Genomic DNA, 115343 nt, shown 5'->3' on the forward strand with positions numbered 1-115343 from the left:
GCCTTGATCCCAATCGCGTGCTTTGTCGGGAATACATTGATGATTTCCCCATCCACCGGAGAAACGAATAACCCATCTACAGGATCGATGGCAAAGCCTTCACCCATCATTTTTTGAGCAAACACTTCATCAGGGACTTCACTCAAATTCATCAATTTCCCTTTTGCTGGAGAAACAATATCCGCTTTATTCAATGGAGGCAACCCAGTGCTTCCATCAGTCTTTGAGTCCTCCTGCACCACTTCTCCACCAGGATGCTGCATATCATTGCTATCCATCCGTTTACGCATTGCTTCTGCAAGGAAATCGACCGTCGTACCGACGATGACGTGCAAGTTGGTTTTATTCAGCTTCATGACACCATTGGCGCCCTGGCGCTTCAATGCTTTTTCATCTACCGCTTCCATATCATCCACTTGGAGACGTAGACGTGTGGCGCAATAGTCCAATGTTTTAATATTGTCCGGTCCTCCCAATGCAGTCAGATAATGATAGGCTTTTGCATCATAATCTCTTCCTTTACCACTAGAAGGCTGGCCGACTTGCTGAGTTTCTTCCGCAAGCTGTTCGTCTTCATCTTCCCTTCCTGGTGTTTTCAGATCTAGTTTTACAATCAGGAAGTAGAATACAACAAAGTAAATGCCCGCAAACACTAACCCTTGAACGAACAGCATGATCGGTTTATCTGCGATACCGAAATTCAATAAATAATCAATGAACCCCGCCGAGAACCCGAACCCATGCCTAATATCGAGCCATAAGGAAACCATCATGGACAGCGCAGTCAATGCTGCGTGAACTACATAAAGCAACGGGGACAGGAACATGAAAGAAAATTCAATTGGTTCTGTAACACCGGTCAGGAATGATGTAACAGCTATACTGAACAACATCCCCCCAACTGCTGCTCGGCGATGCTTTTTCGCTGCGGCATACATGGCAAGACAGGCAGCAGGCAGTCCGAACATCATGATCGGGAAGAAACCGGCCAGGAAGCTTCCGGCACTTGGGTCTCCCGCCAGAAACCTGCTGATTTCCCCACGAACCGCTTCATCAGCGCCTGGTGGCATATAAGAACCGAAATCAAACCATACGACAGTATTGATAACGTGGTGCAGACCTATTGGTATCAATAGTCGGTTGAAGAAACCGTAAGCACCTACGCCGAGCGCTCCCGCACCAAGCATCCATTCTCCTAATCCATTGATAGCTGCCTGAATAGGCGGCCAAATGAAACCGAAAACACCGGATAATAATACCATCACAACAGCAGTGATAATCGGTACAAACCTTTTTCCCCCAAAGAAGGAAAGCCAATCAGGGAGCTGGGTCTGATAAAAACGATTGTATAAAAGACCAGCTACAATCCCAGCTATGATACCTCCAAACACTCCCATGCTTAAATCATCACCAAACGACTCTACCCCACCTGTAAGGACGAGGTATCCTACTGCCCCTGATAACGCCGCACCCCCGCTGCCGTCTTTGGCGAAGCCCATGGCTACACCAATAGCAAAAATCAGCGGAAGGTTAGCTAATATCCCATTACCAGCCTCAGCTACAAACTTGATGGCCAGCATGTCATCCGCGCCCAGCCGTACAAGCAGTGCGGCTGCCGGAAGCATCGCGATCGGGAACATCAAAGACTTACCGATACGTTGCAAAAATGCTAACATTTCTTTTCCTCCCTTTTATGTATTTGAACAATTGAAACCGCTTAATTTAATTATAACATCGGCTTATATAGACGTATAGACCAGAGAGACAGGTTTATGCTCGTCTATAAATATATAATTAGGCGCCCATCGAAAAATTCCTTCCTTTTTCAAAAAAGGATGGCATAAAAAAAAGACACGATACATTTCGTGTCTTCAGCTGCCATATTATTGGTTGATCTGTACGGGAACCCAGCATCGCACACCATTAATCAGCCAGACCGCATCAGCATGCCATAAGTCTTCTTTTTTAATTACTTGTTCTTTGATTTGCGATTTTTGCAGTAATTCCCGACGATATGTTCCGGCAAGCAGACCAGATTCTACAGGCGGGGTCAGAAATTTTCCATCCTGCTCTAAAACGATATTGCCAATTGTAAACTCTGTAAGCTCTTCCTCTTCATTCCAGAGAAGCACCGCGAACACTCCCTCAGGAGCTGATCGGGTATGTTTTTCATATACTTCACGATGAGTCGTCTTATGATATAAAAAAGGGTCCTGCCTGTCGACTGGAGCTTGTGCAAGTGAACAAACTACCTTATCGATTGGACGTATAGTTGTCGCCTCCACTGTAGCATCACCGGACTTGTCCGTCAGCAGCCGAACTTTGAAGGCTCCCCTTGGGTTGTCAGCAGCGATATGTTCCAATCCTTGCGATACTTGTTCGATATCCATGGCAAATCCAAAATAACGCGCTGAGGACATGAGCCGGTCGATATGCAGCTGGTAAAGGGGGTAGCGGCCGTCTTGCAATTTCATTGATTCCAGCAGCTGAAATGTCTTTCTTTTTTCCTTTAACAGCCGGGCTTTTGCCATCAGTTCCTCATATTCCCCTTCAATTGTAGAATCCCATGTCACACCGCCTCCGGCACCGTAAGTCGCTGTATCCTCTTTTGTATCCAGTAACACTGTTCTGATTGGAACATTAAATACCGCTTCCCTGTCAGGGGTAATGAAGCCGATAGCTCCACAGTAAACATGCCGAGGGGATTTTTCCAATTCGTAAATGTAATTCATCGTGCTGATTTTCGGGGCACCTGTAATGGAGCCACATGGAAACAGAGCATGAAACCAATCTAAAATGGTGGTGGCCGGCTCCAATTCTGCCTCAATGGTCGAGGTCATTTGGTGAACGGTCGGATAGGATTCAATTTCGAATAAATCAGGCACCTTTACCGTCCCGGGCTTAGCAATTCTTCCAATATCATTGCGCAGCAAATCAACGATCATAAGATTCTCTGCCCGGTCCTTTTCAGAAGTATAAAGCCTATGCTTAAGTCGCTCGTCTTCTTCCAAATTTCTTCCACGCTTTGCTGTCCCTTTCATCGGCTTGGTTCTAATTATTCCATTACTGACCTGAAAAAAGAGCTCGGGAGATGCAGATAAAATCCGGTACCTCCCTACATTTAAATAGGCGGAGTAGTCAGACTGCTGGTTTTCCTTCAATTGTCGATAAAAAGAATAATCGTTTCCTTGAAACCCCGCCGTCAGCCTTGCTGTATAGTTGACCTGGTAGGTATCTCCTGCTTCAATTGCGTGTTTTATCTGCAGAATCCCGTTCTGATATTCTTCCTGGGTCGTATCGAGTGTCCAGTCAGAAATTTGATACCCGGAAAGATGCTCAGTCCGGGAATTTGATTCGACAGGATTTTCAAAAATGCCAAACCAGACAAGTGGGAATCCTACTTTTGTGTGGTGTACTTGATATATTGAATCGAAGCCACCTGCTGCTTCATAAGAGACAAATCCTGCTGCATAAAACCCTTCTTGGACGGCAGCTTCTATTTTTTGAAAAGCTGCTGAAATTTCATGAGGATGATAAACCTCAATCACCTGGACAGGATCTGCAAAACAAATCGGCTTGTCACTGCATGTTTCGGTAAAATCAAATTGTAAGAATGGTTCCATATCACACCTCTTTCTGTATCGAGCTCATGGTCCAACGTTTAGCGTTACAGTAAACATTTGCAAGCATTTGCATGCCAGCTTCTGACATGATGGATTCCGGATGAAATTGGAGGCCTTCCACGGGATATTTCTTATGCCGGACCCCCATCACTGTACCGTCCTCAGTATATGCTGTCACTTTCAAACATGCCGGCATGGTGCTCCGTTCCGCTATTAAAGAATGATAGCGTGTCACCGAAGCAGGGGAAAGTATACCTTCGAATACACCCAGCTGATCATGGATGATAGAACTTATTTTCCCGTGCATCGGCTTTTTACCCTTAATGACTTCCCCGCCAAAAAATTTAACGATAGCCTGATGTCCCAGACAAACACCTAAAATCGGAATCGTGGTGTGAAACGCTTCCAATACCTTCTGGCTTGTCAAAGCGTCTTCGGGATTTCCAGGACCGGGAGAAAGTACAATCAAGTCCGGGTGAATCCGGGTAATTTCCCGAGGAGAAATTTCATGGGTCTGATAAACACGCACTTGATTGTCCAACTGCCGAAAATACTGCACCAGATTATATGTAAAAGAATCGTAGTTATCAATGACTACAATCAACTTGTCCACCACTTTCTATAGTTATACGCACCTTTCTATTATAACCCCGGGTGAATCGATGTCTCAAACCTAAAAAAACTCAAGAGCATTCAACTACTCTTGAGAGGGTACAGGTTATTTAATTTTGACCCAATAGGCAGGCTTCCCACTTGCTGGCGCCGCCGGAAATTCTTCATCTTGCGCTATTCGTATCACCTTATTCTCCTGTTCCTGCGAAAAGCCTTCTACAAGACTGTCAAACCTGTATTGTCCCGTTTCACTAGCCTTATCACCAGTTTGATAACGCTTTTCAGACATTTCATTCACCTCCATAAGGGTATTTGCTATTTAAGGGTATTTTTACTGGATCCCCACTTTTGTAAACGTCCCAAGGGTAAATATTACGACCCTGGGGACGGGAGTTACCAGATACCTCACGCCTTAGTATTTATGATTTTCAAAAGGGTATTTAAGATGGAGAACAATCCTGGCTATATATTTGTGAAAATAATATTCACCGATAACCATGACAAATGCAACTATTGCCCCGGAAATAATAAATGATACCGAACTGTCAACCATCACGTTTCCAAGCAGCCATGTCACGAGAAAGATCATCGCAAAGTCAACCAGCGTCGCTACGTTATTACCGGCTTTAGGGAATACTTTCAGATCACCTAATGGATAGGAAAGCGCAACAATAGCGGCAGTTATGATAAGGACCTTTCCCAAGGTCATGTGAGATCCTACACCAAGGATTAAGAACACAGCTGCAAAGGTCATTGCACTTTTAATCCCTATCGCTTTAAGATGTTCCATTATCGACCTCCTCGATATTTTCTCTATGTAATTTTTACCTATACCCCCCTTCTAACAAACACATTCTTACAAAAGGTTAAAAATATGTAAAATCTTATAAGAGATTGTAGTATCCTCGTAATTTCGTATCAAGTTTTAATCACTTAGAAGGATATCTCACAGCTTCCTTTAGTTTAAGGAAGAGATTTTTTTACAGTGCTTTAGTTAGATAGAGATAGGAAAATAGAATCCCATAAATGGTAGTATTTTTAAAAAATCAGAGAAAATCTCATAGCAATGTTAATTAATCTGCTATAATTTTACTAATTTACATGAAGGAGGAATTTCTTTGAAAAAAATTATCGGCCTGTTAATGATGATCGGTATGTTGCTCGCCTTCCCTATTCAACCAAGTGTGTATGCGGAATCTGACACGGTTCCTGGAGGACCATCTACGGAAGGGAAAACTAACATCAACAGTATCATTACATACGAAGAAATGATTAAAAAGCTCAAAACCATTAAAGCGACCAGTAAAGGAAATATAGAAGTCTTCACACTGGATGACTATGGTACATCTGAAAGTGGCAACAGTATTTATGTTGCTAAAGCCGGTAATGGCGATAAAAAGATCTGGGTGCAAGCTCAAATTCACGGAGATGAAAAGCTTACAACAGAAGCAGCGTTGCAACTATTAAAAACCTTCGCAAGTAATGGTTCTTCTGATATCGAGACCATCCTCAAAGAATCTACCATCTATGTTATTCCAATGTATAACCCGGACGGATCGATCCTGAATAAACGACAAACCTATCTAGCAGACCAGAACAGATATGTGGATTTGAACCGGGACTGGGCAGAAGATAAATTCGAAGCGAAAGAATCAAGGGTCGTTTACGAGTACTGGACAGATTTGAAACCTGACTTTGCAGTGGACTTGCATCACCAGGGGTTCAAGACTGTCTATGGGACCAACGAATCTACTTCATTTTCACTGGGGATCTCCCTAGCTCCTGACGGTCCGACACTTCCTGGCATCAAAGACGGTTTGTATAATACCATCACGAAACAGATGCAGGCATATGTGTACGATTCGATGATAGATTATGGCTATACGCACATCGACCAATATCAGGTCGGCGGTGGAGATGAAAAGTATTTCATTGACATCAGAGGTGGGGTTGTCTCCGCTATGATGCTGGGGACGAACTATAATAACCTTAATGAGGACGGACATAGCAACCCGGCTATATTCTTTGAAACAAAAGGTAATACCAGAGAAGGAAATCTTGGTCAGAAATCAAATGGTTATTTAACAAAACAGAACTACCAGGCACTGAAATCATTGCTCTACGGAATTGCTACCGGTGAAATCTATGATGTCGATCCAGACCACTGGAATGATATCCCCGCCTATCCAAGTGCAGGTTATTTAACAGATTATGAAACCAGCGGTTATTAAACGAGAATCTCCCGGTTAATTCCGGGAGTTTTTCATATGCTTCAAGTTTCTCCCGTGACATTTGGCCCCTACTAGAGACTAAGTTTTAATTTTTCGATCAGCTTCTACACCCTTTTTGATTAATCGACAAATTTTTCAGGACAAAAGTAACAAATCCGGCAACTAATTCCCTTTTTATGGAATTTAAGAAATTTACTTACAATTCAAAAAATAGGATAATGACCTTGTCTAGTAATCTATTAGAACAAGGGAGGATATTTTATGTACCGTAAAACATTAACCGCTATTCTAGCAGCCGGACTGGCTTTAAGCTCAGGGATGTTACCGGCAGAAGCTGAAAACCACGTTTCAAATGAACAATCGGATCATGCCTTCGATAATAAGGTCATCAAGAAAATCGATTCAGAAAACATGTATCAGCACATCGAAGTATTATCACAGCAGCCGCGTGAAGCCGGCACAGATGGTGAATGGCAAGGAGTCCAATACATCAAAGAGCAATTTGAAAGCTTTGGATATGAAACAGAAATTCAGCCATTTGAATTCAATAAAGGATTCGAACGCGGAACTCCGTCCATTGCATTGAACGGGAACGATTTTGCTGGAGATGTCCATACGTTCACAGGTTCGGTCAATGCTGAAGTCGAAGCGCCACTGGTCTATGTCGGACTCGCTTCTGCAGGTGAAGTTGGTGACGAAGTAGCAGGAAAAATCGCTTTGATTGAGCGAGGTGAAATTTCTTTTTACGATAAGATTCAAAATGTCATGGACAAAGGTGCTGTAGGTGTCATTATGTTCAACCGGGAAGGAACCACGGGCAACCAATTCGGCGGGATTTATGAAGGACAAGACATCCCGGCAGTTGCTATTACTCGTGAAGCCGGGCTGGAATTAGTCGATCGTCTAGCCACGGAAGAAGTAACAGCAACCGTTTCTGTCGAGGGTGCCAGCTATATTAAAGGGACAAGTCATAATGTCATTGCTAAAAAGAAACCACACCCTAATAAAGATAACGGACAAATTGTCATGGTCGGGGCCCACCACGATTCGGTAAGTGTTGGTCCTGGAGCTAACGACGATGCTTCCGGTGTGGCTGCAGTTTTAGAGTTAGCCAGAGTCATGGCAAACACTCCTACGGATACCGAGCTTCGATTTGCTACGTATGGTGCCGAAGAAAAAGGTTTGGTCGGTTCCTATAACTATGCTTACTCTCTAAGTGATGAAGAAGTACAAAATATCGTTGGCCATTTCCAGCTTGATATGGTAGGAAGCCGTGATGCTGGAGAATTGATCATGTTCACTCCAGACGGAGAAAAGAACCTGGTGACCGACTATGGTGCTGCAGCTGGTGCCCGTGTCTCTGAAACTGTTCCATACGGGCAGCTTGGCCGCAGTGACCATGTTCCATTCTTTGAACGAGGCATCCCGGCAGCATTATTCATTCATGCTCCACTTGAACCTTGGTACCACGGGCCAGAAGATACGATCGATAAAATCAGCAAAGAAAAACTACAGGATGTTGGGGAAATTGTAGGAGCAGCAGTTTACCAGATTGCGAGACCGGATACCCCAGCGTTAGAGAATGCCAACGTTGCTCCAGGACCAGTAGAATATGACTTCGATGACCGCCCTCTTTAATTTGAAACTTTAATAAAATTATTGCTGAGGTTGGAAACCAGATAGACAGGATAAATCTATTTATCACCTATTGTTTGAGTAACCTTGCATTATAATCGGACTAGAAAGAGTAGCCTTTAAATGAGGGCTGCTTTTTCTTTACTTAGAAGGAAATCAAGTAATGAATTTGTCATTTAACAATTAAATCAAACTTTGATAAAGTATAGAAAAGTATACGCTTACTCAAAAGGAGGGTTACTTTGACACAGCTTTTCACCGCATTTATAGCAGCTATTTTGATAATTACAGCCTTTTTTATAAACAGATATTTTGCCAGAAAAGGCGAAATAACCAACAGCATGGTCTACCCTTCGATTGTGGTTGGGGGGAGCCTTGGTCTGATGATCGGAATAATTGGCAAAGGGTCACTGTCAGGGATCATTCTCACCATGGCGATCTTATCCTTGATCGTGTTCATCCAGATGTTTGTCATTCATCGTATTTCCAAACTGATTGGACCGATGAAAAAAGAAAAACAAAATAACTAACAAGGAGCCAGCTTATTTTATAAGAGCTGGCCTTTTGCTTCTCTTAGTTGAACCAAGGATTAATAGCAATTTATCCTTCTTCCCCGTCTCTTCCAGATATAGTAATGTCGACAGCTGTCCACTGCTGAGCATATTACAAAATCAGTGTTTAGATGTATGGTGTAAAATATTATTTTTGGCAAAAAAATAACACGCCGGCTAAGCGTGCCAAGAGGGTTATCACTTGTCGAACTTTAGGACAGCGATTACAAACATGCCAAAGCTTAACATCAACGTCAGTACTTCAAAGGTGTTCATCTTTTATCGCCTCCTTATGTAAAGCCTTCCCAAACATATGTTTGTCCTATTCAATTTTTCTTAAAAAAAGAAAATTCCACTTAAAAAGCCCCCCTTATCAGGAGGGAGGCGATTTAATCAATGAATTTTACCGACATAGGTGAGTTCTTTTACTTCTTTTGCATCATTTGCACCATCCAAAATCTTTCGAACATCAATTAACGTTTCTTTTAAAGTTACCGTTTCTCCTTTTTGCCCGGTGAATGCTTCCGCGACGTAAAATGGCTGCGTTAAATAGGCTTCCAGCAACTCTCCCCGCTTATAGAGAGGGGCTTCTGTTTCGGGTAAGCTGTCTATCCCTTTTACGTTGACGATCGCACGCAGTTCACGGTACCTGCGCAGTAATTTTTGAGCACGCTGCTGTATGGTTAGATGTGTTTGATCGAGATGTGCGCCTTCTAATACAGAGGAGGTTGAATAGATCGGGTTGACGGCAGGAAACATATGTCTGGCAGCTAAGTCAGCATCAAATTGTAACAGGGTTTCTAAAGGGCCATAAGGTAAATCTTCATCTACCACTTCACCTTTTAAATCAACTAAGAAAGTGGTAACTGAGTCAACGCCTATATTTTGAAGACGTTCCTGTAAATCTTGAATATCCCCCATAAGGACGCGGGAACGGTCAGCGGCAAAAACAACCTCGGTCTTATTTGAAAGCTTTGCTATATACTCATATGCTTCATCAATCGAGTGAAACGTATGATCGATATACGCGGAAATGTCATCTACTTCCGGATGTTTACCTTCAGGCTCCAATAAAATAGTTTGATACCCTTGTTGTTTCAAGCGATGAAAAACCTCAGCTAATATTACAAGCTGCCCCATTCCAGGCCTCGCTACCAACCCTATCGTCCCACTTTTCGTCAACGGAGCAAATAAATCCAACGCCTTGATACCCGTTTCTATCATTTCTACCTTCTCCCCTCTGATAATCAATTCATCGAGACTACATTCCGCTAATGAAGCCAAAGCGACAAGAGTCCGCACTTCTGCTCTTCCTACAGGGATTTTCCCTGTACTAAGGTTGGAAACCGTAGCAGGTCTTAACCCCACCGATTTGGCCGCACTTGTTAAATTAGGGACCCGCCGCCTCAGCAAAGCAACATTCAATCGTAAATCTTCCACCAAACTCACCTCCTGTTACTTTTAACAGTAATTTATTTTACTCAACAAAGCAATATAAAATTACGTTGAAACGTAATTATTTTTTCGCATCACAAAAGCGCAAGCGCCTTGCTCACCCCCGACAAGCTTAAGACAAGCCTCGCCGTGACTTTCTTTGTACTTTTAGTCAAATCAAGTTTAATAAAGGTTTAAAGTATAAGTAAAACTAAGACTTTCGCCATACACCCTTGGCGATAAGCCAAGTTTTTCTAATCACAGAGAGGATTGACTTAAGACCTCGAGGGGGTAGGCGCTGGCCGATGAAAACGCCACGTCCTGTGGCGACATCGGCACTAGCACGTCCTGTGCGTCGGAGCTGGATGGCTCCCACCGCCTAAAGTTATTCACAAAGAGAACATTTTATAATTTCCTAGCCCTCACAAAAAAAAGAACGGTCTTTATCGACCGTTCTCTCTTAAGCTTCTACATTTTCCGGTTTGGTTAATATAATACCGATTAATGCGCCTATACTGATTATTCCGCCTATGATCATTACCAGACTTCCTGTCTCCCCATTAATCACAAAAGTGCCGAACAAGGATATCGCGATACTAACAAGAGAAATCGTATAGAATGTGGCAACAATCTTTGATTTTTTTACATAACCAGTAAAGCCTAAAGTTCCTATTAATGTGAGTATCACTGCCACAAAAATCATGGGGCTACATCCTTTCCTCGCTTAAATGGTTTTCTTGTTGTTATGTTTTCCCCGGAAAGTCAGTTCTCATGCTTTGCTTATCCTTTTCATCTAACAGACATTGATCTATCGAACATTCATTTCAGACGGCTTAGGACCTTTTCGGTCGTTACGGTCTAAGGAATCGATTTTTTCCACATCTTCCTTGTCCAATTCAAAATCAAATACGTCAAAGTTCTCCTCAATACGAGACGGGGTCACTGATTTAGGAATGACGATTGTGTTGTTTTGTAAGTGCCAGCGGATAATTACTTGAGCAGGACTTTTGCCGTGCTTTTCGGCTATTGTTTTGACCGTTTCATTCCCAAGTACTTCCCCACCCTGCATCAATGGACTCCAGGCTTCTACGTAAATGCCATGCTGCTTACAAAAGTCTTTCATTTCATTTTGTGCAAGGTATGGATGGCACTCGACCTGATTTAATACTGGTGTCACTTCACATTCATCCAGGAGACGCTGCAGGTGGTCGATGTCAAAATTACATACACCGATTGCTTTTACACGTCCATCATGATACAACTTTTCCAAGGCCTTATACGTCTCTACGTAGTCATCGAACTCTGGTGTCGGCCAATGAATCAAATATAAGTCTACATATTCAAGCCCGAGCTTTTCCAAGCTTTCCTCGAAAGCTTTTAAGGTGTTTTCATAGCCTTGATCGGAGTTCCATACTTTTGTCGTAATAAAAAGCTCCTCGCGTGGTAAACCACTTTCCTGGATGGCTTTCCCAACTCCGCGTTCATTTCCGTAGATGGCAGCGGTATCAATAGAGCTATAACCTGTTTCCAAGGCTTTTTTTACTGCTGGAACAGCTTCTTCATCTTCTACTTGCCATACTCCAAAGCCAAGCTGCGGCATAGTGATACCATTATGTAAAGTTACTTTCTGCATCGAAAACACTCCTTTATTTGTAATAACTGTATTTTATCATAAGAGAATAGGGTAAGACCTAAATAAGCAATTAAAACAAAACAGACCGGAGGGGTTCCCATGCTGGATAAAGCTAAGCTATTTGCAGAGAAAGCTCATGAGGGGCAGCAAAGAAAAGGCACAGGAAAGCCATACATCGTCCATCCAATACAAGTAGCAGAGACGCTGCATCAGGCAGGCTGCTCTATAGAGGTGGTTTGTGCGGGCTATCTGCATGATGTCGTGGAGGATACTGACTATGATATTACAGATATTGAAAACGAGTTTGGTAAAGCAATTGCAGATTTGGTAGCTTCCCATACCGAGGATAAGTCAAAAACCTGGAAAGAACGTAAACAACACACCATCGATACGGTTAAAACAGGATCAAAAAATGTTAAGTATCTGATTATCGCCGATAAACTGGACAATCTTTTATCAACTGAACAAGAGTTGGAAAAGCACGGGGATAAGGTTTGGAACAATTTTAATGCCGGATACGAAAAGCAAAAATGGTACTACGAATCAGTTGCTAACCATATGTATGATGGTTTCCTGAAAGGTGAAACACCGTACTTTTTTCAGAAATACGAAAAAGCGGTTGCCAGAGTATTTGGATAATTATTACAAGCGTTTGACTCCTATCACATGGCAATAACCACCTTTATACTAACAAAGGATAAGGCCTCGTTCGCGGGACCCTGTCCTTTGTTTATTTATCTTCGATAATCTTTTTATGCATCCATATTGCAGCCTGAAGTCCTTCTCCCATCGCTACGGCCACTTGTTCCGAATGGGCAACGACATCCCCTGCCGCCCATACTCCCGGTATATTCGTCATTTTTGTCCTGCCATCGACAAGGATATGTTTATTATGATGGAGTTCGACTCCGATTCCTTTTGCCAATTCAGATTTCACTTTATTTCCGCCAAAAGCGAAAAAAGCATACTTCGCTTTGATCCTACTTCCATCTTGTAAAATAACTCCATGGAAGGTATCGCCTTCTGATAAAACGCTCTCCACTGATTGGTGAATATACTTAATATTCTTTTCTGCAAGTTGGGCCATTAAATCGGAATCAACCCCCCTCCGTTCATGATTGATGTAAATAAGATCCTCCGTCCAGTAAGAAAGAGTCAGTGCCATATTCGCCCCTGGATTCCCTGTCCCAAGTACCAATGTTCGCTCCCCTTTTACTTGATACCCATCACAATCCGGACAAATAAACACACGTAACCCAAGAATAGGATAAAGGTCAGTAAACTTTGCCGGAATACGATCAACTACACCAGTGGCCAACAAAACACAGGAAGTAATGAAGTCGCTATGTTCGTTGGTAGAGATAAGAAAGCCATTCCCCTCTTTCCTTACATCTGACACAGTATCCTGAAGAAAATTAACACCTAATCGTTCTGCCTGTTTTTTGCCAATTGACCGAAGCTCCTTGCCGCTTACACCCTCCAGCCATCCAAGCAAGTTATGATAACAACGGCATAAATTCGACCTTCCTCTGTCCGAATCAATCACCAAAGTCTCATGCTCATACCTTCCTAACTGAATCGCCGCCTGAAGCCCTGCGATGCCTCCCCCTACAATGACCGCTTCATACTTTTTCACTGGTACCACTCCTAAGTATTCACCTGTCCTCTTATTGTCACTTTCCTTGTGAATCCCATACATTAGTTCACGCTTTAAATGTATTCCCCAGGAAATATTTCTATATATAATAAAAAAGCCTCTCATCATGAGAGACTTTTTAAAGAATCTGAAACAGGTATCCCTAACTCATCAAATGTGAATAACAGGTATTCTACATCTACTTCATCAGAGGCGTTTTTTAGTCTGATTTTACTTAAATGCTTAATCAGCTCTTCTTTGGTTTCCTTTACAAAAGCATTGACAACAACATAACTTATACTGATTTTCTTATTTTTATGGATAATTTTCTGGTATTCAACTGTTTCGTGCAGGATTTGTTGGATGGAATAGGTGAGTGGTTCGATAGGAAATGGATCATGAGGAATGATTTTAGTAGCACATATGACACTTTTATCTTTCAGCTCTAACAGTCCGTCAAATTCTAACTGCTTCCCCTTTGTTGTTATCCGAATATGGCGCTGGATTGGGGTATTGTAGCGTCTTTCGATTTCTTTAAAAGCAAAATCTTCTGCTATGAGAGCTAACTGTAAAGGCTGCAAAGTTTCAATAGTATTTACTCCTCCAGGGGTGGCGGTTACCAATTCCGTATCATCCGAAGGCTGTTTTTCATCTTGTTTAAACTCGATGATCTCCTGAAGCTTATGATCGAATATCTCCTGGTTCGACACGAACTCTTTTTTATAGTCGAAATACTCTTTATTTCCCCGTATGATAGCAGCAAGATTCTGCAAATATTCCGTCCTGGTGACAGCAGTGGCGATGATGAAGATTCCAGCAAAATAACTCCATGGGTTGTTGGCAAACAAACATAAACCAAGCAATAACAGAATTCCAGTAATCTTTAGTGCATGGACTTTTAACACTGATTTAAATGAGATAAATGAACTTATAAGACCAAAGAAAATACTTACTGCCGCTAAGCCTTCCCTTATGTTTTCAGGTAAAAGCATCTCGATTCCCTTCACCTCCCCGCTCGTTTATTAGATTATATGCTCCGTAACATGGAAAAACAACGCGCCCATTTCCCTAATAAATCAGGTCTGAATACTTATTTTGTTTCTATTCCAGACAATAAAAAATGACTTCCATGAAAAGCACTACCTTTTCTGAAAGTCATTTTTTATTAATTATTCATTTTTGAAAGAAAACCGCCAAGCAGGTCTTCATCTGATTCATCCTTTTCGTCCTCGCGGTCGTCCTGGTGCTCTTTCAGTTCATCTTTCATCTTGTCAAAATTAAGGTCATCCAAAGCCTTATCCATTTCTGCCCAGTCTTTTTCATCCTCTACTTTTTCTGATGGTACAGGCTCATTATCTTCTTCTGTTGCAGTAGTTGCTGCCATTTCTTCTTGTAAGTATAAAGCTTCATCTATATTTACATTGTTGCTATTCATAGAAGCAAGAAGCGAAGTGGCTCTGACCGGGTCAGCAAGCAAGTGATGAATAATGCTCCCAAGCAGTGCTTCCGAATGCTCATGTTTGATCCAATTTCGTTGTTCTTTTGTCAATTGTCTTGGAAGTGGAATCGTGATAGTCTCCCTATCCTTAGAAAGAGATTCATTGACCCCCTCTAAAACGAACTGAGCAATTCTGCTCGAGAAATTCCTGCGTTCTGTCTCTTTCAATTTACTCAGTTGTTTCAGTAGATGGTCAGGTGTGTCAGAAGGGACGCGAAATGTGATCGACTGTCCCCTCTGAATACCTTTCCCTGCATTACTCATACAATCACCCTATTTTGATGAAGAAGCTTTTTGTTTTTCACCTTTTTTATCTTCCACTTTGCGGCTGTCGTTCTTGCGGATAAAGTCAGAGATCAGCTTGTAATAAGCATTCGACATCATCCAGATACTTTCTTTTTCATCCTCGAAAAATTCAATGTTGAAACCATCCAGGTTGTTATTCAATGTTTTCAAGTAATCTTTCAGGACAGAGGCACCGCCTCCGACAAAGTAACAGATTTCTGACTGGGAGTTCTTTTGCCATACATTACGAAGGAAGCGGTATTCTTTTTTCGCAAGTTCCAGCAAAATCCTATCCGTAATATCATGTACGCTTGTTCTGCTACCTTTAACCATGATGTGGTTACGGTCATTTTTACGAGTAATGATATCGACGACATCTCTGCGGCTGTCTAATTCTACCCCGTGCTTGCTTCTGATTTCCTCACGGATTTGTTCAAGAGATTCAGATACCCCAAGATTGAACCCTTGCGCCTTATCATCATCTACATTACGGTTACGGATTACGGCAATATCTGTAGAAAGTCCGCCGATATCCTGAATCAGAATCTGCTTATCGATCAAGTCTTTATTGATGATATTCAAATGGTTATCCATTACCAGGTTGATATATGCCGCAAAACCTTCCGGATAAACTTTTACTTCATCAAATTTAATATTCACTTTTTTACCTTGATATTTTGGCGTTACCAGGAACTCTACCTGGTGCACTGAACCTAGCAGTTGAGAACGATAGCCAACATCTTTACCTTCTTTTACTTCTCTTAATGGCAGGCCGGTACCCAATGTGTAATTTGCATCGATGACGCCATTATTCGTTTTGAAGCCTTTTTCAGGTGTTTTTTCATTTACAGCATCCAGTGCAAGAGCTGCAAACAACATGACTAATGTCTGATCTTCTTCTGCTTTACTACTTCCTGGATCCAGTTCTGTAGAATTGGAGCTTTTCGTTGCCAGGTTACCCACACGGTAGATTGCATTATTTTCATGCAGGGCAGGGGAGTGGACACGAATGTGAATGTTATCGATCGGATCTTTATCATCTAAATCCTCAATCCCGATTACCGGGCGATCTTCTACCTCACGGGCTATCACATTCGGTATGTATAGATCGGAATCCAATTTTCCAAATAGTGCTTTCACAGCATCATTACCAACATCAACAGCTGCAATTCTTGAATTTGTCATTTTTACAACTTTCCTTTCTATTTTGAGATTACTCATTAAAGCCTGTTCCATAAACTACCTATATATCCAATTACTATTTTAAACTTATAGCAGTTTGATAGTATCGTCAATAAGAAAATAGTTGCATACAATCAAGCAAACAAGTATACATTTCCGTGTACTTGCAAGACAATTTGTACACATGGCTTTATACCAGTATGTGTACTTGTTTGTATACTTGTATACAGTTTTGCACACACAGTGTTTTCTTTTTGTATACATGTGTACATTTAAGAATACTTGTAAACATTTTTGTGTACATAAGTTAATATCTATCACTTTTCTATTATTTTACAAATGCGAATAGTCTCGAATAATGAGAGATTATGGTATATCCGAAGAGGATTGAGTTTAATTTTTATGGAATTGAATAGAAAGTTAGAGGGTAAAATAATGAATTACTATTAAAAAAGGAGGGAGATAGAAAAGGTAGATATTATAAACAAAGAAAAAACCATTATCTATAATAAGATAACGGCTAAAATGAGGGAGGAAATATCCATAAGTTAACAAATGGGGTTATTGATCCGCAGGATAGACAATTCCAGCCTGTTTCCTGGCTTCCTCAACTATTTTAATAGTAGTAAGAGAGTGATGGTGCGAATTAATAGCAGACTCCTTCTTTCCTTCTGTAATAAGTTTAATGAACTCAGCTGCCTCATAGTACATAGAGGGAGAAGCAGAAGATTGAGTGATATTTTGTTCACTACCATCCTTAAACCTTATCTCTACATGCTCAGGGTCGGAAATGTTATCAATCAATATACTGCCATACTCCCCCTGTATTTCAGATGGACAAAAAGAGGTAGAGATCTTGGAGTGCATCACCACCGCTTCCATATCATCATAACTGAAAATGATGCTTCCTTCTCCATCCACACCTGTCTCCAGCTTCACTGCATGAGCCTGTATGCTTTTAGGAGCTCCGAATAGAAGCAGCATCGGGTAAATACAATACACCCCTAAATCCATCAACGAACCATTCGAAAACGTCGGATTGAAGGCATTAAGGACCTCTCCCTCTTTATAAGCATCATAACGAGAGGAATACTTACAGAAGCTTCCTACATAACGCCTGACCTTCCCTATTTTATGGATGTTGGTTTGTATGCTTTGAAAATTTGGCAGAAAAGTATTCTTCATGGCTTCCATCAATAGCACTTCATTTTTCTTAGCTGCTTCAACCATAGCTTCTACTTCTTTAGCATTTGATGCCATCGGTTTCTCACATAACACATGTTTTCCCTGCTCCATTACTGTGATTGCCTGCTGAGCATGAAAGGAATTGGGACTGGCTATGTAGACTGCATCGACCTTATTACTTTTTGCCATTTCTTCCACGCTAACATATACCTCTTCAGCACCGAATCTTTCAGCAAACTCCTCAGCTCTTTCTTTCGTACGGGAATACACTGCTGTTAGCTGAAAGTCCTCATAATCTTTTACATCTTCTAATAATCGTTCTGTAATAAAATTCGTACCGATAATACCAAAACGAACCATAGTCATTAATTCCTTTCCTCAAATATTGGGTTTACCTTAGTATAGCCCTGTAGAGCATTTAAAGGGCATGTGGGGTGGTTTTAAAATAGAGAGAGGTGATAACTCCAGTAAACTGCTCAAACTCCCCTTCTACTACTCAAATTAAATCATAAAGAGCAAAATTAAAACACCAACCTTAAAAATATTAAGATTGGTGTTGATATAGTCTATTTGAAAATAAGTACCTTTCCTACAGTACCATCATCACTTTGACCAGTAACACGGAACTTCAAACCGTATTCAGGGACATTACGTCCTGCATCTACTAATCCAGGGTTGCTAAAATCTGCACTGTCATCAAATAAAGGTGTGCGTTTGGTGAAGTTATCTTTCATGGTAACCCCTAGCAAATCTGTATAGTCGAGTAGCATTTTTTCAGACTTATCCAGTGAGAATGCAGCGTCGTGTAATTGATAACGTGTGGATCCTACTGCCTTATCGCTCCAATAGTTCGTATGCTGGTCTGCGTCCACTACACCGAGGAAGCCCTCCCCTGGATGTACGCCTGTCCAGTTGTTATCATAGCTTTCATCCACATACCAGACAACCAGGCCTGGATCGTAAGACATTAAACTGGCACCTCGTCGGATATGAGAAAGTCCTTCATCTACTCCGTTATGGGATCTCCATTCAAGGAGATAATAATGATTTGTAGTGTATGTGCCATCACTTCTACTGAAACCTTCTAGTTCAAAACTGCTCGATTCTGATTCGGCCCCATCAAACAGGACTTCTTCCGCTCCAGTTGTTACTTTTACATTATCAACGTAAAATCCGGTTAGGTTCGTTGCCCAATCCGTCATATAACGGAACTGCAATTTGATTTCCTGCCCTGTATATGCGCTAAGGTCAATCGACTCATGAACCCAGCCATTACTGTTGCCTGTATATCCTGGCAAGTTTTCTTTAATAGCAGGGTACCCTTGAGGATGTATTTCATTTACAGTGCGGTCAGATCCTAAAGATTCCCAAGTTTCTCCTCCATCCGTAGAAATCTGTACCATACCAAAATCCCAGTCTTTTTCAATATCATACCAGAGATCAAAGTCAAGCGTAGCAGTACTTGCTCCGGACAAATCAATTGTTGTAAACATTTTATGATCGATTTCATTGCCTTTATTGCTATAATATTCGAATTCTCCTTCAGCCGGCTCATTCATTACATACAATTTATCAGGAAGATTAACTCTGACGGCATCATTATTTATCCCTTTGGTAACACCTTCATCCAGTAAAACTTCTGTCCCTTTGCTGGAAATATTATCTGCATGGAGGGTGTTTCCGCTTAACCAGTTGCCGCCATGGTTTTCCTGCAGCATTTCCTTTGCATAAGCGCTGAAACCTGGTGGCTCTGTTCCCCCGATATCTCCAGCCCAGCTGCCGCTTGCCATGACAGACCAGTAAGCGACCGCCTCACCAGCACCAGTATACTGCGTATCATATTCGTCTGGCAGCCCTAAGTCATGACCGTATTCATGAATGAAGACGCCTGCCGCTCCATCTTCCGGTTCGATTGTATAATCATAAGCACCCAGCAAGCCTCCGAAACGATCACTATCAGACGTGCCCCCTGGTACTGCAATCAGCCCGCCAAGGTTCCAACGGTGCGACCAGATTGCATCTCCTCCTAAGTTTCCACCACCTGCTTCTTCTCCAACACCAGCATGGATGACCATCAAATGGTCGATAATACCATCCGGCTCATTATACACACCGTCTCCATCATAATCATCACGGTCCCATACGTCGTATTCGGATAAATCAACGTTTGGATCTGCCCCCGCTTTAGCAAGTGCTTCGTAAACTAATTCCCTTGGTTTTGCGTCATTTCCATCTGGTACAGGAACGTTTCCTCCGTAGTAAGCCGCCGGGTGTTCAGCGGTATACCAGCCGGCTACCGTACCATCAACAGTATAACTTCCACCGGACTGCTGTTCATAGTACTGTTTCATAGATACAAGGTTTTCGCCGTTTGGTCCTTCATAACCATCTTTTCCAAAAATCATGTTCTGGAAATGTTCATGAGTATAATCCTCATACCACATATCTGTTTCCTCTTCAGTAATCGAACTTTTTTCGTAATCGGGGAAATCGATAGCTAGTACCAGTACTTTATCTTTACGGACTTCTCCGTCATAGCTTTCTTCCTCTACGCTATCCACATTCCCTTTCTTAGCTTGTCCCAGCTTATTTCCTTTGCCATTTTTTAAGCTGTCCGTGTTGGCCTCTTTATCTTTACTTTTAAAGCCTTTTTCCATCGCTTCAGGCAGTTTATCTTTCGTTTTACCGGCATTTTCTGCTTTCTTTTTCAAGAAAGCTTGCAGTTCTTTTTCTGCCTCAGCAGGGCTGGCACCCTTTGCTATCTTACCTTCTTTCTTCAGCATCTCTATCAGCCGCTCATCGTTCGCTATTCCAAGGTCGGTCGGTGATCCTTGATAACTTTTTGATACTTGATCGAAAGTAGCTTTAGCTTCAGCCTGTTGCGTTGGTGAAAAAATCCCGTAAGTCAGGGTACTCAATCCCATTGCTAAGGCCATAACAGTAGATAATATTTTTCTTCTTCTCAAAATCGTTCCTCCCCTACTCTACTAATATGTAGTTACCTCACACAAAAATACTAGATTACTTTCTGAATATTGTAAATATTTAACTGTTTTTATGATAAAACTAGTGCACATCCGCTATTATTCGCCTTAAACAGCTGTTTACTATTCACGAATACACGACAAAAAAAGCAGAGGCACTATGCCCCTGCTTTACCCAGCACCTAAACTATCATTCTGCTGTGCTCTTACTAGATCCGCATAGAACCCCTCTTTTTTAAGCAATTCCTGGTGGTTCCCTTGCTCGATAATTTCTCCATCCTGCAGTACCAGTATCAAATCGGCTGCACGGATGGTATTAAGCCTATGGGCGATGACAAAACTTGTCCGGCCTTCCATCAAATTAGCCAATGCTTCATTGATTTTGATTTCTGTCACGGTATCGATGCTGCTTGTGGCTTCATCAAGTATTAATAGAGACGGGTCCGCCAATATTGCCCTGGCAATAGAGAGCAACTGGCGCTGGCCATGACTGATCCCTTTTCCATCCGCATCAAGGATTGTATCATAGCCTTCCGGAAGGCGGCTGATAAAGCTATGAGCATTGGCTGCTTTGGCGGCTTCTTCCACTTCTTCATCACGGGCATCCAGCCTGCCATAACGAAGATTCTCTCTAATGGTAGTATGGAATAAAGTAGCGTCCTGTAATACTACTCCCATCTGCTTCCGAAGGCTGTCCCGGGTAACACTTTTTAGATTCTGGCCATCTACCAGTATTTCGCCTTCATCCGTTTCATAGAATCGCGATAGCAGAGAAATGATAGTCGTTTTCCCGGCTCCCGTCGGACCGACAAGGGCTACTGTCTCCCCCGGTGAAGCTGTGAAATTAATATTTTTCAGGGTAGGCTGCTCATCCTCATAGGAAAAATAGACAGAACGAAAGTCTATTTTTCCGTTGAGGCTTTGGATAGGTTCTGCTTGTTTCTCATCTTTTGTCTCTTCGGTTTCATCAATTATTTGAAAAACGCGATCAGCACCTGCAACTGCTGATAGTATCATATTGAATTGGTTGGCCAGGTCATTCAAAGGCCTGGTGAACTGCCTGGAATAGGTGGTGAACGTGACAATAACCCCGATGGAAACAGCACCATTCACAGCCAGGAGCCCTCCCCCACCGACGATGATGGCAAAACTGATATTATTCAGCATATTCATCAGCTTTGGAATAAAGCCGGAATAGGTCTGTGCCCAGTAACTGGCATGCCTAAGGGCTTCGTTTTTCTTCTGAAAGGTGTCGATGACATTTTGTTCCTGGGAAAACATCTTGATGATCGTCTGTCCTGAGAACATTTCTTCCACGTAGCCATTCATATCCCCAAGTTCTCTCTGTTGATCCTTGAAAAATCGCCCCGTCCGTTTCGTAATCCATTTCATTCCGAAATACATCACTGGAACAATGGTGAGCGTAAGTACCGTCAATAGTGGGCTCAGCCACAGCATCATTCCGATAGTCCCAAGAATAGTGATCAGGCTGGTCGTAAATTGGATGACGGCGGTATTCAATGTTCTGCTGACATTTTCCATATCATTCGTCAGCCGGCTCATCAGCTCTCCAAATTGCCGTTCCTGGAAGAATAATATCGGCAGTCGCTGAAGATGAGAAAACAGGTGATTACGCATCGTAAATACGGTGTTTTGTGATATGCCGATCATCCAGTAGTTTTGGAGCCATAACGTTATAGAGTGAAAAATATAAACCGCTCCTAGTAGAACCAGCATTTGCAGCAGTGTACTGGTCTCCGGGTCTTCTATTACTCTATCGACCGCGACCCCGAGCAGGTAAGGGCCTAATAACGACAATAACGAACTGATCAGAACGATAACCAGTACCAGCCAGAACAGCCGCTTCTCACTTCTCATATACCTCCAGACTCTCTTGATAGTTGCCTTAATATTATCTACTTTTGGAGGCCTTGTTCCGATTCCATGATGACGGGCTCTTGGAAGCTGAGGAGTCTCTGTCTGTTTTTGCCCCTTGTTATCCGCCATTATATCGCCCCCGTTTCCTGCTGGGACTGGTAGACTTGCTGGTAATAGGCATTATTCTTCAGTAATGTTTCATGGTCGCCTGTTGCGAGGATGTGACCTTGATGCATCAATAGTATTTTGTCAGCGGCCTTTAAAGAGCTTATCTTTTGAGCGACAATTGCTACCGTGCACGCCTTCATCCGCAGGCTTGCTAACAGCCTGGCTTCTGTATGTGCATCGAGGGCACTGGTACTGTCATCTAACAGGAGTATCTTAGGGTCCCGCACGAGCGCTCTCGCGATCGACAGGCGTTGTTTTTGTCCGCCGGAAAAGGTAACCCCTTTCTGCCCCAGTTTCGTCTCATAGCCGTTCGGAAGGGTTGTGATAAAGTCATGAATTTGAGCATCCTCAGCCGCTGTTATCACTTCTTCCATGGTGGCATCATCTTTTCCCCACTGAATGTTTTCCTTCACGCTTCCTGAGAATAAATGAATCTCCTGGGGAACAAGACTGATTTGCTTACGCAGTGCTTTGACATCATATTCTTCAATCGGTATTCCATCGATGAGCACTTTACCGCTAGTTGCCTCCTGCAGTCTCGGAATAAGATGAAGGAGCGTTGATTTACCTGAGCCGGTTTCCCCTAAAATTCCGACTGTATCCCCTGCTTTTGCATGAAAAGTGATCCTTTCAATTGCAGGCAGCTTAATGGATGGATAAGTATACGAAACTTCTTCAAAACCCACGGCACCCTGGATTTCTTTTTGTATTCCACCTTTTTGTTCGTGGGTCTGTTCTCCTTCAGCCTCTATAATTTCCTTAATCCTGTTAGCAGAAGCTTGTCCACGCGAAAATACCATGATCAAAAAGGTGAACACAGAAAAGGTGAACATCATTCGGGTGGCGTAATTGATAATTGCCACTACTTCCCCCGCTTGCGCAGTTCCGAGATTCAGCTGGATAGCACCGAACCATAAGATTACGAGTATGACCAGGTTCATGCCAAGCATGACCATTGGCATGGCTAATTCCATCAGCCATAACGCTTTTTTGTTATCGTTCATCAAAGATTCGTTAGCATTCCTGAACCTGCCTTCTTCATAGTTACCCCGGTTGAAACCTTTGATCAACCGGATACCGGCAAGGTTTTCCCTGATAATGGAGTTTAAGTTATCAAGCTTCCCTTGAACGCGGCGAAAATACGTCACACCCTTTGTCAGAATCCAAAATAAGAACAACAACATAAGGGGCACGGATAATAATAAAATCATCGCTAATTCTCTATGTACGGTAAATGCCATCACGAGCCCGCCGATGATGAATAAGGGAGCGCGCAGGGCTATCCGCATGAACATAAAAATCAAGTTCTGGATTTGTGTCACATCATTTGTCATCCTCGTTATCAATGTCGGTGTTGAAAAACGCTGAAAGTTTTTACTGGTGAATTCCTGAACTTTTCGGAACATGTCATCGCGCATGTCATATCCTGCCCCCTGGCTGACATTCGCTGCAAAGTAGGAATTGGTGATGCCGGCTGCAAAAGCAAGCAGCGATATTCCCAATAAGACACCGCCCCAAATGGCTACGGTAGTAAAATCCTCCTGCAAAATTCCTTCGTCAATGATCCGGGCCATTAATAGCGGCTGGACCAACTCAACGGCCAGCTCGACCAGCATAAGAAATAATCCAATGTACATGGAAATTTTATAACGGTAAGCATAAGCAAACATTCTTCGCATGTCTGGTTCCTCCGATAGTTCTGAAAGTTCTTATAATTATACAGCAAAAATGATCAGCAGCGAACCATAAAGCAGGTCTGTCTCCCCTATTTATTGGAAAGGATATTATTAGCGGATTGGAGGAGTGAAAAACATGCTGGACATCGTCAAAGAATCATTACTCGTAGTGGTAAGAATATCTACTATCGTGCCATTAATGCTTGTGACAGTCATTTTCATGGGGAAACGTACCATCGGAGAACTGCCGATTTTTGATTTATTGATCATTCTTACCCTCGGCTCCGTTGTGGGAGCAGATATAGCTGATCCTAATATCAACCATATCCCCACAGCAGTTGCAATCATCGCGTTAGGGTTACTTCAAAAGTTTGTAGCGGTAGCGAAAATATCCAACCGTTCATTTGGAAAGCTGATTACATTTCAGCCGACAATCGTTATCCAAAACGGCAAATTTGTAGATGCTAATATGAAAAAAATCAATTATTCAATTGATAATATTCTGCGAATGCTCCGGGAGAAAGGTATTTTTGATCCTACGGAGGTCCAGACGGCCATCGTGGAAGCGAATGGGGAGCTTAGTGTGCTTAAACATGCCCGGTACCAGGCCGTAACAAGACAAGATATGAACATTATCCCTTACTCCTCGAATATCGCTTTGCCGATTATCATTGAAGGGGATATTTCACGAGAAGTGATGAAACATTTTGGCGTTAAAGCCTCCTGGGTCCGACGCCAGCTCGCCCTTAATGGGGTAAAAGATATCAATGAGGTCTTCTATGCATCGCTGAACCGTGAACTGGAGATTCACTACACCCTAAAAAAAGAAGCCGGGGAAAAACTCCCTCCCATTAAACATTAGTCATTTTCTGGGCTTAGAAACAAACCGGTTTCCAGTCACCCAAAACCTCCAGGGATAATGACGTGCTTCTCCGCTATTATCAATGCCGACCCGAGGACCGGTAGATATAAAATCAGGCTTATCTCCTTCAGAAATATATAAGGGCGGCCGGTCGAATTTCAAACCATAGTCTGATTTGACAATCCCAAGTGCTTTCGTGAGCTTCCCCGGCCCATTAGTCAATTCGACCTCCTTTTTATTTTCTCCGCGGCGCTTGTACATTAAATCAACGCCTTCCAGCGGATCTACAGCACGGATTAATATCGCTTCCGGTTCCAGCACATCGCCGCTCACTACGTTAACAAGGCAATGGGTATGCATCACATACGTATAGACATACCCTGGCGCTCCAAACATGACCTCCGTCCGTTTTGTCCTACGGTTTCCATAACTATGGGCTGCACGGTCACCCGGCCCTATGTAGGCTTCTGTCTCCACAATTCTGCCTGAAGCAGTTCCTTCCTCGGTTTCTTTCACCAGGATTTTCCCTAATAATGCTTCAGCCAGCTCTAGTGTTGGCTGGTGAAAGAAGTCTTGTTTTACCGGTCGATAATTCATTCAGACACCTCCTGTACTGGTATCATTCCCGTTTTTCCGCTTGTCAAAAATATTCATTTTATAGAATACCCTGGTTTTGTTCATACTTTATATATACTTAATTTTACAAATAGGTGGTTTTGATGGTAATGAAAAAAGTGACGATCAGCATTAATGGTCAGGAAATTGAAGCGACTGAAGGACAGTCGATCTTTGAAGCCGCACGTGACAATGACATTTACATGCCGGGAATTTGCGCTTCACAGCCTGATTTAGGCGTGGGAGTCATCCAGACGTGTGACACTTGTTTTGTCGATGTCAACGGAAAACTCGAGCGGTCTTGTTCCACAACAGTCGAGCAGGGCATGAAAGTGACCGATAACTCCGATAAGGTGAAAGAAGCACAGCTCGAAGGGATGTCACGGATTCTGGAAAATCATGAGCTCTATTGTACGGTTTGTGATAACAATAACGGGGACTGTGTGGTACATAATACTGCAGAGCACCTGCAAGTGAATCACCAGAAATACCCGTTTACGCCTAAGCCTTATACTGCGGACAACACCCATCCGTTCTATCGCTACGAACCGGATCAATGTATCTTATGCGGCTTATGCGTGGAGGCTTGCCAGGACCTGCAGGTGAGTGAAGTATTGACGATTGACTGGGAGAGAAAAGAACCACGTGTCATTTGGGACAATGATGTCCCGATTGACCAGTCTTCCTGTGTTTCCTGTGGCCACTGTGTAAGCGTTTGTCCTTGTAATGCTCTGATGGAAAAGTCGATGCTCGGTGAAGCGGGCTATCTGACAAAAATGCCGAAAAACATCCTGGAACCGATGATTGACGTGACAAAAGAAGTGGAGCCGGGGTACAGCGGTATTTTCGCCATTTCCAATGTCGAAGCTGCAATGCGTGAAAGCCGGATCGATAAAACTAAGACAGTATGTACGTATTGCGGAGTCGGATGCAGCTTTGAAGTATGGACAAAGGGACGGGAGATCTTGAAAGTACAGCCTCATCCGGAAGCACCTGCGAATGGAATTTCCACATGTGTTAAGGGTAAATTCGGATGGGATTTCGTTAATAGCGAAGAGCGCTTGAAGACTCCATTGATTCGTAAAGGGGATAAGTTTGTGGAAGCCACGTGGGATGAAGCACTCTCACTTGTAGCAGAAAAGCTGCAGGGGATCAAACAGGAGAACGGTTCCGATGCGCTTGGTTTCATTGCTTCATCCAAGTGTACGAATGAAGAAAATTACCTGATGCAGAAAATGGCGCGCCAGATTTTCCAAACCAACAATATAGATAACTGTTCGCGTTATTGCCAGACTCCAGCCTCAGCCGGACTGATGCGGACTGTTGGCATCGGCGGAGATTCCGGAACAATTGAAGACATTGCAGCTGCGGAATTAATCATCGTCGTAGGGGCAAACCCGGAAGAATCACACCCCGTGCTTGCGACAAGGATCAAACGTGCCCATAAACTGCATAACCAGAAGTTAGTTGTCGCTGATCTACGTAAAAATGGCCTGGCCGAACGGGCAGACTTACACCTTCATCCTAAGCCGGGCACCGATCTTGTCTGGATTACAGCTGTCGCCAAATACATGATCGATCAGGGCTGGGAAGCAAAAGAGTTTTTGAGCGAACGGGTAAACAATGTTGAAGAATATATGGCATCACTCGATAAATTCACACTGGAATATGCAGAAAGTGTGACAGGTCTTACCCAGGATACTATGAAAAAGGTAGCAGAAATGATTCATGAATCCACTGCTACCTGCATCCTCTGGGCAATGGGAGTCACCCAGCATATGGGCGGCACTGATACAAGCACTTCGATAGCCAATTTGCTGCTTGTGACTGGAAACTTCGGCAAGCGCGGCACTGGTGCTTATCCGCTCCGTGGTCATAATAATGTACAGGGTGCCAGTGATTTCGGTACGATGCCGAACTTTTTCCCTGGTTATGAAGCGGTTGATGATGACACCATCCGCAGCCGCTATGAAAAAGCGTGGGAAACCCAGCTGCCAAAAGAACCCGGACTGAACAATCATGAAATCGTCGCAGCCATCCATAAAGGGTCTGTCAAAGGTGTGTATTTGTTCGGAGAAGAAATGGGACTGGTTGACTCCAATATCAATTATGTCCATGAAGCTTTTGAGAAACTTGATTTCTTCGTGGTGCAGGACATCTTCTTTTCTAAGACAGCACAGTACGCAGATGTCGTGCTCCCTGCTGCTCCAAGCCTTGAAAAAGAAGGCACGTTCACGAATACTGAGCGCCGCATTCAAAAACTGAATAAAGTGATGGAACCTTTAGGCGACAGTAAACCGGACTGGGAAATTTTCCAGGAACTCGCTAATAAACTCGGAGCAGACTGGAACTATCAGAGTCCTGGAGAAATCATGGTCGAAGCAGCATCACTTGCTCCTGCTTTCGCCGGTGTTGACTATCAGAGACTGGAAGGATGGGACAGCCTCGTCTGGCCAGTCGATAAGGATGGTCAGGATCATCCATTATTATACGAAAAAGAATTCGCCTTCCCGGATGGTAAAGCAAAGCTCTTCCCTGTCGACTGGACCCCTCCTTATGAAGCTGGCGAGGGATATAACCTCCATTTGAATAACGGCAGGATTCTGGAGCATTTCCACGAAGGAAATATGACTTACCAATCGGATGGAATCTCTCATAAGGTACCAAACCCTTGGCTGGAGGTATCTCCGGAGCTCGCCAGGGAAAGGAACATTGAAACAGGGGCCCTGGTACGTTTAACTTCCCCTTATGGAAAAGTAAAACTTAGGGTCTGGGTGACCGATCAGGTGAAAGGGAACGAGCTATACCTGCCTATGAATACACGGAAGGAAATCGAAGCAGTCAACAAACTGACGAGCAGCTACCATGATAAAGATACGCACACCCCGAACTACAAAGAAATGCAAGTGAAAATGGAGCTGTTAGAAGCAAAAGGAGAATCTCCTATTGTCGTTGGAAACTTCCGTCTGGGTAATCCGCAGCCACAAGTCGGAGTACGGGTCTCCGAAAAATGGGGTCGAAAAGATTTCACACCAATTCCTGAACTGATTGAAAAGGAGGGGTTGTTCGATGGCCAAAGCGATACAGCAAATTGATATCCAGCAAGCGACTGCTGAAGAACAACAGCATAAAGACATCGCAGCATTAATGACTCAGATTGCTGATAATAAACAGTCAATTTCAAGCATGCTTGAAATTATCGAGCAATTGGAAGCAACTGGAGCGCTCGATATTATGAAAGGATTTCTCAGCGCCCGTGAAAAAATCGGCACGATCGCAGTCGAACAAATCAACCAGCCGAATATCCACCATACCATCAAGAACACTTTTTACGCTTTAGGCTTTGTCGGTCATGTGGAACCTGAAAAATTAAGGACGATGCTGGAAAGTGTACAGCATGGGATTGAATCAGCCTCCAGCCATGCAGAAAAGACAGAGAAAACCAACCTTTGGGGATTGATGAAGTCTCTGCGTGACCCTCATGTAGTTACCGCACTTTCCACCATGGTCAGCTTTTTGAATGGTATGGGTAAAGAGTTAGAAGAAAAAGGTGATAGCCATTGATTACACGTACATTTTCAATTGCTGACTTCCATAAGGATGATGAGGCACGAGTGGAAGAAATCTTATATGACGTATGGGGCGTGCGGAACGTTGCGGTTAATTCCCAACTGGGGTTGGCTACAGTTTCTTTTGATGAAAATGCCGCCTCCTGGGAGGATTTCACTCAGGCAGTCGCCGACTCCGGATTTGAAGTGAATGGGGGATGACAGTAGAAACAGCAGAGATGGATGTCTCTGCTGTTTTTCTTTATCAGGAAAAGTTACATAGGTCTTCCTTTCTGATGTCTTTCCCTGATGCGGGGTTATTCTGTCTTAACTCGCATATGTTCAGTCTGAACAGAGGGCAGCTCTGTCCTAACTAAGCAACCTTCTTCCCTAACGGTACTAAGTTCTGACTTATGAAGCAAGGTTCTGACTTAACGCGTATAGCTAACTCAAAAGAGACACAAATCAGGATGCGTGTCACTTAATTATTTCCCGGGAAATAATATTTATCTGCCACTGACGGAGTCACGATGAAAGCGGCCGTTGGCCTGGTATAGCAGCTTTTCCGGTACTACTTCTTCAATCATCGGAAAAACCGTCCGCTCTTCTAACCGGACATGTTCATCGAGCAGTTCTCCTAACTCGCGAAACTGTTCCGCTGTCAAACGCGGCTGCTCACGGATCCGTTCGACCATCCCTCTAATTTGTGCATGCTGGACCAGCATCTTCCTGATTGGCTCCTGATCAACATTCCCATATTGGGAGTAAAGTGGAAGCAGCACCTCTTCTTCATCACGAAAATGCCCACGCCCGTCCTGATTCCAAAACTCAATCACACTCCTGCGATAATCCTGCAAACTTTTTTCTGTTTTCTCCTTGCCCGCCTTTTTCAACTCTACCGCAGTAACAAGCGCATGATGATGGTGATGGGATAAAGGGTATAACGCTTCGTGCCTTTTCATATCTTTTCAACCTCCAATCGAAGTGAAGACTCTATACTGCTATTATATACCATGTAACAGGAAACAGAAGTGACCTCCCCCACATGACTTATTTGTTCGCCACTCCTGAACAATCGATTAAGCAAAGCTCCAAATATGTAACATTCCCCCGAACATAGACATTACCACCTAATCTAATTCTCCTAATTTCATATGACGAAAGGATTGTTTTCAGATTTTTCAATAAATTAACGGCGGTTTTCCCTTATACTTCAAATTATATGACAATAAAGGAGGAAGATGGTGTGAAAAAGACAGGACTGATGCTAATGCTTTGCGCTAGTCTGGTAGTTCCCACGACTGCTGACGCTGCGCCTGTCAGTGACACCAACGATACATACAACACGAACATTGCTATTGAAAACGGGATGACCCAGCCAATTTATTCAATGGATGACGCTATCCAGGAAGAGGTTTATATCGAAACCACGGTCGACAGTGACAATGATGGTGAACCTGATCGTGTCCATGCAAAAATCATTCGTCCAGCCGAAACGGAACAAGGGCTTGATGTGCCTGTTCTATATACAATGAGCCCTTATTATGCAGGTCTTAATTTTCCTTTAGAATTTTATAATGTTGATCAGCCACTGAATGTGGTCAACCATCCTGGTAAGCCGCTTCTTACGGGGCAGGGAAACGCGGCAGGGCTGCCTGGTTACTTAGATGATTATTTCGTTCCACGCGGCTATGCTTTCATTGCTGCCGAAAGCATAGGAACCGGTCAGTCGAACGGCTGCCCTACCACTGGTGATTTTCAGGAGGTGGAAGGAACAAAGGCAGTCATCGATTGGCTTAATGGGCGTGCAGATGCCTATAATGAAAACGGGGAACAGGTAACAGCCGATTGGTCGACCGGGAAAGTCGGCATGGCAGGGGTGTCCTATAATGGTACCTTACCGAATGCTGTTGCTACTACTGGGGTTGACGGGTTAGAGACGATTGTGCCGATTGGGGCAATTAGTGACTGGTATGACTATTACCGCTCCAATGGTGCAGTCATCGCTCCAGGAGGATATCAAGGTGAAGACACGGATGTACTTGCAAAGGCTGTGATGACTCGGGAAAACCCGGAAGTATGTGCCGGGCAGATGGAAAATCTGACAGAAGGACAAGACCGGGAAACCGGTGACTATAATGACTATTGGTACGCTCGCAATTACGTAAAGGATGCCAAAAACATCGAGGCCAGCGTCCTGCTTGTCCATGGATTGAATGACTGGAATGTAAAAACAGAACAATTCCAACAGTGGTGGGAAGCTTTAGAAAAAAATAATGTTCCGAGAAAAATGTGGCTTCATCAAAAAGGACATACCGATCCCTATTATGTCCGGCAGGAAGCGTGGATGACTACTTTGAATAAATGGTTTGATTACTGGTTATATGATGTAAAAAACGGCATCATGGACGAGCCGATGGTAGATATCCAGCGGGAAGACCAATCCTGGGAAACAATGGCTGACTGGCCTGCCGAAGAGGCTAAAGAGACGAAGCTTCACTTCCGTGCGGAAGAAAGGATTGGTTCCCTCAGCTTCTCACCGGTAGCAAACAGCAGGAAAAAAGAAGATAGGATCATCGATGATCCTAGTCGTACCGCAGAAACATTGGTAGAGGATTTGAACGGTAATAAGGCTAACCTTGCTGCCTACTTGACAGAGCCTTTAGATAAGGAAATGCGCCTTAGTGGTGTACCGGAGGTTTCTCTCCGCGCTGAGTTTGACCGGCCAACTGCTAACCTTACCGCTCTGTTAGTAGATCATAGTAAGGATGGGACTGAAATCATCACACGCGGCTGGATGGATCCGCAAAATATAACTTCCGATTGGAAAGCGAAGTCTCTCTCACCAGGGAAAGAATATACTTTCCAGTGGGATATGCAGCCGGATGACTATGTATTTGAGTCTGGTCACCAGCTTGGTGTCGTAATCATTTCTACGGATCACGACTACACCCTTCGTCCAGAAGGCGGCACAACGATTACAATCAATCCAGCAAGCAGTTATATCAAGCTTCCACTGGTAAGATAAGTTCAAGCCCAGTATGCCTGTCATACTGGGCTTTTTGTGGGGAATATAGATAACCATAAAACACCTAATATATCCTTTTTTATTTTCTTGGTTCTAAGTTTAAGGTTTTGTCACCCTTGCTTAAGGAAAGAATAAAATATCTTGAATTTCCTTTATCATTTCTTTTCACCAAAACGTTACACCGTATGGTATAAGAGATAAATTCGGGGGTGCCTATAGATGAATCATTTAGAAGAGTTAGAAAAGAAGATAGAAGAAATGCGACTATATATGTATTCCCTCTATAATCAGGACCCATTGGATAAAAAATTAATAGAAGCTTCACAAGTACTGGACCGATTGCTTAATGAACTATCGTCAGCTCACAAGTCCGCAAGCTGCGAATGACCCATTGTAGAGGCTGTAAATTAAAAAACTGTCTCCAGGAATCTGAAAAATGATTCCTGGAGACAGTTTTTTACGAGAGTCGTTTACGTTTGGACGAGGCAGGGATATGAAGTTCTTCCCTGTACTTTGCTACCGTCCTCCGCGATACGATTATTCCTTCTTTTGTTTTAAAATGGTCGGATATCTTCTGATCGGAAATCGGCTTACACTTATCTTCTGCTTCTATCAAACTTTTTAAAAGCGCTTTCACTTTAGCGGAAGATGTACCATCACCCGATTCACTAGTTAGTTTAGAAGTGAAGAAGATGTTTAATTCGAAGCACCCTTGAGGTGTCTGGATCACTTTATTCGCTTTAGCTCTGCTTACCGTGGACTCATGGACCCCGATTGCTTCGGCTACTTCTTTCAGGGTAAGGGGCTGGATAGCTTTAAATCCTTCCTCGAAAAAACCTGCCTGCTTTTCCACAAGCACTTCGGCAATTTTCATCATGGTTGCCTGACGCTGTTCGATGCTATTGATCAACCATAACGCCTTCTGGTAATTATCCTTTACATATTTTGCCGTCTGGTCGTTATTATTAATCAAGGTACGATAATTCGTATTTACGTGAATGGAGGGTAAGTAACTGTCATGGAGGACAATCTTATACTCTCCCTGATGCTTCTTTACTGTTATATCAGGGCGTATATACTCGGGTGGTGACTTTGCGATCCCCGCAAAAGGCTTAGGTCTTAACTGTTGAATGATTTCTACCGCCTGATGTACTTCTGACAGAGGTGCATTCAATTTTTCAGCCAGTATACGCCATTTTTTATCCGCCAAGAGTTCCAGATGATCGTTAACGATTTGTACTGCTAATACGTTGTCTTCATGCAGTTTTCGTAATTGAAAGGTAAGATAGTCTGATAGATTTCTGGTACCAACCCCTATAGGCTCAAGGGATTGCAGCTTTTCAATCACCCCTGTCACCTGCTCTTGCGGCCGCCCAAATTCATCAGCAATCTCCGTCTCTGGAATGGGAAGATAGCCATTGTCATCCAAATTCCATATCAGGTACTGCATCAACAGTCTTTCTACGTCAGGCAAGTCCAGCAGGCTTGCCTGCTCCCATAGATCCTCTCTTATATCTTTTTCCCTGGTAGCAAAATCAAGCGGGCTGACACCTGAATGATAAGCCCTGTGCTGAAAGACAGGTTCATGGTCGACCTCTGGTGCTTTTTCCTTTACTTCAATCAGCGGATTTTCCAGTGCTTGTTCCTGAATATACGCTGTCAGTTCCATTGAAGAGAATTGCAGCAATGATATCGCCTGTCGTAATTCTGTTGTCATAGCCAAATTGGTTGTTTGCCGTTGAGACAGACTTAGCTCCATCATGTTTCTCCTCCCTGCTTAAAACCTTGTGAACGCGCTTACATTTCACTAAAGACTGGTTTCCATTGGAATATATTCTATTTTACTATGCAACGTTTTCAATTAGAAGTTGTTCGAGTTGAACTTATACTTATTATCATATTGGCCTATCACTCCTGAAATTTCAAGCTCATATCACAAAAACTTCCCCGGGAGAACCATTTTCTGGTTATCCCGGGGAAGCCGGTTAAAGCTGTTTTACTGACCTGGGGATGTTTTCTGCCTGGGTGATGGCGCTGATCACTGCCACACCATCTGCACCCGCTGAAATAATAGCATGAGCGTTCTTGCAGTTAATCCCTCCTATCCCTACAATCGGCATAGAAGGAAACTCCCCTCTAAGCTCCTTAATCCACAAAGGACCAACGGGTCTTTTTGCATCAGCTTTGGTAGAAGTAGGAAACAAGGGGCCAGCCCCAAGATAGTTCACGTGTTCCATAGGACTTTTCTCCACTTCCGTCCAGTTTGATACGGATAATCCTATCACTATCTCAGGAAAAATTTTGCGCAAATCGCCTGGCGATACATCATCCTGGCCCACATGGACACCATCGGCCTCCAGCGATTCAACTAAATCTATATCATCGTTTACGATAAACAGCACTTCATGTTCCTTACAAATGCTTCTCAGCCTCATGCCTAACTCAAATTTTTCTTTTCCTTGCAAAGCCCCCCTGCCTTTTTCCCGATATTGAAAAGCGGTGATCCCTCCCTCAATGGCTTCCAGTAAAACTGCTGCCGGATCACGGTCGCAATTCACACTTCCCATAACCAGGTATTTTCGCAGCCTGCTTGCCATCTTCATTCGCGATGCCCCCTTTGCAGCTGGGAGGAATCAAACGATAGTGCATCAATGAACTTTGGTACAAACGTTCCTGAACCAGTCACTGCCGGATCTGAAGCAGCATATTCTGCTGCCAAACCGTAAAACTCTACGGCCGCCAATGCCTGCATTTCAGCGATACCTTCTGTAGTTAAACAGGCAGTCAATATGGAACCAAGTAGACAACCGGCACCTGTGACTTTTGCAAGCAGAGGATGACCCGTTTCATTTTTCACAAGGAGATTTCCACTACTAATGACATCTGTTGCTCCTGTAACTACCGCCAGGGTGTTGTATTGACGGGCAACTCCCTCGGCAACTTCTTCGACATCCCCTTCTCCGCGGGATTCGACACCTTTCATTTCCCAGGAAATATCGACAAGATTTGCAAGTTCAGCCGCATTCCCTTTGATTGCTGTAATGCTTACTTCTCGTAAAATTTGTTCGACAACACGTGTACGAAATGGGGTTGCAGCAACACCAACAGGGTCAAGTACAACCGGAATACCCTGTTCATTGGCGGCTTTACCAGCTTGAATCATAGCCGGAACCTCCGCTTCATTCACGGTACCGATATTTAACAGCACACCATCGGCATGAGAAGCCATAGCCATTGCTTCTTCTTCAGCCTTAGCCATGACTGGAGCACCACCGAAAGCCAACAGTCCATTTGCTGTGAAATTCATGACCACCTGATTGGTCAAATGATGGATAAGCGGGGTATGGTGACGCACCTCATCAATGACATTCATCGCGCACTTCCTCCCCGCGTATCGCCCAATGATTTGTCGGTCCATTTCCCTTTCCGATAGAAAAGCCATCACGGATGGCAGCGGTGATATAGCGCTTCGCACGCTGAACCGCTTCCTGCAATGGAAATGCTTGACTCAAATAAGCAGTAATAGCTGCTGAATAGGTGCAGCCCGTACCATGCGTGTTTTTAGTGGCAATTCGATCGGAGGTGAACCGATACACCTTTTTTCCATCATACAGGACATCCAGCGCCTCCCCTATCCGATGTCCGCCTTTTATAAGTGCCGCGCCGGCACCAAATCCATGCACGATATGTTCGGCAGAAGCTTCCATATCGGATGCCGATTTAATTTTCCCTTCTGTAATCATTTCTGCTTCAGCAATATTAGGCGTCACAAGAGTGGAGAGTGGAATCAAATATTCACGCAAATAAAAACGCGCTTCGGCTTCCATCAATACGTCACCGCTTGTTGCCACCATTACAGGATCCATAACATAAGGAGCCTGGAAGTGAGAGATTGCTTCTGCGACAACTTTCATCATTCCGACATCTGCAATCATTCCAGTTTTGAGCGCATGGAGGGGCATATCTGCTTGTATCGCTTCCAGCTGTTGTTTTATCATCTCAGGAGGCAAATGATGAACTCCTTGCACCCCTGTCGTATTTTGAGCGGTGACAGAAGTGATGACAGACATGCCATAGCTTTTCAATTCTTGAAATGTCTTCAGATCTGCCTGGATTCCTGCTCCCCCGCTCGAGTCACTACCAGCGATCGTGAGCGCACATGGTAGTGAAGTCATGGCAAACTCACCGCTTCTTTCACAGGCCAATCTTCACAACTGTAAGCCATTTCCCAAAAAGCGAGTTCCAGCTGGCAGCTCTTCCGGAAAGCATTCTTCATACGATTGCGTTGCTGTTCGGATGCTGTTTCGGCGAGTTCATCCAGGCGGTGACGAAGTTTCCCTGTCAGTCCTCTCAGCTCTGCTTCCGCATAGAATGTAATCCAGGGATAAAATGGATGGTTACTATTCGGCTCATATTTTTCCATCAGCACCTGTCCGATTTCCAAATAGGTCCACGGACAAGGCAGCAATGCACAAAGGATTTCGGCTAAGTCTCCTGTCTGGGCGTGGTACATCATATGCTTGATATAGTGGTCTGCCGTCGGCGGCAGCGGAAATCCCTGCATGTCTTCATATACGACGCCAGCCTGATCACAGAAGTTATGGTGGGGATGCGTTTCACTGTTCAATACAAAGCCGATCTGATCATTGAAAAGGGCAATATCATTTCTATTGCCTGACTTGGAGACGGCGATTCCATAAATATGCATGAACGCATTCAAATATTCAAAGTCCGCTTTAATATAGTGCACCAGGGACTCTTTGGGCACGTCTCCTTTTCCTATTCCATCAACAAATGGATGGCTGAATATCCTTTGAAAAATAACATCGTTTTCTTTTCGTAAGTCCTCTGAAAAAGTCATGATAAGCCTCCTTTAATAGTCAGGAAGCTACTAGGGGGATAAAAGTAGATAAATAGAGGTTGATAAAGCAGGTCCTCTACTACTTCCCTGCGCTGGCATTATCCAGATCAGGTTCCAAGGGACAAAGGAATGACTCCTTATCTCAGCTAAAACGCGCCCCTAGCAGTTTTCCTTTAAAAAGATAAAAGCTATGAAACTCTTCTTGTATTTGGCAATAATTGCTCTTGTTTTATTCTTACAACAACGAGCCACCCGATCACAGCGCCGCTGATACTGCTGACCAGGAAAGATGGCAGGAAAAACAACGCACCGACCGTACTTCCCATCAGAACATTCGCAAATGGCACCGCAAACAAAGCGCCAATCACCCCGGTTCCAATAACTTCTCCGATGGCAGCCCAGACTTTTTTGCCCAAATTTTTATACAGATAGCCGGCTAAGAAAGCACCGACCATGCCTCCCGGAAAGGCCAGCAATGTTCCCAGTCCAAGCAGGTTACGTAGAAGTCCGATCATTAAAGCGATGATTACCGCAGGGATTGGACCAAGTGTTACAGCCGCCATCACATTGACCGCATGCTGTACAGGGTAAGCTTTTGCCACCCCGGCTGGAAACCAGAGCAACTGCGCTCCCATAGTACCAATAGCGACAAACACCGCCATAGTCGTAAGCAGATGTGTCCGGTTCACCTTCTTCCTCCTTTCTCTACCAGAGGTTACACAAGCGGGAGACCGATTCAGGCTAATGATAAAAGAAAAAAAGCCAGATCCTCGCAGGACCTGGCTTGGTAGGTTAAAAGAAAATAGACGTATCTTCCGACTACTTCCCTCCGCTGGTACTAACCAGATCAGGTCCATAAGAGTCGGAAAGCTTTACGCGCTTTCCTCTCAGCCCGCCATTCAGGGCACCCCTAGTAGTTATTCAAGTATTATAATTGGATGATTCTCTTTCATCATAACAAAGAAGTTCGAGGTCTTCCACTACTCTATAAGAAATTTTTAGAAAATTATTAAAGTCACAAATACAAACTTTCAAACAGCAAGTATATTCCAGTGAACAGCAAAATCATATACATGAATAGCCTGAATAAACGCTGGTTGATCCATCGGAACAATAATTGGCCCAAAACAAGTCCAGCAAGTACTACCGGTACAGCTAACCCTCCTGCCTTCCATGCTTCGATGCTCGTCCCGGCAATTATCACTTGCATTAACAGACTCACGAAATAAATGAATAAGTAGAAAGCGAGCGTAGTCGCTCTCAACTTTTCTTTTTTCGTACCCGTACCGGAAAAATAAAGCAGAAGCGGCGGTCCAGGCATACCGATACTTGTGGTCATCGCCCCCGATATTCCTCCAACTATAAAATCCCTTCGCAAAGATTGGTGAGTCCGGAATTGAAAGATTAAAAGTATCGTAAGCACCAGTATAACGATACTGATGCCGAGCTTCAGCTTCGTCAAGTCTGCCAAGACAAAGATAAGGATGCCAATCAGAAGGCCAGCGCTACTGCCGATGATGAACCTTTTCAAAATACCTGTATCCACATCATGACGTATTTTCATAATCAGGACACTGGAAATAACCAGAGAAAGTGCCAGGTTGATCTGGATCGCTTCCCTGGGAGCGAACAATAATAATAAAAAGGGGGTAGCCATTATCGAGAAGCCAAAACCGGTACTGGTTTGTAGAATAGAAGCTATAAGAATGATGATCATATATATAATAATAGAATCCAAACAAACACCTCTGTTAAACCTGACATCTCTCTATGACCGCCCTACCAGCCAGTGAAATTCCTAAGCTTTTCAGAAAAGCAAAGAAAGTATATAATTTAATAAGATTGTCAAAAAATATCAAGAAACCTTTACTATTTATCCTTACTTTTATGATAACATGTTGATGTTACCAGGCGTTACTATAGCTAACTTAAAATACATATAGGAGTGTAACCATGGCTGAAAATAACAAAGGATCGATGAAGTTCGTTGTCATTTTAACTGTAGTCGTCATTGGACTTGTAGCTGTATTCGTTGTATTAGATAGTAAAAATAATAGCGGAAGTGAAAGCAATTCGGCTTCTTCCGGTGAACCAATTTCCACTGAAGGCCAGCCGACCATAGGTGAATCAGATGCGCCGGTTAAAATCGTGGAGTTCGGCGATTACCTTTGTCCTGCATGTAAAGCATGGAGCGAACAAGTCTTTCCGTTACTGAAACAGGATTATATTGACTCCGGTGATGCTAATTTGACTTATATCAACGTCCTCTTTCATGGAGAAGATTCCGAACTGGCATCTTCAGCAGGAGAAGCTGTCTATAAACAGGCTCCTGATAAATTTTGGGACTTCAGCAAGCAATTATATGCGGCCCAGCCAAAAGAACACCAGGAAGGCTGGCTGACGGAAGAAATAATTGTAGATGCAGCTAAAAAAAGTGTTCCATCCATTGATATTGAACAAATGAAACAGGATATGAAATCGGAAGAAATTCAGCAGGAAGTCCAGAAAGACGAAACGCTTGTAAAAGAACAGGGAGTTCAAGTGACACCGACAGTGATGATAAACGGGGAAATGGTGGAAGACCCATTCAACTATGAAGAAATTTCCACGAAAATCGAACAGGCCATAGAGGAAAGCAATGAGTAAACCAACCAGCAGTCAACCGATTTTTCTTTATTTGGCATGGCTCGCTGCTGTCATTGCCACGTTAGGCAGTCTTTATTTCAGTGAAATAAGGGAGTTCATTCCTTGTGAATTATGCTGGGTCCAGCGGATATTCATGTACCCGTTAAGCATCATTCTTGGTATCGCTACTTTTCTCAATGACCGGAATATTATCAAATATGTCTTACCACTTTCAATTATTGGCGGACTTGTTTCCATTTTCCATTATATGGAGCAGAAGGTCCCTGGGTTTGCGAGTATCAAGCCTTGTGTCGGCGGTGTTCCTTGCAGTGCGGAATATATCAACTGGCTGGGATTCATCACGATTCCTTTGCTGGCTTTGACAGCATTTACGCTGATCACCATATTTTTATTTATCACCAAAAAGAAATAAACCGTAATCCCATAAGCTTAGAGTTGAATTATCACGCTCTGAGCTTATTTTTATGAAGATAAGGGAGAAGCTTACTTGTATGAGCTACATTGGTTAGGACATATGTCCTTTTAAAAATTTTCATCTTCCGTTTAAATAAATACAGAATAGGAGGATGAAAGATGAAAGGTGCTTTATTTTCCCTGCTTGGAGGTCTCTCTATCACTATGCAGGGGATTTTTAACGCAAGAATGAGCGATGCAATTGGCGGATGGCATACGACGGTAATGGTTCATATCGTAGCCTTTACTATCGCTATGGTTATTTATATAAAAGCAAGAGATGGAAAAGGGAAAAGCTTCAGGAACGTCCCATTCCTTTATTTAATCGGAGGATCGTTTGGTGTCATTGTCGTTTTTTCGGAATTGACAGCAATTCACAGGATTGGTCCAGCCGCAGCAATCGCTATCCTTCTCGTTGCACAGATAGGAACTGCATTTGTCATAGAATCACAAGGGCTGTTTGGCGAAAAGAGAGTCCCAGTGTCGCTGCGTCAAGGGCTTGGGCTTACGATGATGCTTGCAGGGGTTATTCTTTTTCAATTGTAAAAGAAGGTGTATAAATAGTGAAAGAATTTAAAACAGCTGATGCAGACGTCTACATCGAACGATTTGAGCTGGACAATGTCTTTCCAGAGCAGTTCCGACCTAAAATAAAGGTCTGTCAGTTCAATAAAGGAGATGTGCTATTTTCAGCGGGCGAAAAGCTGGAACAACTATATATCCTGGTGGAAGGGAAAATAAAAATTTTCACGCTCACCCCTGAGGGAAAGTCCTTAATCAACCGGTTCAAGCGTCCTCTGGAGCTGATCGGGGATGTAGAATACATCAGAAGGAATGCAGTCTTCAATTCCGTTGAAGCTGTATCAGATGGCGTGATGCTTACAGTGTCATTTAACGATGTGGCGAAGCTGGAAAAAGATCATCTGCCATTTACACGTTTTTTACTGGAAACGTTAGCCCGAAAATTTTATACCGAAGCCCATACCACGAGTCTCAACATGCTTTACCCTGTAGAAGTGCGCCTGGCCAGCTATTTACTGTCGATTTCCTCGGTCAGTGAAGGCACAGCTTTCCATCAGGAAATGCATACCTCAAATTTGATGGAACTTGCAGAGTGGCTGGGGACCAGTTACCGCCATTTAAACCGCGTATTGAAAAAAATGGCTTCAGACAACATCATTGAACGGGCCAATGGTACGATTACCATAAAAGATCTTGAAAAGCTAAGCATCCTTGCAAAAGGGAACATCTATGAATAAGGAGGAACACTGATGACTGGAGTATTATTAGCAATAATCGCAGGTATTTTAATCAGCCTGCAAAATGTATTCAATGCCAGAGTAAGCGAAAAGACCGGGCCGTGGGCAACGACTTCTCTTGTCCTTGGTCTTGGTCTTGTCTGCTCGTTACCGGTTTTTTATTCAATCGAACAAAGAAGTATATTTGAATTCGGCGATGTGAACCCTGTATTTTTGTTCGGTGGAGTATTTGGCGTAGGAATCGTATTCTTTTTAATGAGAGGGGTAACATTGATTGGTCCCGCGTACGCCATATCGATTGCACTTATTTCACAAATCATTATTGCTTTTATCATCAATACCGGTGGCTGGTTCGGATTTGAAGCAGCAGCCCTTTCCTGGCAAAAATTATTGGGAATCGCTTTGTTAATCGGTGGGGTGCTTGTCTATAAGCTGGATAAACAGTCCGGTGAAAACGAAGTTGGTCAGCAACCCCAACAGACCGCTTCGTTTAAAAGTAATCAGACCTCCTATCCCGCTGACCAGAGACTGCACCAGGAGCGGTCGTAAATCGTTTCAGGAATGTTTTTGTAATAACAACCATAACAAAAGAGGCCGTCCCCCTACATGGATGATGGGACAGCCTCTTCTTTATTTAAACATCTATTGCACAGGCACTTCGATACCAAGCAATGGCGGGTATTGCTGGGAACCGAAGATATCTCCTTCTCCAGGGTCTCCACTTGGAGCGAAGCGGCGAATCGTGAACTTGATCGCATTTGCTGGATCATATTCGACAAAGTCAGTAATTCGATCCTCTTCAATGTTATATAAAGAAGCCAGTTTTTCCCGGTTAATTGATTTACTGTTTTTCACCATTTCATACGTATCTTTTTCCTTAAAGATAATATCAAACGTGATTTTATCTGTGCCGGCATTTTTACTGCGAATGGTTTTTGCCAAGTCGTTTAATGTCCTTGTTTCCATGGTTTTTCCTCCTTTTAGGCCTTCACTGGTTCGCCGATCATTTCTGTTCGTACGTCAAATAATTCCAATGGATCATCGACCGGAATCGTGTGATTCATGGTCCAGGAATAAGAAGCTGTTGCCGGCAGTACATCGTCGACAACGAAAGCGGCTGTACCAGCTGTTCCTTTAACTTCCGGGAGACGGGCATAGAAAATCTGACGGGTACCGAATAGGGTCAGCGCTTCTGCCTCTTCGGCTGTTTCCGCAATCCCTTCTATAACTATACACAGCTCATGAGATTTAATTTCTTTGACAGGCTCCAGGTCGCCCATGACACCATTTTTACCGAACACGCGGAAGTTGATTTGGTAATTCTGGTCTTTGAACTCCTCAGCCACCTGCTGTTCTGCCATCTCTACGACCTTATCGATGTTCTGGATGGTATAAGGATCGCGAACACCGGCAATCCCAATATATTTCTCCCCATTTTTCCCGGACCCTTCTAACTTCACTTTTACCTTTCCTTCCACAGGTACGAACTCCATCCCTGTAATTCGTGTCGTCTTCTCATCATATTGTTCATATTTACAATTGGTCATATCCAGCATACCGCCAGCGACATACTCATAATAAGGATTGGCCCGTTCATACATGGCATGACCAGCTACGGATGCAATTGTACAACGCTGGTTCGGATGCATCGCCGTAACTTTTACATCTTCATGTGTAATCGTCCCGACGACACTTTCCTTGGCTCCATAAGGTTCCGCGCAGAAGGAAGCGCATTCAAGAACTTTTCCAAGATAATATGATTGAGCTTCAGGGAAACCTTCGCGGATTGCTGGTGCAGCAAAAATTGCACAGTCACTGGAACGCCCGCCAATCACCACGTCCGCTCCCATATCTAATGCTTTGATATAGGGATGGACGCCTGCAACGCCGACAATACGATTAGTTTTATCAACTTCTTCTTTTGTAAGCTGCGGCCGTTCATCCAGCCCTTCAATGATAATATCCTGATCAATTTTATTTTTTACATCTTCCTTATCTACTTCCGAATAAAAATAACCGATTTTAAATGGAGGAAGATCGTGTTCTTCTGCAATTTCTTTAATTAATTCCACATACATATCAACCCGGCTGTTCGAACCGGAGTCGCCTGCCGAACCGACAAGCATCGGAACATTTTGTTCCCTTGCCGCCAGCAGCATCAGTTCCAGGTCATGCTTCTGCCATTTCCGCATGCTGACAGAACGGTCTGCTCCCAGTGCGGTTGCTCCGATATCATCACTGCCGGAATCACAGCAATAATAATCAGGTTTAGTAGCAGCGGCTATTTTAAAACTTTCTTCCTTTGTTGGTGCAAATCCCAGATGACCGTTCGGGCACACAATACGAAGTTGCTCTTTCATGTAAAAAGTTCCCCTTTCGGAAAATAAAAGTATATGACATGTTATAACCAGTTGAACCGAGTATAAGCCAACCTGTTTTATTTGTCAATTCTGAATTTTAAAATTTGTGATAGCGTTTTCTAAATCCTTTTATCAACCGGACTGGCAGGACTGCCGAATAACCGTTTCATGTTCCTTACCTAACTAAGAAGAAGATAAAAACACCATAAAAAATGAACCTATGATTCATAGGTTCATTGAATGGATCTGGTTATAAAGAATTTGTATTTATCGCCTTTATAGTAAGAGGTGCGATATTCAATTGCTCTTTCCCCTGCATAAATGATAGATGTCACCTTGAAAATAGGTGTCACTTCATCTAATTTCAATACCTTGGCAATCCGCTCATCGGAAAGCACCGATTCGAAAGTCTGCTTACTATGGGTCGGGCCTATATCTGGTATGTTTTTGTATAAATCCAGTGTGGTAAAAGGCCTTCCTGCAGCCTTTTCTTTCCTGGCTGCTTTCGTCACTTGTTCCCCAATATCAATTGGAAAAAAGCTATCGTAAAAAACAATCGGCAGTTCATCTCCATAACCAACGAGTTGCAGGTTATATAGTCGATCCATCATTTCTACATCCAATAAAGTAGACAATTGAAGATCGGTAACAGCCATCTCCGCCTTCACAATATCCGTAGAAGCGACCAGACCCTGCTGGGATAATGTTGATTGAAAACTATCAACTTTACTTAATTCCTGCTTTATAGTAGGGGTGGCTACAAAGGTACCCTTACCGTGGGTACGATATAATAACCCTTCATTAACAGCAAGGTCAATTGCCTGTCTTACCGTGATTCTGCTTACCTCATATTCTTTCCCCAGTTCCCTTTCCGAAGGTATTTGCTGTTCCGGCTCCCATTCCCCTGCTTTTATTTTCTCTTCTATCACGTTTTTTAATTGTATGTATAGCGGAGTAGAGCGGTCACGTTTCAAATTAAACATTTCCTCACCAACAATCTCTTATAGTTGTATGTACTGATTATAACAATATTTGGAGGTAGATAAAAACTATAAACCTGTTAAAATATACTAATATAAAAGTTTTTCGAAAAATTATTTGATAATTCCCAAGAATCTGATATAATCGATATTACATTACATGTTATAACCAGTTGAAACGGTGTTGATGTTGATTTCGTATTTTAATATTATTTGAAAGCGCTTTTATGGAGGTGTGCGAAATGGGTATCCCTTTACCTATGTTCTATTTAATAGGCTTAATCGTTTTTGTTGCTGTCCTGTTTATTGGCTTTAAACGACCGATGTATGAGGTAATGACACTCTCTTTCTTTTTTATCGTCCTGATTTCAGGGCAATTGGACATCATGTGGTCAGCCTTGCTTTATCCATCAACAAGCAGTCTATTCTATGCCATTTTCGCTTTTATGGTGGTTGCGGTGTTGTTTGACGCTACGAAAGTCGTACAAAGAATCATCAATCTGATGTTATCGCTTGTCGGAAAATTCCGGGGGGGTGCTGGTTATGTATCTCTGTTAGGAAGTACATTTATGGCTTCCCTCTCAGGTACTGGACCAGGAAACGTTGCAGCTACCGGTGTTTTCACAATACCGACCATGAAAAAAGCAGGCTATCCTGCCCCATTAGCTGCTACTACTGAAATGTCCTCCAGTATGTTAGGTAACATTATCCCTCCGTCCGGAATCGTCCTGCTTACGTTTGGAATTTTGAATGAAGTTAATCCCGGGAGTATTACGCTAAGCCAATGGATCGTAGCTGCCTATGGAATCGGTTTATGGTTTTTTATCCAGCGTTGGCTTACACTCTGGGGTCTTTGCAAATATTATAAAGTACAGCCTATTGCTAAAAAAGAACTTCCTTCCTTCAAGAAGAGCTTCCGTATCGGCTGGCCGGCGTTGATTCTACCTGCCTTGATTTTTGTTCCGCTATTCGCCGATGCCCAGTTCAAAGACTTTATCACAGCCCGTATCGGTGCTGACGGCTCTGAAGCATTTTCATCGTCTGTATTGATGTTCACACCTGCTATTGCAGGGGCTTATGCGATTGGGATTGGAAAGAAAGCATTCTTCAACACCACTCGCTCTCATCTTGACCGGTTGGTCGAAGTTTTCAAAGATTCCTTGCCTCAAGTGGTTCCGATTGGTGTCACTATTTATATGGCCTATGCCACTTCCCAGGTGTTCATTGGAATGCAGATGGAAGAAGTCGTACGTAATTGGTTTGTCTCCATGGGGATGACTGCCCCCGTCATGATTGTACTGCTTCCATTTTTCTTCATGATTCTTGGAATGGTGCTTCCAGGATCAGCGCAAATCGCCATTCTGGGTGGAGCTATGATCGGGGCATTTGGCGCCTTAGGCGGTGACCCGGTACTGTTTGCGCTTATGCTGCCTGCTATGACCGGTGCTTTGGAAGGAATGACTCCTCCCCTTGCACTTGGGCTGTTCGTGGCCATGGGGATCGCAGGTTCAGGGTTCAAAGAGACCTCAAAGCTTGCGATTATATGGATTTTGCTCCATGTGCTTTTAAGTATCATCTTGTTAACCGGAGTTTTACCGATTTTTGGACTATAACTTGGAGGTGTTTAGCATGAAAAATAAAATTTCCACTATATTTGCTAACCTTTATGGATGGATTGCTTTTCTGACAATGGCTCTAGGTCTACTTACTGCCTTGATGTTCGGTGCTTCTTTTATTATCGGAGGCGGGAGTGGCGAAGCGATCGCTGTGCTTGCTGGAAAGATGATGAGTTGGGGCATTCGGTTTGCAGCGATTGCCATGATAGTCGGTATTGTTCACACCTATGCATCGAAAGAACATAGCCTGACGCTCAAATCCGAATCTAAACAAGCAGCCGAAAAAGAAATCAATAATGCCAAGATAGAAAAAGCAATGTAAGGAAAAGAGGTGATCACGTTTGAAACCATGGATCGGAGTCACTGTCCATATCGATGAAGGAAAAGAAGATGATTTATACCCCAGGCATCCATTGTTGTATGTAGAACGTGATTACATTCAAGCGTTAGAAGCCCATGGTATGCACCCTGTACTGCTTCCAGTATTGGATAGAACAGAAGATGTTCCAGCTTATCTAGCCAAGTTGGATGGCCTCCTCATGACTGGCGGGGGCTACCTTAATCTCAATAAACCATTGTCTGTTTCTACTAAGCTGAGTGAAACTGGCAGTACGCGTTTTACGTATGAGAAAGTACTGTTGAAAAAGGCGGTTGAAATGGGGCTGCCTGTACTGGGAGTGTGCCGTGGAATGCAAATGATAAATGAAGTATATGACGGCACATTGCAAAACCTTAAAACCAGCCACCACCACCAGGAAGTGATGGGGATGGAAGGATCGGTCCCTACGCACCGTATAACGCTTGAAGAATCCAGTAAACTTTCAAAAATGATTGGCCATCATCCACTTCAAGTCAATTCCAGACATCGTCAGGTGATTTCTGAGATAGGAAAAGGTCTCAAGCCTGTAGCCTGGTCTGAAGACGACCTTTTCATAGAAGCGATCGAAAGCGACGATGAAAATTGGTTATTGGGACTGCAGTTTCATCCCGAACAGCTCTATTTGGTCGAGCCAAGGTGGTCGTTGTTATTTAACGCTTTTAGAGATGCGGCGTTGCAATATAGTCATTCTAAAGCTTATTCCTAATATTGGATGGTGGCTTGGTTTCCGTTTGAGAACCCTCTATCCAATCCCCTAAAAGCCCGGCGATCGCCCGGGCTTTTCTTTTTATTGCTATATCTTTTCCCTGGCACGGGTATGTTCTGCCCTAACTCAGTCATGTTCTGACTTAACGCATTCGGCAATACTTCAATCATTTCATTTGGTGAGTAATTCCTACAATTGTTAAACTAAGTCACATAGATAAACTTGTTGATTTTCCTAAGAAGCTTTTTCAACTATTGGGCCGTATTGTGGAAGACTCAGTTTCAAGGTTCTTTACCATAAAAGCGTTAGGGGTGGCTTGGAAACTACTCGCTTTCCAGCTTCATCGCCTAGACACTCGCGACATAAGCAGTCCATCAACGGGAAGAAAGAACACTTCCCTTTTGCTGTTCTGCTTATGCGTGTCGTGTCTCCCAAGGCGATTGCGCATTCGTTTCTTTCCTGTGGGGGACCTGGCGAGCTTCCTCGGGCTATCGCCCTGCGGGATCTTGCCTAGCTCCTTCTCCCGCGGGAGTCTCGCAGTTTCCCAACCACCCCATCCGAAGGATGGGAGTAACGAACCCCTGCGATAAATGAAGACGTCTTCCACAACTCATATGTAACCATGGTGCAGGTTATAAGCAGGGTTTTAAAAAAGCTCTTCTTGTGGATGAAAGGTTGGGTACGCATACCAAGCAAGGAGGGCCGGGAAATTGCGAGACTCCAATGGGAGGATAGGACATGTGAGATCCCGCAAGGCGGAGCCTGAGGAAGCTCACCGTCCACCCATGGAAAGCGAGTGATTTCCCGGACCTCCAAACGCCCATCACCATAACGGAAAACAGTTTCTCTCGAAACTGAGTATTCCATAAAAGGGAGCTTAACTGTAGCATCAACACTGAGATATAACAGAATTAATTTTCAAAAGAAAGAAGATGAATAAAATGAGTATAGAACATAAACAAATGCATGAAATTCCGTTTTCGGTGCTGGACCTCGCACCGATTGTAGAAGGCGGGACACCAGCAGATGCCTTTAAAAATATGATCGAACTTGCCCAGCATACAGAAGAATTGGACTACAACCGATATTGGATGGCAGAGCATCATAATATGCCATTCATTGCGAGCTCGGCTACATCTGTATTAATTGGTCATGTCGCTGAAAACACGTCAAGAATCCGGGTCGGGTCTGGCGGCATCATGCTTCCGAACCATGCGCCATTGGTGATCGCTGAACAGTTTGGCACATTAGAGTCTCTTTACCCAGGTCGAATCGATCTTGGTCTTGGACGCGCTCCTGGTACAGACCAGATGACTGCCCAGGCGTTGAGACGGGGACGTAGAAGTGATGGTCAGGATTTCCCGCAACTCTTACAGGAATTAAGGGCCTATTTCGATCCTTCGTTAGCAACGAGCCCAACACCTATCCGTGCCGTCCCTGGTCAAGGGTTGGATATCCCTATCTGGCTGTTAGGTTCGAGTGGTTTCAGCGCGCAGCTTTCCGGTCAGCTTGGTTTACCGTTTTCCTTTGCCAGCCACTTTTCACCAAATAATACAATGGCCGCGCTTGACTTATACCGCCGCCACTTCCAGCCGTCTGAGACACTTGAGAAGCCACACGCCATGCTAGGCTTGAATGTGATTGCGGCTGAAACAGATGAAGAAGCGGAGTATCTGGCAACCTCGCTGTATCAGCAGTTCCTGAATTTGATACGCAACGATGAAGCACCATTGCAGCCTCCTGTAGAAAATATGGACGAGCTATGGTCTCCGCATGAACATGCGGCACTCCAGCAACAGCTGGGAGCTTCTATTATCGGAAGTAAGGAAACTGTCAAACAAAAGCTGGAATCATTCATCGAGGAAACAAAAGCAGATGAAATCATGGTCACTTCCCAAATCTATGATCATCAAAAGCGGCTTCGTTCGTTTGAAATTGTAGCAGAGATTGTGAATGGAAAATAAATAGCAAAGGAGCCAGGCTGTAATGACCTGGCTCCTTTTTATTCGCTTGAAGGATCCTGATAACTTTCCAGCATAGAAATTCGTTCCAGCATGGTAGGGTGCCCATATCTTAAATACTTTACGAGGGCAGGTGGATGGACGTCGCTGAGAGCCGTGACGGTCAACTGCTGGAAAGAGCCGACCGCGGCTTCCGGGTCTCCGGTCATTTCGATGGCATATTCATCGGCGGATTTTTCTGCGCCCCGGGAAATAGCAAGTTCTACCGGGCTGACGATGAATGAAAGTAAACTGAAAATCAATAGCAGCGCCGGCAAAGACGCTATATCTGTTATGTGCTTTACTCCCCAGGCATCGCCCCACTTTCGGATTACGGCATGAAAGAGTCGATAACCCAAGTACATCCCTGCAAAAGTAACGCCGATGGAGCCTGCCAGCATCCAAAATAGATGGTTCTTTACATAATGACCGATCTCATGGGCCATGATGAATAATACTTCATTTTCGTTCAGTTTATTCAGAGTTGTATCCCATAAAACGATACGTAGGTTCGACCCGATTCCATTCACATAAGCATTCATCGCATTTGTTTTTTCTGACATGTCTACTTCATAGACGCGGTCAGCGGGAATGTCTGCCTGCTCAGCCAGATCCAGTATCTTTTCTTCCAGCTGCGGGTTGCTCAGCCTGGAGAAGTCATTATAAAGCGGGTCAATGACGACAGGCTGGATATACATCATGAATATTAAAAATGGAACGAACAGCATCCAGGCATACAGCCACCAGCGTTTTTCAAAACGGCGGATCAATACATACAGAACGGTGATGAGAACAGCCATAATCAGGGTACTGATCCAAAAGCTGATCATTTGATCGCGCATCCATCCTGAGAAACTCTGTGTTCCTATCCCATAGTTGATCGACAGGGAACGCCTTATAAAATCGAACGGGAAGGTCACAATCCAAGTCAAAGCCGATAAAAGCAAGACGTAGATCGGGATATTGATCCATGAAAACCTGGAGACACGTTCGCCGAAATTCTTAAACACTTTTGAAATACCAAGTACCAACATACCAAGATAAATAATCCACTCCAGCGGTAAACCAAGGAAGAACATCATGGATTGATAGCGGGAATATTCCTGACTTAGCTGAAGCTCACGATCTGTCATAAACGTTGCGGGGTCTGCCGCAGTTCCCTGATAGGAAGCAGGGACTCCGGTATCAGCCCACCAGAATAAGTAAAGCCCCATGATCAGGGCATAGACGATATAGATACCAGCAGTCCAGACTGCAAACTGTTTTTTCACGCGCCCACCTCCACTACTTGTACTATTTCTAGCTTATGTTCAAAAAATTAAATTATATCGTTATCTAATATTTTATCACGTATGAACCATAGCCCTCCTTAATGGTGAATGGAACTGATTCCTGCAATAAGCAGAAAGAAAAAAATCGCCCAGGAAATATCCTGGACGATTTTTAAAGTGAAACACTTTATGGCAATACAGTGGAGCCCATCAGGTAACGGTCGCATTCACGTGCTGCTTCCCGTCCCTCATTAATGGCCCATACGATCAGACTTTGGCCGCGACGCATGTCTCCCGCAGCAAATACGCCTTCAACATTGGTGCGATAATCACCGTATTCTGCTTTGATAGTGGAACGTTCGGTAGTTTCGACACCAAGCTGCTTGATCAAATCCTGATCTGGACCTTTGAACCCGATAGCGAGCAGGACAAGGTCAGCAGGCCAAACTTTTTCAGTGCCTGGAATTTCTTCACGGATGCGTTTGCCGTTTTCATCCTTGGTTAACTTCACGTTTACGGTATGGACTTCTTTGACATGTCCGTTTTCGTCACCGACGAATTTCTTTGTCATGACTGCGTAGGCGCGTGGGTCGTCGCCCAACACGGCTGCTGCTTCTTTATGGCCATATTCGACACGGTGGACGACCGGCCACTGTGGCCATGGATTGTCTTCCGTATCACGGGCAGAAAGCTTTTTATCATAAATATCAAACTGGGTAAGACTCTTGCAATTGTGACGGACAGAAGTCGCCAGACAGTCTGTTCCCGTGTCTCCCCCACCAATGACAATTACGTCCTTATCTTTCGCAGAAATGTAATTACCATCTTCGTGGTTAGAGTCCAACAAGCTCTTTGTGTTGGAATGAAGGAAATCCATCGCATAATGAACACCTTTTAATTCTCTGCCGTCAGCCGGGATGTCACGGTGGACCTGTGATCCTCCGCAGAGAATGACAGAATCAAAGTCTGCACGCAGTTTATCTTCTGGATAGTCTTTTCCGACTTCCGTATTCGTAACGAATTCGATACCTTCCGCTTTTAAAATATTGACGCGGCGTTCGACTACATCGTAAGGCAATTTCATTTCAGGAATCCCGTATGTCAGGAGGCCTCCGACACGGTCGCTCCGTTCGAAAACTGTCACCCAGTGGCCAGCTTTGTTCAATTGAGCGGCAGCTGCAAGACCAGCTGGACCTGAGCCTACGACCGCAACCTTTTTACCTGTACGCTGAGCCGGCGGTTCTGGTTTTACCCAGCCCTCATCAAATCCTTTTTCAATGATGGCGCGTTCGACAGACCGTATCGCTACAGGAGGTTCATTGATGCCTAGAACACAGGCCCCTTCACAAGGTGCCGGACAGGCGATGCCGGTAAACTCCGGGAAGTTGTTTCGCTCATGCTCTTTTTTCAAGGCTTCCTGCCACTGGCCACGATAAACCAGGTCATTCCATTCAGGAATCAGGTGGTTGACTGGGCACCCTGTCGTCTGTCCATTGATTTCTGTGCCTGTATGACAAGTAGGTACGCCGCAGTCCATGCAGCGCGCCCCTTGTATTTGGACCTCTTCTTCTTTCATCGGAGCAGTATAGTCCGACCAGTCTTTCGTACGTTCAGAAGGGTCACGTTCACGTTGTGATTGACGTTCGTATTCCATAAATCCTGTTGCCTTTCCCATCGTATCCCCCTCCTCTTATTATTTGACAAGCTCTTTGCTTCGTTTACTTTCTTCAAATGCCGTCATTTCAGCATCAAACTTTCTCATGCCTGTATCGATCAAACCGGCAATCCGCTCTTCCATTTCACGGTATGCGGTAGGGATGACACGTACAAATTTGGATACGTATTTATCCCAATCATTCAATATGCGATGCCCTTTAGGACTATTGGTATATTCCACATGCTTCGCGATCATCTTGTATAGCTCCGTGATTTCCTGTTGATCAGTCAAGCGCTCGAGATCCACAAGTTCCTGGTTGCATTTACTGTCAAACAATCCTTGTTCCTCTTCCAGGATATAAGCGACACCACCAGACATACCTGCTGCAAAGTTACGGCCGGTTGCACCGAGAACGACGACTTTTCCACCAGTCATATATTCACAGCCATGGTCACCGATTCCTTCGACAACGACGCTTGCCCCACTATTACGGACACAGAAACGTTCACCGGCAAGCCCATTGATGTAGGCTTCCCCGGCTGTCGCCCCATAGAAAGAAACGTTACCGACAATAGTATTTTCCTCTGGCACGAACGTAGAATCCTGGGATGGATGGACGATGATTTTACCACCGGATAATCCTTTACCGACATAGTCGTTGGCATCGCCAATCAAGGTCATCGTCATGCCTTTAGGAATAAACGCACCGAAACTCTGTCCGGCTGATCCTTTCAGATTCAGGCGAATGGTATCTTCCGGCAAGCCCTCCGCACCATGGCGACGGGTGATCTCACTTCCAAGAATCGTACCGGTCACCCGGTTGATGTTACGGATGGAATGGTTTACTTCCACTGGTTCTTTCGTTTCAATCGCTTTTTTACATAGCGGCATCAATTCCTGCATGTCCAGTTTCGTAGACAGTTCGTGATCCTGCTGCTGGACCTGGTAAGTTCCACCGCCCAGTGGCACAGCCGGCTGGTAAAGCAGGGACGTAAAGTCGACGCTTTTCGCTTTCCAGTGATCGATGTCTTCTTTCGGTTCCAATACATCGGAACGGCCGACCATCTCGTTGATGGTACGGAAGCCAAGCTCCGCCATCAACTCACGTGCTTCCTGAGCGATGAAACGCATGAAGTTGGCAACGTGATCCGCTTGCCCAGTGAATTTCTTACGCAGTTCCGGGTTTTGGGTCGCGACACCGACCGGACAAGTATCCAGGTGGCATACACGCATCATGACACAGCCCAGGACAACAAGCGGTGCCGTGGAGAAACCATATTCTTCCGCTCCCAGCAAGGTAGCGTAAATGATATCGCGCCCGGTCATCATCTTACCGTCTGCTTCGACAGCAATCCGGTCGCGCAGGTTATTCAGTACGAGTGTCTGGTGAGTTTCGGCAAGTCCGATTTCCCACGGCATACCAGCGTGTTTGATACTGGTTCGCGGTGCAGCACCGGTTCCTCCGTCATATCCACTGATCAGTACGTGATCGGCTCTTCCTTTTGCGACACCGGCAGCAATCGTTCCTACACCGTCGGCAGAAACGAGCTTAACGCTGATCCGTGCTCTCGGGTTAGCATTTTTCAAGTTATGAATCAACTCTGCCAAGTCTTCAATAGAATAAATATCATGGTGGGGTGGTGGTGAAATCAACTCGACCCCTGTCGTTGAGCCACGTACTTCCGCGATCCAAGGGTAGACTTTCTTGCCAGGCAAGTGACCACCTTCACCAGGCTTCGCACCCTGCGATACTTTGATTTGCAGCTCATCAGCGTTGACCAGGTAATGGCTGTTGACGCCGAATCGTCCTGATGCAATCTGTTTGATGGCACTGCGGCGCAGGTCACCATTTTCGTCCGGAGTGAATCGCTCAGGGTTTTCCCCACCTTCTCCGGAGTTACTTTTACCTCCGATTTTGTTCATGGCAATCGCAAGTGCTTCGTGCGCCTCTTGACTGATCGCTCCGAATGACATGGCTCCTGTCTTGAACCTTTTACAAATATCGTCGACGGATTCGACCTCCTCGATCGGAATCGACCGCCGCTTCTTGAACTTCAGCAGACCCCGCAGCGATTGCAGGTTGTTCCGTTCATCGGTCAACAGCTGGGAATATTCTTTAAACAAGTCATAATTATTACTGCGGCACGCGTGCTGCAGGAGATGAATTGTGTGCGGGTTGTATTGGTGGTCCTCACCGTTTTCGCGGTATTGGAACTCATCACCTGCTTCCAACTGCTTAGAAGCCACACGTTTTTCCCCATAGGCACGCTCATGGCGCATCAATACTTCTTTTTCAATAACATCAAGGCCAATACCACCAAGACGGGTTGAGGTCCAAGTGAAGTATTTGTTAACGACCTCACTGCTGATGCCGACCGCTTCGAAAATTTGGGCGCCCCGGTAACTTTGGATGGTCGAGATACCCATTTTGGAAAGTACTTTGACAACACCATCGGTAACTGACTTGACATAAGTGTCCACGGCTTCATCAAACGTAATGCCCTGCAGGTCGCCGCGCTCAATCAAGTCATGCAGGGAATCGAACGCTAGATAAGGGTTGATTCCTTCGGCACCATAACCGAGCAATGTAGCAAAGTGATGAACTTCACGTGGTTCAGCTGACTCGATCAGCAGGCTCACTTTGGTACGTGTTCCCTGGCGGATCAAGTGGTGATGCAGACCTGATACAGCAAGCAAGGCGGGAATAGCTGCCTTATTACGGTTCACTCCGCGGTCCGATAAAATAATCAGTGTCGTACCGTTTTCTATTTCCTGATCCGCTTTGGCAAACAGCTCTTCTAAAGCGGCTTCCATGGCACCTTCGCCTTTTGCATCGAACAGAATCGACAGTGTAGCTGCCTGAAACCCATCGACGTCCTGCTGACGGAGCGTCTCCAACTGACGGTTGGTCAACGCAAACGTATCAAGACGGATATGTTTGCAGCTATCCGGCTTCGGATCAACCAGGTTCCCCTCCGCTCCAATCGTCGTACCTACTGCTGTAACGATTTCCTCACGAATCGCATCAATCGCAGGGTTGGTGACCTGGGCAAACAGCTGTTTGAAATAGTTATAGAGCAGCTGTGGCTTTTTCGACAGTACAGCGAGCGGGGAATCATACCCCATGGACCCGACAGGATCCTTTCCGCCTGATACCATCGGCTTCAGAATTTTACTCAATTCCTCGGTCGTATATCCGAAGGCCAGCTGCTGATCCAGCAGCTTTTCATCTTCAGTCATTGGAGCCTCTTCCACCGGCTGCGGAAGCTCATCGAGATCAAGCATGTGTTCGTTGATCCATTCCTCATACGGCTGCTTTTTTGCGACCTGGCCTTTAATCTCCTCGTCAGGGATGATTTTTCCTTTTTCCAAGTCTACGAGAAGCATCTTACTTGGCTGCAGACGATCTTTGTATTCAATTTCATCATCAAAGATATCAAGTGCGCCAACCTCGGAACCAAGAACGATCATGCCATTTTTCGTAACATAATATCTGGCCGGACGCAGTCCGTTACGGTCAAGGCATGCTCCAATCTGGCTGCCGTTCGTAAACACAAGTGCTGCCGGTCCATCCCACGGCTCCATAAGTGTGCTGTGATACTCATAAAAATCACGCTTCTCTTTTTCAATAGCCGTGTTATTCGGCCATGGTTCCGGTACCATCATCATTGCCGTATGAGCGAGTGACCGCCCTGATAAATGCAGGAATTCGAAAGCATTATCGAACATGGAAGAATCACTGCCGTTATCGTCAATGACAGGCAGAATTTTTTCTAAATCTTCTTCATTGAAATATTCAGATTGACATAGCGTTTGCCGCGCCCGCATCCAATTGACGTTTCCTCGTATTGTATTGAATTCACCGTTATGGATGGTGTAGCGGTTTGGATGGGATCTTTTCCAACTTGGGAAAGTGTTCGTACTGAAGCGGGAGTGTACTAATGCCAATGCGGATATAAAATCAGGATGGTTCAGGTCAATATAAAAAGAATCTAACTGTTCAGGGATGAGCATCCCTTTGTAAACAATTGTGCTGGTCGATAAACTGCTGATATAAAAATCGTCACAGGCTTCCATTTTGCCAATTTCAAATTCCGCACGTTTACGGATAACATATAAGCGTCGTTCAAACTCCATCCTGTCTGTGATTTGCTGCGATTTTGCTACAAACACCTGACGGATGTACGGCTTCGTTTTCTTGGCACTGTCCCCGACAAAGGAGTCATTGACAGGTACCGTACGCCAGCCTAACAGCCCTTGGCCTTCCTCGCGGATGATATCTTCGACAATTTCAATACATTGCAATCGCTTGTATTCATCCTGAGGAAGAAATACCATTCCTACCCCGTATTCCCCTTCTCCGGGAAGATCGATATTTTCTTTTTTACATTGTTTTAAAAAGAAACGATGGGGTATCTGTGTTAGTATACCGGCTCCGTCCCCCGAGTTGACGTCGGCTGACTGGCCGCCGCGGTGTTCCAGGTTGCACAGAATGGTAACCGCGTTTTGAACGATATCATGGGATTTTCTTCCGTTGATATTCGCGATCATACCGATTCCGCATGCCTCATGCTCATTAGCAGGATTATAAAGACCCTGCGGAATTGGATATCCGTGTTTTTCCATGATCATTCCTCCTCTATGATTAGAAAAGCTCGGCTTATTACCAGATGGTAGCAAAAGCCTTGTTTTTGTTATCCTTTATTCCTTTAACAAAGTTGAATTTTTTAAAGGATTTAAAAGTGTACATTTTTTAGTGAATATGAAAAAATTCAGTCTATTCGAGTGTGAGAAATAGTATACCATGAAATTGTCAGTCAATTACAGTGTTATACAATAACTGCAACTTTAGACCTATGTAATGTTACAAAAAAGACAACGCTTTCATGCGTTTCATTTTGCTTATAAACACAGTCATATCAACGGTTTCGCTTCTCTATAACCTCCCGGAAAATTTTTTTGTAGAAGTTATCTTAAAAAGTGCTGTTTTTTGATATGTATAAAAATAAGTTATACATGTTATTTATACACAAATATGTATAATATGGACGGATAGACACCCCATTTATTAAAGCTCCAATTTCATGTATCAAAAGAATCCTCTTGCCTCCAGCAAAGAGGGTTTTTTAGTGAAGGAAAAAGTGGGTCTCATCTGATTCCGCCTCAGCGTATAAAAAACGAAAAACCATTAAAAAAGCAGCACCTTCCTCGTTTATGGAAGATACTGCTTTATAAGAATCTATATAATGGGCAGCTTACTGTTGACCAAGCTCCAGTACTGGCTGCTGTTGAATAGGTTCCGGTTGTGGGGTGATGCGTTTGCGTTTCCTGATACGCGCAGCAAGCGAATCCAATGCGGCGTAAACAGAGAAAAATCCAAAAACAGTTAGAGACAAAATTGATAGAGAGGTTACCATACCCACTATCCCCTTTCATATTTCTTTATATATTATTATTTACACCTATATAATATCAAATATTCTTATAAAGTAAATACATGTGATAATATTCTTAAAAATACTGTCGTATTCTTGACTATATTGTGAATAGCTAGGAATTTTCCGAAAAATTGCATTCCCTTTTCCAAGGGAATGCAACCGTTAATTTATGGCATTTTCACCATGGATATAACCTGCACCATAGACGTTTGGGTCCCTATTCCGCCAGGTTTCAGCGCTTTGTTTTAATCGCTGTTTTATCTCATATGGTGTAGCTTCAGGATTATGCTGCTTCATCAATGCCACGACACCTGCACAAAGGGGAGTTGCCATGGATGTACCAGAAAGTACAAAGTAATCGTTGTCGACACGGGCGGTTTTTTGGACTTTATCCAAATAGGACCCCGGTGATCGCAATGAAATGATGTTAACTCCGGGGGCAAGGATATCCGGCTTGGTAACATCATAGATGGTAGGTCCTCTGCTTGAGAATGATGCGACCTCATCGTCTTCCCTGGTATCGGCCGAATCCTTATCATCCAATGCCCCGACCGTGATTACCTGATCACTCAGACCAGGACTTGCAATAGTTTTGGCTTCAGGTCCCTCGTTCCCTGCTGCTACGCAAACAGTAATCCCTTCTTTCCATGCTGCTTCTACGATTTTAACCATCGGATCTTCATTTTCGGATGAAAAAGCCTGCGCTGTACTTCCGAGCGACATGCTGATGATATCTATCCGGTTATCAGGGTGTTTTTCATTATATTGCATGCACCACTCTACTCCCTGCATGACCGTCTCGAGGGATCCTGATCCGATTTTGTTGAGTACTTTGACTCCAACAAGATTCGCTTCTGGGGCAGGGCCCTGATATTTACCTTCAGAGGCTGAACCATCACCTGCAGCATCGCCGGCACAATGTGTGCCATGTCCATTATCATCATAAGGAGTGGTACGCTCATTGATAAAATCTACAAAGTCAACGATTCTTCCTTCTAAATCCTGGTGTGGATGGATGCCTGTGTCGATAATCGCGATCGTTACGCCTTTCCCTGTCAATCGCTTGTTATTGCGTACAATACTTTTAGCACGGGCTGCTTCGACAGCTACATCGAGAAGGGCATGAACTTCTTTGTCCACATATACTTTTTTAATATGATTACAATTTGTCAGGATGTCCTCCAGCCCTTCAGGTGTCACCTGTGCACTGCAGCAGGATATACGGGAAAAGTCGTGCTTAAACTTACATGCATGATGGCGTTCCAGTACTTCATGAAGCTTAATACAATCCGCTTCATAGTAACCGTCTTCAAACTCAACGATTAAGGAAAGCTTTTTCCTTTTCTTCACATACCCTTCAAAAACACGATGCAGAAAGCATGGCGTCCATTTGAATGGACGATAGCCGTTCAATATTTCATCTCGCAGCGGCTTTTCCAGCTTATCGGCGTGAGCTCTTATCATTTGAACCATCGAATAACCAAACATTTTTTCCCTTCCTTTCTTTGGTGTTCCTATAATCTATGAATGTAAGAAAGGATAGGAAAGGTGTTTGTCCATTATTCTAGTAAATTGGCTAATAACCTGTAACCATGCGGGAAAAAAAGCTGATTCGAAGGTAAGTATAATAGTCCGAAAATGATGAACCCCCCCTGAGACAGTTGTCTCAGGGGGTTTTTTTAGAATGGGTTGGTTGCCCATTGGGCAGAAGTTTTGATGAAGATTCGTGGATGGAGCTTCAATTGGGCAATCATATATTCAGCAATGTCTTCCGGCTGCATGAATTTTTGCTTTTCTTCTTCGGTAATATCTCCTTTACCAGTAAGCTCGGTAGCAACCATGCTCGGTGTCATGGCAAACACACGGATGTTGTGCGGACGAACCTCCTGCATCAAGGCTTCACTCATTCCCAGTAAACCGAATTTAGAGGCACTGTAAGCCGTTGATCCTGCCGTCCCTTTCAAACCGGACATGGATGATATATTGATGATATCGCCGCCTTGCTTTTCGATCAACTGTGGCAGGACATTTCGAGTGATATGGTAAACACCCATGAGATTGACATCAATGGTTTGTTTCCAATCCTCCGGATCCATTTCCAGGAATGAGCCTTTTTTCATAATTCCAGCATTATTGATTAGAATATCAAAGGTTCCCAGCTTATCCGTCAGATTTGCCACTGCTTTTTCAACCTGTTCTGGTGAAGAAACATCTACTGCCGCATAGGCTGCTTGTACTCCGAACGTTTCTGCTTCCGCTGTCACTTTCTTTAATGAAGCCTCTGTCCGTGCGATCAAACCGACATTTACTCCCTCTTTCGCCAGGGCGAGTGCTGTTTCCCTGCCAATACCTCTTCCTGCACCCGTTATCAATGCGACTTTTCCTGTCAGTGACTGTGCCAAATTCATTCCCCTTTCTATTACATACTATTTTAAGCCTATCAAAAAAAAGCATATCTGTTTATTTTGACGCCTTGCTTCTATTAAAGTTAAAAGTGAACTAGTAAAAAGGAGGAATGATTGAATGAGTAAAAGTAACGATTTCATCCAGTATTTTTTATCCCATCGCTCCGTTACGAATGAATTGGCAGCAAAAATAGGAACGGAGGACGTAAACTATCAGCCTACTCCAACTTCGATGCCTGCACGTAAACTGGTAAATCACATGCTGAAAAGTTTTTACCAGTTTACTGCTGCTGCAGCCCAGCAGGAACCGAAACAACTGTTTGAGCAGGAAGAAGATGCTTCGCTTACGGAACTGGCAGAGACTTATACCAGTGAGACGAAAAAGCTGATTGAGTCTATGTCCGATGAGGATTTCTCCGTTATTGTTGACTTAACAGAAATGTTAGGTGTTAAACTTCCGGCAGAGAAAGTGCTGAACCTGGCGATGGATCACGAAATCCATCATAAAGGCAACCTGTTCGTGTATGTACGCGAAATGGGAAATACTGAGCTTCCGATGTTCGTAAAACAAGGATGACAAGATAATCGGGTGCTCCTTTTTAAAGGATCTCCTCGTTCATGAAGGATATCGGCCTCTCCTGGCGAATATAGTTGAAATAACCTTAATGTCAGGAGGCCTACCCTTGATCGAATTCCAACCAATGAACGATAAATCCTATCAAGCTTACATTAACTTTCTTATCCCTGATTATGCGGAGGAAATCGGGCGTAACTTCAACAAACCTGCTGAAAAAATTCTCGAAGATGCCTACGAACAATTTGCGCAGCTGCTTCCCGACGGAAGGAATACGAAGGATCACTATATCCTCCACATTCACGACCTTTCCACAAAAGAGCACGTAGGAAAGTTATGGTACAACATAAAAAAGGAAGAAAACTCCGCCTATATCTATCATATTTTGATTGAAGAGCCTTTTCGCGGCAAAGGATACGGCAGCAGGACATTGTCCCACCTGGAACAGGTTTTAAAAGCACAGGGAATTGCCACAATTGGCCTGAATGTATTCGGGGATAACAAAAAAGCCTTTCATATTTATCAAAAAATGGGATACCATACTGGCGCGATAGTTATGGAAAAAGTATTGTAGCACGAACTTTGCAGGTGGAATATTCAGGAGCAGAGAAAAGCAGCCATTGGCTAAGGACCAATGACTGCTTTTTATTTTGCTGATTTTATTCAGCTTCTTATGCCAGGACCCTAAAAAGTGCGATTTATGATCCCTGGTAATCTTTCGGTTTGATTTCTTCCCCATTCTTCCCGCTATATCGAAGTCCCCAGCCAGTCAAGGCGGCGATAAACATGACGATTAATAATCCCCAACCTTGAAAGACGAATGGAAATACTTCGGTCGGGCTTACTACCGGTAGAAAATCGTATTCATCTGCAGCGCCTTTGATCGTTGCCCATGCAAGCAGGACGCCTCCACTCCACGGGAATATATACCCTAACGATGAAGATACAGTATCTAAGAAATTCGCTCTCCGGTAAGAATGGATATTCATTTCCTTACCTATCTTTCTGACAAAAGGCGCGGCAGCGATTTCTGCAGCAGTATTGATGGTAATAAACACATTCAGGAAAGCTACAATAGCAAAAATGGAAAGCTCTGCTCTGCGCACAACGTTATTAATGATATTTAAAAAGAAGTTTTTGATCGTTTCCATCGTACCAGCTACTTCCATTAAATGAGCAGCAGCGAGAATAAATAAGATTAAAATAGCCATATTGAAATAGCCACCGATCCCACTCATCAATGCCCCTTCAATGACCGCTTCTCCTGATTCATTTCGATACACATGAAGAATTTTCGTCAAACTGCTTCCTGTTAAGAAAATAAATACAACTGATGCAACGATCCCCCATGTCAAAGAGGTAAGAAGGTGGTGGCCCGATAAGGCAAGGTACAATACGAGAACGAATGGAATCAGCATCCATAACCCGTTCGGTCCAACCTGGCTTTGTAACTCGCTTAATGCAGCTTCATTACCACCGGATCCGCCACCGCCAAAAATAATAAATAAAATCAATGCTGGAATAGCAGCGGTGACGGAATATTTGAATCGTGATCGAACAACTCCAGGTACATCCGCTTCCTGTGTCGTCGCGGAAACAATCGTCGTATCAGAAACCGGTGCCAGGTTATCTCCGAATACAGCACCACTTAAAATCGCAGCTAATAAAATTACAGGATCTGCACCAAGGATAACCCCGGCTGGGTACATCAGAATTCCGAATGTAGCTACGGTTCCATAACCTGTCCCGACAGCTGTAGCGAACAATGCTGACAGCAGGAAGGTCAAGCCGACGAACATTCCGCCTTCAACACCGGTCTGGAAACCGAACCAGATCAAACCATCCACTAGTCCACCTGCAGATAACATTTTTGCGAACATCCCTGCCCAAAACCAGGCGATTACGGCAATAACACCAATTGGCTGGGCCATACCTGTAAACAGGCTTTGGGCATAATCCGCCCACTTCGATTTAGTGAAAAACAATCCAAGGGCAATACCAATCACCATACCAAGCACAAGCGCTTCTTCTGTGACAAGCTTGGCCACACTCAAAGAAATTGCCCAAATGATGAAAAATACTAATGGAATCGTAGCAGCAAATACACCGCCTCGAAATTCCAGTTTCTTGATTGATTTTTCACCAATCGCTTCATCAATGACTTCATCTTGCTGTTTTTTACTCATATGACTCCCTCCAAGTAACTCATTCACTGCACAAGTGTATCATATCTCGCAAAAATGTAAACGCTTCCAATTAATTTGGTTGGTTTTCCCGGATACGACAGTCATATACTTCGAGTAAAGAACTGATTTTATGTCATCTATTTATTGCTAAGCTATAAAAAAGGGACCGGCCTCTCGAAGAGGCCACGGAAAAGTCCTTTCTCCTTAAAAGGGGAGCTGTCAAAGTTTGTTGTTGTGTCTCACGAATCGCTTAATCGTGGAATCAACATTCCCATAACTAAAAAGAGTGATTTTCTTTGATTAATAAAAGAAAATCACTCTCTTTTTACATATGAGCAATCAATTTTTCCGGGTTACTTCCTGAAGAACAAACCCGCTTTCCGGGACAGAAGGCATTCGTACCATACTGTAGGTCAAGTCCTGTTCAGGCACCTGATACGTAATTTCTTTGGTAAGAAAATCGAGACTTGCCTTCATGACATGCAAGGTTGCCCATTCTCCCGGGCAGCGATGGTTTTTGTAATAGTCACCGCCTCCCTGCGGGATCAAATCGAACAAGCCGCCGTTCCAGTCTTCAAAGCGTTCTGGATAAAAATTGTCAGGTTCCTTCCATAGCCTCGGGTCATGATTGGTTCCATAGATATCCAGCAAGACGAGCCGGCCTTTTTCGAATTTGGTGTCATTCCAGATGAATCCCCGGCGCACACGAGCCCCTAAAAAGGGGCCAAACGGATAATAGCGGCGGACTTCCTGGGAAAACATCTCAAAGAAATCATCATCTGCTTCATGCAGCTTGGTTTGGTATTGCGGATGGTCATGCAACGCTAATGCACTGAATGTAATGAAATTGGTAATCGCTACGATGGGACGCAGTACGTTAATCAATTCAATAGCTGCCATCTGTGAGTCAAGATGCTCTCCGTTCAAATCACGGTGAAAAGCCATGGCGTAAAGGGCTGTATCCTCATTTGCTTCTAACTCGCCATCACGCACCTCGTGAATCACTTTCTTAATCCACGCTTCCCCTCTTTTCCTTGCTTTTCTACCTTGCCAATGTCTGGGGCCCACTGCCCCAAATGCATCCACCATATCCCAGAAGTCGTCTGCCCGTTCTTTTACTTCCGTGTCATCTAGTGGAACGCCTGCCCAGCGGCAAGCAGCCCGGCACAACACTTCCTTTGCTTCCTGAAAAAGCACCACTTTTTCAGCGGTTTTCCATGCCGGGAGTTTGCTATGCCATTCTTCTGTTGTTATTTCAGAAAGGCGCTGCAACTGTTTTTCTGTCATCAGCGACATGAACAGCTGTTTTCGATGCTCATGGGCCTCTCCATCCATCCCCTGGATGGCGTTTTCACCAAAGAGCGTTTTCTGAATCCGCTTTGGCGCTGCATTTTTACGTGTGAATTTCTCTTTATTATAAAAAAGCTCTGCTGCCTCATCCCCGCTCATGCAGATCACTTTTTCACCTAATAAACGTGTTTCAAAAATATCTGACCCATAGCTCCGGCATCTATTTGGGATAAAACGGTACCCTTCCCGCAATAAAGCAATGCTGTTATCAAGCGTTTGTTCACGTGGGATTGGAGTAACTGCATTCATTGGATGATATCGCTCCTTCCTTAGAGAGTTTGTAGTTATGTTCCCCAGAATACTGCCAGCAAACCCGTTCCGGTTCCGTAAATCATAAATAATTTCAGCCATATTTTTTCATTCTGTTCATAAGTTGAAAATAAGGAGATGATCAACCATGAATATGGAACAACTATGTCATCAGTTCGGAACGATACTTGGCGGAGAAGGAAAGTTCGAGCATGGCGTCTGTTCGGTGGAACTGGAACGGGATTTAAACGTACAGATTCAGGGGCGGCCAAGCAAGGCAGAACTCCATGCCGAGATGATGTTTGAATCATTGGATCACAACGGCCTGGCCTTGAATATGGGGGAGACAGTTATATTAGAAGAGGAAGTCTATCCATTCCTGTCGGTCTTGCAGAAAAATGGCATCCTGGTGAGTGCTCTGCATAACCACTGGCTGTTCGCTGAGCCGACAATTCTTTATCTTCACTTTCAATCGGTAGAACCGCCGTTGTCGTTTGCCCATAAGGTGGCAGAGGCGCTGCGGGTCTTTCAAAGATAAACGGGTCATCCATTTTCGGATGACCCGTAACGTAACATCTATTTGATTTATACTGGTCCCCAGCCAATCATGACAGCAATCACCAGCATGACGATGGCGATCACCGTCCAAATAAGCAACAGCGGGAGCATCCATTTTGCCCATTTAATCCATGAAACTCCTGCGACTGCTAAACTGGCCATCAACGGACCGGAGGTAGGGAAAATACTATTCGTGAAGCCATCACCGAATTGATAAGCCTGAACGGCTACTTGTCGTGTAACCCCGACCATATCCGCCAATGGGGACAGGATAGGCATGGCGATCATGGCCTGGCCCGACCCGGAAGGTACGAGGAAGTTCATCGCTCCATTGGCTACAAACATGCCTAATGCAGCGAATACGGGTGACAGCCCTTCTAAAGGTACAGATAAAGCTTGAACAAATGTATCAAGAATTGCCGCATTCTCCATCACAATCAAAATAGCCCTCGCTACTCCAATGATCAACGCTCCATAGACAAGCTTTTGGCAACCCTCTAAGAAAGTAATTGCAAGCCTGTTGTAATTCATCCCGGCGATTACTCCAGAAACAAGGCCAATGATGATGAAGAAGGCAGCCATATGATTAATGGTCCATTTGTATTGAATGGTAGCATAGATAAAAAACAGTAAAGAAAAGCCTACAAAGGAAAGAATCATTTTATGACGTGCTGTAAATGGCGCGCTCAGATCGTCATTACTTGATTCACCAGCTTCCAAAACACCAATCAAGCTTTTGGATGGATCGTTTAAAACTTTTTTGGCATAGACCCAGGTATACATGATGGTAACTCCTACAATGACCACAAAGGCTATCACCCGCAGCAGCATTCCTGAAAAGAGCGGAATATCGGCAATTGATTGAGCAATCCCGACTGTATAGGGGTTCAGGAAACCGACATTGAATCCGGCAAAAGTAGCACCGAACGTTATCGATACGGCAACAATCGCATCCAGTTTCAGCGCTCTTGCTATTATTACACCAATCGCTACAAAAGGAATGACGGAGTTAGCTACTGCTCCTACAGCTCCTCCTAAGGCGAACAATATGGAGACCACAGCAATCAACCAGAACTCTTTTCCCTGTGTCTTATTGACCGCCCGCAAAATGCCTCCTTTGATGGCTCCGGAACGCTCAACTACTTCAAAAGCTCCACCGGCAAATAACACTAGAAAAATCAAACCAGCAGACTCTATCATTCCAGTCTGCAACGCTAAAAAAATATCCATGAATCCTGTAGGGTTTCCTTCCACTGATGCATATGTACCAGGGACAACCCGCTCAACTCCATCAACTACTTCTCTCTCAAACGATCCAGATGGCACGATATAAGTGGCAATAACTGCCAGTATTAAAACTAAAAATAGAATGACGTAAGTATCTGGCATCTCCCATTTTTTCTTATTTTTGATAGATTCTTCATGATTAACATTAACTTTCTGAGGTTGTGCATTCATTTATATTAATTCCTCCTAATTTATTTTTATGCAAATATGTCGAGTTCGCCCTCCTTATAAGTGTTGATAATACAACAAATTAAATGTTGATAGAATTATTGATGTTGTATATTATATAAGTTGTCGTATAAAAATGCAAAGTGGATTTTTCAGAGATAGTAGATGACTAGGAGGCTTTTCTCATGATTCATTCTGTTTTTCAAAAAATAGATAACCTTTATACAGAAATGGTAGATCTCCGGAGAGATTTACACATGCATCCAGAGCTATCACACCAGGAACAACGCACCCCTGAATTGGTTGCGGATTACCTGGAAGGGTTAGGTTTAGAAGTTAAAAAAGGGGTTGGCGGGAATGGCGTGATCGGATACTTACATGGTGGACATCCTGGGGAGACTATCGCGCTAAGAGCAGATTTTGATGCTCTTCCCATGCAGGATGAAAAAGATGTACCTTATAAATCAAAAGTCGATGGCATTACACATGCCTGCGGCCATGACATTCATACGGCAGCTTTATTAGGGGTGGCAAAAACCCTCGTTGCAATTAAAGATTCCCTCTCAGGGACCATTGTTTTTATCCATCAGTTTGCCGAAGAAGTCAGCCCGGGAGGAGCAGAAGCAATGATTGCAGATGGCTGCCTGGAAAATGTGGATGCAATTTATGGCGCGCATGTATGGTCTGAGAATAAAACCGGCGAAATCCTTTTTAACGAAGGATTCACGATGGCAGCAGCTGACACGTTTGAAATCGATATCCAGGGAAAAGGGGGACACGGTGCTCTTCCCCACCTGACTATCGACCCTGTCGTTGCAGCCAGTCAGCTTGTCCTGAGTTTACAGCAAATTGCAAGCAGAAATGTGGATCCCTTAAAAGCAGCCGTCATCACTGTCGGCTCCTTTCATAGTGGAGAAGCATTGAATGTCATACCTGATTCCGCTTCGGTAAAAGGGACGGTACGTACATATGATGAAAATGTACGAAAAATGATCAAAGACAAAATACAAAAAGCTGCGCAAGGTTTGGAAGTTCAGACAGGTGCTGAAATAGGCGTCGATTACCATTTCGGCCATGCTTCTTTATACAATCACCCTGGGCAAACAGCCTCACTAAGAGAATTGACAAAGGACCACTTACCGGCATTTGATATTAAACAAATGCCTCCGTTTATGGGAGCTGAAGATTTTGCCTATTATTTAAAAGAAGTCCCTGGCACGTTTTTCTTTGTTGGTGGCAGAAATGAAGAAATCAATGCTATCTATCCCCATCACCACCCTAAATTTGATGTGGACGAAAGCTCTATGGCCACTATCGGCAAAGTATTCGCGCTTGCTTTGATGGGACATGGGATCATACCTGAAATGGGTGAAAAAATAATGGAAGTTTAAGAACAAAAGCGTTTGCGCCATGCTCACCCCCGACTAGCTTAAGACAAGCATCGTCGTGACGTATCAGGTCACGACGATGCTTGTACTAAGACCTCGAGGGGTAGGAGCTGGATGTGGCCCACCACTTAAAGTTATCTACACAAAGAAAACTTTATAATTTCCTGGACAACAGCAAAGGCTGACCTCATCACGGTCAGCCTTTTTCCGTTTAAATACCCAGTACTTACCGCCCATATTCATGTTTATTTTATTCTTCCCTCCTCTCTACTTTTAATTCTACTTTAAGCTCCCTCAAACAGAAGCCTATCCATACATGTATCGATTATTAACGAAATTACATACCCTTAACATTCTCTCAATATAAGATTAATAGTTTAACCGTAATATGATGGCTGTATCACCAATAACATAACGTAATGGGAGGAATCAGGTTTGTTTAACAAAAATTTTTCTAAGAAACTACTACCAGTCGCAATCATGTCTACCTTTATTTTTGGCAGTACGGCAGGCTCGTTCGGTACGGAAGCTGCTGCTAAACCAGACACCAGTAAGAGTGAAATCAAAAACGTCATTTTCCTGATCGGAGATGGCATGGGCACCTCTTATACTTCAGCCTATCGATACTTAAAGGACGATCCTTCTACTCCTTACACAGAAAATACCGCTTTCGATAAACATTTAATCGGTATGCAGGAAACGTATTCCTGGGATAAAGAAGAAAGCATCACCGATTCTGCTGCAGCTGCAACTTCCATGGCTGCCGGGATTAAAACATACAATGGCGCCATTGCTGTCGATATGGAAAAAAACGAAGTGAAAACAGCTTTGGAACTGGCGAAGGAACAAGGAAAATCAACTGGGCTGGTTGCTACCTCCCAAGTGAACCACGCCACACCGGCATCTTTCGGGGCACATGATGAATCACGCCATAATTACAATGATATTGCCGATGATTATTTTGATGAAAAAGTGAATGGAGAACATAAAATCGATGTCATCCTCGGCGGTGGTACTTCCTATTTTGACCGGGAAGACCGCGACCTTACGGAAGAATTCCAGAAGGATGGCTATAGTTACGTGGATACACGGGAAGAAATGCTGAATGATGATAACGAACAAATTCTTGGCTTATTTGCACCTAAAGGGATGGATAAAATGATTGACCGTACGGAAGAAAGTCCATCTCTAAAAGAAATGACCTCTACTGCGCTGGATCGTTTAAGTAAGAATAAGGATGGATTTTTCCTTATGGTGGAAGGCAGCCAGATTGACTGGGCAGGGCATGATAATGATGTTGTGGCAGCAATGAGCGATATGCAGGATTTTGAAGAAGCATATCAGGAAGCAATCGAATTCGCCAAAAAGGATAAGCATACCCTTGTGATTACTACGGCTGATCACTCTACCGGCGGCATGACTATGGGCCGTGACGGAGAATACAAATGGGACCCGGCACCGATTAAAGCCGCAAAGCGTACCCCGGACTTCATGGCTGCTGAAATTGCAGATGGTGCTGATGTAGAAGAAACGCTATCCAACTACATTGACTTAGATATGACTCAGGAAGAAATCCAATCGGTCAAAGATGCGGCTGAAAATGGGAACACCACAGAAATCGATAACGCTATCGAGCGAATCTTCGATCTGCGCTCCGGCACTGGCTGGACGACTGGCGGACATACTGGTGAAGATGTCATCGTTTATGGTTATGGTCCACAATCCGGTCAGTTCGCAGGACTTCATGATAACTATGAAATCGGCCAAAAAGTAATGGCAGTTTTAGATGGAAAGCGAGCAGTTAAGAAATAATAAATACGCCGCTGTCTTTCTGGCAGCGGCCATTTTTCTATGTCTGGATAAAGGAGGCAATCGAATGAAATACCTGATGATGGCAGTTTTAAGCATGAGTCTATTAGCCGGGTGCTCGACAGATGGTACAGGCAATGAAAGTCACGCCGAAGCAAAAGATAGTACGGTACCATTTGAAATTCCGGAAAAAACCAAGTATACGAATAACCCACAGGCAAGTGACGACAGCGAGCTGAAAAAAGCAGGCGACCACATGGAGGATGAGAATGGCCAGTTGACCCTCGAAGCGATCAAAAAGGTGCAGGCAGTTGAAGAAATCGGGCCCATGCAGCTTGTAATCGAAAATATCAAGGTGTTGAACTACTCCCCTTCTCCGGATCTGATCGACTATTTTCATGCATTCAGCGATAATGAAGCGAATTTCAACTATATCAAGTTTACGGTTGCCGCTAAAAATACCAGCGATCAGCCGGTCAACTTCGCTCCAGTAGAACTGCTGGAAACGAGTACTGGCGAAAAGAAAGATTTTGATGATGATTTTTATCTGGAAAATTTATATGGTGTCTATCAACCTGGTGATATAAAAGTCGGCAATATGGGCTTTGTTCTTAATGAAACGAATGTCGATGAGCTTAAATCTATCACAATCAAAACCAGTGATGTCATGAATGAAGAACAGGACTCTATACATGCCGGTAAAGAAATAAAAATTAAAATCAAATAATAATCTTAAATCCAGCATCAACAGAAAAGAACAGCCCTGTAACTATCCGGGCTGTTTTTTCTTTTTCCTCAGACAATACCTTCTTTAATCCTGTACCGATAAACGTACCGATCAAACCAGCGATACTTGTTCCACCAATCCTCCCCAGTCTGCTTTTCCATCTTGAGTCAACCCCATGACGGTTACAACGATAAAGACACCGAGAACATAAGGTGACCAAAACTTTACCATGCGTTTTATCAACTTATCTCCCCTGTCCTTCTTTCACAGCTGCAAATACAGTCTGGTTACGTGCGGCACCCATTCCCGCTGCTATCATGACAACTAAAATTCCGATAAAAATCACGATTGGTGTGATGACGGTCGCTGTTAAATCAAGAATGATACCAATCAATATGGGTCCGATAGCAGCCAGCGCATACCCAAATGACTGGGCCATACCGGATAACGCTGCACTCTCACGCGCGTTTGCAGCACGGAGTCCAAGCAGCGTAAGAGCCAGGCTGATGCTGGATGCCTGGCCCATTCCCATCAGCATAACACTCCCAGTCAGCCAGCCGGTACTGGTGCTGACTAACATTCCAGTCAATCCGGTAAGATAAAGCGTACCAATCATGATAATTAACCCCTGCTGGTTGCGGGAACGGTCTGCCAGCACAGGGGTCAGAAAGGTCATCGGCAGCCCGGACAGCTGCATTGTAGATACCATCAACCCTGCTGCTGCGACGCCTAACCCTTTTCCGGTCATGATTTCCGGAAGCCAGGTAATCAGAGTGTAAAATAAAAACGACTGCAGTCCCATGAAAATAGTGACCTGCCAGGCTATTTTCGACTTCCAAATTGGAGGTCCTGTGAGTCCGGCTGTTTGCTTGTCCTCCTTTTTTACAGGACGGGAAAGCTGGGGAATCCATAATAAAGCAGCAATCAGTGCAAGCAGTACCCAAGAGAACAGAGCCATTTCCCACCCTAGGCCCAGCCCTTTTGCAAGCGGGATGCTGAGGCCGGAACCAACTGCTGAAAAAACGGACATGGACGTCGTATAAACAGCCGTCATCAAACCGATTCTTCCAGGATAGCGATCTTTGATGATACCCGGAAGCAGTACATTGGAAATGGCAATACCTACCCCGACGAGGGCGGTGCCGGTGTATAACGCAGGGGCTGTGGCAATTATACGGATGGTGATGCCGATCATCAGCGTCACTAATCCAACGAAGACCATCCGCTCATAGCCGAACCGATTACCAAGTTTAGGAGCTACAAACGAAAACACCGCAAAAGAAATCAACGGCAGGGTAGTAATAAATCCAGCAGCACCGTAGGAAATGCCCAAATCTGTCCGGATGAAACGGAGGAGTGGGCCGACGCCGGTGATGGCTGGACGTAAATTGAACGCGACAAACATGATGCCGATGATTAAAAGTAGTTTCTTTGTTTGTGATGGCTGATCTTTCATTTCTATTATCCTCTCATGTCATAAATCATTACTTACCATCCTATCATTTTCAAAATTATTGTAAATCGGGAACATCTTTCAAATAAGTTGCTCGAACGCTTAAGGGAACGTAGAATAGAAAGAATATAATACATCGGAAAAGGTTGATGAAGCATTGAAACAATTATCTCTCAAGTATTACTGGTTAGGAAGACTACTTGCTTCGGATCCGGGACGAAAGCGGTTGAACCAGGCAGGCAAAGCTACGTTGAGCCTGATCTCCTCGGTCTTTACGGTCATTCTCCTTTTTAACTGGGCTGGCCAGGAGGCGTTGACCCCGGCAATCGTAGCTGGCATGGCTGGCATGTTGGGCGTTATGGCTGTTATGGATGATACGAAACAGGAAAAGCAAGTGACTACTGGCCTGCTTGCGATCTCTGCTGTGGGAGGGGTAACCCTGGGCGCATTATTCGCTGGCAGTGTCTTCCTCGTTTCCGCACTCATGATTGGCATCATCACTTCCGCCTTTTATTTCACCAGATACGGAAGCCGTTACTTTTCCCTTGGTATGATTGGCTTTATGACCGTTTACATTTCTTCCTTTTTAAAGTTATCTCCCGTCCAATTCCCTTGGTTCTATCTGGCGATTGCTATCGGAATCAGTTACGCCTTCATGTATAATTTCTTCCTTTTCAAAGATTCCGTACATATGCTGAGAAGAAGTATCCAGTCGTTTCACACCCAGGCGAATTTGACCTTTCAACTGTTGGTCGAAATGATTCAGGACCCGGAAATAAAAGAATCCCGGGCGAAAAAACTTCATTACAACGTACGTAAGCTGCGTGAATATGCCAGCAACGTCGCGACTGATTTGAACACGCACGATGTTGGAGAAATTTGGCCAGGCCTCACGACCTCGCAAGTACGGCTTTACGTTTTTGATACAGCTATGTTTGTCGAAACCCTGGCTGACTCGCTTTCTGAATTGAAACGGAATGACGCTTTTGAGACAGATGAAGTAAGGCAATTGCTTGTGGAGGTGATTGCTGCGCTTCGTAAAGCAGATGTGCTGGCACCGGAATATGAAAAAGAGAATTTACACACCGCCCAGCGAGCCACCGTGAAATTCCGTGATAAGATCAATCAGCTTTTTGACGAACAAGGTCCCCGTCCCAAAGGCAGGCTTTATTTATTGCGCCGCATCGACTCAATTGCTGATCATGTCACCAACGGTGCGATTGAAATCCAGCTTTCCCTGCAAAAAGGAGATAGTGAATCCTCTTCAGATGAGGAGCGGGAGAGTGAGGAAGAAGTGGTGACAGAAGACGAAAAAGAAGAGGGGTTGGAACCATCTACGAAAAAAGCATTGCAGGCATTGGCTGGCGGCACAATTGCTATCATCGTGGGACATCTCATTTCACCCATTCAACCCTACTGGGTGATCCTGACGACATTCATCATCCTGCTTGGGACTGAGACGGTCGGCCGGACCTATCTGAAAGGACTCCAGCGGTCTGTAGGCACGGTCATCGGTGCGGTTATCGGTTTCGGTCTTGCCCGGCTTGTTTCCAACTATACAGCCGTTGAAGTATTGCTGATTTTTACTGTCGTATTTTCCGCCTTCTATATTCTGACGGTTTCCTATACCGCGATGAGCATTTTCATCACCTTACTCATCGCCTTCATGTACGACCTGCTGTTAGGCGGCATCAGTTTAGAATTATTAGGTGCCCGTGTCATTGATACGATTGCCGGCGGAGCGATTGCTTTTATCGTATCCGCGGTTCTTTTACCGACTAAGACGCATGATAAGGTGAACGAAACGTTCGCTGATTACCTGGAAGAGTTGAAAGGTTATGTGAGTCCATATGTTAAAAGTTTTCATGAACCGGTTAACGTAAAAGAATTGGCAGAACAGGCATTTGCGATGGAAGAAAAGGTCCAGGCTATCAAAGATGAATCCCAGCCGATTTTACAGCGTCCCGGGGCGATGAAGCAATCGGAACTATCCAGGTGGATTACGATTTTCACAGCAATCAACTACTATGCCAAACATTTGGTAGCTTCCTCTTATCAGAAGCATTTCGTCTATCCGGAAGAGTTAAAAGATGTGTTTCCAAAGATTGAGGAAAAACTGGAATACAACATTGATGTTCTTATTGGCAAGATAAGGGGCGAAGAATCTTCTGGGCAGTTATACGATCTACAAGATGAACGCGAGCAAATCGAACGTCTGGCACCCGGAAACGATCAGGGAAAGGGTGACCTTGTCCACCACCTTTATTATGTATGGCGAATCAATCAATCGTTGCTCATGCTTGCTGTCAAATTAGGGTTAAGATAACAAGACTCCAACGGCGGGAGTCTTGTTTGCATTTGAGGGGGATTCTGACTTAACGCCTACACCTTCTTCCTTAACTCCAAATTGGAGGATACAACCTCGTGCAAAAAAGTAAGCCGGGGACATCCCCGGCCTACATAATAATCATTATTCTTCTACTGTAGCATTTACAGAAACTTGCTTTGTTTCTCCATCTTCGTCTTCGTTTTCATCTTCTTCTGTTGCTTCATCTTCTTCTTCAACTGCTTCTTCACTTTCTTGGTCGACTTCGACCTCTTCCTGATCAGCTTCCTCGTCTGTTTCAACAGACTCTTCCGCTTCCTCTTCTTCCTTGGCTTCCTCATCAATTGCTGTTGTTAGGACTGCAGAATTTTCAGATGCATGTTCTTTTGCCGTAGCACTTGCATTTACAGATGCTTGAGCGTTTACTTTGTTTTGTTCAGCTTTGTTAACTTCTTCTTGTGCTTCGTCTGTTGCTTCTTCATCTTCCTCTGTTGTTTCTTCGTCTACCTCAACTTCTTCTGTAGACTCTTCTTCCTTAGTTGTTTCTTCCTCAGCTTCTTCTTCTCTAGTTTCTTCTTCAACGGTTTCTTCATTTTCATCAGTTTCTGTTTCTTTATCTTCTGTTGCTTCCTCTGTTTCAGTTGTTTCTTCAACTTCTCCGGCAAGTACGGCAGAGTTTTCAGAAGCATTCTCTTTTGCTGTGGCACTTGCATTCGCTGACGCTTGAGCCTTCGCTTTATTTGCTTCGGACTTGTTTACTTCTTCTTTTGCTTTGTCTGCTGCTTCCTCAGTTGCTTCTTCGCTTTCTTCGACTGTCTCAACTACTTCCTTGGAAGCTTCTTCTGTTGCTTCTTCAGTTTCCCCTGCCAAAACTGCAGAGTTTTCAGAAGCATTCTCTTTTGCTGTGGCGCTTGCATTCGCTGACGCTTGAGCCTTCGCTTTGTTTTGTTGAGATTTGCTTACTTCTTCTTTTTCTTCCGCTTGAACAGTAACTTCAGCTGCTTTTTCTTGTTTTTCTGCAATCTTAACTGTTTTTTCTCCATGTGAAGATGCTGCGTCTGCAGATTGTACTCCAACGAATCCTCCAATTGTCAATGTTCCTGCAAATACTAGAGTTTTGAACCATGTGTTTTTCATCTTTGAATCGCTCCTTAATTTTTATATTAGTTTTGTGATTTAGGTGCTTTTATAAAATTAAGAAGCGTTTTTCGGTGGTTCTGCTGGCGGGGCATTCACCCATTGATCTGTGAGAAACTCAGATCTTATCCCGATGGTTTGCGAGTTTGAGGCAACGAACAGGAAAGAACCTGGCAGGTTTCCTTTAATTAAAGAAAAAGTGGTCTGGCCGCCAAAGTCACCTCCGCTCGAAGATACTGGTGACGGAAACGAAGCTGGCTTGGTCATATGTATCTGAGCGATCGGGTCTTTCCTTGGCTCTGGAAGTGGTGCCGGTTCTTCTTGCTCTTGTTTATCCGGTTGCTGATTATCAGCTGCATTATTTACTGGATTTTTCGCCTCTCCTGAATCAGCTGCTGAAGTTTCAACTTTTCCGTTCGTTGACCCAGCTTCAGCTTCTGCGGGCTGCAAATCTTCTGTTTTATCTGTTTGGTCATCAGCAGAGCTGTCCTTATGGTGTTTATCTGTTGATGCAGGTTGCTCTTCACCTTTGCCAAAGCTTTTCTCTACCGAACGTTTTGACCTCCCCTTTTCATCCTGCGGATTCTCTTCTATTTGTTTCTTTGCTGTTTTCCTATTAGAAGCCGCCCTCTTAAGCTCATTTGTCATTTCAGAAGCTTTGTCACTTGCCTGAGATGGCAGCGTTGAAGTTTTATCTTTTACCGCAGGTACTGCAGGTCCGCTTTCTTTTTTTGGCTGAATATTTTTACCTGTCGTCTCTTGAGAGATTTGCTGGCCATGAGCAGAAGCTCCTTCAGCAGTTTCAGAGGCTTGGTTCACCTGCTCTGCTGCTTGTTCTTTGGCAGACTGAGAAGTTGCTTCACCTTTCTCCGAAGCCTCTTCAGCGACAGGGTTTGATAAGGATTCTTTTTCTGCATCAGCCTGTGGTGTTGCCTGTTCAGGGGTAATTCCGTTATTCGCAAATGTATCGGTTGGAAGGAAAAATACCGCCAGTACCATTAGACATACATACAACAATGGTCTTGTGCGCATACGCTCACCTCCTTCCCTCTATCTAAAATAATTCCTGAATTCAGGCATTTTTCTGTCCGTTTTCTGAAAATTGTGTTAGGATTTGCCGAAATTAGTCCAGAACAAAAGCGCAAGCGCCTTGCTCACCCCCGACAAGCTTAAGTCAAGCCTCGCCGTGACGTTTTTGGTCACAGAGAGGATTGACTTAAGACCTCGAGGGGGTAGGCGCTGGCCGATGAAAACGCCACGTCCTGTGGCGACATCGGCACTAGCACGTCCTATGCGTCGGAGCTGGATGTGGCCCACCGTGTACAGTTATCCACAAATAGAAAATTTTATAATTTCCCAGACAATAAAAAAAGACCGGCCGGGCCAGTCTTTTAGCTTTCTTCTTTTTCTGTCTGGTTAATGATTGACGTACCTGCGAGGTCACCGGTCACATTCAATGCTGTCGCTCCCATCCCTACAAGAGCATCGACCGATGTGAGTAAGGCGACGACTTCCATCGGCAGTCCGACCTGGGTAAAGACGGTGGCAATCATGACGATTCCTGCACCGGGTACACCTGCTGTGCCGATGGAGGCAAGTGTGCCGACGATGACGATGGCAAGCAGTTCACCAAGCCCAAGTTCGGTCCCTGTATAGTTAGCCGCAAATACAGCAGAAACAGCGATCCTGACCGCTGCGCCATCCATGTTGATCGTCGCCCCGAGTGGCAGACTGAAGCCATATAAACTTTTTGAAATACCAAGGTTTTTAGCCGCATTTAATGTAAGCGGCAAGGTCCCGGAGCTGCTTTGGGTAACGAAGGCGGTAATCATCGGTGTCCGTGCTTGCGAAAAGAAATTGCCAGGGCTTACTTTGAACAACAGCATCAGTACAATGTAGATGACAACCTGTACGATAATCGCTATATAAAGCACACCAATCATGTTCCCCAACTCTACAATTGTATTCATCCCCTGATTGCCAACAGTTTGAGCGATGATGGCAAAAATACCAATGGGCACATACTGCAAAATCATATGCATGATTTTAAACGTAGCTTCGTTCAAACCATCGACCATTTTATAAACATGCTCCCCGAGAGCCCCGTTCTCTTTGGATCCTCTTAGAGCAGAGATTGCAATCCCAAATGCAATAGCAGTGAAAATGATACCGAGCAGATTCATTTCATTGAACGCTGTTACGATATTTTCAGGTACGATATTGAGAAGCACACTCGCTACTCCAGGATGTTCTCCTGCATCCACAGTCTGATCGGTCTGCTGTGTTACTCCTTCACCGGGTTTCATGATAGTTGCAATCGTCAACCCGACAATCAGTGCAAGAGCAGAGGTAGCTACGTAGTAAAGGAATACTTTTCCTCCCATCCTGCTCAAATTAGCCAGGCGAGTCTGGTTCACCCCTACAATTAAAGTAAATAAAACCAACGGAATAATGATGAATTGCAATAATCGGAGCAATAAATCACCAAACGGTGCCAATACGCTCGTACCTTCACCAAAGATGATACCTGTAACAATACCCAGAATAAGTGCAATGGTGATTTTTACAATCAGCGATACGCTTCTATATCGCTTCCAAAGTTTCTTAATATCTATCCCCCCTTACTATAATAAATCCTATATTATTTATCGGAATTTTATAATAACTTACTAAAACAATGGTTAAAAGTCAAACAAAGGATTTATTGCCTACAGGAAAATGCCCGCTTACCATGGTCTAACCTCTTCCTCCTAACAAAAAATCGCCCGGTACGACCCGATCCATTTCTACTCAGTAATTGTTTGTTTACACCTCTTGTATTAGGTCTTTAATGTTTTTTCCCCTTGGAAGTGGAGCCAGATGAAGAATCCCATCTTCCCCGGGTTCAGCTATCGTCATACAGCTTAAACCCGGCTTGCCATTAATCAGCATCATGCATGTGGTACATAAGCCGGTGCGACAGGAATAACGGTAGGCAAGGCTCGGGTCATGATAAAAGTAAATTGCATCAACTGCTTCAAGGACTGTCATACCAGATCTCAAATCTATTTCAAACTGGTCAGTTCGCATTTCTGAACGATCAATTTTAACAACAAGCTGGTTCATATCTCTCCTTCTTCCTGTACAGTCATCTTCCCATTTTCGATTTTAACGATGGTATGCTCTGCTTCTGTCAGTTGCGCTGGAAAATCCTTATTATAATGAGCCCCTCTGCTTTCTTTCCTCGTTAAAGCCGCTTCCACAACAGCGTGGGCTGTAGTTACCATATGCAGGGCTTCCACATAATCCACGATTTCTTTCGAGTAAAAATTCGGTGAACTCATTATTTTCACATGCGCTAACTTTTCCTCAATAGCATACAATTCCTTTTTTGCCTGGAGTAGTCCTTCGGTAGAACGTACCACTCCCACATATTTTCCCATAAGTTCTGAGACAGCTTTTTTACATGTATAGGAGCGTTCTGACCCTTGTCCGGAATTGGAAATAACGGCTATCAATTTATCTGCCTTGTTTGTTTGCAAGGGAACGTCCGCGGTTATGGAAGACATTTGGGTTATTTCCCTTGCTGCTGACATTCCAGCCCTTGCTCCAAAAACGACACACTCCGATAACGCATTGTTTCCCAAACGGTTGCCACCGTGCAAGCCACCGGCTGATTCACCGACAACATATAAACCGGGCATAGTGGAAGCAGCATTCCTATCAATCAATACCCCACCCATAATAAAGTGGGCAGCTGGTCCTGCTTCTGCCTGATGTCTTTCAAAATCCAACCCGCGATCCAGACATAATTGATATTCATGATGAAATTGCCGCTTCACTTCCTCGATATTTTCGGCTGCGTCTACCCATACTCCGCCATTAGGAGTGCCCAGCCCCCCTTCCACTTCGGAAGCGATTGCGATCGCTAATTTATCACGGGTCGTGTTTTCCATTGTCTCTGGCTCGTATTTTTTCATAAACCGTTCACCGTTGCGGTTATACAGTTTTGCTGAATGATAAAAGCTCAGGCAAAGACCGGAAAGTGATGGTGGATTGATTAAACTGACCGGGTAGAATTGAATTTGTTCCATGTCCACCAGAGAAGCACCAGCTGCTAAACTTAACGCAAACCCGTCCCCTGTGGACTGGGCGGGGTTGCTGGTGATTGGATAAAGCTGTCCAATTCCTCCAGTTGCAAGGATTACTGCTTTACAGCGAATCAAATAAGGTTTGTTTTTCTTTAAATCTAATACTACAGCTCCTGCCACTCTTTCATTCGCTTTTACAAGTTCAAGTGTAATGACATCACTCCAACGTTGGATATTGTTTCTCTTCCTTGCCTTTTTAGTTAAAACCTGAAGGATCGCAAGGCCTGTCTTGCCTTTTTTTGAACTTATGGAACGTGGCAGGGTGTGCCCGGATGTTGCGGCAACCAAAATATCGTTATGTACGTTTTTATCAAGTTTCAACCCCCATTGAAGCAAGTCTTCGATCCGATCAGAGATGTCCTGGACAAGTATATCTGTTAGGACAGGGCTGCTTAATCCCCTTCCGCTATCACTGATGTCTTCCCTATAAGCTTCTAAACTGTCTTCTGGATGACTCCAGCTCCCCAGACTGGCGATTTGAATCGCTCCCACCGTAGAGCCGCTTCTTCCAATGGCCCCTTTATCGATAACCAGGATTTGCTGATTTGATTCAGCAGCATACACACTTGCCGCCAGCCCAGCTGCTCCAGAACCTATCACAAGCATATCTGTTTTTACTTCATCCATCCTCATACCCCTCGATTCTTATTTCTTATTTTAGTTGAATGACTCCATGTACCAGGAGTTTTCACACTAAAAATCATACACTTTTAAAAAAAGCTTACCCGTCTATGGCAAGAGCCTGCTTTAAGAAAAGGCTGTAATCAACCCTGAAAAGTATATCTCATGGATAGAAAACAAATAGTATGATTATTACGTTTAGAGGAGGTGATTACAATTAACGCCCAAAGAGCACAGGATATTGCTTTCTCGTCCGATATGGCTAATGTAACCTATAACGGAGAAAGCGTCTACATCGAACACGTCGACGAAACCAATGGAACAGCTACCATCCACCCTCTTCATTCACCCGAAAATAAACAAAGCGTCCCTGTAGACAGTTTACAGGAACAGTAAGGATTAGAACCCGCCACGTAATGTAGCGGGTTCTGTTTTTTCATTTATAAACCACCACAACTTTCATCAGATTTTTTCGGTGCAAATTCGTCCCGCTCTCCCCCATCATCCAGCTCCTCAGAATACTCCACCCGATTTCCTTCACTGTCATCAAAGTCACTGTGGGTGCCTGGTTGTTCATTAAAATAGTTGTTTTCGCCAGGAACAAAGGTGTCTTTTTGCAAGCTGAATTCCGCTTGACCTGGGTGTCCCGTTTCAAGCTCTACTTCTTTCTTATCTTTCTTTTTTATTTCAGGTTCTTGTCGATAAGCCATATATTATCGTATCCCTTCTTGTTTAGCTTTTTTCTTTCCATGTTTATAATGGTACAAATAGTGGTGTTTATGTATTCATGGGGAAATATGAGGTTTTGCTTTCCGTCCAGCCATATGATACCTCTTAACTTCCCTTTTAACAGGTACATATTTTTTAATTTATTGCTTTAACTAAATTAAACTTCCCTGGAGGTGACATCCATTGCCAAAACCCAAGTTCAAACTAAGTACCATGATCATACTATTTGTCTGCCTCGTCGTCTTAGTTTCTTTATTGATTACGGATTTGCTGATTACAGACACGACAAGTGACAATATCGAAGAGCAGTTAGAAGAAAAAGCCATCATCGTTTCCCGTACAGTCGCAGCGTCTCAAGTGGTCAAAAGTGGCTTGCAGGATGAATCGCAGGAAAATAATATCCAGGATTATGCGATGACGATTCAGGACGCTGCTGATGTCATGTTTGTGGTCGTCATGGATATGAACGGCATCCGAAAATCCCACCCGGATCCGGAACGAATTGGCAATCACTTTGTTGGGGGCGATGAGAAGCGCGTACTTCAGGGAGAATCCTACACGTCCAGATCGACCGGTACGCTTGGAAAATCACTGCGTGCGTTTACACCAATTTACGACGAAGACCAAAATCAGATTGGAGCTGTGGCAGTAGGGATCTCGCTTCAGGCCGTGGAAGCGTCCATCCAGCAGAACCAGCAGCAGATTTTAATAGGGACTGTCATAGGCTTGATTGTTGGTATCATTGGCGCTTTCCTGCTGGCTAACTATATTAAGAAAAGCTTATTCGGCCTTGAACCGTATGCCATCGCAAGAATTCACGAAGAAAGGAATCAGATGCTTCATTCTGTGCACGAAGGGATTATCGCGATCGACAAAGACGCCACCATCGTGCTGGTAAACAGGTCCGCACGCCGGATTTTTCAAAAGGCGGGGTTGATGGAGCAAGAGCCGATCGGGATGGAAATCAATGAATTTTTACCTGGAACCCTGCTGGCTGATATTTTAACCAATCCGGAGCCAGATCTGGATGAAGAGCAAATTATCAATGGGGTATCGATTATCACCAACCGGGTTCCGATCGTCGTTAACGATGAAGTTGTAGGCGCCATAGCGACCTTCCGGGATAAAACAGAAGTCAACCAATTGGCCGAACAGCTGACAGGAGTGCAGATGTATGCCGATACATTACGGGCTCAATCCCATGAATTCATGAATCAGCTCCATGTTCTGCTTGGCATGATTAAATTAGAGGAATACGATCAAGTGAAAAGCTTCATCAGCAAACTCGTCGATCATCAGGCCCATGAGGTGGGAAATGTTACACGCTTCATAAAAGATCCAGCGTTTGCCGGCTTTATCATTGGAAAAATGAGCTATGCCCGGGAAGCCCATGTAGATTTTGATATCTACTGTGAAACTGAGATACCTGAACCTGCAGATCCAGCCCTGACACATGAGCTGATTACCATTCTCGGAAATATAGTTGATAATGCCATCGATAGCGTGAGTATTTCCAGGGAGAAAACTATCACACTTGAGCTTTCTTATATCGATGAATTGCTGACGATGAAGGTTTCTGACACGGGGACAGGGATAGCCGAGGAGAAACAGGAGGAAATTTACCGAAAAGGAGTTTCCTCTAAAGCAGGCCACCACCGCGGCTTTGGCCTCCATTTGGTCCAAACGAGTGTTGAACAGCTGGAAGGATCGATTGAAATGGATTCCTCTCCAGGACAAGGCTCGACTTTTTCAATTATAATTCCTTATGAAGCAGGAGGTGATGGCAATGATCCAGGTGCTGGTCGTAGAAGATGATCCGATGGTAGCAGCACTCAATAAGCAATATGTTGAGCAGATGGCAGGTTTCACTCTCAGTGGAGTTGCGTCCAATACAGATGAAGCAATTGACCATTTGGCTCGCGTCAAAGTCGATTTGATGTTGCTGGATGTATACATGCCGGGGTTGAATGGCCTTGATTTTTTGAAGCGAATTCGGGAACAAAATGCCGATGTTGATGTCATACTGATTACTGCCGCTTCTGATATTGAGCAGATACAGCGGTCTTTGCGGCTTGGGGCAATCGATTATTTGATCAAGCCATTCGAGTTCGACCGCTTCCAGGAAGCACTCCTGCAGTACAAAAATAATTATTATAGACTGCATAATAAAAGCAGCGTCAGCCAGCAGGAGCTGGACAGCCTATTCCAAAAGAAAAGCCGGCCTTTTTCCAATCAGGAGAAGCCACAGGAACTGCCCAAGGGACTTACGAAGAATACATTACAGACGATTAATGAATCAATTCTCGCCTTTGATGGCCAGGCTTTTTCTACTGAAGATATTGCAGAAGCGGCAAATATTTCGCGGGTGTCGGTAAGGAAATATTTAAAATTCCTGACCGAGATCGGTTATTTAGAGGAAGATTTGATATACGGAGTCGGTCGCCCTATCTATCAATATCGTCTCTATGAGGGAAAGCAGTATATTATTGATTCTTATTTATAAAGTTAAAGAGGGACCTTCCACATTCGGGAAGGTCCCTCTTTAACTTATTAATACCCGCCATTTGTTACAGGCCCAATCTTATCTTTCCGCTGTCTTTTTGGTTATCAATCAGGTCGTTTTTCTTTTTTCATCACTTCTGCTAATGATTGAGCATGTAACCTTTGCTCCTCATTTAGGTTATCGATGATATTGTGATAGTCCTCTTCATTCCAGGTTTGACTCAATTTATAGGAAGCTTGAACTTCCTCCACCTTCACTTTAAAGCCAACTATGCCTTTAATCTGCTGTTTGGTTTGAGTAGAAAGCTTTTCCCACAAAACTGGATATTCTCGGTGGCTTTCATATTTTTTCAGTAGCAGGATAAGATCTTCCTGCAACTCCTTGTCATCCATGATAGTTGCTGTACCATATACATGAACGGCCTGATAATTCCAGGTGGGAACATCTTCCTCCCTATACCAGGAAGAAGATATATAGGCATGTGGACCTTGATATATCACCAGAACACTAACACCCTCCATTGTTTTCCATTGAGAGTTCCCATATGCCATATGTCCAGTTATATAATAATTGTCTCCCTGTTTATGTAATTGCAAAGGCAAATGAGTGGCAATGGGTGTGCCTTGTTCTGCCGTAACAATTGTTCCAAAAGAATGCTTTTCAATAAATGCTCTGATTTCTTCAAAGTCTATAACTTTAAAATGGTTCGGGGTATACATAATCGTCCACCTTTCAAAGAGTTATTGAAGTCTTTTGGTCATTATGAAATCGGTTTGTTGTTCATCCCCCATATAAAAAGAATGCGCTCCTGTTTGCACAAATCCCATTTTCTTGTAAAAAGCAATCGCTTTTTCATTTTTTTCCCAAACACCCAGCCATACTTTGCTTTTATTATGTTCCATAGCAAACGTTATAGCTTTATTTAACAAAGACTTACCAAGTCCATGTTTTTGAAATTTATTCAATACATAAATCCGCTCAATTTCAAGAGAGTCATCATCCATTTCTTCTGACTGAGCATCATCTGTATTCACCTTTAAATATCCAGCTAACTCCTGATAATAATAAACAAAAAAGAACCTGGAAGACGTATTGGATAATTCTTTTTCTAATTGTGTTGAGCTGAATGCACTTTCCAAGTAGGCAGTCAGATTTTCTACTGAATTCTGATCTTCAAATGTTTCCTTAAATGTTTCACAACTAATGGTTTGAAGTGTGGATGAATCTTTCATCGTACACATCTTAATCGTGTTCGTCATATTGAGGCCCCTCTCCCTGATCAAAAAATCCTCTTGATGCTACTTATTAAACCATATTACCAGCCAGTAAACTATTAGCTTTATTATCTTTGCGTTTGTTATTTCAGCCTTAACAAGTCATCAAGATGATTCAGTTCTGAAGCAACCCGGCTGGTTGCTTTTTTTAATTACAATACTATCAATAGTTTCATAATGTGTGAAATTTGTGTGAAATTTCTTATTATTGAAACTACAAATTATTGAAAGCGTTTACGTTTTAATCCATTTAATTTTTAAAAAAGGAGTGGTCGAGATGGCTCAAACAGCCAGAGAACTTGAATACGCACGACAGTCGGAAGCTCAGGTCCCGGAAATGCAAACCGAAAAGAAAAAACTTAAGATATTTGAAATTCCGGTCCTATGGTTCGGGGTTTTTGCAGCGATTACCATTTTAAGTTTGTACACAGGCAGCCTGCCTGGTGGTATGATCGGCAGCTTGCTTGTCATGATGGTTTTCGGTGAATTGTTAGGGTTCGTTGGTGACCGTACACCAATTGTAAGAACCTTTCTTGGTGGAGGTGCTATCATCGCCATCTTCGGCGCGGCATTTATGGTCTATGCCGGATGGCTGCCGGAAGCATCAGTAACCTCCATGACGGAGTTTATGAAGGACGGCGGTTTTCTAAACCTCTATATCGCAGCTTTAATTACTGGAAGTATCCTTGGGATGAACAAAAATATTCTAGTAAAAGTAGGGTTACGCTACTTCCTGCCAATTTTCGGTGCTGTCATAGGCGCAACCGCGATTGCCGGACTATTAGGTACCCTGGTCGGATTCTCCCTCAGAGATGCGGTGCTTGTCATCACGATGCCGATTATGGGCGGCGGCATGGGAGCCGGGGCTGTGCCAATGAGTCAAATCTACTCCGAAATGATGGGGAACGACCCAAGCTATTATATTTCCATGCTTGTTCCTGCGCTTGCGCTTGGTAACGTATTCGCCATTGTGCTTGCCAGCATGCTTAACCTGCTTGGTAAAAAAGTGCCTTCCCTTACTGGTAATGGTCAATTGATCCAAGGATTCAATTACAAAGAAGAAAAACAAAATTACGATATCCATAAAATGGGGATCGGACTGCTTGCAGCTATTACTTTCTTCACTGTCGGTAACCTGCTGGGAGACTTAATTCCGCTTCACCCTTATGCACTGATGATCATTATCGTTGCGATTGCAAAAATTGCTGATATCATTCCAAAGAATGTCATTGATGGTGCTAGCCAGTGGTACAAGTTCGTTGCCAGCAACTGGACGCTGGCATTGCTGTTCGGTATTGGGATTGCCTACACAGATTTGAACACAGTAATCGAAGCTTTGACGCTGCAGTACATTTTGACTGTATTCGGTGTGGTATTCGGTGCTATCCTTGGTGCAGGCATCCTTGGTAAACTGGTCGGATTCTATCCGATTGAAGCAGCTATTACAGCTGGGTTGTGTATGGCTAACATGGGAGGAACAGGTGATGTAGCAGTACTTTCTGCTTCCAAGAGAATGGAACTGATGCCATTCGCCCAAATCTCTTCCCGTTTAGGCGGGGCGTTGATTCTGCTATTAGCCGGATTGATCATTCCACTGCTATCGTAATTACTTTACAATTACAATAGACCTGTGTATCCATTGATGCCGGGGCTGTCTTTGAATTTTTCAGAGACAGCTCCTTTTGTGCTTTAAATTTCAGAGGAATGTGGGGAAGAAAATGGACGTCATTCTAATCGTAATACCAGCTTTTATCATTTTTGCAGTAGGTTTTATAGGCCAAAAAAAAATCGGTTTTGACCGGAAGTCTATTTCTACGGCCGCATTATATTTAATGTACCCGTTCCTGGCTTTTCGTACATTTTATACAAATGAAGTAACCATCGATTATTTATACATTGTAATTTTTTGCGTTTCGCTGATGGTCCTTCTTATTTTATTAGTGGTTGCCATTTCTAAGATGCAATCCCAGTCGAGGTCAAAATCCTCTGCTTTGATTCTTGCCAGCGTGTTTATGAATAGCGGCAATTATGGAGTTCCAATCATCTTATTCGCTTATGGAGAAGCGGGGGTTGATTATGCGATCATTATGATGGTAGTCCAGTCCCTTTTAATGAACACGGTCGGACTTTATTTTGCAGCACGGGGCAGCAGTATTGCCAATCATAGTTTTAAAGATTCGCTTATAAAAATCTCCCGGATGCCTATCAATTATGCAGTACTCCTGGGATTGGGTACACAGATATTCAGTTTAAAAGTTCCGGAATTTATTATGCAGGCGGTCAATTTTATCGCAGAGGCGACGATTCCTACCATTATGATCGTCCTCGGTATGCAGCTGGCGTCATTGACCAAAGGAACGGTCAGATGGAAGGACATCTCCACCATTTTTTCAATTCGATTGATTGTCTCTCCTGTTATCGCTTTGCTTTTGACGATGATTCTGGGTCTGGACCCAACGCTCGCCAGTATCCTGATTATTCTGGCAGCCATGCCGACTGCCGCAAACACGACGATGTATTCCTTGCAATTCAATACCGAACCACAACTGGTATCCTACAGCACGCTGGTTACCACGGTTTCCAGTTTAATCACTGTGCCACTGATGCTTTGGCTTGTTGGTGCTGTATCCTAGCAACCTCTTTTTTCATGCTATACTAAAAGAAAAAGGAGGCGACTCAGTTGGTGGAACAAGTAGAATATGCAATACAGGATGTTTACCCCGATGACTTTTCCTGGTGCTATGGATGTGGAAGATTGAACAAAGCGGGGCACCATTTCCGGACAGGATGGGATGGTGACCAGACAGTGACGATTTACACACCCCGCCCGGAACATACTGCTGTTCCTGGTTTTGTCTATGGCGGTTTGACAGCTTCCTTGATTGATTGTCACGGGACAGGGTCAGCTGCTTTGGCATTACACCGAAAAAATGGGCACGAACCTGATGACGGCGAAGAAGCCCCACGTTTTGTGACGGCTTCTCTGGAAGTGAAATTCCTGAAGCCTACCCCGCAGGATATTCCGTTGAAAGCTGTCGGTAAGGTAGAAGAAATCGACCCAAAGAAGTTCAAAGTACATACAGAAGTGTATGCGGGAGATGTCCTTTGCTCCAAAGGAGAAGTTGTTGCTGCCCTGATGCCGGAATCCTTCGGTAAATAATTGATTTACACAGCCACTCTATTTATAGGGTGGCTTTCCTTTTGCAGGAATCCCCACACACAAATGGTTGGATTCCCTGATATTTCTTGTAAAACTATTATTATCTTAGCTTAATGTCAGTGAAACCTCTTTACAGGGTTCGTCTGTTAGACTAGGAATTGGCTTGAAAGCGACATGCTTCGACAAGCTCCTACAACACGAATACTCTCAAGGAGGAATTTCATGTACAAAACAAAGTTTTCGGTAAGCAAATATGTGGTTTCATCTGCTTTGGTTACGTCATTGGCATTCACGCCAGTTCTAAGTGAAGGGGCTTTTGCAAAAGCTGACCCCTCTGCAGGAGATACGGATACAAGCGTTTCAGATAATCAAGAGATAGAAACATCTTTTCTTGATAAAGGCGATCGCAGCCAGGAAGTAGAAGCACTACAAGCTGAATTGGAAGAACTGGGTTATTATACATATAACCTTGATGGGATTTTCGGACCGATTACAGAAGATGCTGTCAAAGACTTCCAGGCTGATCAGGGGCTTGCAGTTGATGGTATCGCTGGTCCAAACACATTGGCCGCATTAAACAGCACCGCTGATAATGAAGCCGCAGATACAGAAACAGTTTCCTTGGATGAAGATACTTCTTCCGATGAACCCGCTTCCTCTTCTGAAGTTGTGTCTATCGCTGAAAGCTTAATCGGAACGCCTTACGTATGGGGCGGCACTACCCCGGACGGCTTTGACAGCAGCGGGTTCATCAAGTATGTATTCGCGCAAGTCGGCGTCGAACTGGATAGAAAAGAAAGTGACATGTGGTTGAATAACGGTACTACTGTGGAGTCTCCAAGCGTTGGTGACGTCATCTTCTTCGAAGGTACGTATGACACCGAAGGAGCTTCCCACAGCGGTATCTATATCGGCGATAACAAAATGATCCACGCTGGATCTGACGGTGTGGAAGTAGCAGACATCACCATCGATTACTGGCAAAATCATTACCTGGGCGTCAAATCCTTTCAATAATAATTGAAAGTTTACACCCCGGGTCCTCCAATATCTGGAGGACCCGGGGTGTTATTTTATTTTTTCCATTCTTCTTTCAGCATTCCATAAACAACATGATCGACGTAATGGTCATACAGCCATTCTGCCTGCCGAATCCTTCCCTCTTCGACGAATCCGAGCCGTTCCGGAACTCCTCTGCTTTTTTTATTATCAAAAGCTGCCTTGATATCGACCCGGTTCAGCCTTAACTCCGTGAAGGCATAATCGGTCAGTGCTTTGACCACTCTTGTCATGATGCCGTTTCCCTGGTAATCCTCCCCTAGCCAATATCCAATGTAAGCTACCTTGTTCGTCCAGTCGATTTCGTTGTAACCAGCCGTACCTGCTATTTCTCCTTTATATAGGATGAAAGTGGTCAGGCTTTTGTTCTCTATGTACCCTTTTCTGGCTAATTGGATAAAAGCTTTTGTATCCACTACTTTTTTCGTTCCATCAACCCACGGCAGCCACTCACGTAAATAGCGGCGTGAACGATCGGTTAATTCAAAAACATTCTCTGCATCGGAGACTTCGGGAAATTTCAGCGAAATTTCTTCATCGATTTTAAATGTGAACATAGAACTCCCCCTTTTTTTATAGATAATTCTTATCATATCATCACTTTTACAAACAAAAACACCCCGGGTCCTCCAAAATTTGGAGGACCCGGGGTAATCACTTTTTTACATTTCTTGTTCGGTTGGGCGGACAACGATTTCATTGATAGCTACCTCGGCTGGTTCTTCCAGCGCGAAACGGATCGTTCTAGCGATGCTGTCTGGCTGGATTGCTTGTTCATATAAATCGTCGACACCAGACTTTAGATCCTCATCTGTAATCGTTGAGGTAAGTTCTGTAGATACAGCGCCTGGTGAAATGATAGTTGCCCGAATGTTACTGTTTTTCGATTCTTCCATACGCAGTCCATCAGTGATCGCCCGGACTGCAAACTTGGTTGCACTGTATACAGCACTACCCGGGAAAACAACATGCCCTGCAACAGAAGACAGGTTGATGATATGACCTTGTTTTCGTTCTCGCATGTGAGGAAGTACAGCGTTAATTCCATAAAGAACTCCGCGAATGTTTACATCGATCATTTTATCCCATTCGTCCACTTTTTGTTTATTTAAAAGGGATAACGGCATTAACCCTGCATTGTTCACCAGTGCATCAATTTGACCGAATTCTTCTACCGCATGTTGTGCTAATTGTTCCATTTCCTCTGAGCTCGTGACGTCGGTGGCCTTGTAAGTCGCTTCTCCTCCGCCTTGATTGATTTTATCTTTCAGCTCCTGCAAACGTTCTTCTCTTCTTGCTGCCAAAACAAGCTTGGCACCTTTTGAAGATAGTTCTTTGGCTGTTTCTTCGCCAATTCCACTGGAAGCTCCGGTGATAATGACAACTTTATCTTGTAAACCAGGCATTCCTATGCCCTCCTTTAGCATTCATTATATCAACCTACCTATTCCATTCCACGTACAATGGCGACTAAACCCATATCATGAAAAAGATCACAAAACAGGACAGCTTATCCTAAACAAAAAAATAGTTTTCTTTTTTGAAAGGTTTACGGTTTTATCGCATAGAATTAGTGTAAGAATAATATAAAATGTTGTATACGGAGGAGGGAGCAAATGGACAAGATTGCGGTATTTTGCGGGGCCAGTATGGGAGCATCCGTTGTATATGCGGAAGGGGCCAAAGCACTAGGAAAAGAATTGGCCAGACAAAATATAACCCTTGTCTACGGCGGGGCGAGTGTTGGTATGATGGGAACCATTGCAGACGCCGTTCTCGAGGAAAATGGACAAGCCATCGGGGTCATGCCCGGATTTCTTGATGAGAAAGAACATACTCACCAGCACTTATCCGAACTGATCGTGGTAGATTCGATGCATGAAAGAAAAGCGAAGATGGCAGAACTTGCTGATGGCTTTATTGTAATGCCCGGCGGAGCAGGAACAATGGAAGAGTTCTTTGAAATTTTCACCTGGGCCCAACTCGGGCTTCATCGAAAACCGTTCGGCCTCTATAATGTGAATCAGTATTATCAGCCACTTGTTGCATTATTCAATCATATGGCCAAAGAGAGATTCCTGGCGGAAGAACACCGGACGATGGCCTTAGTCGATGACAATGCGGAAGGTTTGGTAAAACAGCTTCAACTATACAATGTTCCACGTGAAACAAAAACCTATATATCGGAAGAACAAACATAAAAATACAGACCAGCACGAATGCGGTCTGTATTTTTTAAATAGTCTACCTTTAGAATCCATAATTTTGATCACGATCGGTCAACGGTATATCATAATATCGGTCAGCGTCAATTTCGTAAACATCTCCGGATGCTACCTGATTGATGATCCCATAAACACCCTGCTCAACAGCTTTGACCAGCTGTCCCCGTTTCTTTTGACCATAGCTTTGGGTCTGACCAGTAACTTCAAACAGGACGGCCCCGCTTCCGTTCAAAGCAAATGAACCAAGCGCAGTTCCAGGAAGGTCAAGGTTTTGCGGATACAGAGTGATGTTATCGAACGGAGAACTTCCTCGCTCCTGCAGCGCATCGTATGCAGCAACATTCAACTGCCTGGAAAACTCAAAATCATAAGTGTCGGCATACTCGCTATATTCTTTCCCTTCTTCGCTGTCAGGGTGCGGAATAAAGTCACCGGAGATGGAAAGGGTGACTTTGTCATCGCTGCCTTCCACGTAATATTCACCCTGATGGTGAAGGTCGACGAATACATCTACTTTACCGTACTCTTCCATCAAACCTTTGTAAACATCCCGTACCGTCTGGGCTTCCGGTGTAATGTACCATCCCGGCTGACTGGAATCGGCGGGAAAATCGTCTGCATTTGGGACGTAGTCTAAGTCAGGGTTGAAGTCACGATTGACATCGAAACCTGGCTGGGAAGCATAATCCCAATAGCGGTTTGTATACGTATAATAGTTCCAGGATGGCTCAGCATCTTCAAGCTGCGGAAAATCTTCCACCACCTCATCCCATGTCATATCGTTCCCCCGGCGATTTAACTCCGTTGCATCCGGGTTGATCATAGGCATCGCTACAATGGTTACCTCTTCGCGCAGCTGTTTCATGTCAGGTGAATTACTGGACCCGATGTTTTGCAGCATATTCAGTAAGGCAGCTGTTCCTGTCTTTTCATTTCCATGAATTTCACTTTGAAGCAGGAGAACTTTTTCGCCAGTTCCTACAGTCGCCGTATAGATTTCACGCCCCTGGTTGGAATAGCCGGCTACCTCTACATTGACGGTACCCTGGCTGCTCTTTTCAATTTGGGCCAGTTTGTTGCTTAATTCAGCATGACTGATAAAACCATTGATTGCATACTCCTGATTGATCGGTGTTCCTGGATTTGTCCCATGAGAGTCGGCATAAACAGGAGCGGCAAGACCAGCCGTCAGGACAACAGAACTGCATAGCAAAGCGAACTTGTTCTTTTTCGTCAATGAAATTCCTCCTCATAAATTCAGAATATTCTACTTTATTCTTTCTTTTTCTTCCGTTTCCTTTGTAAAATTAAAAAAACAGAACGTTAGTCCGATAAAGATAGGACGTAACGACCATGGGATATATGAAAGGCGAATATGTCTATCTGTATAATAATAGTAGATATACAAAAAAAGGAGAGATTCTTATGGTACAAACCAATATTGGCCTGGCAGGCATCGGTAAACTTGGAAGCGCGATGATGGGCCAATGGGCGAAACATAATATTTCCATTGGTGTCTATCACCCTGATCAGGCGAAAGCAGAAAGTTTCATCAGCAACTATACGAATGGTTTCCTGTTAAAAGAAACAGACATCACGAAATTGGACGTCATGCTCTTAGCGCTTCCGGCTAACCGGATCATTCCATTTCTCCAGAAGAGGAAAGACACGGATACCCTATTCATCAACATGGCCACTTCGTTAAGTACTGATGAAGTTAAAAGGGGGCTTCCAGAAAAGAAGGTTGCAGGTTTGAAGTTCATGGGACATGCTACGGACTTAAAAGAACACGGAAATGGCCTGTTTATCACCGGGCAACAGCTTCCTGCAGCACTTTTGAATGTTTTTCGTTACATCGGGGAAGTAAAAAAAGATGATGAAGACGTAGTGATCAACGTCAATAAAATGGCTACTTACCAGGCAATCAAAGCAGCCGTTGAGATTGAAAAAGAATTTGAAAGAAACAACCTTCCGATGGATTATAAAGAAAGAGCCTTAACCTCCCTGGCCCCGGAAGTAATTCGCTCCTACAGTAAAGGGAAACTCGGCCACTTCGGCCAGGAGATTGCCAAAGAGTTCAAAGGGAAACTTTAAATTTGTTTCACGTGGAACACAAAAAAGGAAGACGCTACCTTTAGTGGCGTCTCCTTTTTTTGCTGGGTCATTTTGGTTTGAAATTGTTAAGTGCATACTTTTTCATGATCATTTTATCCGGAAAATCAATATAAGGATTACGATTGCCCTGGATTTCCTGGATTGCATGATTGCGGTGGCGTTCATAGATGGTCGGCGGATATTTCAGGTGCCATGCCTGCAGCAGTCCAGCATCGATCGTCTTCAAATGGGGAGCTTCGATTTTATCAGGATAGCGAAGCAGGAAGTAAAGCACTGCCCTTGCCACAGTCCCTTTAGCATGCTCCGGCTCGAATAATTCATCTTCCGCTTTTCCACATGCTTTTTCGATTCGTGTGACTTCCATCTGGTTCGGGTCATAATCGGGAAAGTCGTGGTAAGGATAATTGCTCCGGATCGAGTTACAGACCGGATCGCATGTAAACAATTGATGGATATCTCCCCGCATTGGTTCTCTGGCATCATACCAGGATTGAGGCACGGTGTGTTCACAGTTATATTTGAAGTCGGCAGCAATCCGCATCAACTGTGCTGCTTCCTGATCCTTATCTATCTTATTCATTTCCCTTTCCCGCTTCAAAGAAGCTTCATAGTCTTCCTTGATTACTTCTTCCGCGTCACGCTGGTTTCCCGAATAGACACTCCTGAGCGATCCATCCGGGCGTAGATCCACCCATGGATACACATATTCACTCGGATCATAACGAACCTGCCTGGTATGCGTTTCTTCCAGCAGGCGGCCCAGTGTTTGAAATAGTTCTTCCTGATTCTCCTGGTCGAAATCAATATTCCGGTAATATTCAGCTATGGATTGCTGGTCTTTTTCGTTATCATAGTAAGCTTTTTCATCATTTTGTACTTGCTTTTTATTCGTTCTAGTCCTTGTTAGAATCGTTTGAATACGCATAAGGTTTGTAGTTACAGATAAAAGCTCATCTTTTGATTGTGGATGGAACTTCGACACTTGCATCCCTCCTGAAGCAGTAGGTAATTTCCTCGGAGCCCCTCCAAATATACCGCAGACCCCTGTAATAAATTCTCATCGTCCAGTTCTTTTGCCAAGCACTCCCTCTGCGAGACGTTACTATATAATAGATTCTCTCCTTATTCCATATTTCCTCCATCAAATAATAGCAGCCCCTGGGGTCACCCCGGGACATCCAGATTATGGGAGATACGGTGCAGGATATATGATATTTGTCATGTATCGTACCTGACGTTTATGTCTTACAACTATGACACAGATTCTTTATGATAAAGGTGGCGTAATTAAAAGCCGTTCAAAAAAGTATGTATCATAAGGAGTTAATTCCATGACAAATCAAAAAAAACAAGCACAATTAAGAAAAAATGTCTCTGCTTTTGCTAAACCTGATACGCTGGCTGGAATCAGGCAGCTGATTAACACCCTGGCGCCATTCTTCCTGCTATGGTTCCTTGCCTACCAGAGCTTATCCGTTTCTGTGTGGCTGACCGTAGCCCTGGCCAGTGTTGCAGGCGCGTTTGTAGTCCGGATGTTCATCATCTTCCATGACTGTACCCACCAATCGTTCTTTAAAAGCAGCAAAGCAAACCGGATCATTGGCACCATTACTGGTATCCTTACGATGTTTCCATTTGAGAAATGGAAACGGGAACACGCGATTCACCATGCAACCAGTGGGAATTTAGATAAACGTGGCACCGGTGACATTTGGGTAATGACCGTCGAGGAATATAAAGAAGCAAATGTATGGCAGCGCCTGGCTTATCGGATGTATCGTAACCCATTCGTGATGTTTGGTCTTGGACCTTTTTTCTTGTTCTTATACTCCAACCGCTTCAACCGGAAAGATGCGAAGCGAAAAGAGCGTATGAATACCTATTTGACTAACGCTTCTATTGCAGTCATCTATTCCCTGCTCATTTGGGCAATCGGCTGGCAGGCATTCCTGATCATTCAAATCCCCGTCCTTTATGTAGCAGGTTTTCTGGGCATCTGGTTATTTTATGTCCAGCATCAATTTGAGGATTCCTACTTTGAAGAAGAAAGTGACTGGGACTTTGTGAAGGCAGCCGTAGATGGAAGTTCTTATTATAAGCTTCCGAAAGTGCTGCAATGGATATCCGGCAGTATCGGATTCCACCATGTCCACCACTTAAGCCCGAGGGTCCCTAACTATCACCTGGAAGAAGCGCACGAATCAACACCTCCGCTTCAAAAAGCGACCACCATTACGATCGCTTCCAGTTTAGAATCGATCCGCTTCCGCCTTTATGACGAGAAAAACAAAAAATTCATCAGTTTTAAAGAAATGAAGCAGCAATTACGAAAGCCTGCAGCAAGTACTAACATGGCGCACAAACAGCCAAGCTTTCAACAAAAATAATTCAAAGACACCCATTCATACAGCATGGAATGGGTGTTTTGCTGTAAAATAAAAGCTATAATCGTTTCGAAGTCAAAAATAAGGAGGGCACTATGCAGAACTGGTATCATATCATCCCGAAAAATACAGGACTCAGCATCTATGTGTGGATCATCTTTTGTGGTCTCCCATTCTTTTTTATCTTCCGCTCTTCATCAGTGCTGGATATTGTCTCCGGTATTTTCATGGTATTGTTGTTTTTCTTAGCCTATCGCCTTTCTTTTATTTCGGACAACTGGATGGTCTATGTTTGGGTAAGTATCGAAATGGCAATCAGTATCGTCATGACCATTCTTTTCGGCTACATTTATTTTTCGCTTTTCCTGGCATTTTTCATTGGAAATATTCGCAGTAAAGCGGGTTTTCTGACATTATATATCGTCCATCTAAGCACGACAGTAGTGACGACCACTTTCGTTTTCATTATTAACAATGAATCCCTATTTCCACATCTTCCATTTATCATCATCAGTGTGCTTGGCGTTATTCTGCTTCCTTTCACGATTTATTATCGGAACAAACGAATCGACTTGGAAGGACAGCTGGAGGATGCCAACAAACGGATCTCCCAATTACGCGTCATCGAGGAACGAGAGCGGATTGCACGTGATTTACATGATACACTTGGACAAAAGCTATCCTTGATTGGTTTGAAAAGTGATTTGGCTGGAAAATTGATAGATAAGAAGCCTGAGGTGGCAAAGAATGAAATACATGATATCCATCAAACAGCACGTACAGCATTAAAAGAGGTCCGGGAAATGGTATCCAACATGAGGGGCGCCAACCTCCAAGAGGAAACCATTCGGGTCCGGCAATTATTGGAAGCGGCGCAGATCGAGTTTCAACTCCAAGGAGATGCCGACCTCCCCCACACCCCTCCTTTAGTAGAAAATGTGTTGAGTATGTGCTTAAAAGAAGCCGTCACCAATGTTGTCAAACATAGTAAAGCAACCGTCTGCAGTATTATCATTGAACAATCACAAAAAGAAACAAAGATTACCGTTGAAGATAATGGAACCGGGGTTTCTAAAGATAGGGAGGTTACCCAGGGACATGGCCTTCAAGGTATGAAAGAACGCCTGGAGTTCGTCAACGGCAGCCTGGAAGTTTTTTCGTCTAAAGAAAATGGAACCACCCTTCATATTGAAGTACCGAATGTTATTCAACAAACGAAACAGGAGGAATCGGGATGATTCGCATTGTCATTGCCGAAGACCAGCGCATGCTGTTAGGAGCGCTTGGCTCACTGCTTGATTTAGAAGAGAATATGGAAGTTATCGGAAGTGCCAAAAACGGGGAAGAAGCCTGCGAACTGGTAAAGAAACACAATCCGGATATCTGTATCATGGACATCGAAATGCCTGTAAAAACTGGTCTTGAGGCAGCAGAAGAACTGAAAGAGCATCCATGTAAAATCATCATACTGACTACCTTCGCAAGAGCGGGTTATTTTGAGCGGGCACAGAAAGCGGGCGTAAGCGGTTATTTGCTGAAAGACAGCCCAAGTGAGGAACTGGCAACTTCAATCCGCAAAATTATGGAAGGTCAGCGCATCTATGCTCCAGAACTGGTAGATCTCGCTTACGGTGATGTAAACCCATTGACGGAACGGGAAGTCCAAGTCATCCAGCTGATGGCTGACGGGAAGAACACGAAAGAAATTTCAAATCAGCTGTACATTACCCCCGGCACCGTCCGTAATTATATTTCAGTAATATTGGATAAACTCGAAGTAGGCAACCGGATCGAAGCCATCTCCCGTTTTAAGGAAAAAGGCTGGTTCAAATGAAAACCATCCATTAAAAATGCCATGCTCCGTATCCTTGTGCGGAGCATGGCATTTTTACTAGACGTGCGGTCGTGTTAACTGGACAAAGTGGAAAGATTACTGGAGTAGCAACAATTTACCAGACAATTTTCATAATGTACTAGACAAAAATTAAAAATTTAAAAGAAATGACTTATCTATTATAGGCAGGATCTACTGTACTACCTGATCCTTACCGCTCCAGTTCAATATATTCCCTTACTAACTTCCATTCCTCGCCTTCTTTTCTCCAGACAAACATACACTGCGCAGGGTATGGGTCTCCGTTTATCAGGTTTATTTCCCTGCCGAGCACCAGATATTCCTTCCCATTATTTCTTGCTGTAATTGATCCCGATTCAAAACTTTTTTGGGCATCCCCATATTGTTGCAGTACGGCATCCAAATCGTAATCATAACTGTATTGATCAGGTTTATCCAGACCAGAGTGGGACCAGTAGCCGATGAAGTTCTTTGCCATAAAAGTCCTTATTTCTTCCCCATTTTTACTGAAAAAACCATCATTCCATGCTTGAAAGTATTCCTTTAAAACTGCTTCGATTTTTTTCATAGGTATGCTCCTTTCTACTAGTTACCATTCGTTTCCCTTCACCTTTTTCCTTCAACAATTTCAAAAAAAACGGGATTTACCTGCTCTTCCTTTTCAAAATTATAATTCCATCACAAATGAAAGCGTTTTATTACCTGCCAATTCGGGAAATGTCTTAAAGATGCAACTTCCCAGAGTTTCTTACTTCACACTACTTAAAGGAGAGGGATTCAGATTGGCAGATAACCGTGGAGTCGTTTATACCGGTGCTGGCAGTGTCGAAGTGCAGGATATCCGCTTTCCGGACCTGGTACTTCATGAAGGTCCGGGTGTTCCGAAAAGCAATGCAGGACGGAAGTGTGAGCATGGAGTAATTTTGAAGAATATCGTTACGAATATCTGCGGCAGTGATCAGCATATGGTACGCGGTCGTACAACTGCTCCCGAAGGACTTGTGCTTGGTCATGAGATTACTGGTGAAGTTATTGAAGTTGGACGTGATGTGGAATTTATTAAAAAGGGAGATATCGTATCGGTACCTTTCAACGTAGCATGCGGACGCTGTAAAATGTGTAAACGTCAGGACACGCATATTTGTCTGAACGTCAATCCCGAACGCCCCGGCGGAGCTTATGGCTACGTGGATATGGGCGGCTGGGTCGGCGGCCAGTCGGAGTATGTTATGGTACCATACGCCGATTTTCAATTACTTAAGTTTCCTGACAAAGAAAAGGCGATGGAAAAGATTCTGGATTTGACGATGCTGTCTGATATTTTCCCTACTGGTTATCATGGCGCCGTCAGTGCCGGAGTGACTACCGGATCGACGGTATATGTGGCGGGAGCCGGACCTGTAGGGCTTGCCGCCGCTCACTCAGCCCAACTGTTAGGAGCATCGGTGGTCATTGTAGGAGACCTGAAGGAAGAACGATTGGCCCAGGCGAGAAGCTTCGGCTGTGAGACCATCAACCTGAAGGAACACGATGATCCAGGAGAGCTGATAGAACAGATTTTAGGTGTTACGGAAGTAGATTGTGCCATTGATGCTGTGGGATTTGAAGCCTATGGACATGGAACCGATCACAAAGAGGCTCCAGCCACCGTATTGAATACGATGATGGATGTGGTGGAAGCCGGGGGTAAAATGGGGATCCCGGGCCTCTATGTCACCGAGGACCCAGGGGCAGAGGATGAAGATGCCAAACAAGGTTCGTTGAAAGTCAAGTTCGGGCTTGGATGGTCGAAAGCTCATCATTTTGTCACCGGGCAGACACCTGTCATGCAGTACCACCGACAGCTGATGATGGCCATCCTGAATGGCAAAGCGAATATTGCGGAAGCAGTCAATGCTACTGTCATTTCACTCGATGAAGCGCCACAGGGATATAGGGATTTTGACAGCGGTGTTTCGAAAAAATTCGTTATCGATCCCCATGGGATGCTAAGGTAAAAGGACATATTCTCTCTAAAAAGCACAGAGCGTTTAAAAGCTCTGTGCTTTAATTTTGATTAACGATGATAAAGCTGATACATTTCTCTGCTTCTTCTTTCTTTCCGCTCCGGCGCACTGAAACTTCTTCACTGCTCCCCCTGTTAAGACCATCTATATATTCTCATTACCTACTAACTAATAAAGCAGCCTTCCTGCATTCAGGAAGGCTGCCAGATGATCGATTATGACGTTTTCGTCCAATATGCTGCTTCGCCTGTTTCCGTAGACGGAGGGAACTGTTCACCTTTTTCTAACTTAATAGCTGTATCATCTTTGCTGGCGTCTCCTCCATTTACGAGACTCTCTACTTTGTATGTGCCGCCTTCTGGTGCTTTTTCGCCTGTCTTATACGTATTATTAGCCATGTCCTCATACCTCCTGAATTATTTTTTTTAGGGGGGCTGTTACTCCTTTCATTGCACCCTGGCGAACATAATAAACGTGATTTAGCAGATTTGGGCAAAAAGGATGATAGAAAACACAAAAAGTATATTTAAACTGTGGAGGTCGCACGTTTATCATATGAACTTGCACAATTACTCGGTGGGGACGCACATTTATCACATGAACCTGCACAATTAATTGGAGCAGATCAGCCATCGATCGCCCCCTATCATTATGCGCGGTCCCGACTAGTCCTTTTCTGGCTGCTGAAAAAGGTAAAGTAACAGTTTCTCCATCCCCTCTCTCCTGAGGGGGTTTTCTTTGGAATATGCTATCATTTTACAGTATATGGTTATTGCCAGCTGGTAGTATAGCTTACGAAAAAGATGGTAAGGATGGTGATAGAGAAACTAGAACTAATGATGTAGGGGTTGCTTATCATGCCAAGGTATTCCCGTCGTAAACGTCAAACCCCCAAAGAGGAAACTTCCACAGACAAGCTTGGAAAATCGCTTCAGACTAACATAGCGCAGTTCAAGCAGACGCTCGGCGATAGTACGGATATCGTTATCCGAAACTTCAAAGCCGGTCAGACTGGTTCCATGGATATTGCTGTCCTTTACACTTCCGGTCTTGTCAACGAAGCGATCGTTCATGACTTTGTGCTGGACACGTTAATGGTGCAAATCAGGCAGACGCCTTTGGATACGATAGAAAAACAAGATTATCAGATTATAAAAGACTTTGCGATGACAGGCGGCAACATCACCGATATCGACACGATGGGAAAGCTGTTTGACCACGTGTTATCCGGAGATACCGTCGTCATGCTGGATGGTTCTATCCAGGCAATGGCGATCGATACGAGAGACTGGGAGTCCCGAGGCGTCGAGGAACCGTCTACCCAGTCTGTCGTACGCGGGCCGAAGGAAGGTTTTACAGAAACACTACGGACTAATACCGCTTTAATGAGGAGAAGAATCAAAGATGAGAATCTTTGGATTCGTACGAAGCCGATCGGTAAAAAAAGTAAAACCGATGTAGCGGTCGTCTATTTGAACGGAGTAGCCGATGAGAAAGTCGTCAAAGAAGTGTACCATCGCCTGGATAAAATCAATATCGATGCAATTTTGGATAGCGGCTATGTAGAAGAATTGATCCAGGATGAAACGTATACTCCTTTTCCAACGGTGTACAACAGTGAACGGCCTGACACGATAGCAGCCGGCATTCTGGAAGGCAAAATCGCCATCATCGTGGACGGATCCCCTTTCGTTCTGCTGGTTCCGGCCTTATTCGTGAATTTTTTCCAGGCGGCAGAAGACTATTTCCAGCGGGCGGACTTCTCGACGCTCATCCGTATGGTTCGTTATTTGGCCTTTTTCCTTGCCATGCTGACGCCATCTGTGTATATCGCCCTGACTACCTATCATCAGGAAATGATTCCGACATCGCTGTTGGTCAGCTTATCGGCACAACGGGAAGGTGTGCCGTTTCCTGCATTCGTCGAGGCCTTATTGATGGAAATCACCTTCGAAATTCTAAGAGAAGCAGGAGTACGTCTGCCTAAGGCAGTAGGCTCTGCGATTTCAATTGTCGGTGCCCTCGTGCTTGGACAGGCAGCTGTTGAAGCAGGCATTGTTTCCTCTGCCATGGTTATTGTCGTTTCATTGACTGCGATTTCGAGTTTTGTGTCTCCAAGCTTTAGTTTTGCGATATCCATCCGGATGCTGCGGTTCGGATTTATGATTCTCGCCGCTACACTCGGTCTATTCGGAATTCTGCTTGGACTGATCATTCTGACGCTCCACCTTTCGAGTCTGCGTTCTTTTGGTGTCCCTTACCTGTCACCAATGGCGCCGTTCATTGTTGCAGATCAGAAAGATGCGATTCTAAGATTTCCACGGTGGAAACTCACTACCCGGCCGCGTCTGATCAGCCAGCAGAAGATTACCCGGGAAAATGGGGAAGCGCCGAAACCGCCAAAACGTTCACGACGCAAAAAAAGGAAGAAACAAGAATGAAACAAAAACCATTACTGAAGCTGGCCACGTTAAGTCTGTGTGCTCTGTTGCTATCCGGCTGTTGGAGTAAGCGCGAACTGAACGAACTAGGGATTGTGACAGCCATCGGAATAGATCTCCAGGACGATCAGTATAAAGTGACTGTCCAGGTAATCAATCCGAGTGAAGTCTCTTCCCAGGAGATGACGACCCGTACCGCTGTTTCCACCTATACTGCTGTTGGCAATTCGATTTTTGAAGCCATTAGGAGGCTGGTCACCCAGACCCCCCGTCAGGTCTATATGGCCCATGTCCGTGAAATCATTTTTGGGGAAGAAATGGCAAAGAAAGGGATTGGAAAAGCGCTCGATTTCCTTTCCCGCGATCATGAGATGAGGACCGATTTCCATTTGACTGTCGCTGAAGGTATGGAAGCAGAAGATTTATTGAAAGTGCTGACTCCGTTAGAACGGATTCCGGCAGAAAAAGCGTACTCATCAATCAAAGCCGGCGAAAAGTATTGGGCTCCGGTACAATCGGTAAAAATAAGTGATGTGCTCAGTGCCATGCTTTCCGAAGGGGATAACCCTGTACTGACCGGTATGCGGGTTGTAGGAGATCCAGAGCAAGGGAGCAACCTTGACAATGTCGAAAAGGTCAATTCACCAACAAGAATCAAAATCAGCAGGCTGGCGGTATTTCAGAAAGACCATCTGGCCGGTTGGCTGACGGAGAATCAGAGCAAAGGGTATAGCTATATTGTCGACAAGGTTCATAGTTCTGCTGAATTTGTACCCTGTAAGGATGCTGACAAAGGAGGCATCACTTTGGAAGTTTTTGACTCCACCAGCTCCATGGAAGCCGTCGTCCAGGCCGGAAATCCAAAAGTGACGATTTCCATCAACATAGAGGCCGGAATTGCTGAAGTCGAATGTCCATTAAAGCTTTCGGAAACAGCTGTTATCCATCAGGTGGAAAAACAATTTGAAAAGCGGATGAATAACATGGTGACAGGCACTGTCGAAGTGCTGCAGCAGGATTTGAAAAGTGATGTACTAGGCTTCGGAGAACTGATTCACCGTACAGATAAAACATATTGGAAGACTGTACAAGAAGATTGGGAAAACATTTTTCCTGACGTAGAAACCGATGTGAAGGTAAACGTAAAAATTAAGCGGACAGGGACAATTGTGGATTCCTATCAGAAGGACATGGAGGGATAGCAGCCATGGAAGTGATTCTATTGACCACGCTGCTCGTATGGGCAGGAGCCGGGATCAGGAAATTACGCAAACAGGGGTTGTGGAAGGACATGATTGTCTACGCCTGCCTATGGGCTACTTCGACAACTATTATTACGCTGCACAGGTTCAACATCCCTGTCCCGAATCCTCTGGATGGCATCGCCTACGTATATCAACCGTTAAGTTATCTTTGGAAACAATGGTTTTCTTGATAGAGGGGAGGGAAGGTCATGGAACTCAATGAAAAAGTTACATTAAGACAGTTCAATTTACTGATGATCTTATTTATAATCGGCACCTCCATCCTCCTATCTCCTGCGAGTCTGGCTAATTATGCCGGCAATGACGCCTGGCTTAGCGCAATTTTATCCGTCGGTATCGGAATGATCATTGTCATCTTTTTCTGGATGATCAGCCGGCAGTTTCCTGGCAGCAACCTTGTCGATGTAAGCGAACAGGTGCTGGGAAAATGGATCGGCAAAGCCGTATCTCTGATGTTCGTCGGTTTTTCACTCCTATCGGCTTCCACCGTACTATGGGTGATCGGTAATTTTTTAGTAACCCAAATCATGCCGGCCACACCCATGCTCTTCCTGCACTTTCTGCTGATGTTGGCAGTCGTTTATGGGGTATTGCTGGGAATTGAAGTCATCTGCCGGACCGTTGAAATATTTTTCCCTTACATTGTCACCTTGCTGATGATCATATTCTTTTTCAGCATCCCATCCGTACAAATCGACCGCATCCGGCCATGGCTGGACAGTGGTTTTAAACCGGTCCTGGAGGGTGCACTATTTGATGTCAGTGTTTCTATGCTGCCTTTGATTGTCTTGTTCATGGTATACCCTAAGCTTGTCACGGATAAGAATCGTGCACTCCCTAAAGTATTAACCAGTTACTTGATTGCCGGGACCTTCATCATCGCAATTACGTTCATTACCACAACGGTACTTGGTGTCAAAATAACGGCCAACCAGGCCTACCCTACGTATGTAGTTGCCAAAAGCCTGAATATCGAGGGCTTGATTCAGCGGGCAGAGGTGGTTATTGCGGTTTCCTGGATTCTGACCATCTTCTTCAAATTATCGTTATACTTTTATGCTTCTGTGACTGTGTTGGCACAGACATTGAACCTGAAGACGTACCGTACGATCACGGTACCGATGGGAATGCTGACGATCGCTTTATCGGTAATCGTATACCCTAGTACAACCTACGCCAACGAATGGAATGAAACAACGTGGCTATGGTTCGCCCTTACTTTCGGCATTGCCTACCCGCTGCTGCTTTCCTTGATTGCTATGCTCCGGGGAGTCAAGGGAAGAAGCCATCCTTAGAGAGGAAGTTGAATGATGGGGACAGAAAAAATCAATGGACTCCAATTCTTTATTATGATTCTCTTATTTGAACTTGGCAGTGCGGTCGTGCTTGGGTTCACGTATGAGGCAGGGGGCAGTTCCTGGATCGTGATTCTCTTAAGTATGCTGGCAGGAATCGTGCTCTACTTATTATTCACCTATTTAGCCGGCTATCACCCGGACCTCACCCTGACAGAAGCTGTATGTAAAATCACAGGCCCGTTCATCGGACGGCTGATCGCGCTGGTCTACATCAGCTACTTTTTTTATATTGCCGCCAGGGTATTGGGTGATTTCAGCAACCTCATCCAGATGACCATATTGCGACTGACCCCTCTTATTGTAGTAGCCGGTGTCTTCACATTGATGGTCGTTGTCGCTTCCTGCCTTGGGATTGAAGTGATCGCCAGAACGGCAGAAACATTTTTCCCCTGGGTCATCTTTTTCAGTACCTTATTCCTTTTATTTGTTTACATCGATGGCCTGCCGGACTTCAGAAATCTGCAGCCTATCCTGGATAAAGGCTGGGAGCCGATCCTGACGACCGTCTTCCCCCAGGGGATGACATTTCCATTCGGTGAACTGATCGTATTTATGATGTTTTTCCCTTACCTTGCTGTTCCTGATAAAAAGACAAGCATTGGTATTGCCGGCATCATTATCAGCGGTGTGATGCTGACCGTGACTCAGGTGACGATTTTAGCTGTGCATGGAGCCGAAGCAGCCAAACTGTTGACGATACCTCTGCTGGAAACGATCTCACTCGTCAATATCCAGGACATTATCCAGCGGATGGACCCCCTGATCATCATCACCATGATCATTCTCGGTTTTTTTAAAATTGCACTATTTTTTCACGCCGCCATCATCGGCCTGCATGAAACTTTGCATATCCCCCGTTCCAAGCGCATTTGGCTCGTGAGCGGGGCTGGCATCGTTCTTATGGCTGTTACTTATATGATCAGCCATGATTATGTGAAACACGTGAAGATCGGATTGGATATCGTACCTTTGTATGTCCATGTCCCACTGCAAATCATCCTGCCTGTTCTATTGATCGGGGTCGCCTTTATCAGAAATAAAGTATTGAAAACCAGTAAGTGATCAAGCCTGGACAAGCTGGATCATATTGCCGCACGTATCGTCAAAGACGGCGACCATCGAGCTCCCCATCTTTGTCGGTCTGGTGGTAAACTTCACACCCAGCCCCTCGAGGCGTTCATATTCATTATAGATATCATCTACAGCAAAAGACGCCGCCGGTATCCCTTCCCGGTATATCGACTCCTGGTACTGTTTTGCCGCTGGATGAAGGTTCGGCTCCAGTAATAAGTCGATATCCCCTGATCCTTCCGGGGATACAACCGTCAGCCAGCGAAAATCTCCAGCCGGCAGATCCATTTTCTTCTCAAACCCGAGCACCTGGGTGTAAAATTGCAGCGCCTTTGCCTGATCTTTCACAAACACACTGGTAATATAAATGCGCATGAATATCCTCCTCCATTCCATTACTACTTCGACTGATTAATGCAGAATCCTTCTAGACACTCACCCATAACTACATTTTGCATAGCTTATTATACAGGGAAAAGAGACTAATCGGGGAGCGTGTTAATGTGAAGGGAAACGTACGTCATTATTTCGCCGGTGACCATACGGCAAAAGGCTTTTACACATTGTATGATAGTTGTTTTCAGGATACCGGCCTGGTATATAAACTGAATGGAACCTCTCCAGCTGTTAAATCAAAGATTATGAAGCAGCTGGCAGATACATTTCAGGAAACAGGGATGGCAATCGAATTGATTCATCGTTCATCAGACCCTGAGGAACTGGACGGTGTCATTTTACCGGAAATGAAAATCGGTCTCGTGGATGGCGACTTATACGATAGTGCCGGGAAAGACGTCGATGTAGATACTGCCATTGATACAGATCAGCTGGTCAATCAGGAAGATGAAATTCTTGGTTTGAAAGAAAAGATAGAAAACGAATTTTCCTCTGCACACGCTTCCTTTGCGACCGGTCTGCATATTCACGATGGCCTGGAGGAAATATACATCAATCAGATGGATTTTGCCAAAGCGAACCAGCTGGCTGTCGAGCTTAACGAAAGCTTTTTCCACGGTGTGGCAACAACCGGCCGGACCTCTATCGTCAAACATCGCTTCTTTGGCGCTTCTACTCCACAAGGTGTAATGGATTATATCGAAAACCTTACCGAGGACCTGGATAAACGCTATTTTATCAAGGGCCGGGCGGGGACTGGAAAATCAACGTTATTGAAAAAAATCTCCGCAGCAGCAGAACAGCTAGGCTTCGATATCGAAATGTATCATTGCGGTTTCGACCCGGAAAGCATGGATATGGTGGTCATCCGTGAACTGGGGTTCTGTATTTTTGACAGCACCGACCCCCATGAATATTTTCCTGACAGAGCCGGAGACGAAGTCGTCGATGTCTATGAAAAAGCAGTCACACCAGGGACGGACGAAAACTACGCGACCGCTATCATGGAACTCAATCGCAGCTATAAGTCTTATATGAAAAACGGCATCGCCATATTACAGGAAGCGAAACGGCTGCATGATGAGCTTGAGCATATTTACGCAGCGGCGACAGATGACAGTAAAGTGGAGGAACTGATAATTCAGCTTAATGCTGAAATCACCTCCTCACAAAAGGCCTGAGAGCAGTTTAGAGAGTAAAATTTAAAAGCGCACGACAAAAGCCAGCCACTATCGCGAGTGGCTGGCTCTTATTTTAATTCCACACGTCGTCAGCGATTTCGAGGACATGCCTGATTTTCGCCCATTGTTCTTCTTCAGAAAGGACATTTCCTTCTTCGGTAGATGCAAATCCGCACTGCGGACTGAGGCACAGCTGGTCTAACGGTACATAATCAGACGCTTCCGCAATTCGCGCTTTGACGCGGTCCTTGTCTTCGAGCTCGCCAGTTTTAGAGGTAATCAGGCCAAGCACGATACGAAGGTCATCGCGTTTTACATGGCGAAGCGGCTCCAATCCGCCGGAACGTTCATCATCATACTCGAGGAACAGTCCGTCCACATCCAGTTCGTTGAAAATCGTCTCCGATACCGCATCATAGCCGCCGGACGCTGTATATGTTGAGCGGAAATTACCCCGGCAAATATGCATGGTAATCACCAGGTCATCCGGCTTCTCAGCAATCGATTCATTGACCGCCTGGACAAACAGTCCCAGCAATTTTTCCGGGTCATGACCACGATCGCGGATCATCTGCAGTCCTTCTTCCGAGAAAAATCCTGCCCATGACGTATCATCGATCTGCAAGTAACGGCAGCCGGCATCGTAAAAGGCCTGGATCGCTTTTTGATAGGCTTTTGTCAGGTCCTTCAGCAATGCAGCTTCATTTTCATAGATTTCCTTATCGATATTGCCGCGGAATAATAGCATATTCGGACTTGGAATCGTGAACTTAGGCGTATGATCCTCCCCTACAAGGGAATGAAGGAACTTATAATGCTCGATCATCGGGTGGTTATCATTGAAATCCACCTTATCGACGACCCGCACAGAATGGGGTTTGGTTTCCACACCCTTGAACTGAATGCCGGATTCGGGCTCATACCCTTCAACTCCGACTAAATTTTCGAGAAAATCAAAATGCCACCAGGCACGGCGAAAATCCCCATCGGTAATCGACTGGAGCCCTGCTTCTTTTTGTTTCTCCACAAGCTTAATAATCTCTTCATCTTCGATTCTCGTCAGTTCTTCTGCAGAGATTTCCCCGTTTTGCCTTTGCTGGCGTGCTTTTTTCAATCGATCCGGACGAAGAAAGCTCCCCACATGGTCGCCGCGGAATGGTGCTGTCGCTGTTTTTGTTTTTGCCATTTCTAATCCTCTCCTCTGCTTAGAAAAATCGGCTTATAGCCCAGTACTAGACGAAAGCCTAAGTCTTTTTATACTTTCACAAGTTAAACTTCTTAAAGTATAAAAATAAAAAGTCTCTTCCAATAAGAAGAGACTTTGTGATGACTTCGCCGCTTCTTATCTCTCAAGTTCATAGGAACTCGCAGGATTTAGCACCTTGTATGATACAGGTTGCTGAGGCGTCGCCGGGCCATACCCTCGACCTCTCTTGATAAGAATGTTTATCCAATTTTCAGAAACTAGTATGCTAGTAATCATATCAGCTATACAAGAAAAAATAAACCCGTACAAAAAATTTTTCGTTTGCTTCAATTTGAAGTTTTTTCCACCCCCGTTTGGAAATATTTACTGACGAATGATGTAACGAAATGGAGGGAAAAAGATGGAAAAAACCGAATTGGAACGAAAAATTGAAGAACAAAGACAAAAAATGTACCATTTGTATATAACAGAACCCCACTACCCGGAACTCGTAAAAATATCTCAATACTTAGATGAACTATTGAATGAATACACCCGTTACACCAATAGCTTCAAGCAATCGAAAGAGCTGACTTTTGAGTAAGGGTGCTTTCTCAAAAGGCCATAGGGAAGGCAGCATACGCTGTCCATATGACTTCCAACCTATCATTTTCACTACAAAGGTGCCCTCGTCACCAGAAAACTATCAATATCCTCACGAATCATTAAATATACAATGTCTTTAAGAAAGCACATTTTTCACCATGTCAAAAGGACGCTGCACCAAATATTAGTTTGTTCATTTTAGTCTTCTATTCTGCCCCTTCCTCTACTATGATAGGAATTAACTGAAACGAAAGGGCAGATGGTCGATGGGAATCAACGATATCATTATACTGATCGTAATCGCGTTCCTTTGTATAGGAGCTATCGATAAAATATTCGGTAACCGGTTCGGTCTGGGGGAACGCTTTTCGGAAGGATTCATGGCGATGGGTTCTCTGACACTCGCCATGGTCGGTATCATTTCCCTTGCCCCTGTAATTGCCAACCTGCTCACGCCCGTGGTCGCTCCGGTCTACGGTCTGATAGGGGCCGACCCGGCCACATTCGCAAATACGATTCTCGCTATCGACATGGGGGGCTACTCGCTCGCCACCGAGATGTCACAGCACCCCGATGCTGAGTTATTCGCCTGGGTCTTCCTCGGGACCATGATGGGGCCGACGGTCGTGTTCACCATTCCCGTCGCGCTTGGAATTATCGAAAAAAAGGATCATCCGTACTTCGCCAAAGGCATTCTCCTCGGGCTGATCACAGTCCCGGTCGGTGCTTTTACAGGCGCGATGGTTGCGGGGCTCGATAAGACTATTATTCTTATAAACCTGGTACCTGCGATTTTAATTTCCCTAGTGATTGCTTTCGGATTATGGAAAAAACCTTCGGCAATGATTACCGGTTTCTCGGTGTTCGGCAGAGGAGTGGAAGCTTTAGCGATCATAGGGCTGACCGCCATCGCAGTGGAAACCCTGACCGGAATCGTCGTCATTCCCAATTTGACGCCCCTCGATGAAGGAATTCAGATCGTTGGCAGACTCGCTATCTTCCTTGCTGGCGCCTTTCCGATGGTCGCATTCATCTCCCGCGCTTTTGATAAATACTTAGCGAAGGTCGGTGGTTGGCTTCGTATCAGTGAAACCTCTACAACCGGCCTGATCGCATCACTCGCCCATAGCATCCCGATGCTTGCGCTGCTGAAAGAGATGGAACCGCGAGGAAAAATCATCAATGTTGCGTTTGCGGTCAGCGGTGCGTTTGTATTCGGGGGTCATTTAGGGTTTGTCGCCGGAGTCAATCAGGAGATGGTTTTCGCTATGATTGTCGGTAAACTTGTCAGTGGGTTCAGCGCGATCGCCCTGGCACTATTCACGTTGAAAACTACGGTGTGAATGCCGGACACACGACTATGGGATGAAGTCGCGCGTTTAACAGCCGAGGTCGCACACTTAAAAGGCAAACTCGCACGATTAGCAGCCACGATCGCACAATTACAACGAAATCGCACATTAAAAAAGGGTGCGATCGTCGGCACCCTTTTGCTGATTATTTTTGATGAGACAGTTGTCGTTCTGTAAATTGATCGGCTTCGGTGGAACCTTTCAATGCCGTCGTCGATGATGTTCCGCCCGACACCACCTGGGCTACTTCATCAAAGTAGCCGGTACCGACTTCACGCTGGTGACAGGTAGCGGTGTAGCCGTGTTCTTCGCTGGCGAATTCAGCCTGCTGCAGCTCGGAATAAGCTTCCATGCCACGGTCTTTGTACTGGCGTGCCAGTTCGAACATGCCATGGTTCAAGGAATGGAAACCTGCCAGGGTGACGAACTGGAACTTGTAGCCCATTTTACCAAGCTCTTTCTGGAAATTGGCGATCGTTTCGTCATCGAGCTTCTTTTTCCAGTTGAATGATGGCGAACAGTTGTAAGCCAAAAGCTTGCCAGGGAACTGTTCGTGGATAGCGTCGGCAAACTGCTGTGCTTCTTCCAGGTTCGGCTCAGACGTTTCACACCAGATCAAGTCGGCATAAGGAGCATAAGCAAGGCCGCGGGAAATCGCCTGGTCAATACCTGGTTTCGTGCGGAAGAATCCTTCTGCTGTCCGTTCGCCGGTCATGAATTCCGCATCATATGGATCCAGATCGCTCGTGATCATATCTGCTGCATTAGCATCCGTCCGGGCAATGATCACAGTTGGTGTACCCATCGTATCGGCTGCGAATCTTGCGGATATCAGGTTGCGCACGGCGGTCTGCGTCGGCAGCAATACTTTTCCGCCTAAGTGGCCGCATTTTTTCTCAGAAGATAATTGATCCTCGAAGTGCACCGCAGATGCCCCCGCTTCAATCATCCCTTTCATCAATTCAAACACGTTCAATTGACCGCCGAACCCAGCCTCGGCATCGGCAACGATTGGCGCAAACCAGTCGATATCCTCTTTGCCTTCCATATGGTGGATCTGATCAGCACGCTGTAATGCCTGATTGATCCGCTTGACTACCTGTGGCACGCTATTTGCCGGGTACAAGCTTTGGTCGGGATACATGTGACCGGACAAGTTGGCATCTGCTGCCACCTGCCAGCCGCTTAAGTATATCGCTTTCAGTCCTGCTTTCACCTGCTGCATTGCCTGGTTGCCAGTCAGTGCTCCCAGCGCATGGACGTAACCTTCTTCATTCAGCATCTTCCACAATTTTTCCGAACCCTTTTTCGCTAATGTATATTCAATGTCCATCGATCCGCGGAGACGAATGACATCTTCCGGCTCGTAAGGTCGTGTAATCCCATTCCAGCGTTCCTGTTTCCATTGTTCTTTCAGGTTCTCGATTCGATCTTGTTTCATAAAACTGACTCCTCCTTGAAAAATGGTTATATATAAAAGATGTTGCTCACAGATTCATGGGCGGGACAGGATGGATACCCGCCCCTTTTGTTATAATACATAACCTTAGTATTTAAAGTATTATATAACAGATACGGTAAAAAAATTTACTCTTCACTCTTAGCCAGGCAGTGCTCACATTCCATAAAATAAATCGCGCTGTGATCTCCTACTGGTGTACCGCACTCCGGGCAATGATGACCACTGTTTCGTTCGTTCTGTTTTCTCATGTTAATTCCTCCTTTTATAATACAGAAACTAAATTTGTTTAACTGTTATGATACAGTCTATATAGTTTGGTCAAAAAATGCAACTGTTTTTTCAGAATTTTTTATGAATTAGTGCTTTAGTCTATTATATAGGTGTTTTTTCACAGGAAAATCTTATCTACTAAATGCAGATCGGCGTCAAGTAAGAACATGCCTGCGTTAGGGAATAAGTTAATTGGGATAAGTCAGAACATTTTTGAGACAGGGCGGAAGGTATGCCCCTTGGGGAAGAAGATAGCGGAGAAAAGGCAGAACACACAAAAAAACAAACGTAAACAGCAGCGTTTACGTTTGTTATCTCAGCGTTTTGAATGACAGCATCACATAAGTGAAGAAGGCGCCAATCATAATCATCAGCACCCGGATCACCCAGAATTCCACGAACAAGAAGGCAGAAGACAGCATCGATACCCACAAAACGACCACCCCGATGATTTTTGCTTTCAGCGGGATGCCTCGTTTTTCGCGGAAATCACGGATATACTTCCCGAACCATTTGTTCGTGATCAGCAAGTGATACAGCCGCTCAGAGCTTCGGACAAAACAGGCGGCCGACAGCAATAAAAATGGTGTCGTTGGCAGCAGCGGCAGAATGATGCCGATTATACCGAGAACTAATGTAATAAACCCGGAAACGATAAGGGTAATGCGTAAAATCATATTCATTGCTACGACACGCCTTTAAGATGAATTCTGTACTATTACAGTGGTTAGAAAGATTGCAGGTATTCGCAGATCGTTTCGATACCTTTTTCAAAATTAGCGAGATGGAAGTGCTCATTCGGTGCATGCAGATTTTCCGTCGGGAGACCGAACCCCATCAGGACTACCGGCGCTTCCAATACCCTTGCGAAAACTTCGACAATCGGGATTGAGCCGCCTTCTTTCGGGAACAGCGGACGGACTCCGTAAACTTTTTCATAGGCATCGGCTGCTTTCTGGATCATCGGATTCCGGGAATCAAGGGCAACCGGCTTTGCCTGGATGAATTGCCTGGTCGTCACATGGGCACCGGCAGGCTTGTGTTTCTCTAAATGCTTACCAATCAATTCGTATACCTGTTGTGGATCCTGATCTCCCACCAGCCGGCAGCTGATTTTTCCACTTGCTTCTTTTGGAATGATCGTTTTGATGCCTTCCCCTTGATAGCCGCCGGTCACTCCATTAATCTCCAGCGTCGGGCGGATGCCGGTCTGCTCATGAAAGGTGAATCCGGACTCCCCAAATAACGCATCCAGCCCCAGTTCCTGTTTCATCTGTTCTTCGTCAAAAGGAATTTCCGCCACCTCTTTCCGAAGCTGCTCCGTCGGCTCGGGCACACCTTCATAAAAACCTTCGACGGCAATTTTCCCATCCGCTTCATGGAGGGAATCAAGCAGACGCACTAATGCATGCAAAGCATTCGGGACTGCTCCCCCGTAAGCACCGGAGTGTAGATCGGAATTGGCGGTCTTCACTTCCACTTCCATCGCCAGCGCCCCACGCAGGGAGGTGCAGATCGCCGGTTGTCCTTTTTCAATAAAAGAGGTATCGGAAACGAGTACGGCATCTGCCGCAAGCTTATCCGCATTGGCGTCAATGAAAGGTCCAAGGTTCGGACTGGCAATCTCCTCTTCTCCTTCGATGCAAAACTTCACATTTACAGGTAAGGTGCCATACTCTTTTTTCAATAATTCCAACGCTTTGATATGCAAAAACAGTTGACCTTTATCATCGGTTGCCCCGCGGGCGAAAATTTTGCCATCACGGATCACAGGTTCAAACGGTGGTGTTTCCCATAATTCTAACGGCTCCGGAGGCTGGACATCGTAATGACCGTAGATGAGTACCGTCGGACGCCCGTCTGCATGGAGCCAATCGCCATAAACGATCGGATGTCCATCGGTTGCTATTATTTCAACATGCTCCATGCCAATGTTATCAAGCGCACCTGCGACCCATTCCGCTCCTTTTTTTACATCGTCCTTATGAGCCTCAACCGCAGAGATGCTCTGAATTTTTAAAAATTCCTCCAACTCTTGTAAAAATGCATCTTTATGTACCTGAACCTTCTCCTTCACTGTATAACCTCCCTATGGTTTTCTTAATCCCATTATAATCAAGACCCTCAACTTTTTCACAAAATAACGTTCTTCCCATGGCTATAAAACCCTGCAATTTTACAGGCCCGTAGTTTGATATTCCCTCAGTGTGGAAATAAAGAAAGAAAAATAATGGAAAGGATGAATCATTCATGAGCGAACCTCTGCACTATTTCCCTGACAGTTACGAAGAGTCACGTGATGTATTTCGAAGCCATCTCGATAAAATAAAAGAAAAATGGCCAGAAGCCGAGCTGACTGGCAAACCCATATCAACGGGTGATGATAATACGATTGATATGATTTACGCTGACGCCCGTTCTTCCAAGGATAAAGTGTTGTTATTCACCTCAGGTGAGCACGGCATCGAAGGATATGCCGGCGCAGCGGTCATTCGTTTATTTGTTGATGAATATCTGCACCAGATGGACCCGGAAACGACGGGGATCTGTCTGATTCATGGGCTCAACCCATGGGGAATGCGGAACTTCCGCCGTGTCAACGAAAACAACGTCGATTTGAACCGTAACCAGCTATATGACGAAAATTCTGTACCGGAGGATGTAAACAAATATTACGAAAAAGAGAGTGAACTCTTTTTACCGAACGGAAAAATCACTGATTTGAAAAAAGATAAAAACGAACTCCACGCCCAGCTGACAAAAGCATTAGCGAAGGAAGGATATAGCGCTATCAAAGAAGCGAAAGGCATGGGGCAGTTCGAATTCGAAAAAGGCGTCTATTTCGGCGGAAATAAAGAAGAAGAATCGGCCGCTTTCTTAAAAAAGATGCAGCGTAAACTGTTGTCCGAGTATTTGAAAGTCATCCACATGGACTGGCACACCGCACTTGGACCGACCAATGAAATCACGATGGTGGCATCCGAGCATGATCAACGAGATGAAGATGAACTGAAATCTTTTTATGGCATGAAAAATGTTCAAAAATTCACGCCGAAAAAGGTAAAAGGCGACTCCACCAACCATTTTCATAAGCTTCAGAAGGAAGAATATCCAGACACCGAACTTTTTTCCGCATTATTCGAGTTCGGCACCTTCGGAGAAGGCAAAAAGGCCGAATTACGAGAAT

At 44.3% G+C, this 115343-nt stretch carries 109 protein-coding genes and 3 riboswitches (2 of these 112 only partly in view); of the genes, 48 read left to right on the plus strand and 61 right to left on the minus strand.

All coding sequences use genetic code 11. The annotated features are described in order from the left end of the window. The 5 genes from nagE to P855_RS0114890 all read right to left on the minus strand — a co-directional run. Positions 1-1676, minus strand: the 5' portion of a protein-coding gene (nagE, locus tag P855_RS0114870) for an N-acetylglucosamine-specific PTS transporter subunit IIBC (protein WP_028784313.1). Its footprint begins 259 nt before the window's first position; the window shows 1676 of its 1935 coding nt (coding positions 1-1676); its start codon is at positions 1674-1676; the stop codon falls past the left edge of the window. Between the two features lie 207 nt (positions 1677-1883). Continuing rightward, positions 1884-3623 (minus strand): aminodeoxychorismate synthase component I, encoded by a 1740-nt coding sequence (pabB, locus tag P855_RS0114875; RefSeq protein ID WP_028784314.1) that lies wholly within the window; start codon positions 3621-3623, stop codon positions 1884-1886. Between the two features lies 1 nt (position 3624). Continuing rightward, a complete protein-coding gene (locus tag P855_RS0114880; protein WP_028784315.1) occupies positions 3625-4227 on the minus strand; it encodes an anthranilate synthase component II in 603 nt (200 codons plus the stop codon). 114 nt (positions 4228-4341) lie between these two features. Further along, on the minus strand, positions 4342-4524 hold the full coding sequence (locus P855_RS0114885; protein ID WP_028784316.1) for a YjzC family protein: 183 nt from the start codon (positions 4522-4524) through the stop codon (positions 4342-4344). 123 nt (positions 4525-4647) lie between these two features. Beyond that, complete coding sequence (locus P855_RS0114890) at positions 4648-5025, minus strand: DUF2512 family protein (protein WP_028784317.1); 378 nt, start codon at positions 5023-5025, stop codon at positions 4648-4650. Positions 5026-5353: 328 nt separating this feature from the next. On the opposite strand from P855_RS0114890, the gene P855_RS0114895 reads away from it, so the two are divergent. The 3 genes from P855_RS0114895 (at position 5354) to P855_RS0114905 (ending at position 8631) form a co-directional block, all read left to right on the plus strand. Then, the gene (locus P855_RS0114895; protein WP_028784318.1) at positions 5354-6466 is read left to right on the plus strand and encodes a M14 family zinc carboxypeptidase; all 1113 of its coding nucleotides are present in this window, start codon (positions 5354-5356) and stop codon (positions 6464-6466) included. Between the two features lie 261 nt (positions 6467-6727). Continuing rightward, entirely contained in the window at positions 6728-8104 is a 1377-nt protein-coding gene (locus P855_RS21100; RefSeq protein WP_037986093.1) for a M28 family peptidase, read from the plus strand. A 239-nt stretch (positions 8105-8343) separates the two neighbouring features. Continuing rightward, entirely contained in the window at positions 8344-8631 is a 288-nt protein-coding gene (locus P855_RS0114905; protein WP_028784319.1) for a hypothetical protein, read from the plus strand. 219 nt (positions 8632-8850) lie between these two features. Here the strand turns inward: P855_RS0114905 and P855_RS22765 are convergent, their stop codons facing one another. The 4 genes from P855_RS22765 to P855_RS0114920 all read right to left on the minus strand — a co-directional run bounded on the left by P855_RS22765 (position 8851) and on the right by P855_RS0114920 (position 11719). Next, positions 8851-8928 carry a putative holin-like toxin gene (locus P855_RS22765; protein ID WP_419177281.1) on the minus strand — a complete coding sequence of 26 codons (78 nt, stop codon included), beginning with the start codon at positions 8926-8928 and terminating at the stop codon, positions 8851-8853. Positions 8929-9045: 117 nt separating this feature from the next. Further along, positions 9046-10092, minus strand: coding sequence for an ATP synthase subunit B (locus P855_RS0114910; RefSeq protein WP_028784320.1), 1047 nt, complete (start codon positions 10090-10092; stop codon positions 9046-9048). Positions 10093-10546: 454 nt separating this feature from the next. Then, positions 10547-10789, minus strand: a complete 243-nt coding sequence (locus tag P855_RS0114915) for a hypothetical protein (RefSeq protein WP_028784321.1) — start codon at positions 10787-10789, stop codon at positions 10547-10549. A 105-nt stretch (positions 10790-10894) separates the two neighbouring features. Continuing rightward, on the minus strand, positions 10895-11719 hold the full coding sequence (locus tag P855_RS0114920; protein ID WP_028784322.1) for an aldo/keto reductase: 825 nt from the start codon (positions 11717-11719) through the stop codon (positions 10895-10897). Between the two features lie 99 nt (positions 11720-11818). On the opposite strand from P855_RS0114920, the gene P855_RS0114925 reads away from it, so the two are divergent. After that, on the plus strand, positions 11819-12358 hold the full coding sequence (locus P855_RS0114925) for an HD domain-containing protein (protein WP_028784323.1): 540 nt from the start codon (positions 11819-11821) through the stop codon (positions 12356-12358). Between the two features lie 91 nt (positions 12359-12449). Here the strand turns inward: P855_RS0114925 and P855_RS0114930 are convergent, their stop codons facing one another. The 8 genes from P855_RS0114930 to P855_RS0114965 form a co-directional block, all read right to left on the minus strand. After that, entirely contained in the window at positions 12450-13355 is a 906-nt protein-coding gene (locus tag P855_RS0114930; protein ID WP_037986095.1) for an NAD(P)/FAD-dependent oxidoreductase, read from the minus strand. A 125-nt stretch (positions 13356-13480) separates the two neighbouring features. After that, the gene (locus P855_RS0114935; RefSeq protein ID WP_028784325.1) at positions 13481-14347 is read right to left on the minus strand and encodes a hypothetical protein; all 867 of its coding nucleotides are present in this window, start codon (positions 14345-14347) and stop codon (positions 13481-13483) included. Between the two features lie 173 nt (positions 14348-14520). Then, positions 14521-15117 (minus strand): hypothetical protein, encoded by a 597-nt coding sequence (locus tag P855_RS0114940; protein ID WP_028784326.1) that lies wholly within the window; start codon positions 15115-15117, stop codon positions 14521-14523. A gap of 9 nt (positions 15118-15126) precedes the next feature. Continuing rightward, entirely contained in the window at positions 15127-16323 is a 1197-nt protein-coding gene (locus P855_RS0114945) for a ParM/StbA family protein (protein WP_028784327.1), read from the minus strand. Between the two features lie 558 nt (positions 16324-16881). After that, positions 16882-17865 (minus strand): Gfo/Idh/MocA family protein, encoded by a 984-nt coding sequence (locus P855_RS0114950; RefSeq protein ID WP_028784328.1) that lies wholly within the window; start codon positions 17863-17865, stop codon positions 16882-16884. Positions 17866-18071: 206 nt separating this feature from the next. Further along, complete coding sequence (locus P855_RS0114955) at positions 18072-20471, minus strand: immune inhibitor A domain-containing protein (RefSeq protein ID WP_028784329.1); 2400 nt, start codon at positions 20469-20471, stop codon at positions 18072-18074. 189 nt (positions 20472-20660) lie between these two features. Further along, a complete protein-coding gene (locus tag P855_RS0114960; RefSeq protein ID WP_037986097.1) occupies positions 20661-22496 on the minus strand; it encodes an ABC transporter ATP-binding protein in 1836 nt (611 codons plus the stop codon). Further along, the gene (locus tag P855_RS0114965; protein WP_028784331.1) at positions 22496-24214 is read right to left on the minus strand and encodes an ABC transporter ATP-binding protein; all 1719 of its coding nucleotides are present in this window, start codon (positions 24212-24214) and stop codon (positions 22496-22498) included. Before P855_RS0114965 ends, P855_RS0114960 begins: the two co-directional genes overlap by 1 nt. Before the next feature lie 133 nt (positions 24215-24347). On the opposite strand from P855_RS0114965, the gene P855_RS0114970 reads away from it, so the two are divergent. After that, positions 24348-25073, plus strand: a complete 726-nt coding sequence (locus tag P855_RS0114970; protein WP_028784332.1) for a DUF421 domain-containing protein — start codon at positions 24348-24350, stop codon at positions 25071-25073. Here the strand turns inward: P855_RS0114970 and P855_RS0114975 are convergent, their stop codons facing one another. Further along, positions 25074-25670, minus strand: coding sequence for a DNA-3-methyladenine glycosylase (locus P855_RS0114975; RefSeq protein ID WP_028784333.1), 597 nt, complete (start codon positions 25668-25670; stop codon positions 25074-25076). It abuts the gene before it with no gap. Between the two features lie 128 nt (positions 25671-25798). Here P855_RS0114975 and fdhF point away from each other — a divergent pair, with 128 nt between their 5' ends. The 3 genes from fdhF to P855_RS0114990 are packed head-to-tail and all read left to right on the plus strand — an operon-like array spanning position 25799 to position 29458. Next, positions 25799-28783: a formate dehydrogenase subunit alpha gene (gene fdhF / locus P855_RS0114980; protein ID WP_037986314.1), complete on the plus strand. Its 2985-nt coding sequence runs from the start codon at positions 25799-25801 to the stop codon at positions 28781-28783. Further along, positions 28758-29252, plus strand: coding sequence for a DUF1641 domain-containing protein (locus tag P855_RS0114985; protein ID WP_028784335.1), 495 nt, complete (start codon positions 28758-28760; stop codon positions 29250-29252). Before fdhF ends, P855_RS0114985 begins: the two co-directional genes overlap by 26 nt. Continuing rightward, positions 29249-29458, plus strand: coding sequence for a heavy-metal-associated domain-containing protein (locus tag P855_RS0114990; protein WP_028784336.1), 210 nt, complete (start codon positions 29249-29251; stop codon positions 29456-29458). The genes P855_RS0114985 and P855_RS0114990 overlap by 4 nt, the downstream gene beginning before the upstream one ends. A gap of 284 nt (positions 29459-29742) precedes the next feature. On the opposite strand, the gene P855_RS0114995 is transcribed toward P855_RS0114990, so the two are convergent. Continuing rightward, positions 29743-30198, minus strand: coding sequence for a hemerythrin domain-containing protein (locus tag P855_RS0114995; RefSeq protein ID WP_028784337.1), 456 nt, complete (start codon positions 30196-30198; stop codon positions 29743-29745). A 260-nt stretch (positions 30199-30458) separates the two neighbouring features. On the opposite strand from P855_RS0114995, the gene P855_RS0115000 reads away from it, so the two are divergent. Beyond that, entirely contained in the window at positions 30459-32264 is a 1806-nt protein-coding gene (locus P855_RS0115000; protein ID WP_419177273.1) for a Xaa-Pro dipeptidyl-peptidase, read from the plus strand. Between the two features lie 219 nt (positions 32265-32483). Then, on the plus strand, positions 32484-32651 hold the full coding sequence (locus tag P855_RS21865) for a Spo0E family sporulation regulatory protein-aspartic acid phosphatase (RefSeq protein ID WP_084315714.1): 168 nt from the start codon (positions 32484-32486) through the stop codon (positions 32649-32651). A gap of 70 nt (positions 32652-32721) precedes the next feature. On the opposite strand, the gene rpoN is transcribed toward P855_RS21865, so the two are convergent. From rpoN to P855_RS0115040, 7 genes are all read right to left on the minus strand, one after another. Then, the gene (rpoN, locus tag P855_RS0115010) at positions 32722-34026 is read right to left on the minus strand and encodes an RNA polymerase factor sigma-54 (protein ID WP_051353247.1); all 1305 of its coding nucleotides are present in this window, start codon (positions 34024-34026) and stop codon (positions 32722-32724) included. A gap of 223 nt (positions 34027-34249) precedes the next feature. Next, the gene (gene thiE, locus P855_RS0115015) at positions 34250-34867 is read right to left on the minus strand and encodes a thiamine phosphate synthase (protein WP_028784340.1); all 618 of its coding nucleotides are present in this window, start codon (positions 34865-34867) and stop codon (positions 34250-34252) included. Beyond that, positions 34864-35637 carry a hydroxyethylthiazole kinase gene (thiM, locus tag P855_RS0115020; protein ID WP_028784341.1) on the minus strand — a complete coding sequence of 258 codons (774 nt, stop codon included), beginning with the start codon at positions 35635-35637 and terminating at the stop codon, positions 34864-34866. Before thiM ends, thiE begins: the two co-directional genes overlap by 4 nt. Beyond that, positions 35624-36439 (minus strand): bifunctional hydroxymethylpyrimidine kinase/phosphomethylpyrimidine kinase, encoded by an 816-nt coding sequence (gene thiD, locus P855_RS0115025; protein ID WP_028784342.1) that lies wholly within the window; start codon positions 36437-36439, stop codon positions 35624-35626. The genes thiM and thiD overlap by 14 nt, the downstream gene beginning before the upstream one ends. Then, entirely contained in the window at positions 36436-37125 is a 690-nt protein-coding gene (gene tenA / locus P855_RS0115030) for a thiaminase II (protein WP_028784343.1), read from the minus strand. The genes thiD and tenA overlap by 4 nt, the downstream gene beginning before the upstream one ends. 67 nt (positions 37126-37192) lie before the next feature. Continuing rightward, positions 37193-37296: riboswitch (TPP riboswitch) on the minus strand. A gap of 17 nt (positions 37297-37313) precedes the next feature. Beyond that, a complete protein-coding gene (gene thiW, locus P855_RS0115035; RefSeq protein ID WP_028784344.1) occupies positions 37314-37814 on the minus strand; it encodes an energy coupling factor transporter S component ThiW in 501 nt (166 codons plus the stop codon). Between the two features lie 118 nt (positions 37815-37932). Continuing rightward, positions 37933-38047: riboswitch (TPP riboswitch) on the minus strand. Positions 38048-38140: 93 nt separating this feature from the next. Beyond that, positions 38141-38842 carry a sulfite exporter TauE/SafE family protein gene (locus P855_RS0115040; RefSeq protein ID WP_037986315.1) on the minus strand — a complete coding sequence of 234 codons (702 nt, stop codon included), beginning with the start codon at positions 38840-38842 and terminating at the stop codon, positions 38141-38143. Positions 38843-39078: 236 nt separating this feature from the next. Here P855_RS0115040 and P855_RS0115045 point away from each other — a divergent pair, with 236 nt between their 5' ends. The 5 genes from P855_RS0115045 to P855_RS21105 all read left to right on the plus strand — a co-directional run bounded on the left by P855_RS0115045 (position 39079) and on the right by P855_RS21105 (position 42032). Continuing rightward, positions 39079-39771: a DsbA family protein gene (locus P855_RS0115045; RefSeq protein ID WP_028784346.1), complete on the plus strand. Its 693-nt coding sequence runs from the start codon at positions 39079-39081 to the stop codon at positions 39769-39771. Beyond that, positions 39764-40183, plus strand: a complete 420-nt coding sequence (locus P855_RS0115050; RefSeq protein WP_028784347.1) for a disulfide oxidoreductase — start codon at positions 39764-39766, stop codon at positions 40181-40183. Before P855_RS0115045 ends, P855_RS0115050 begins: the two co-directional genes overlap by 8 nt. Before the next feature lie 161 nt (positions 40184-40344). Then, positions 40345-40770, plus strand: coding sequence for a DMT family transporter (locus tag P855_RS0115055; protein WP_028784348.1), 426 nt, complete (start codon positions 40345-40347; stop codon positions 40768-40770). A gap of 17 nt (positions 40771-40787) precedes the next feature. Further along, positions 40788-41483, plus strand: a complete 696-nt coding sequence (locus P855_RS0115060) for a Crp/Fnr family transcriptional regulator (RefSeq protein WP_028784349.1) — start codon at positions 40788-40790, stop codon at positions 41481-41483. Positions 41484-41495: 12 nt separating this feature from the next. Next, on the plus strand, positions 41496-42032 hold the full coding sequence (locus tag P855_RS21105; protein ID WP_084315715.1) for a DMT family transporter: 537 nt from the start codon (positions 41496-41498) through the stop codon (positions 42030-42032). A 93-nt stretch (positions 42033-42125) separates the two neighbouring features. Here P855_RS21105 and P855_RS0115070 read toward each other — a convergent pair whose 3' ends face one another. The 3 genes from P855_RS0115070 to P855_RS0115080 all read right to left on the minus strand — a co-directional run bounded on the left by P855_RS0115070 (position 42126) and on the right by P855_RS0115080 (position 44817). Beyond that, positions 42126-42449, minus strand: a complete 324-nt coding sequence (locus P855_RS0115070; RefSeq protein ID WP_028784350.1) for a DUF4387 domain-containing protein — start codon at positions 42447-42449, stop codon at positions 42126-42128. Between the two features lie 14 nt (positions 42450-42463). After that, on the minus strand, positions 42464-43843 hold the full coding sequence (locus tag P855_RS0115075) for an acyclic terpene utilization AtuA family protein (RefSeq protein WP_028784351.1): 1380 nt from the start codon (positions 43841-43843) through the stop codon (positions 42464-42466). 233 nt (positions 43844-44076) lie between these two features. Further along, positions 44077-44817 carry a GntR family transcriptional regulator gene (locus P855_RS0115080; protein WP_051353248.1) on the minus strand — a complete coding sequence of 247 codons (741 nt, stop codon included), beginning with the start codon at positions 44815-44817 and terminating at the stop codon, positions 44077-44079. A 248-nt stretch (positions 44818-45065) separates the two neighbouring features. On the opposite strand from P855_RS0115080, the gene P855_RS0115085 reads away from it, so the two are divergent. The 4 genes from P855_RS0115085 to P855_RS0115100 all read left to right on the plus strand — a co-directional run bounded on the left by P855_RS0115085 (position 45066) and on the right by P855_RS0115100 (position 49488). After that, positions 45066-46436 (plus strand): TRAP transporter large permease subunit, encoded by a 1371-nt coding sequence (locus P855_RS0115085; RefSeq protein ID WP_037986102.1) that lies wholly within the window; start codon positions 45066-45068, stop codon positions 46434-46436. 16 nt (positions 46437-46452) lie between these two features. Then, positions 46453-46761 (plus strand): hypothetical protein, encoded by a 309-nt coding sequence (locus tag P855_RS0115090; protein WP_028784354.1) that lies wholly within the window; start codon positions 46453-46455, stop codon positions 46759-46761. A 19-nt stretch (positions 46762-46780) separates the two neighbouring features. Further along, positions 46781-47524 (plus strand): gamma-glutamyl-gamma-aminobutyrate hydrolase family protein, encoded by a 744-nt coding sequence (locus tag P855_RS0115095; protein ID WP_028784355.1) that lies wholly within the window; start codon positions 46781-46783, stop codon positions 47522-47524. Between the two features lie 941 nt (positions 47525-48465). Then, entirely contained in the window at positions 48466-49488 is a 1023-nt protein-coding gene (locus tag P855_RS0115100; RefSeq protein ID WP_028784356.1) for an LLM class flavin-dependent oxidoreductase, read from the plus strand. A 38-nt stretch (positions 49489-49526) separates the two neighbouring features. Here P855_RS0115100 and P855_RS0115105 read toward each other — a convergent pair whose 3' ends face one another. The 6 genes from P855_RS0115105 to P855_RS0115130 form a co-directional block, all read right to left on the minus strand. Then, positions 49527-50795: a M48 family metallopeptidase gene (locus P855_RS0115105; RefSeq protein ID WP_028784357.1), complete on the minus strand. Its 1269-nt coding sequence runs from the start codon at positions 50793-50795 to the stop codon at positions 49527-49529. A 187-nt stretch (positions 50796-50982) separates the two neighbouring features. Next, positions 50983-52470 carry a glutamate synthase subunit beta gene (locus tag P855_RS0115110; protein ID WP_028784358.1) on the minus strand — a complete coding sequence of 496 codons (1488 nt, stop codon included), beginning with the start codon at positions 52468-52470 and terminating at the stop codon, positions 50983-50985. An 18-nt stretch (positions 52471-52488) separates the two neighbouring features. Next, positions 52489-57078 (minus strand): glutamate synthase large subunit, encoded by a 4590-nt coding sequence (gene gltB / locus P855_RS0115115; RefSeq protein ID WP_028784359.1) that lies wholly within the window; start codon positions 57076-57078, stop codon positions 52489-52491. Between the two features lie 629 nt (positions 57079-57707). Further along, positions 57708-57869 carry a hypothetical protein gene (locus P855_RS22285; protein ID WP_161628825.1) on the minus strand — a complete coding sequence of 54 codons (162 nt, stop codon included), beginning with the start codon at positions 57867-57869 and terminating at the stop codon, positions 57708-57710. A gap of 183 nt (positions 57870-58052) precedes the next feature. After that, complete coding sequence (locus tag P855_RS0115125) at positions 58053-59378, minus strand: S8 family peptidase (protein WP_028784360.1); 1326 nt, start codon at positions 59376-59378, stop codon at positions 58053-58055. Positions 59379-59569: 191 nt separating this feature from the next. Further along, positions 59570-60298 carry a 3-ketoacyl-ACP reductase gene (locus P855_RS0115130; RefSeq protein ID WP_200865960.1) on the minus strand — a complete coding sequence of 243 codons (729 nt, stop codon included), beginning with the start codon at positions 60296-60298 and terminating at the stop codon, positions 59570-59572. A 115-nt stretch (positions 60299-60413) separates the two neighbouring features. Here P855_RS0115130 and P855_RS0115135 point away from each other — a divergent pair, with 115 nt between their 5' ends. Further along, on the plus strand, positions 60414-60872 hold the full coding sequence (locus P855_RS0115135) for a DinB family protein (RefSeq protein ID WP_028784362.1): 459 nt from the start codon (positions 60414-60416) through the stop codon (positions 60870-60872). 106 nt (positions 60873-60978) lie between these two features. Continuing rightward, entirely contained in the window at positions 60979-61443 is a 465-nt protein-coding gene (locus tag P855_RS0115140; protein ID WP_051353249.1) for a GNAT family N-acetyltransferase, read from the plus strand. 124 nt (positions 61444-61567) lie between these two features. On the opposite strand, the gene P855_RS0115145 is transcribed toward P855_RS0115140, so the two are convergent. Both P855_RS0115145 and P855_RS0115150 read right to left on the minus strand, forming a co-directional pair. Then, positions 61568-63055 carry a Na+/H+ antiporter NhaC family protein gene (locus P855_RS0115145; protein WP_028784364.1) on the minus strand — a complete coding sequence of 496 codons (1488 nt, stop codon included), beginning with the start codon at positions 63053-63055 and terminating at the stop codon, positions 61568-61570. Positions 63056-63394: 339 nt separating this feature from the next. After that, positions 63395-64654, minus strand: coding sequence for a cytochrome P450 (locus P855_RS0115150; RefSeq protein ID WP_028784365.1), 1260 nt, complete (start codon positions 64652-64654; stop codon positions 63395-63397). 148 nt (positions 64655-64802) lie between these two features. Between P855_RS0115150 and P855_RS0115155 the strand changes: the two genes are divergently transcribed. Beyond that, the gene (locus P855_RS0115155; RefSeq protein WP_028784366.1) at positions 64803-65192 is read left to right on the plus strand and encodes a DUF1259 domain-containing protein; all 390 of its coding nucleotides are present in this window, start codon (positions 64803-64805) and stop codon (positions 65190-65192) included. A 47-nt stretch (positions 65193-65239) separates the two neighbouring features. Here the strand turns inward: P855_RS0115155 and P855_RS0115160 are convergent, their stop codons facing one another. Further along, complete coding sequence (locus tag P855_RS0115160; protein WP_037986105.1) at positions 65240-66670, minus strand: YfcC family protein; 1431 nt, start codon at positions 66668-66670, stop codon at positions 65240-65242. Positions 66671-66852: 182 nt separating this feature from the next. On the opposite strand from P855_RS0115160, the gene P855_RS0115165 reads away from it, so the two are divergent. The 3 genes from P855_RS0115165 (at position 66853) to P855_RS0115175 (ending at position 70591) form a co-directional block, all read left to right on the plus strand. After that, on the plus strand, positions 66853-68058 hold the full coding sequence (locus P855_RS0115165) for a M20 metallopeptidase family protein (protein ID WP_028784368.1): 1206 nt from the start codon (positions 66853-66855) through the stop codon (positions 68056-68058). Positions 68059-68490: 432 nt separating this feature from the next. After that, positions 68491-69867 carry an alkaline phosphatase gene (locus P855_RS0115170; protein ID WP_028784369.1) on the plus strand — a complete coding sequence of 459 codons (1377 nt, stop codon included), beginning with the start codon at positions 68491-68493 and terminating at the stop codon, positions 69865-69867. Positions 69868-69931: 64 nt separating this feature from the next. Then, positions 69932-70591 (plus strand): hypothetical protein, encoded by a 660-nt coding sequence (locus P855_RS0115175; RefSeq protein ID WP_028784370.1) that lies wholly within the window; start codon positions 69932-69934, stop codon positions 70589-70591. 111 nt (positions 70592-70702) lie between these two features. Here the strand turns inward: P855_RS0115175 and P855_RS22670 are convergent, their stop codons facing one another. Then, positions 70703-70834 carry a hypothetical protein gene (locus P855_RS22670; RefSeq protein ID WP_268744495.1) on the minus strand — a complete coding sequence of 44 codons (132 nt, stop codon included), beginning with the start codon at positions 70832-70834 and terminating at the stop codon, positions 70703-70705. Position 70835: 1 nt separating this feature from the next. Continuing rightward, on the minus strand, positions 70836-72047 hold the full coding sequence (locus P855_RS0115190; RefSeq protein WP_028784371.1) for a CynX/NimT family MFS transporter: 1212 nt from the start codon (positions 72045-72047) through the stop codon (positions 70836-70838). Positions 72048-72201: 154 nt separating this feature from the next. Between P855_RS0115190 and P855_RS0115195 the strand changes: the two genes are divergently transcribed. Beyond that, the gene (locus P855_RS0115195; RefSeq protein ID WP_028784372.1) at positions 72202-74370 is read left to right on the plus strand and encodes an FUSC family protein; all 2169 of its coding nucleotides are present in this window, start codon (positions 72202-72204) and stop codon (positions 74368-74370) included. Between the two features lie 144 nt (positions 74371-74514). Here P855_RS0115195 and P855_RS21560 read toward each other — a convergent pair whose 3' ends face one another. From P855_RS21560 to P855_RS0115220, 5 genes are all read right to left on the minus strand, one after another. Continuing rightward, entirely contained in the window at positions 74515-75507 is a 993-nt protein-coding gene (locus P855_RS21560) for a hypothetical protein (protein ID WP_028784373.1), read from the minus strand. A 57-nt stretch (positions 75508-75564) separates the two neighbouring features. Then, positions 75565-76539 carry a hypothetical protein gene (locus tag P855_RS0115205; RefSeq protein WP_028784374.1) on the minus strand — a complete coding sequence of 325 codons (975 nt, stop codon included), beginning with the start codon at positions 76537-76539 and terminating at the stop codon, positions 75565-75567. 359 nt (positions 76540-76898) lie between these two features. Next, complete coding sequence (locus P855_RS0115210) at positions 76899-78116, minus strand: dicarboxylate/amino acid:cation symporter (protein ID WP_028784375.1); 1218 nt, start codon at positions 78114-78116, stop codon at positions 76899-76901. 196 nt (positions 78117-78312) lie between these two features. Next, positions 78313-78612, minus strand: a complete 300-nt coding sequence (locus P855_RS21115; RefSeq protein ID WP_028784376.1) for a 2Fe-2S iron-sulfur cluster-binding protein — start codon at positions 78610-78612, stop codon at positions 78313-78315. Then, positions 78609-80264 carry an L-aspartate oxidase gene (locus P855_RS0115220; RefSeq protein WP_028784377.1) on the minus strand — a complete coding sequence of 552 codons (1656 nt, stop codon included), beginning with the start codon at positions 80262-80264 and terminating at the stop codon, positions 78609-78611. Before P855_RS0115220 ends, P855_RS21115 begins: the two co-directional genes overlap by 4 nt. Positions 80265-80474: 210 nt before the next feature. Here P855_RS0115220 and P855_RS21870 point away from each other — a divergent pair, with 210 nt between their 5' ends. Continuing rightward, the gene (locus P855_RS21870; protein ID WP_084315734.1) at positions 80475-80654 is read left to right on the plus strand and encodes a small acid-soluble spore protein H; all 180 of its coding nucleotides are present in this window, start codon (positions 80475-80477) and stop codon (positions 80652-80654) included. Between the two features lie 44 nt (positions 80655-80698). Here P855_RS21870 and P855_RS0115225 read toward each other — a convergent pair whose 3' ends face one another. Continuing rightward, positions 80699-80968, minus strand: a complete 270-nt coding sequence (locus P855_RS0115225; RefSeq protein WP_028784378.1) for a hypothetical protein — start codon at positions 80966-80968, stop codon at positions 80699-80701. Between the two features lie 202 nt (positions 80969-81170). Between P855_RS0115225 and dcuS the strand changes: the two genes are divergently transcribed. Together dcuS and P855_RS0115235 are read left to right on the plus strand one after the other, a co-directional pair. Then, entirely contained in the window at positions 81171-82802 is a 1632-nt protein-coding gene (gene dcuS, locus P855_RS0115230) for a DcuS/MalK family sensor histidine kinase (RefSeq protein WP_028784379.1), read from the plus strand. Next, positions 82774-83490, plus strand: a complete 717-nt coding sequence (locus P855_RS0115235; protein ID WP_028784380.1) for a response regulator — start codon at positions 82774-82776, stop codon at positions 83488-83490. The genes dcuS and P855_RS0115235 overlap by 29 nt, the downstream gene beginning before the upstream one ends. Before the next feature lie 104 nt (positions 83491-83594). On the opposite strand, the gene P855_RS0115240 is transcribed toward P855_RS0115235, so the two are convergent. Both P855_RS0115240 and P855_RS0115245 read right to left on the minus strand, forming a co-directional pair. Beyond that, positions 83595-84209 carry an FMN-binding negative transcriptional regulator gene (locus P855_RS0115240; RefSeq protein WP_028784381.1) on the minus strand — a complete coding sequence of 205 codons (615 nt, stop codon included), beginning with the start codon at positions 84207-84209 and terminating at the stop codon, positions 83595-83597. Between the two features lie 21 nt (positions 84210-84230). Beyond that, positions 84231-84749, minus strand: a complete 519-nt coding sequence (locus tag P855_RS0115245; protein ID WP_028784382.1) for a GNAT family N-acetyltransferase — start codon at positions 84747-84749, stop codon at positions 84231-84233. Between the two features lie 352 nt (positions 84750-85101). Between P855_RS0115245 and P855_RS0115250 the strand changes: the two genes are divergently transcribed. From P855_RS0115250 to P855_RS0115265, 4 genes are all read left to right on the plus strand, one after another. Then, positions 85102-86370, plus strand: coding sequence for a 2-hydroxycarboxylate transporter family protein (locus P855_RS0115250; protein ID WP_051353277.1), 1269 nt, complete (start codon positions 85102-85104; stop codon positions 86368-86370). 112 nt (positions 86371-86482) lie between these two features. Continuing rightward, positions 86483-87397, plus strand: coding sequence for an AEC family transporter (locus P855_RS0115255; protein WP_028784384.1), 915 nt, complete (start codon positions 86483-86485; stop codon positions 87395-87397). Positions 87398-87444: 47 nt separating this feature from the next. Next, the gene (locus P855_RS0115260; protein ID WP_028784385.1) at positions 87445-87924 is read left to right on the plus strand and encodes a PaaI family thioesterase; all 480 of its coding nucleotides are present in this window, start codon (positions 87445-87447) and stop codon (positions 87922-87924) included. Between the two features lie 222 nt (positions 87925-88146). Further along, positions 88147-88941 (plus strand): NlpC/P60 family protein, encoded by a 795-nt coding sequence (locus P855_RS0115265; protein ID WP_028784386.1) that lies wholly within the window; start codon positions 88147-88149, stop codon positions 88939-88941. 56 nt (positions 88942-88997) lie between these two features. On the opposite strand, the gene P855_RS0115270 is transcribed toward P855_RS0115265, so the two are convergent. Then, positions 88998-89540 carry a GNAT family N-acetyltransferase gene (locus tag P855_RS0115270; protein ID WP_028784387.1) on the minus strand — a complete coding sequence of 181 codons (543 nt, stop codon included), beginning with the start codon at positions 89538-89540 and terminating at the stop codon, positions 88998-89000. Between the two features lie 105 nt (positions 89541-89645). Continuing rightward, a complete protein-coding gene (locus tag P855_RS0115275; RefSeq protein ID WP_028784388.1) occupies positions 89646-90389 on the minus strand; it encodes an SDR family oxidoreductase in 744 nt (247 codons plus the stop codon). Between the two features lie 210 nt (positions 90390-90599). Here P855_RS0115275 and P855_RS0115280 point away from each other — a divergent pair, with 210 nt between their 5' ends. Then, positions 90600-91184 carry a TIGR00730 family Rossman fold protein gene (locus P855_RS0115280; RefSeq protein ID WP_028784389.1) on the plus strand — a complete coding sequence of 195 codons (585 nt, stop codon included), beginning with the start codon at positions 90600-90602 and terminating at the stop codon, positions 91182-91184. Positions 91185-91233: 49 nt separating this feature from the next. Here P855_RS0115280 and P855_RS0115285 read toward each other — a convergent pair whose 3' ends face one another. Beyond that, positions 91234-92445, minus strand: a complete 1212-nt coding sequence (locus tag P855_RS0115285; RefSeq protein WP_028784390.1) for a M14 family zinc carboxypeptidase — start codon at positions 92443-92445, stop codon at positions 91234-91236. A gap of 188 nt (positions 92446-92633) precedes the next feature. Between P855_RS0115285 and P855_RS0115290 the strand changes: the two genes are divergently transcribed. Continuing rightward, positions 92634-93302, plus strand: coding sequence for an NAD(P)-binding domain-containing protein (locus tag P855_RS0115290; protein ID WP_037986109.1), 669 nt, complete (start codon positions 92634-92636; stop codon positions 93300-93302). A 67-nt stretch (positions 93303-93369) separates the two neighbouring features. Here the strand turns inward: P855_RS0115290 and P855_RS0115295 are convergent, their stop codons facing one another. Continuing rightward, a complete protein-coding gene (locus P855_RS0115295) occupies positions 93370-94305 on the minus strand; it encodes an endonuclease I family protein (protein WP_028784392.1) in 936 nt (311 codons plus the stop codon). A 349-nt stretch (positions 94306-94654) separates the two neighbouring features. On the opposite strand from P855_RS0115295, the gene P855_RS0115300 reads away from it, so the two are divergent. The 3 genes from P855_RS0115300 to P855_RS0115310 all read left to right on the plus strand — a co-directional run bounded on the left by P855_RS0115300 (position 94655) and on the right by P855_RS0115310 (position 97541). Next, positions 94655-95710 (plus strand): fatty acid desaturase, encoded by a 1056-nt coding sequence (locus tag P855_RS0115300; RefSeq protein WP_028784393.1) that lies wholly within the window; start codon positions 94655-94657, stop codon positions 95708-95710. A gap of 92 nt (positions 95711-95802) precedes the next feature. Next, positions 95803-96945 (plus strand): sensor histidine kinase, encoded by a 1143-nt coding sequence (locus P855_RS0115305; protein ID WP_028784394.1) that lies wholly within the window; start codon positions 95803-95805, stop codon positions 96943-96945. Beyond that, positions 96942-97541, plus strand: coding sequence for a response regulator transcription factor (locus P855_RS0115310; protein ID WP_028784395.1), 600 nt, complete (start codon positions 96942-96944; stop codon positions 97539-97541). Before P855_RS0115305 ends, P855_RS0115310 begins: the two co-directional genes overlap by 4 nt. 211 nt (positions 97542-97752) lie before the next feature. Here the strand turns inward: P855_RS0115310 and P855_RS0115315 are convergent, their stop codons facing one another. After that, entirely contained in the window at positions 97753-98130 is a 378-nt protein-coding gene (locus tag P855_RS0115315; protein WP_028784396.1) for a nuclear transport factor 2 family protein, read from the minus strand. Positions 98131-98344: 214 nt separating this feature from the next. Between P855_RS0115315 and fdhA the strand changes: the two genes are divergently transcribed. Then, positions 98345-99559, plus strand: coding sequence for a formaldehyde dehydrogenase, glutathione-independent (fdhA, locus tag P855_RS0115320; RefSeq protein ID WP_028784397.1), 1215 nt, complete (start codon positions 98345-98347; stop codon positions 99557-99559). Between the two features lie 224 nt (positions 99560-99783). Here the strand turns inward: fdhA and P855_RS0115325 are convergent, their stop codons facing one another. After that, positions 99784-99966, minus strand: a complete 183-nt coding sequence (locus P855_RS0115325) for a YjzC family protein (protein WP_028784398.1) — start codon at positions 99964-99966, stop codon at positions 99784-99786. 459 nt (positions 99967-100425) lie between these two features. Between P855_RS0115325 and P855_RS21120 the strand changes: the two genes are divergently transcribed. Genes P855_RS21120 through P855_RS0115355 form a run of 5 tightly spaced genes read left to right on the plus strand, consistent with a single transcriptional unit; the run spans position 100426 to position 105694 of the window. Continuing rightward, the gene (locus P855_RS21120) at positions 100426-102009 is read left to right on the plus strand and encodes a spore germination protein (RefSeq protein ID WP_051353250.1); all 1584 of its coding nucleotides are present in this window, start codon (positions 100426-100428) and stop codon (positions 102007-102009) included. Then, positions 102006-103211: a Ger(x)C family spore germination protein gene (locus P855_RS0115340; protein ID WP_028784400.1), complete on the plus strand. Its 1206-nt coding sequence runs from the start codon at positions 102006-102008 to the stop codon at positions 103209-103211. The genes P855_RS21120 and P855_RS0115340 overlap by 4 nt, the downstream gene beginning before the upstream one ends. 5 nt (positions 103212-103216) lie before the next feature. Continuing rightward, positions 103217-103444, plus strand: a complete 228-nt coding sequence (locus P855_RS0115345) for a hypothetical protein (protein ID WP_028784401.1) — start codon at positions 103217-103219, stop codon at positions 103442-103444. Positions 103445-103462: 18 nt separating this feature from the next. Then, positions 103463-104569, plus strand: a complete 1107-nt coding sequence (locus P855_RS0115350; protein WP_028784402.1) for a GerAB/ArcD/ProY family transporter — start codon at positions 103463-103465, stop codon at positions 104567-104569. 15 nt (positions 104570-104584) lie between these two features. Next, entirely contained in the window at positions 104585-105694 is a 1110-nt protein-coding gene (locus P855_RS0115355; RefSeq protein ID WP_028784403.1) for a GerAB/ArcD/ProY family transporter, read from the plus strand. Here the strand turns inward: P855_RS0115355 and P855_RS0115360 are convergent, their stop codons facing one another. Continuing rightward, positions 105695-106078, minus strand: coding sequence for a VOC family protein (locus P855_RS0115360; protein WP_028784404.1), 384 nt, complete (start codon positions 106076-106078; stop codon positions 105695-105697). A 128-nt stretch (positions 106079-106206) separates the two neighbouring features. Between P855_RS0115360 and P855_RS0115365 the strand changes: the two genes are divergently transcribed. Further along, positions 106207-107280, plus strand: a complete 1074-nt coding sequence (locus P855_RS0115365) for a PRK06851 family protein (protein ID WP_028784405.1) — start codon at positions 106207-106209, stop codon at positions 107278-107280. 73 nt (positions 107281-107353) lie between these two features. Here the strand turns inward: P855_RS0115365 and P855_RS0115370 are convergent, their stop codons facing one another. Continuing rightward, entirely contained in the window at positions 107354-108466 is a 1113-nt protein-coding gene (locus P855_RS0115370; protein ID WP_028784406.1) for a 5-methyltetrahydropteroyltriglutamate--homocysteine S-methyltransferase, read from the minus strand. Positions 108467-108619: 153 nt separating this feature from the next. Beyond that, positions 108620-108723: riboswitch (SAM riboswitch) on the minus strand. 164 nt (positions 108724-108887) lie between these two features. Between P855_RS0115370 and P855_RS0115375 the strand changes: the two genes are divergently transcribed. After that, complete coding sequence (locus tag P855_RS0115375) at positions 108888-109070, plus strand: aspartyl-phosphate phosphatase Spo0E family protein (RefSeq protein WP_028784407.1); 183 nt, start codon at positions 108888-108890, stop codon at positions 109068-109070. Positions 109071-109338: 268 nt separating this feature from the next. After that, a complete protein-coding gene (eutH, locus tag P855_RS21125; RefSeq protein ID WP_037986117.1) occupies positions 109339-110415 on the plus strand; it encodes an ethanolamine utilization protein EutH in 1077 nt (358 codons plus the stop codon). 154 nt (positions 110416-110569) lie between these two features. Here the strand turns inward: eutH and aceA are convergent, their stop codons facing one another. The 5 genes from aceA to P855_RS0115405 all read right to left on the minus strand — a co-directional run bounded on the left by aceA (position 110570) and on the right by P855_RS0115405 (position 114408). Next, positions 110570-111865 carry an isocitrate lyase gene (gene aceA, locus P855_RS0115385; protein ID WP_028784408.1) on the minus strand — a complete coding sequence of 432 codons (1296 nt, stop codon included), beginning with the start codon at positions 111863-111865 and terminating at the stop codon, positions 110570-110572. 146 nt (positions 111866-112011) lie between these two features. Continuing rightward, entirely contained in the window at positions 112012-112134 is a 123-nt protein-coding gene (locus P855_RS22675; protein WP_268744496.1) for a hypothetical protein, read from the minus strand. A gap of 333 nt (positions 112135-112467) precedes the next feature. Then, positions 112468-112839: a YbaN family protein gene (locus P855_RS0115395; RefSeq protein ID WP_028784409.1), complete on the minus strand. Its 372-nt coding sequence runs from the start codon at positions 112837-112839 to the stop codon at positions 112468-112470. 44 nt (positions 112840-112883) lie between these two features. Beyond that, complete coding sequence (locus P855_RS0115400; protein WP_028784410.1) at positions 112884-114233, minus strand: dipeptidase; 1350 nt, start codon at positions 114231-114233, stop codon at positions 112884-112886. Continuing rightward, entirely contained in the window at positions 114208-114408 is a 201-nt protein-coding gene (locus P855_RS0115405; protein WP_028784411.1) for a hypothetical protein, read from the minus strand. Before P855_RS0115405 ends, P855_RS0115400 begins: the two co-directional genes overlap by 26 nt. Here P855_RS0115405 and P855_RS0115410 point away from each other — a divergent pair. Then, positions 114407-115343 carry the 5' portion of a M14 family metallopeptidase gene (locus P855_RS0115410; protein ID WP_028784412.1) on the plus strand. The gene runs 185 nt beyond the window's last position, so only the first 937 of its 1122 coding nucleotides appear in the window; the start codon lies at positions 114407-114409; its stop codon lies off the right edge, out of view. The two genes, P855_RS0115405 and P855_RS0115410, sit on opposite strands and share 2 nt — an antisense overlap.

Source organism: Thalassobacillus devorans MSP14, assembly GCF_000496835.1.
GTDB classification, from domain to species: Bacteria; Bacillota; Bacilli; order Bacillales; family Halobacillaceae; genus Thalassobacillus; species Thalassobacillus devorans_B.

Bases quoted from the DNA above. Each gene is read 5' to 3' on its own strand.
- pabB (WP_028784314.1), bottom strand. From the start codon at position 3,623: ATGGAACCATTCTTACAATTTGATTTTACCGAAACATGCAGTGACAAG.
- P855_RS0114885 (WP_028784316.1), bottom strand. From the start codon at position 4,524: ATGTCTGAAAAGCGTTATCAAACTGGTGATAAGGCTAGTGAAACGGGA.
- P855_RS0114890 (WP_028784317.1), bottom strand. From the start codon at position 5,025: ATGGAACATCTTAAAGCGATAGGGATTAAAAGTGCAATGACCTTTGCA.
- P855_RS21100 (WP_037986093.1), top strand. From the start codon at position 6,728: ATGTACCGTAAAACATTAACCGCTATTCTAGCAGCCGGACTGGCTTTA.
- P855_RS22765 (WP_419177281.1), bottom strand. From the start codon at position 8,928: ATGAACACCTTTGAAGTACTGACGTTGATGTTAAGCTTTGGCATGTTT.
- P855_RS0114915 (WP_028784321.1), bottom strand. From the start codon at position 10,789: ATGATTTTTGTGGCAGTGATACTCACATTAATAGGAACTTTAGGCTTT.
- P855_RS0114920 (WP_028784322.1), bottom strand. From the start codon at position 11,719: ATGCAGAAAGTAACTTTACATAATGGTATCACTATGCCGCAGCTTGGC.
- P855_RS0114925 (WP_028784323.1), top strand. From the start codon at position 11,819: ATGCTGGATAAAGCTAAGCTATTTGCAGAGAAAGCTCATGAGGGGCAG.
- P855_RS0114935 (WP_028784325.1), bottom strand. From the start codon at position 14,347: ATGCTTTTACCTGAAAACATAAGGGAAGGCTTAGCGGCAGTAAGTATT.
- P855_RS0114940 (WP_028784326.1), bottom strand. From the start codon at position 15,117: ATGAGTAATGCAGGGAAAGGTATTCAGAGGGGACAGTCGATCACATTT.
- P855_RS0114945 (WP_028784327.1), bottom strand. From the start codon at position 16,323: ATGACAAATTCAAGAATTGCAGCTGTTGATGTTGGTAATGATGCTGTG.
- P855_RS0114950 (WP_028784328.1), bottom strand. From the start codon at position 17,865: ATGGTTCGTTTTGGTATTATCGGTACGAATTTTATTACAGAACGATTA.
- P855_RS0114960 (WP_037986097.1), bottom strand. From the start codon at position 22,496: ATGGCGGATAACAAGGGGCAAAAACAGACAGAGACTCCTCAGCTTCCA.
- P855_RS0114965 (WP_028784331.1), bottom strand. From the start codon at position 24,214: ATGCGAAGAATGTTTGCTTATGCTTACCGTTATAAAATTTCCATGTAC.
- P855_RS0114970 (WP_028784332.1), top strand. From the start codon at position 24,348: ATGCTGGACATCGTCAAAGAATCATTACTCGTAGTGGTAAGAATATCT.
- P855_RS0114975 (WP_028784333.1), bottom strand. From the start codon at position 25,670: ATGAATTATCGACCGGTAAAACAAGACTTCTTTCACCAGCCAACACTA.
- fdhF (WP_037986314.1), top strand. From the start codon at position 25,799: ATGAAAAAAGTGACGATCAGCATTAATGGTCAGGAAATTGAAGCGACT.
- P855_RS0114985 (WP_028784335.1), top strand. From the start codon at position 28,758: ATGGCCAAAGCGATACAGCAAATTGATATCCAGCAAGCGACTGCTGAA.
- P855_RS0114995 (WP_028784337.1), bottom strand. From the start codon at position 30,198: ATGAAAAGGCACGAAGCGTTATACCCTTTATCCCATCACCATCATCAT.
- P855_RS0115000 (WP_419177273.1), top strand. From the start codon at position 30,459: ATGACAATAAAGGAGGAAGATGGTGTGAAAAAGACAGGACTGATGCTA.
- P855_RS21865 (WP_084315714.1), top strand. From the start codon at position 32,484: ATGAATCATTTAGAAGAGTTAGAAAAGAAGATAGAAGAAATGCGACTA.
- rpoN (WP_051353247.1), bottom strand. From the start codon at position 34,026: ATGATGGAGCTAAGTCTGTCTCAACGGCAAACAACCAATTTGGCTATG.
- thiE (WP_028784340.1), bottom strand. From the start codon at position 34,867: ATGAAGATGGCAAGCAGGCTGCGAAAATACCTGGTTATGGGAAGTGTG.
- thiM (WP_028784341.1), bottom strand. From the start codon at position 35,637: ATGAATGTCATTGATGAGGTGCGTCACCATACCCCGCTTATCCATCAT.
- thiD (WP_028784342.1), bottom strand. From the start codon at position 36,439: ATGACTTCACTACCATGTGCGCTCACGATCGCTGGTAGTGACTCGAGC.
- tenA (WP_028784343.1), bottom strand. From the start codon at position 37,125: ATGACTTTTTCAGAGGACTTACGAAAAGAAAACGATGTTATTTTTCAA.
- P855_RS0115040 (WP_037986315.1), bottom strand. From the start codon at position 38,842: ATGATCATCATTCTTATAGCTTCTATTCTACAAACCAGTACCGGTTTT.
- P855_RS0115045 (WP_028784346.1), top strand. From the start codon at position 39,079: ATGGCTGAAAATAACAAAGGATCGATGAAGTTCGTTGTCATTTTAACT.
- P855_RS0115050 (WP_028784347.1), top strand. From the start codon at position 39,764: ATGAGTAAACCAACCAGCAGTCAACCGATTTTTCTTTATTTGGCATGG.
- P855_RS0115055 (WP_028784348.1), top strand. From the start codon at position 40,345: ATGAAAGGTGCTTTATTTTCCCTGCTTGGAGGTCTCTCTATCACTATG.
- P855_RS21105 (WP_084315715.1), top strand. From the start codon at position 41,496: ATGACTGGAGTATTATTAGCAATAATCGCAGGTATTTTAATCAGCCTG.
- P855_RS0115070 (WP_028784350.1), bottom strand. From the start codon at position 42,449: ATGGAAACAAGGACATTAAACGACTTGGCAAAAACCATTCGCAGTAAA.
- P855_RS0115075 (WP_028784351.1), bottom strand. From the start codon at position 43,843: ATGAAAGAGCAACTTCGTATTGTGTGCCCGAACGGTCATCTGGGATTT.
- P855_RS0115085 (WP_037986102.1), top strand. From the start codon at position 45,066: ATGGGTATCCCTTTACCTATGTTCTATTTAATAGGCTTAATCGTTTTT.
- P855_RS0115090 (WP_028784354.1), top strand. From the start codon at position 46,453: ATGAAAAATAAAATTTCCACTATATTTGCTAACCTTTATGGATGGATT.
- P855_RS0115100 (WP_028784356.1), top strand. From the start codon at position 48,466: ATGAGTATAGAACATAAACAAATGCATGAAATTCCGTTTTCGGTGCTG.
- P855_RS0115110 (WP_028784358.1), bottom strand. From the start codon at position 52,470: ATGGGAAAGGCAACAGGATTTATGGAATACGAACGTCAATCACAACGT.
- gltB (WP_028784359.1), bottom strand. From the start codon at position 57,078: ATGGAAAAACACGGATATCCAATTCCGCAGGGTCTTTATAATCCTGCT.
- P855_RS22285 (WP_161628825.1), bottom strand. From the start codon at position 57,869: ATGGTAACCTCTCTATCAATTTTGTCTCTAACTGTTTTTGGATTTTTC.
- P855_RS0115125 (WP_028784360.1), bottom strand. From the start codon at position 59,378: ATGTTTGGTTATTCGATGGTTCAAATGATAAGAGCTCACGCCGATAAG.
- P855_RS0115130 (WP_200865960.1), bottom strand. From the start codon at position 60,298: ATGAATTTGGCACAGTCACTGACAGGAAAAGTCGCATTGATAACGGGT.
- P855_RS0115135 (WP_028784362.1), top strand. From the start codon at position 60,414: ATGAGTAAAAGTAACGATTTCATCCAGTATTTTTTATCCCATCGCTCC.
- P855_RS0115145 (WP_028784364.1), bottom strand. From the start codon at position 63,055: ATGAGTAAAAAACAGCAAGATGAAGTCATTGATGAAGCGATTGGTGAA.
- P855_RS0115150 (WP_028784365.1), bottom strand. From the start codon at position 64,654: ATGAATGCAGTTACTCCAATCCCACGTGAACAAACGCTTGATAACAGC.
- P855_RS0115155 (WP_028784366.1), top strand. From the start codon at position 64,803: ATGAATATGGAACAACTATGTCATCAGTTCGGAACGATACTTGGCGGA.
- P855_RS0115160 (WP_037986105.1), bottom strand. From the start codon at position 66,670: ATGAATGCACAACCTCAGAAAGTTAATGTTAATCATGAAGAATCTATC.
- P855_RS0115165 (WP_028784368.1), top strand. From the start codon at position 66,853: ATGATTCATTCTGTTTTTCAAAAAATAGATAACCTTTATACAGAAATG.
- P855_RS0115175 (WP_028784370.1), top strand. From the start codon at position 69,932: ATGAAATACCTGATGATGGCAGTTTTAAGCATGAGTCTATTAGCCGGG.
- P855_RS0115190 (WP_028784371.1), bottom strand. From the start codon at position 72,047: ATGAAAGATCAGCCATCACAAACAAAGAAACTACTTTTAATCATCGGC.
- P855_RS21560 (WP_028784373.1), bottom strand. From the start codon at position 75,507: ATGAAAAACACATGGTTCAAAACTCTAGTATTTGCAGGAACATTGACA.
- P855_RS0115205 (WP_028784374.1), bottom strand. From the start codon at position 76,539: ATGCGCACAAGACCATTGTTGTATGTATGTCTAATGGTACTGGCGGTA.
- P855_RS21115 (WP_028784376.1), bottom strand. From the start codon at position 78,612: ATGAACCAGCTTGTTGTTAAAATTGATCGTTCAGAAATGCGAACTGAC.
- P855_RS0115220 (WP_028784377.1), bottom strand. From the start codon at position 80,264: ATGGATGAAGTAAAAACAGATATGCTTGTGATAGGTTCTGGAGCAGCT.
- P855_RS0115225 (WP_028784378.1), bottom strand. From the start codon at position 80,968: ATGGCTTATCGACAAGAACCTGAAATAAAAAAGAAAGATAAGAAAGAA.
- P855_RS0115235 (WP_028784380.1), top strand. From the start codon at position 82,774: ATGATCCAGGTGCTGGTCGTAGAAGATGATCCGATGGTAGCAGCACTC.
- P855_RS0115240 (WP_028784381.1), bottom strand. From the start codon at position 84,209: ATGTATACCCCGAACCATTTTAAAGTTATAGACTTTGAAGAAATCAGA.
- P855_RS0115245 (WP_028784382.1), bottom strand. From the start codon at position 84,749: ATGACGAACACGATTAAGATGTGTACGATGAAAGATTCATCCACACTT.
- P855_RS0115250 (WP_051353277.1), top strand. From the start codon at position 85,102: ATGCAAACCGAAAAGAAAAAACTTAAGATATTTGAAATTCCGGTCCTA.
- P855_RS0115255 (WP_028784384.1), top strand. From the start codon at position 86,483: ATGGACGTCATTCTAATCGTAATACCAGCTTTTATCATTTTTGCAGTA.
- P855_RS0115265 (WP_028784386.1), top strand. From the start codon at position 88,147: ATGTACAAAACAAAGTTTTCGGTAAGCAAATATGTGGTTTCATCTGCT.
- P855_RS0115270 (WP_028784387.1), bottom strand. From the start codon at position 89,540: ATGTTCACATTTAAAATCGATGAAGAAATTTCGCTGAAATTTCCCGAA.
- P855_RS0115275 (WP_028784388.1), bottom strand. From the start codon at position 90,389: ATGCCTGGTTTACAAGATAAAGTTGTCATTATCACCGGAGCTTCCAGT.
- P855_RS0115280 (WP_028784389.1), top strand. From the start codon at position 90,600: ATGGACAAGATTGCGGTATTTTGCGGGGCCAGTATGGGAGCATCCGTT.
- P855_RS0115290 (WP_037986109.1), top strand. From the start codon at position 92,634: ATGGTACAAACCAATATTGGCCTGGCAGGCATCGGTAAACTTGGAAGC.
- P855_RS0115300 (WP_028784393.1), top strand. From the start codon at position 94,655: ATGACAAATCAAAAAAAACAAGCACAATTAAGAAAAAATGTCTCTGCT.
- P855_RS0115305 (WP_028784394.1), top strand. From the start codon at position 95,803: ATGCAGAACTGGTATCATATCATCCCGAAAAATACAGGACTCAGCATC.
- P855_RS0115310 (WP_028784395.1), top strand. From the start codon at position 96,942: ATGATTCGCATTGTCATTGCCGAAGACCAGCGCATGCTGTTAGGAGCG.
- P855_RS0115315 (WP_028784396.1), bottom strand. From the start codon at position 98,130: ATGAAAAAAATCGAAGCAGTTTTAAAGGAATACTTTCAAGCATGGAAT.
- P855_RS0115325 (WP_028784398.1), bottom strand. From the start codon at position 99,966: ATGGCTAATAATACGTATAAGACAGGCGAAAAAGCACCAGAAGGCGGC.
- P855_RS21120 (WP_051353250.1), top strand. From the start codon at position 100,426: ATGCCAAGGTATTCCCGTCGTAAACGTCAAACCCCCAAAGAGGAAACT.
- P855_RS0115340 (WP_028784400.1), top strand. From the start codon at position 102,006: ATGAAACAAAAACCATTACTGAAGCTGGCCACGTTAAGTCTGTGTGCT.
- P855_RS0115345 (WP_028784401.1), top strand. From the start codon at position 103,217: ATGGAAGTGATTCTATTGACCACGCTGCTCGTATGGGCAGGAGCCGGG.
- P855_RS0115350 (WP_028784402.1), top strand. From the start codon at position 103,463: ATGGAACTCAATGAAAAAGTTACATTAAGACAGTTCAATTTACTGATG.
- P855_RS0115355 (WP_028784403.1), top strand. From the start codon at position 104,585: ATGGGGACAGAAAAAATCAATGGACTCCAATTCTTTATTATGATTCTC.
- P855_RS0115360 (WP_028784404.1), bottom strand. From the start codon at position 106,078: ATGCGCATTTATATTACCAGTGTGTTTGTGAAAGATCAGGCAAAGGCG.
- P855_RS0115370 (WP_028784406.1), bottom strand. From the start codon at position 108,466: ATGGCAAAAACAAAAACAGCGACAGCACCATTCCGCGGCGACCATGTG.
- P855_RS0115375 (WP_028784407.1), top strand. From the start codon at position 108,888: ATGGAAAAAACCGAATTGGAACGAAAAATTGAAGAACAAAGACAAAAA.
- eutH (WP_037986117.1), top strand. From the start codon at position 109,339: ATGGGAATCAACGATATCATTATACTGATCGTAATCGCGTTCCTTTGT.
- aceA (WP_028784408.1), bottom strand. From the start codon at position 111,865: ATGAAACAAGATCGAATCGAGAACCTGAAAGAACAATGGAAACAGGAA.
- P855_RS22675 (WP_268744496.1), bottom strand. From the start codon at position 112,134: ATGAGAAAACAGAACGAACGAAACAGTGGTCATCATTGCCCGGAGTGC.
- P855_RS0115395 (WP_028784409.1), bottom strand. From the start codon at position 112,839: ATGAATATGATTTTACGCATTACCCTTATCGTTTCCGGGTTTATTACA.
- P855_RS0115405 (WP_028784411.1), bottom strand. From the start codon at position 114,408: ATGAATGATTCATCCTTTCCATTATTTTTCTTTCTTTATTTCCACACT.